Here is a 114,017-nt window from a genome sequence, read left to right on the forward strand (position 1 = left end):
GCGCCGGTATCGACATCGACCGAGAAGGTCGAAACCGGCTCGTTGGCGACGACCTTGACCGGCGAAACCTCCTTGCCGTCATACTGGTCGCGATCGGGATAGGTCGGCACGAACACTGGCGGGAAATAGCGATAGGCGTTGTCGGCGCGAGCCGTTGCAGGATCTGTCGGAACCGCCGCCTCCGCTGTGGCCATCGTCATGGGAGCGGCCGATTGGGCCGAGGGCTGGCGGATACGCTGGCCCGTAACGACCACTGCCTGAGTACCGGCGAGCCCGACCGCTGGTGACGGCGGTGGCGGTGGAGGAGGTGCAGCCTCATCATAGGCACCCGCCTTCGCCCCGGTGGCAACAATGTCTTCGCTCTGATTGGATGCACAGCCGGCGATCAGCGCGGCAAGTGCACAAGCGGTGGCGAGCTTGGCAATTCGCATGGCAGTCCTCCCCGATATGTCGGTGTTACATAGTTACATATCGGGGCGGTGAACGCCGACTGAACGCTGTGTGCCGATATCGGAAAAGTCAGACTTCGGCGGATTCGCCCTTGTCGATATTGCGGCGAAACAGCACCCGGTCCTCTGGCCCGAAGCCGCGGGTCCAGATGACCCAGCCATAGACCGCGAGGATCGCCGGGACGCCGAATCCCAGCTCGGCCCATTCGGGTAGCTTGGTGACGAGGAAACCGACCACGACGGCCGGGGCGACCGCATAGACCAGCGCCCAGCGGAAACTGTTTACGGCATGGCCGAGGATGCGCGAAAGCAGCAGCGCCTTGACCAGGCTGGCTGTACCCAAAGCTAGCGCCAGCGCGATCGCCGCGGCGGCGGCCTTGTATGGTTCGCCATATCCGCCGGCAATCATTGCCTTGATCAGCACGACGGTCAGTATGCCCTGCAGCGCGATTGTCCCGATCGAGATCCATAGGTTCCGCACTCGCGCGACATAGATCAGCACGGCTTCCGAAACGACAGCGGTCGCCGCCACAACTTCGGCCACCAACAGAAAGGCCAGCGCCCCGGTCCCGCCCACAAACTCGGGTCCAACGAGGCCCATCACGCCTTCTCCCGGCAGACCGAGAGCGAGCGCGATGCCGGCCTGCATGGCGATGATCCAGAAACCCACCTGTGATACTTGCTTCGCGATAACCTCGTAGTTCTTCGTCTTGAGATTCTTGGTGATGACCGGCCCGAGGATCGGCTCGAAGCTGGTCTTCAGCTTCTGCGGCAGGCTCGCGACCTGCTGCGCGATATAATAGACGCCGACGGCGGTCGGTGCGGCAAACAGGCCGAGGATGAAGATATCCAGCCGACGCGTGCCCCATTCGATCGCATCGGCGGTCGCAAGCGGCAGTGCCCGAGCGGTCATCCGTGCCATTTCGCCCGGGTGCGGGAGCCATTCGCGTGGTGGGCCGTAGCTGCGGAAGAACGACCACAGTCCGGTGGCGAGGCCGGCATAGATCGACGCGAGGTACGATAGCGAAAGCCCCGATTCCATTGTCGCGGGGAACAGCCAGAAGACACCGGCCATGATTGAAATCGTCCACGGCTCGACCACTGCGCGGGCACGCACGGTGGTGGCGATATCGTACTTGTATGCTTGCGCGGCGAGCACGATTTCGGTCAGCGCATAGCCGGGGATGGCGATGACGATCAGCCGGTCGAGCTCGGTAAACTGGCCGCTTGGAAAGAGCGGCGCGGGTACCAGCCACAGCACTGCCGCGGCGGCACCGGCGAATATCAGGGCCAGCAGCATGCCGTCATAGACGAGGTTGGCGGGATGCTTGTCTTCGCCTTCGGCCAGGCGCTGGGCAAGACCGCGCTTCTCCCCCAAGGCGCATACCAGCGCGACCAGTTCCACCACAACCAGGGCCGACGCGAAGCGCCCCAGCGCTTCAGGTCCATAGAGCCGACCGGCGATAAACAGGAAGGGCAAGCGCGCGAGAAGGCGCAGCAGGAAGCCGACGAAATTCTGTCGCCCGCCCTTGGCCAGGGCGGTGAGGTCTTCGTCGGATTGAGTGGAGTTCATCCCGCGCTTTCCTGTTCGGCGCGCAGTGGCCTGGCGAGCAGCGAGGAGACGACATTGCGCGGGTCGCCACCCGCGATCAGGTCGTTGACCGCACCGACGATCGGCATAGCGACGGCGTGGCGCGCGGCGAGTTCGACCAGCACGGGGGCGGTATGCGCGCCCTCGGCAACGGTGTGCCGGTCGACCATCAGGTCTGCGGCGGACTTGCCTTCGCCCAATGCCTTGCCGAGCGAGAAATTGCGGCTCGACGTCGAAGAACAGGTCAGCACGAGATCGCCAAGCCCGCACAGGCCGGCCAGCGTTTCCGCCTTGGCGCCCAGCGCTTCGCCGAAGCGCAGCATTTCGGCATAGCCACGTGCGATCAGGGCTGCACGGGCGTTCTGGCCGAGGCCGAGCCCGTCGACTACCCCGCAAGCGATGGCGAGCACATTCTTGACCGCCCCGCCGATTTCGGCACCGGTCACATCGTCGGAATAATAGGGCCGGAAGGCCGGACGCGCGATCACCGGCTTGAGCCGCTCCCACTGGGCCTCGCCACCGCCGCAGGCCAGTGTGACCGCAGTGGGCAGGCCAACGGCGACCTCATGCGCGAAGGTCGGGCCGGACAGGACCGCAATGGCGCTGCCCGGTGCGGCAGCGCTGGCGACCTCGTTCATCACCCGTCCGCTGCCGGCCTCGATGCCCTTGGAGCACAACACCAGGTCACGTGGATGCGTAGGCATGGCGCCAAGCACGCTGCCCATATGCTGCGCGGGGGTGACCACCAGCAGCACATCGAGCGCTGCCACTTCCGCGAGGTCCCCAGTGGCGCGGATCGTGGGTGCAAGACTTGCTGAGGGCAGGAACAGGCTGTTGATGTGGCTCGTGTTTATCTCGTCGACCAGCTCGGTTTCGCGAGCCCAGATCAACACCTCGCGCCCGTCGCTGGCAAGCATCTGCGCGAGCGCCGTGCCCCAGGCACCGGCCCCGAGTACACCGACACGGCTCATGCCTTGACCCCTGCACCGCGTACCGGATCAGCCTCCGGATCGAGCGGCCAGCGGGGACGGGCCGAAATATCGAGCGGGTCCGATTGACCGAGACGCTCGATCCCCGCCCAGGCGATCATCGCTGCATTGTCGGTACACAGTTTCGGCGGTGGAGCGGCAAAGCGCATGCCGTGATCGGCCGCCACCTGCTCAAGCGCGGCACGGACATTGGCGTTGGCCGCTACACCCCCTGCAACGACCAGCGTATCGACGTCGTCCATCTCGGCCAGCGCAATCCGCAGGCGGTCGACCACGCAATCGATCGCCGCCTGCTGGAAGCTCGCGGCGATGTCAGCGACGGCATAGGCGCCGCTTTCGTGCGCACGGAGGACCGCGCTTTTCAGCCCGGCGAAGGAAAAGTGGGGTTCCCCGCTGCCAACCATGGGGCGCGGCAGGGGCACGGCCTTTGCGTCGCCTTCTCGTGCGGTGCGTTCTACGGCGGGGCCGCCCGGGAAACCCAGGCCCAGGATCTTGGCGGTTTTGTCGAAGGCTTCGCCCAAGGCATCGTCGATCGTGGTTGCGAGGCGCTTGTATTGCCCCACGCCATCGACACGCAGGATTTGGCAGTGTCCACCGGAGACCAGCAAGAGCGCATAGGGGAAGGCGATGCTTGAGTCCGCAAGGCGCGGGCTCAGTGCGTGACCTTCGAGATGGTTGATCGCGATCAGCGGTTTATCGCCGGCCATGGCGAGCGCCTTGGCGCTGACCAGTCCCACCATCACGCCACCGATCAAGCCTGGCCCGGCCGTCGCGGCGATCGCGTCGCAGTCCGCCAGCGTCACGCCAGCGTCATCCAGCACCCCTGCGATTATCGGGGCGAGCCGCTCGGCATGCGCGCGCGCGGCAATTTCCGGCACTACGCCGCCGTAAGGTGCGTGTTCCGCATCCTGCGAGGCGATGCGTTGCGCTACGATCCGGCGATCGGAATCGACCAGCGCAGCAGCGGTTTCGTCGCAGGAACTTTCTATGCCGAGCACGAGAGCCATCCCGCTTCCCCTTAGCGACATGCGCCGCTAGGGCAAGAAAACGCTATGCCGACCTCCCCATTGATCCGCCTCGGAACCCGTCGCTCACCCCTCGCCATGGTACAGGCGCAAGAAGCGCGTGCGCGGCTTTGCGCGGCACATGGCTGGGGCGAATCGCAGGTCGAACTGGTCCCGGTGGTGGCGAGTGGAGACAAGGTGCTCGACCGGCCATTGGCGGAAATCGGCGGCAAGGCGCTGTGGACGCGCGAACTCGACCAGTGGCTGGTCGATGGCCGGATCGACATGGCGGTGCATTCCATGAAGGATGTCGAGACGCTGCGTCCTGTGGCGATTGCGATCGGAGCGATCCTGCCGCGCGCGGACAAGGCCGACCGTCTGCTCGGCGCGGCCTCGCTCGCCGACATACCGCAAGGCGCGAAGGTGGGGACCAGCGCACCGCGCCGGGCCGCGCAATTGCTCAACCTTCGGCCCGATGTCGAAGTGGTCGGGATCCGCGGCAATGTCGCGACGCGCATGGCCAAGCTCGATGCGGGCGAGGCCGATGCGACATTCCTCGCGTCGGCGGGTCTCGATCGCTTGGGAGAGGATGCGGTGGGTGTGCGGCTCGACCCCGAGCTTTGGTTGCCCGCTCCGGCGCAGGCTGCGATCGGGATCGAATGCCGCAGCGACGATACGCGTGTGCTCGACCTGCTCGCCGCCATCGATCACGCGCCGAGCCGCGCGGAAGTAATGGCCGAACGCCGCCTGCTTGAAGGGCTCGGCGGAGGCTGCAGCAGTCCGATTGCCGCGTTGAGCGAGACTTCGGGCGGGGAGATCCATTTGCGAGCGGCGATCTTCAGCGCCGATGGCGCAGTTCGCGTGGTGGACGAGGTCCGCTTCGAAACTGGTGATGACGCGGCGCCGCTTGCGCTGGCCTCGCGCCTGCTCGCCGCCGCGCCGCCCGAAGTGCGCAAGCTGTTCGAAGGACCGGCGTGACCCCCTTGTTCCTATTCCGGCCAGAGCCCGGATGGACCGTTAGCGCGGACACTGCCAGGGCCATGGGCCTCGAAGTGCGGGGCGCGCCATTGTTCGAGATCGAGCCGGTGGAGTGGGAAACACCCGATCCGGCACTCTACGATGGCTTGCTACTGGGCAGTGCCAATGCCTTGCGCCATGGCGGCAAGGCGCTCGAGGACTACCGTAGCCTTCCCGTCCATGCCGTTGGCGATGCGACCGCTGAAGCGGCGCGGGCGGCGGGGTTCCTGATGGGCCAGGTCGGGCGCGGCGGCCTCCAGACCTTGCTAGACTCACTTGCCGGGCGCGAGCTGCACCTGCTTCGGCTTGCGGGCGAGGATCGCGTCCCGCTGGCTGTGCCGGACGGGATCCGCATCGATACTCGGGTGGTCTATCGCGCGGTTCCGCGGGCCATCGAAGAGGCGGATGCACAGGCGTTGGCGCTCGGCGGTGTGGTCGCGCTGCATTCGGGCGCGGCGGCGCGGCGCTTTGCCGAAGAGTTCGACCGGCTCGGCCTTGCGCGATCACTCGTCACCCTGGTTGTCATCGGGCCGCGCGTGGCGGAGGCGGCCGGTGAGGGCTGGCAATCCGTCCACATCGCCGACGCCCCCGGGGATAGCGAGATACTGGCCTTGGCCAAAGCTTTGTGCCAGACTCCACCAGTCGGGAAAGGTGGCGCCCACGAATGAGGTGCCTGGGTCGTAGAACGGACTTTGATGAACGAATTCGCTAGCAGCAAGCGCAAGGGGACATCGGCCAGGCCTATGCTCGTGGCGGTCCTCGGCGCATTCCTCCTGGGTGGCGCAGTGGTCGGCTATGGCGTCTATCGCCTGGCCGGGCAGCCGGCGGCCGAACCCGCGGCGGTCGAAGATCCGCAGGCAATAGCCTCCAGCGTACCAGTTGAACCCACCCCCACACCCAGTGCGACCGCGAGCCAGGCGGCACAGCAGGCGGTTGCGCGGGTCGAAGAACAGCAGGGCGGGCTCGACCAGCGGCTCGCGGCAGCGGAGCAGCGCCTGGCGCGGCTCGACCTGCAGGCGCAGGCCGCGGCGGGCAATGCCGCGCGGGCAGAAGGCTTGCTGATCGCCTTCGCAACGCGGCGGGCGCTGGAAAAGGGCGCAGAACTCGGCTTCCTGGCTGACCAGCTGCGATTACGCTTCGGCGACGCCATGCCGAATGCCGTCGAAACGCTGATCAGGGCCAGTCGCAACCCGATAACGCTCGACCAGCTGATCGCGCGGCTTGAGGGACTTTCCCCGCGGCTCGCGGAATCGACCAGTGAAAGCGGCTTCGCCCGCTTCCGCGAGGAACTGTCGCAGCTCTTCGTGATCCGCAGCGAAAGCGCCCCGTCGCCACAGCCGCAGCGCCGGCTCGACCGTGCGCGGCTGTTCCTCGAAAGTGGTCGGACAGAAGCGGCGATCGCCGAGGTGCGCGCGCTTCCCGGTGCCACCAATGCCGCAGGCTGGATCCGCGATGCCGAACGCTACGCGGCGGTGCAAAAGGCACTCGACCGCATCGAGACCTCGGCCGTGCTCGAACCGCGCCTGCTGCGCGACGCAACAGGCAATCGGATCGAACAGCCGAGCCCCGCGGAGAAGCCGGAGGCTTAGTTAGGTGCTGATGATGTGCCCTCCGCACCTTGTCGGCGCGGTGCGTTCCTGATCCTCGCCATCACCTAGATCGTCGCGCCTCCATCGACCACGATGGTCTGACCGGTCGTCCAGCGCGCGGCCGGTGATGCGAGGTAGATCGCGGCACCCGCGATGTCCTCAGGTTCGCCGATCCGGCGCATTGCCAGCGCCTTCTCGGTTGCGGCCAGTGCTTGGGGGTTGTCCCACAGTGCCTTGGCGAAATCGGTTTTCACCAGCCCCGGCGCAATGCCGTTGACGCGGATGCCGTGTTGCCCGTTCTCGGCTGCATAGTTGCGAACCAGCTGGAAGTCGGCGGCCTTGGAGATGCAGTAGGCCCCGATAGTCGTCGAAGCGCGCAGCCCTCCGATCGAGCTGATCACCACGATCGCGCCGTCCCCCTTGGTGCGCATGTCGGGCAACGCAAGCTGGATCAGCCAGTGATTGGAGATGACGTTGTTGTCGAGGATCTTGCGAAACTGCTCGTCTGCGATTCCATCCATCGATCCGTAGTAGGGGTTGCTCGCGGCGTTGCAGACGAGGATGTCCACTGGGCCAAGCGCGGACTTGGCCTGCGCGAACAGATCTTCAAGCTGCGCCTTCTCGGAAATGCTGGCAGCGATGGCGATCGCTCGACCTGCGCCATGCTTGGCATTGATAGCGGCGGCCACCTCGTCACAGGCCTCCTGCTTGCGGCTCGAGATGACGACCCGTGCCCCCTGTGCAGCGAGCCCTTCGGCGATGGCGCGCCCGATCCCGCGGCTCGATCCTGTGATGACGGCGATTTTCCCGGTTAGGTCGAAAGTGGACATGCGATTTCTTCCTTCGCTAGCAAAACGAACAGGGCCCGGCATCTTGCGACGCCGGGCCCCATCTTATCGGTCTTTGGCGAGCCGTTAGAAAGCGGCGCGCACCGTGATACCATAGGTCCGCGGCTCTGCAAGGAAAGCAGAGTAGGTCTGCTGCGGAGCCACGAACGGCGTATTGAACGCGACCTGCGTATAGTCCTTGTTGAACAGGTTGTTCGCCCAGAACTCGAGGGCCCACTTGTCATCGGGTCCGGTCACGCCGACACGGCCGTTCACGACCACATAGCTATCCTGTTCCTTGCCATAGAGCAGGTCGGAGCCGGTGTTGTAATCCCCGGTCGAGCGCGCGTTGATGAAGAACAGGCCGGACAGACCCGAATTGCCGATCGGCGGGGTCCAGCTGAGCGAGGCCGTCGTCACGAACTCCGGTGCGTTCGACAAGTTGTCACCCGGGAGCAGGCGAAGCGCCGGATCGAGCGGGGTGCCATCGTCACGACCTACCAGGTTGTTCGCGTAGCTCGTGTTCGCATAAGTCAGGCCCATGCTCACGGTCAGATCGCGGGTAGGACGCAGCGAGGTTTCGAACTCGATACCCTTGGCCACAACGCCCGGTGCGATGTCACCAGCCGCACAATTCCCGGTGGTTGCACTGGCATCGCGGTCGGCGCCGCCAAGGTCCGTATCGCATCCGTTCACCGTCTGCACAAGGAAGACCGACCCGTTGAAGGTGTTCAGCTGGAAGTTCGAGAACTCCTGGCGGAACGCGGCGATGCTGAAGCCCCACTTGCGGCCGGCGTATTTCACGCCGAGTTCGTAGGCATCGACCGTCTCTGCATCGAACTGCAGATTCGCAGTGTCGAGATTGTTGGCGTTGAGAGCCAGCGGGTTGGCCAGTGCCGAACGGTCGAGGTTGAAGCCGCCCGCCTTGTAACCCTTCGAGTAGGAAGCATAGGTCAGCCAGTCCGGGCTGGGCTTCCAGCTCAGGATCGCAGTCCCGGTCAGTTCGTCCTCGTCCCGGCTGTCGTCAACCGAAACACCGTCGAGTTCGGCGGTCGAGTTGCCCTGGCAGGACAGCGCGATGAGGCCGCCTGCGAGGCCGGCGAGCGGGGTCGTGAGCAGCGAGCTCAGCAAAGCGCGATTCTGCGGACAGAACACGTTGTCATTGCTGAACGTCGCGTTGAAGTCCTTGGTTTCGTTGGTGTAACGAAGGCCAAGGGTCAGGTCGATCGTGTCCGTGACATGGATGATGTTGTGGGTGAAGAACGCGTAGTTCTCGCTCGTCTGGTTATAGACGTCGCCCGTGCCGCCAATGTCGCGGATCTGCGCCAGGTTGTTGATACCGGCAACGATCAAAGGTGCTGCTGCACCCAGCGGTGATGGACCGAGCGTGCCGTCGATTGCCGCAATGTTGGCACCAAAGCAGTTGGTCGCCGTCGGATCGGCGAGTGCAGGATTGATCGCCAGCGCGATACGGCAGTTGGCGAAGGTGCCATACTGCGTGCCGAACCGCAGGTTGTCGCGGGTTTGCAGCTTCTCATGCGCGTAATAGGCGCCCACGAGCCAGTCGAGCCGGTCGTCGAAAGCCGTACCGTTGAGGCGCAGTTCCTGGGTGAAGGTCTTGAATTCGCGAGCGCCGGCGTTCTCACCCGGAGCGCGGTACAGAATGTCGACCGTGGTGTAATCGGTATCCGACGCCTGGGTGTTCGAATACTCGCGATAGGCGGTGATCGAAGTCAGCGTGATATCGCCGAAACTCCAGTTGAGTTCGCCCGAGATGCCGTAGTCTTCGGTCTCACCTTGATAGCTGCGACCCGCGGTCGGATAGATATTCCGATCGAAGGTCGACTGGCTCAGTGCTCGCGGATCCTGGCCTAGTCCAAGCAGGATCGGGATGATCGGGTTGGATGTGCTGGTCAGCGGCGGACCACCGTTGGGGCGGGTGAACGAGTTCAAGCCTGGCGAAATGCTGGCACCCGGGGCAAAATCGGCCTGTACGAAGGTCGCTGCGCAGCAGGCTTCGTCCTTCTTCGAGTAATCGCCGACGAGGCGGAAACTGATGTCTTCGGTCGGCTCGAACAGCAACTGGCCGCGGACGAGGTAGCGATCGCGGTCGTTGACGTCGGTGCCGTTGGTGACATCGTTATAGAAGCCGTCGCGCTTGAAGTAGACGCCGTCGACGCGGGCAGCGATGGTGTCGTTGAGCGGCGCGTTGATCCCGCCTTCAACCTTGATGGCGTCGTAATTGCCATAGGTGAAAGCGCCATAGGCCGAGAAATTGAACTCTGGCGGCGCCGTGTAGACGCTGATCAGGCCTGCCGACGCGTTGCGGCCACCGAGGGTTCCCTGGGGGCCACGAAGGATCTCGACGCGGTCGAGCGGGCCAAGTTCGGACAGGGCATTACCCGAGCGCGAGCGATAGACGCCGTCGACGAAGACCGCGACCGAGCTTTCGAGGCCGGGGTTGTCGCCGACCGTACCGATGCCGCGAATACGGGCCGAGCCGTTGGCTTCGTTGCCGGTCGAGGAAACCAGCAGCGACGGGGCCACCTGGTTGAGGTCGCGAATGTCGGCAACGCCGGACTTCTGCAGCAATTCTCCGGAAACGGCGGACACGGCGACGGGCACGTCGGCCAAAGTTTGGTCGCGGCCTTGCGCGCGAACGATAATGACGTTGCTGGTATCGGCTTCAACTTCTGCAGCAGTATCAGCTTCATCGGCCGCATCCTGCGCCTGCGCCGCCATTGGTGCTAGCGCGAGAACCCCCGCGAGCGCGCCCAGGGCGCAATGGTGGCGTAGTCCGGAATATCGCATTTGCTTCTCCTCTCATCGGGGAGTTTTCCCCGTTATGGTTGCGTCAATGGCCGGCCTGACGGTCAAGTCAAGACAAGCCAGGTTGAACTGCCTTCAAAATCTCACGAATGTCGTACCGGCGTTTCGAAAATGTCGCACTTCGAGCAGTTTTCAGTCAAATCCGCGACCTGCTTCAGCCTTGTTGTGCAAGAAATCGCTGACCGGCAGGCCGTGCCGTTCGAGGCCTGCTACGACCTTGTCCGGCCCGACCGTGGTCGCCCAGAACATCGGTCCACCGGTGTAGAGTGGCCAGCCGTAGCCGTTGATCCATACCACATCGATGTCGCTGGCGCGCTGGGCCATGCCCTCTTCGAGGATTTTCGCGCCCTCGTTGACCATTGGATAGAGCAGGCGCTCGCGGATCTCGTCCTTGCTGATCTCGCGCTGTGCCTTGCCCTCCTTCGTGGCGAAATCGGCGATGATGGCGCGAACTTCGTCGGATGGCGTGCGATTGCGCGCCTCGTCGTAGTCGTAGAAGCCCTTGCCCGCCTTCTGGCCGAACCGGCCGACCGCGCAGAGTGCTTCGCGGATCGTGGTCACCTTTGTTGGATCGCGGTGCCAGCCGATATCGATTCCGGCGAGGTCGCCCATCTGGAAAGGGCCCATGGGGAAGCCGAATTCGAGCAGTACGTCATCGACGTCCCAGTAATTTGCGCCTTCCATGATAAGGGCATTCGCCTGTTCCTGGCGCTTCGACAGCATCCGATTGCCGATGAAGCCGGGGCATACGCCCGAGACTGCGGCGACCTTGCCGATGGTCTTCGAGAGCTTCATCACCGTGGCGAGCACGTCGTGGCGCGTTTCCTTGCCACGCACGACCTCGAGCAGCTTCATCACGTTTGCCGGTGAGAAGAAATGCATGCCGACCACATAACCGGGCCGCGCGGTTGCCGTGGCAATCTCGTCAATGTCGAGATAGCTGGTGTTCGAAGCCAGGATTGCGCCCTGCTTCACCACACTGTCGAGCTTGGCGAAGACTTGCTTCTTTACGTCCATGTTTTCGTAGACCGCCTCGATCACGAGGTCGCAATCGGCAAGGTCATCGTAACTCAGGGTAGGGGTCAGCAGGCCCATCGCCTTGTCGACCGCCTCCATCGTCATGCGGCCCCTCTTGGCGCTGTTCTCATAGTTCTTGCGCATAACGCTGGTGCCGCGATCAAGCGCGTCCTGCGCCATTTCCAGAATGGTCACCGGGATCCCGGCAGACAGGAAATTCATGGTGATGCCGCCGCCCATCGTGCCGGCGCCGATGACGCCGACCTTGCGGATCGGGATCAGCGGCGTGTCGCGCGGGATATCGTCGATCTTGTTGGCGGCGCGTTCGGCGAAGAAGTAGTGGCGCATGGCGGCACTTTGGGTGCCGGTCATGAGCTTCATGAACAGTTCGCGTTCCTTCTTCACGCCATCGGCATAGGACAGTTCGCCTGCTGCTTTTACCGCCTCGATCGCGGCATTGGGCGCGTCGAAACCGCGGATCTGCCGGGCCTGCGAGGCGCGGAAGCGGTCGAACAGGTCGGGATCGCGCACGCCGTCTTCGTTTGCCTTGCCCTCGGACGCGCGCGGGACCGGCTGGCCGATCTTCGAACGGGCGAAGGCGATGGCGTCCGCCTCCAGGCTGTCCTCGGCAACGATGGCGTCGACCAGGCCAATGGTTTCGGCCTTCTTTGCCGGAATCGGGTTGCCGCCGACAACCAGCGGCAGGGCCGCCTCGGCCCCGACGAGGCGCGGCAAGCGCTGGGTGCCCGCGGCACCGGGGATCAGCCCAAGCTTGACTTCGGGCAGGCCCAGCTTGGCGGAGGGAACCGCAATACGGTAGTGACAGGCGAGGGCGACTTCGCACCCGCCGCCGAGCGCGGTGCCATGGATCGCGGCGACGACCGGCTTGTCGCTCGCTTCCATCGCATCGAGCGTCTCAGGCAGGTTCGGGCCAACGGGCGGCTTGCCGAATTCGGTGATATCGGCTCCGGCAAAAAAGGTCTGGCCATCGCAGCGGATAACCACCGCTTCGATGCTGTCGTCCGACAGAGCCTGTTCGATCGCATCCTTGAGGCCCGCGCGCACGGCTTGCCCCAATGCGTTGACCGGCGGATTGTCGGAGATGACGACGAGGACGTTGTCATGGCGTTCGGTACGGATGGGCGAGGTCATGGCTGTCTCCTCAGGCATAGCTGTCGGTAAGGGCGGAATAGATCAGCGTCTTGAGCTGCCGCCGGATGGGATAGGTCGACGAGGGGTAAACCTGCGTCATGAAAACCATGGTGATCCGTTCGACCGGATCGACGAAGAAGGCGGTCGAGTAGGCACCGCCCCAATAGAACTCGCCCATGCTTGAGGGCATCAGCGTCTTGGCCGGATCGATCACCATCGCGAAGCCCAGCCCGAAACCGGTGCCGGCGTTGTTGGCCTCGGAGAACAGACTGCTCGACATCTCGGTTAGGTCGGCATTGTTCGGCAAGTGATTGGTGCGCATCAGCCGCAAGGTCTTGGGGCTCAGAATGCGTGCACCGTCGAGTGCGCCGCCATTGAGCAGCATGGTGGTGAAGCGATGGTAGTCGGCGATGGTACCGATCAGCCCGCCCCCGCCACTGTCAAAGGTTCCCGGCTGGGCCAGCTTGCTTGTGGCGCCGGCGCTGATCATCCTTGGTGACTGGCCAGGACGGTAGGCATAGGCGTCGACCAGGCGCTCCAGGTCGCTTTCCTTCACGCCGAAGCGAGTGTCATTCATGCCCAGCGGGGCGAAGATGTTCTTTTCGAAATATTCGCCCAGCCGCATCCCGCTGATCCGTTCGACCGCGATGCCGAGGACGTCGGTCGAAACCGAATAGTTCCAGCCCTGGCCCGGAGCGAACTCAATCGGAAGCTTGGCCAGTCGGGCGATGAACTCGTCGCTGTCGAGATGGTCGCGTGCGAAATCGAAATTGTGCTCGCGATAGACCGCATCGATATTGTTGCGGTTCTGCAGGCCATAGGTGAGGCCGGACATGTGCGTCAGCAGGTCGACGAAGCGCATGGGGTGCGCAGGCGCGCCAGGCGCAAAGGGAACTGATCCGCCGCCACCGGCATAGACTCTGAGGTTGGCGAACTCCGGGAAGACGCGTGTGACCGGCTCTTCCAGGGCAACCTTGCACTGTTCGACGAGTTGCATGAAGGCGACCGAAGTGACCGGTTTGGTCATGCTGGCGATGCGGAACAACGCATCGTCGCGCAGTTCCCGCCCATCGTCGCCCATAACGCCGAGCTTGGTGTAATAAACTGGCGCCCCGTCGCGCGCGACGACCAGCTGGGCATTCGGCAGGCGCCCGTCGTTTACATAGGTTTCAGCCAGGAATGGCGCGATTCGCGCCAGCCTGTCGGCATCGAATCCCCGTGTTGCGGCCTCGGCCAGCTCGAACATGCATCTCTCCACTTGTGCGCATACCTATGCTTCTGTTTTACCCGAATAGCGATTTCATTTGGTCTTGCCACCCTCATACCTCACCTTCGAAGGCGGCTTGCGCGATGAGGCGCGGCGAGGTTAGAGCGGTAGCACGAGAGGGAGTCGCCCAAGCAGGGTGACGGACGAGGTGACAAGAATGAATGAACTCGCACGCGCGATCGGCTTCGTGCCGCCCGCGGGATGGCCGGCCATGACCCGCGCGCAATGCTACGAGCGCCTGACCGCCCCCGGCGAACGCTTCGAAATGGAGACAGTCGACATTCGCGGAGTGCCGACTCGCGCCTGGAAAAATTCTCCCGCAAACCTGCGGGTCGTGGCCATGGCGGGGCGGGCACATGGGGACCGGCTCTTCACGATCTATGAAGACGAACGCGTCAGCTACGCGGCCTGGTTCCGCGCGGTCGCGCGGTTGGCGGCGGAGTTTCGTGCGCGCGGCGTAGCGAAGGGCGATCGAGTGGCGATTGCCATGCGCAACCTGCCCGAATGGCCCGTGGCCTTCTTCGCCGCGACTACGCTCGGGGCGATCTGCGTACCGCTCAACGCCTGGTGGACCGGGCCCGAACTGGCGTTCGGCCTCGCCGATTCGGGGACGAAGCTGCTGGTTTGCGATGCCGAACGTTGGGAGCGCATTGCGCCGCTGCGCAGTGAGTTTCCTGACCTGGCGACGGTTTTCGTCTCGCGTTCGCATGAGGCGATGGTGGATGCCGAACGTCTCGAGGACATCATCGGTGCTCCGAACGACTATGTTGCCTTGCCCGAGGCGGAGCTGCCCGAGGTCGAAATCGCCCCCGACGACGAGGTGACGATCTTCTACACCAGCGGTACCACCGGCCAGCCCAAGGGGGCGCTGGGCACCCACCGCAATTTGTGCACCAATATTCTGTCCAGCGGGTGGAGCGTGGCGGTTGCCGCACTGCGCCGGGGTGAAGAGCCGCCGGCACCGGTCCAGAAAGTTGGCCTTACGGTCATTCCTCTGTTTCACGTCACCGCATGCTCGGCCAGCATGATGGGTGCGGTCGTGGCGGGGCACACCATGGTGTTCATGCACAAATGGGATCCGGTACGGGCGTTTGAGTTGATCGAGCGCGAGAAAGTCAATCTGACGGGGGGCGTGCCGACCATAGCCTGGCAGTTGATCGAGCATCCCGATCGCGAGAAACACGATCTCTCCAGCCTCGAATCGATTTCCTATGGCGGGGCCCCTTCGGCACCCGAGCTGGTGCGCAAGATTCGCGAGGTCTTTGGCGCGCTCCCCGGCAACGGCTGGGGGATGACGGAAACCATGGCGACGGTCACGGGCAACAATTCGGAAGACTACCTTAACCGCCCCGACAGTGCCGGCCCGCCGGTAGCGGTTGCCGACCTCAAGATCATGTCAGAGGACGGCATGACCGAACTGCCCGTGGGTGAAGTGGGTGAACTGTGGGCGCGTGGGCCGATGGTGGTGAAGGGGTATTGGAACCGTCCGGAAGCGACCGCCGAAACCTTCATCGATGGCTGGGTGCGCACGGGCGACCTCGCGCGGCTCGACGAGGAGGGCTTCTGCTATATTGTCGATCGCGCCAAGGACATGATCATCCGCGGGGGCGAGAACATCTACTCATCCGAAGTGGAGAATGTGCTCTACGATCACCCGGCGGTGACCGATGCGGCGCTGATCGGCATTCCCCATCCCACACTGGGTGAGGAACCGGCCGCGGTGGTCCATCTTGCTCCCGGCACATCGGCGAGCGAGGAAGAGCTGCGCGCCTGGGTTGCCGAGCGGCTGGCGAAGTTCAAGGTGCCGGTGCGGATCGCCTTCGTCGAAGAGACGCTGCCGCGTAACGCCAATGGCAAGATCCTCAAGAAGGACCTTGGAGCCTTCTTCGCATGAACCGCCCGGTCGCGACCCGCAAATTCGGCGAGAAGCGCGAGGCGATCATCCATGCCGCCTCTGTGTTGATCAATGAATACGGCGTCCAGGCAACTACGCTGGCTGAAGTCGCCAAGGCCATCGGGCTCAACGCGACCAGCGTGACCTATTACTTCGCCCGCAAGGAGCAGCTGGTCGTCGCCGTCTACGAGGAAACGCTGTCCTCGATGGAGCAGATGGCTGCCGAAGCGCTGGCCCAGCCCGATCCGGCCTCGCGGCTTCGGCACTTCATCGCCTCCCATGTTGCAGTGCGTGCCCGCATCCGCGCAGGCGAGCATGGCTTGACCACGGCCTTGTCCGAGATTCGCACGCTGGAGCCCGAAGCGCAGGATCCGCTGATGGCGCACTACCTGCGCGTGGTGGATCTCGTCCGCCGCTTCTTTGGCGAGTGGGGCAGCAATGAGGAGCGCGCGCTATTCTCCGCCCGTGCGCATATCCTGCTCGAAGCGATAATGTGGTGGCCGGTCTGGTCGCTGCAATATTCGGCGCGCGACTTCCCGCGGATCGAGGATCGCCTGTTCGATGTCCTTGCGCACGGCATTCCTGCCGTATGTGGCACCTTCGCCCCTGCAGCGCTGGCAGGCGAGTGGCGGACGCATGTCGACGAAGAGACGGGCCAGAACGAGGCCTTCCTGCGTGCTGCGACGGTGACGATCAACCAGCGGGGTTATCGCGGGGCCTCGGTCAATCGCATTGCCGAAAGCCTCAACGTCACCAAGGGCAGTTTCTATCACCACCACGATGCCAAGGATGACCTGGTGCTGGCCTGCTTCCGCCACAGCTATGACCGCATGTCGGCGGTCCAGATGGCCGGGCTGGATCTTGCCGGCGACTATTGGTCGCGGTTGGCCAGCGTCCTCGCCGAACTCGTCGACCTGCAATTCTTCGACAGCACGCCCTTGCTGCGTACCACGGCCCTGCAGGCGCTCGATCCGGCCCACAAGATCAATGTAGTGACCCGTTCGAACCGGCTGGCCCGGCGCTTTGCCGGCATGCTGATCGACGGGATCGCCGATGGCTCGGTGCGCCCGATCGACCCGCTGGTTGCCGGGCAGGTACTGATGTCGACGGTCAACTCGGCCTATGAGGCCCGTCACTGGGCAGCTCGCTTCGGTGCGACCGATGATGCCGTCCGGACCTACCTCTCGGTACTGTCAGACGGGATGATCGCCCCGTCAGCTTGAGCTGCGCGGCTCGCGTACCTTGAACTGCATCAAGGCGAGCGAGGCGAGCAGGGCGGCGACCGATACCGCGATCAGCGGCGGATAGCCCATCGCCGCAATAGCGACGCCGGCCAGGACCGGGCCCACCGAAGACACCGCACCCTCCACCGTCGTGAGCAGGGCGAGCCGCATCGGGATATCCTCGTGTGCGCCGAACTCGAGCACCAGTGTGAGCGCTGCCATCATCCAGCCCGATGAACCGATTCCCAGCGCGACGAATGCGAGGTGCAGCAGCCACCCGTCACCGAAGACCAGCAGCGCGAGGCCAGTAAGGCTGCTGGCCAGTGAGCCGAGATAGACCAGGCGAAAACCGTAGCGGTCGCCGATCGCCCCCCAGGCGAGGTTCGACAGCGTATCGGCCGTAAGGAAAGCCAGGCTGAGCGATCCGATCAGCCGACCATCCAGGCCCAGCCTGTCGCCGACGTAGAGCGTCCAGAACGGTAGCCCGACACGCGAGATCGAGGCGAAGCCGTGGACGAACAGGAAGGCACGGAAGTCGCGGTGCTGCAGAAGCTCGCCGAATTGCTTGAGGCGCTGGCGAAGCGGCATCTCCGGGCGCAAGCTTGGCGCATCGGGTTCGGTCAGGCCCATGCGCAGCGCAACCAGCCCGATCGACGTGAGCACGAAGGCGAGCAGGAAGGTGGTGGCGTAGCCGTTGCCGAGCCATGTCTGCTCGATGAAGTAATGCCCGGCAACCCACGCCAGCCCGGCCGCGATCAATCCGCCGAGCATGTTGCGCACACCCTGCAGGCGACCGCGCCGGGCGATCGGGATGACCTTGGCCATCAGCATCTGGAATGCGACGCGTTGTGCCCCCGAAAAGAAGCCCAGCAGCAGGAATGAAAGCAGGGTGACCGCCAGCAGGGCGGACCCATCCAGCGTCCATGCAGCGACGGCGAGGATGAGGATCATGACCCGCATCATCGACCCAACCCCGATGGCATAGGGCATGATCCGCTTTCGGCTTTCGACCCGGGCACCAGACAGGATCGGCGAGACCGTGCCGCCGAGCTGGAGCAGGGCGGTGCCCAGTCCGACCGCTGCGGCACTCCCGGTTAGCAGGTAGAGGTAGGCGGGAATGATCGTCGGGGCATAGATCAGGCGAAAGCCCGTCATCCCGAACACGCCATGGATCAGGGTCGCGCGGTAGTTGCGCTTCAGGTTCGTCGCCATGAAGGCGTGGTGGCGCTCCCAGACGTCGTCTTCGGGGAGCGCCTCCATTTCCTCGCCCGAAGGGGCGAGCGGCTCGCTCAATAGCCCCCCAGGCTGGCGTAGCGGTCCTTGAGGAAGCTCGATGAACCCCAGCTCGCCTCAAGCACGCGGGCGCGCTTGAGGTAGAAGCCGACGTCATATTCGTCGGTCATGCCGATGCCGCCGTGGAGCTGGATGCCCTGGTTGCTGATCGTGTGCAGCACGCGATTGGCCTCGGCTTTGGCGATGGTCGCAGCGCGCGCCACGCCGAAACCGCTGTCGACCGCCTGCAAGCCCGCCTCGACCGCGCTGCGCATCTGCGCCAGGTCGGCGAAGAGGTCGGCCATGCGATGCTGCAGGGCCTGGAAGCTGGCGAGCACCTGGTTGAACTGGACGCGCTGCTTCAGGTACTCAAGCGTCACGTCGAATACCTGCTGCGCCATGCCGAGCATTTCCGCCGCGGTCAGTACGCGAGCCCGGTCGAGCACGTCGTCGAGCAGGCTGTCGCCGCCGCCCGCTAGCTTGTCTGCCGCGGCACCATCGAAGGTGACGTCGGCATGGCTGCGCTGGTCGGTCAGCTTGCGCGTGGTCAGCGTAACGCCGGCCCCATTCTCGACCAGGTAGAGCCCATCCTTCGCCGCGACGACGAACAGGTCGGCACCATGCGCTTCATGGACGAAGGTCTTCTTGCCGCTGATCTTGCCGCCTGAAACACTGGTCTCGATCGCTGCAGGGTCATGCGCCGCGCCCTCGTCGACCGCCAGGGTGGCGATCGCCTCGCCGCTGGCGAGCTTCGGGAGCCACCTGGCCTTCTGCTCCTCGCTGCCGCCAAGCGCGATCGCGCTGGCCGCGATGGTGGTCGCCAGAAGAGGGCTGGCGGTCAGCGTCTTGCCCAGTTCCTCGAACACGAGGCCAGCCGACATGTAACCGAAGTCCGAACCGCCATGCGCCTCGGGCACGATGATTCCGGCCCAGCCCATCTGTGCCATCGTGGCGTAGGCATCGCGGTTGAACGCTTCCGGTTCGCCGCTTGCCCGCACCTTGCGGAATTCAGTGACCGGGCTTTCATTGACCGCCCATTCACGCGCCATGTCGCGCAGCATTTCCTGTTCTTCGTTGAGAACTGCCATGTTCCTCGCCCTCTCTTACTGGTGGTCGAGCATGCCGAGCACACGCTTGGCGATGATATTGTTCTGGATTTCGGTCGAGCCGCCGTAGATCGTCGTCGCCTTGCCGAAGAGCCATCCGCGCACGGCTTCGAGTTCACCGTCGGTGAAGCCGTCGCCTTCCCAGCCGAGCCCCTGCAGGCCGCGGATCTCGATCAGCAGCTCGCTGCGCTCCTGGCTCAGCTTGGTGCCGACCTTCTTGAGCACCGAACTGATCTCCGAAACACCGCCGGTGGCCTTGCTTTCCTCCACCGCACGGCGCGCGGTCAGCAGGAAGCTGCCCCAGCGGATTTCGAAATCGGCGATCTTGTCGCGCAGCACCTTGTCGGCGAGTTCGCCATCTGCATCGGTGGCGCAGTACTTCTTGGCCATGTCGCCGAGGCTCTGGCCCATCATGCTGGCCAGGCGGCCACCGCCCGAAATGTTGGTGCGTTCATGCTGCAGCAGGCGCTTGCCGATGGTCCAGCCCTGACCTTCAACGCCCACGAGGTTCTTCTTGGGTACCTTCACATCGGTGAAGAAGGTTTCGCAGAATGGGCTGGTACCGCTGATCATCGTGATTGGGCGTACTTCCACGCCGGGCGAGGTCATGTCGATCAGCAGGAAGCTGATGCCGCGATGCTTGTCGCTCTTGTCGGTGCGGACGATGGCAAAGCACTTGTCGGCCCACTGGCCGCCGCTGGTCCAGGTCTTCTGGCCATTGACGATGTAGTGATCACCCTTGTCCTCGGCAAAGGTCTGGAGGTTCGCAAGGTCGGATCCGGCATTGGGTTCCGAATAACCCTGGCACCAGCGCACTTCGCCGCGGCAGATCGCGGGGATGTGCTCCATCTTCTGTTCTTCGCTGCCATATTCGAGCAGCGTCGGGCCGAACATCATCACGCCCATGCCGCCGATCGGGTTATAGGCGCCGGCCTTGGCGAATTCCTGGTCGACGATGCGCGCCTGTCCCTTGGTCAGGCCACCGCCGCCATATTGCTTGGGCCAGGTGGGGGTGCCCCAGCCCTTGGCGCCAACCGCTTCGCGCCAGGCCTTCATGGCCGGGGTTTCATCGGTCGGGCCGTCGACACCGGCAAGGGCATTGCCCTTGTTCTTCAGTTCGGCGGGAAAATTCTCGGCAAGGAAAGCCTGCACTTCCGCGCGGAAGGCCTCCTCGTCGGTCGGGGTATCGGCTTCGAGCTGGGTCGCCATGGCGTGTGGTCCTCTCTTCTCTGTGGCGACTCCCATACCGCAAATTTGGGAGGGACTGAAATACGCTAGGGAAGGGCGCGCTTGCGCCCGTCCTCAGTCCTCCAGTCTGGTCACTTCGGCAAGGACTCGCTCGGCCCATTCCGGGCGGCAGATCAGCAGGTCAGGCATGTAGGTGTCGGACTGGTTGTAGACCAGCGGGCTTCCGTCGACGCGGCTGGCATGAAGCCCATGGGCGATCGCCACCGCAACCGGTGCGGCGCTGTCCCATTCAAACTGCCCGCCGGTGTGGAGATAAATCTCCGCCTCGCCGCGTACCACCGCCATCGCCTTGGCCCCGGCAGAGCCCATGCCGATAAGCTCGGCTCCGATGGTTTCGGCCACGGCAACTGCTTCCTTGGCTGGGCGGGTGCGGCTGACGACCATGCGCGGCTTGGCTGCGGCCGGAGGCATGGCGGTGGGAGCATCGCTGCGCAGCACGACATCAAGGCCGGGCAGGGCAACCGCGCCTATTTCGGGTTTGCCTTCGACACATAGTGCGACATGGACCGCCCAGTCGGTTCGTTCCTCGCCATATTCGCGCGTGCCGTCGACCGGATCGACGATCCAAACGCGGCTCTTTGACAGGCGCTCTTCAGTGTCCTTGCTTTCTTCGGACAGCAGGCCGTCATCGGGTCGCTGGTGACGCAGCGCATGGACCAGGAACTGGTTGGCGGTCTGGTCGCCAGCCGTGCCCAGGCTCTTGCCTTCGAACATGCCGCTGGTGCGCACCTGGATCAGGATCTTGCCAGCTACCTCGGCGAGATGGGCGGCAAGTTCGGCATCGGTCATCGTGGAATTGTCCCTTGTGCCTCAAAAGGCTTGGGGCCCGCATGGCAGACCGAAACCGCCTTGCGAACCCCAATTTGTACGCTGCCGAAGGCTACGCAGGCTTGCGTGCAAAGATCCCGAAGCCGGCGATGATCGCATAGCAGGCGGCAGGCAATGCCAGCGCAGCTGCCAGGCCGACCTGGTCTGCCAGCGCGCCATAGATTGCCGGGATCACCGCACCGCCGGCGATGGCGACGTTGATGATGCCCGAGCCGTCTGCGGCGCGCGGTCCCAGCTTCTCACAGGCGAGCGAGAAGATCGTCGGGAACATGATCGAGTTCATCAGGCCGACCGCAAGGAGCGAATAGCCGGCGACGACCCCGGTGCTGTTCGCCGAGATGGCGATCAGCGTGATGGCTCCGGTAGCTACCGTTGCCAGCAGCAGGCCTGGGCTGACCATTCGCAGCAGGCCAGAGCCGATGAAGCGCCCTACGAGTGCACCGCCCCAATAGAGCGAGATCAGCTTGCCCGCGTCCTGCTCGGCGAGATTCAGGACTTCCGCCTGCATCAGGTAGTTGACGATGAAGCTTCCAATGGCGACTTCGGCGCCGACGTAGAGGAAGATGCAGGCAGCGCCATACCCGAACCGTGACCGCTTGAGCAGAGCGATCCCTTCCGCAAGGCTCGATTCGTCGTGCTGCTCACCCTTCAGGCGATTGCGGAAAGCCCACACGATCGCCGCGACGACTGCCAGCGCAGCTGCGAGTCCGAGATAGCCGTTGACGATGGCCTGGCTTTCGGCGGTGCGATAGGCTTGCAGTTCGGCGCCCGACAATTCGGCAGCGGTGACCGTCGCCAGGCTTCCGAGGATCAGGATCGATCCGACATAGGGGAAGATCGTCGTACCCAGTGAATTGAACGCCTGCGCGAAGGTCAGCCGACTGTGCGTCGTCTTGGCCGGGCCGAGCAGGCTGATCAGCGGGTTGGCGACGATCTGGACCAGCACTACGCCGGTAGCGAGGATGAAATAGGCAAACAGGAACACGCCGAACACGGCGGTCTGGCTGGCAGGAATGAACAGCAGGCAGCCGACCATCATGGTGAGCAGGCCGGCAACGGCGCCGCGCATATAGCCCAGCTTCTTGACCAGCCGTGCGCCGGGGATGCCGACTACCGCATAGGCGATGAAGAAGCAGAACTGCACCAGGCTGGCTTCGAAGAAGCTCAGCGTGAACAGCTCCTTCAGCTTGGGAATGATCACGTCGTTGAGCGAGGTGATGCCGCCAAAGATGAAGAACAGCGCGAAGACGAAGTAGTTGAGGCCGGGCGCGTCGATCGGCGGGCCCTCTTCCTCGATCGGATTCGGATCGGTGCTGGTCGCAACCCCAGGTGCAAGTGCCATGTTTGATATCCTCCCGTGCCCGGCCTTCAGAAGGGGCCGGTGCAATCCATCTGTGCTGCCTGCGGCACGACCTTGATCGAATCCAGTTCGAATACGAATGCGTCGCTGCTGGCGATCTCTATACCGGTGATATCGCCAGTGGCGAGGCAGGAGAGCGGAACCTCAAGTTCGCGCATGCCCTTGCCTTCGACCAGCGAGAAGGTCGACGTAAAATCCCGCGAACCCGCCGCGTTCTCACCCAGTGCCCTTAGCGTCACCGTTCCAGTCGGCCGATGCTCGACCTGGACCCGCATGCTCAGCGCGGCCGTCTCGGGGAAGGGCAATGCATCCCAGCGCAATTGCAGGGTTGCAGGGCCGCTCCACTGCAAGCGCCGCGCATCTTCTTGCGCCCCGATATCGAAAGCGGTCGACTTGAAGCCCGGACCTGCGCCGACGAGGTTCACCAGGCCCGTGTCGCCGGTGAAGGCCCAGATGCCCGATTGCAGCCCGCGGTCGTAGATGGAAAGGCCGTCCCCGCTCTTAATACCTGAGAGAGAGCATTCGGTAGCCAGCGCGGGGACGGCGGGCTTCGCGGCATAACTGCCGCCGAAGCCCAAGGGGAAAAGGTTTGGCGCGCCCGGCTCGCAGCCCGAAGGCCAGGCAAAGGACAGCGTGCCGGTGAAGTCACGCGGGGTCCTGCCGTCCTTGTCTGCGATCAGTACATCGGCAACGCCTGCGCCTTGCGAGCCGGGGAGCCATGCCGCGACGAAGGCATCGGCTACGGCCATCTCGGGACCGACGAACATCGGCCGGCCTGACAGGAACACCGCGACCACGGGGATGCCTTGCTCTTTGAGTGCGGCGATGGTTTCGATGCCCTTGCCGGTGAAATCGAGGTGCGGGCGATCGCCCTGGAACTCAGCATAGGGGGTTTCGCCGAACACCACGATGGCGACGTCGGGCTTTTCGCTGAAGCTGCCGTCGTTGGAGAGCGTAGCCTTGCCTCCGGCTTGCGACACCGCAGCGGAGATTCCGTCCCAAAGCGTTTGGCCGTTCGGGAAGTCGGCCTTGGTCACGTCGGTGCCCTGCCAGCCGATGGTCCAGCCGCCCGACTGCATCGCCATGTCGTTCGCGCCGGGGCCGGCAACGAGCACCTTGGCGCTGGGTTTGATCGGAAGCACCGATCCCTCGTTCTTGAGCAGCACGAGCGATTTGCTGACCGCCTCGCGAGCGATGGCGAGGTGGGCGGGGGATCCGATTACCGAGAAGTCGCCGCGCTTGTCCGGCTGGCCATCCATCAGGCCCAGCTTGAACTTGACACGCAGGATGCGGCGCACCGCGTCCTCGAGCCGGTCCATCGGGATTTCGCCTGCTTCCGCCCGGCGCAACAAGCTTTCGTAGAGGCCCTTCCAGCTGTCCGGGGCCATGTAGAGGTCCAGGCCAGCCAGAAGCGCAGTCGGGCAGTCGGTCGGTTCGCAACCGGGGATCTGGCCATGCGCGTTCCAGTCGCCGACAACGAGGCCTTCGAAGCCCATCCGGCCCTTGAGCGCGTCGGTCAGCAAGAACCGGTTGCCGTGATGCTTGACCCCTTGCCAGCTGGAGAAGCTGGCCATCACTGTCAGGGCACCGGCATCGATGGCGGGTGGGTAACCGGCGGCATGGATACGGACGAGCTCCTCTTCGGAGATTTTCGCGTTACCCTGGTCCTGGCCCTTGTCGGTGCCGCCGTCGGCGAGGAAGTGCTTGGCAGTTGCGGCGACCTTGTCGCGGGCTAGGATCTGGCCGGATACGAGTTCGCCCTGCAGCCCCAGCACCATTTCCTTGCTGTAGGCGGCAACGATCGACGGATCGGAGCTGTAGCCTTCATAAGCACGGCCCCAGCGCCCATCCTGCGGGACGGCCAGGGTTGGAGCGAAAGTCCATTCAATTCCAGTGCCGGCGATCTCAGCTCCGGTGACCACGCCGATGCGGTAGATGAGGTCGGCATCGTGCGTCGCGCCAAGTCCGACATTGTGGGGAAACAGGGTAGCGCCGGGAATATTGTTGTGTCCGTGGACCGCATCGACCCCGAACAGGATCGGGATGGCCACGCCATCGGCGCGTGGCTGCAGTGATACCGCGCGGAATTCGCGGATCAGCTTGTCCCACTCTTCGGCGCTCGCGCGATCATTCCCATTGGGGCCGCTGTTGCCGCCCGCCAGGATCGATCCCAGCGGGTAGGTCTTGAGATCTTCGGGCTCGATCGAGGAAATGTCGCCTTGGACCACCTGGCCGACCTTTTGGGCCAGCGTCATCTTTTCGATCAATGCGGTGATCGCGGCCTCGGTCGCGGCATCGGTGATCGCTGCGGGACTATGCGCTTCGGGCCAGAGTTCTGCGTGCGTTGTGCCCGGCGCCTCGGTTGGGGCGTCCGAAGCGCTGGCAACTGCACTTTGACCTGGTACGCAACCGGTCACCGCGAGCGCCGCGACAGAAGCCCACAACCAAACCTTCATCCCCAATTCCCTCCGGTTCTCGAGTTATGTTGAGAACGTTCACAACTCTGGTGCCATGGCTGGCGGGGGAGGTCAAGCGCCTAGATGCGTCGCATCGACAACAGGATCAGGCAGGCCGCGGCGGCCAGGGCCGCGAGGAGAAGGAAGAGGGCATCGAAGCCGAAGACCGGCACCAATGCCAGGGTGAGCCACGGCATGATCAGTGACGGCACGGTATTGGTCAGGTTGAAGAAACCCAGATCGCGTCCGCGCGTCCGCGGTCGCGGAAGTACGCGCAGGGTCTGGCTCGAATGCAAGGCGAGGAAGACACTGGTCGCAAGTCCGAACAAGATATAGCTGCCAATCGCCGTCAGCAGGGTTTGCGCCGTCGCCATTGCGAGGAGGCCCAGCGAACCCAGGCCTGCGCCGATCGTCAATGGCAGGACTGGCCGATTGTTGCGGTCCGACCAGCGCCCGGCTGCCAGGGCGAGTGGGACCGAAACGCACAGCACGATGCTGAAGACTGCGGCGGTATCGTTGTCGGTAACGTTCCTGTCGATACTGCGGAACCAGAATAGCAGGAAGGCGAACAGGGCCGCCTCGGCTACCTGGACCAGAAGCCTGGCCAACCACATCCGCGCGACCGGTGCGCGCTCCACGAGTAGCGGGTCCTGTACCGGTGGCGCCTCCTCCATTAGGCTGGGCATCGGGCGCGGATGCCCGAATATCAGGACGGGCAGGACCATCGCCGCGACGATGAGCGCGACCAGGGTCAGCCTTGCGTCGGGGCTCGCAAGCCCGGGCCAGGTTACCAGTGCGCCGGATAGCGCACCAAGTGCGGGAGCCAGCGACAGCAGGCCGCCCAACAGTCCCTTCTGTGCGTCGGGAACGACATCTCCCGCCCAGGCCGCCAACGGACCGAGCATCATGTTAAGGGCAAGCTGCCATGCGATGATCATCGGGATCAGATCGACCAGGCTGTCGACCCGTGCCATGGCGACGAGAAGGAAGCCGGATAACACCACACCGCCGAAGATCCATGGTCGCCGCAAACCCGTGCGATCGCTAAGCCAGCCGAAGCCGATGTTGGCGAAGCTGGCCGCAATGGCCCCGGCAAACGCGGTATAGGCAAGTACCGCGACGCCCGATGAGCCGGCGAAGCCGGTGACGCGTTCGGGCAACAGGACCGTGAGGAACGGCACGTAGGCGACCGCACCGCCCGCTGCGGCGAGGGCGTAGAGCCACAGGAATGAAAGCGACTGACGCTGTGCGCCCAGCCCGGCTTCAGTTGCCGTCACGTGGTCTTGCCCGGGCTGTGGAACTGCGAACGACGAGTTCGCCCAGCACGACGACAGGTTCTTCGGGCAGGCCGTCTTCGCGACTGTCGATCAACAGTTCCACGGCGCGCGCAGCCGTCGCGGCGATTGGCTGGTCGAGAGCGGTCAGCGGCGGCTGAGTGAAGCGGACCAGCGGAGTGTTGTCGAAGCTGACCACCGATAGGTCATCGGGCACGTCGAGGCCGCGCTCGCGGGCTACGGCGAGCGTAGCCAGCGCCATCTGCGCGCTGCTGGCGATAATCGCGGTGGGCGGCTGAGATTTTTCTAGCAGCGTTCTGGACGCCACCAGGCCGCTTTCGTAGCCGAAGTCGCCCCGTTCACAGAGGTCTTCGGTAGAGAGCCCGGCCTTTGCCATCGCATCCTCCCAGCCATCGATACGCCAACCGGCCAACGCGTATTCTTCCGGTCCCGCGATGAAGCCGATGCGGCTATGGCCGAGACTGACGAGATGCTCGGTCGCCAGCGCCGCGAGATGCTCGTCCCCCATGGTCATCGGCACGCCCGGACCCAGCGCCTTGGACCCGATGCGCGCGAATGGAATGTTGCGCTTGGCGAGCAAGTTGGTGATCAGCGGATTCTCGGAGTGTGGCGGAGTGAGGATAACTCCATCCGGCTGGAGGGCGGCGATGGTCGCGCTCAACTCGCGCTCGACATGGTCGCTGTGGGTGTCGACCAGTTCCACCAACATGCGATACCCGCGCTCGTCGCAGGTGAGCATGCCGCCAAGCAGCATCTGGTCGACCCAGTCGGTACCTTCGCGCGCGCGCCAGTCAGCGATGGTGCGCTCCCGATCGTTGATCGCGAGGATCATGTATGAACGCGAGCCGCTCATCCGTTGCGCGGCGATCGAAGGAACGTAACCGAGCTTGTCGATACTCGCCTGAACCCGCTCCTTCATCTCGGGCCGGACGTTGGGTTCATTGTTGATGACACGGCTGACAGTCTGCAGGGAAACCCCTGCATCGGCTGCGACGTGCTTGATCGTAACTGCTTGGCGGCGCCGAGCCATGGTCTGCCTAATCCTCCCTCGTCCGTCGCATCGTCACCGCATCGGCGCGGTTTGCACAAGCCCGTATCAAGCTGCTTCCACTTCCTTCGCACCGCAATATTGAGCAACATATTGATAATGCGCCGGCAGGGCGGCGACAGTACTTGCCACGTTGTCACGCAAGCTAGCAAGGAAGCGCGTCAACTCTTCATCGCTCATCTTGCGGGCGATCGGGTGGTGCGCCTTCGGCATGATGCCCTGGCCCATCATCACTTGCACCCAGCTATTCTCGACAAAGAGCTCTTCGTTCTTGCGGAAGACGCGGCCCGTTTCGCGGAACAGTTCAATCTTCTGTTGCAGCGTATCGGGAATCTCCATCGCCGCGCACTGCCGCCAGAATGGGCTGTCGCGTCGGTCGGTCGCCTTGTAGTGCAGTATCAGGAAGTCCCGGACCTGGACCATGTCGGTCAGTTGCTGATCGTTGAACTCGGCCACATCGCGTTCGCTCACCTCGCCGGCAGGCATCATCCGCAGCAGGCGCAAGATGGCGCGCTGGATCAGGTGGATGCTGGTCGATTCCAATGGCTCAAGGAAGCCGCCTGACAGCCCTACGGCAATACAATTGCGATGCCACTGCTTGCGCCTTGCCCCGGTGACGAAGGGAATGGCGTTGGGTTGGGTCAACGGCTCGCCCTCGATGGTCGAGAGCAGTCGGTCGAGTGCTGCGTCCTTGGAGAGATATCGGCTGCAATAGACGATGCCGTTGCCCTGGCGGTGTTGCAGCGGGATGCGCCATTGCCAGCCGGCATCATGGGCGATCGCGCGGGTATAGGGGATCGCCGGACGGACACTGGAGGTTTGTACCGCAATGGCGCTGTCGCAAGGCAGGTAGTGGCGCCAGTCGTCGTATCCCACGTGCAGCGCGCCTTCGATCAGCAGGGCCCGAAAACCTGTGCAGTCCAGGAACAGTTCGCCTTCGATCCGCTTGCCATTGTCGAGCAGAAGGGCCGCGATGTTGCCGCTCTCGCCGTCGAGCTGCACTTCGGCGATCCGCCCCTCGATGCGTGTGCAGCCTGCCTCTTCGGCCAGTCGCCGCAGGTATGCGGCATAGCGAGTGGCATCGAGTTGGTATGCATAGTTCAATAGATCGTCGGGCAGGTGCGCGAACTTGTTCGCATAGGCAGCCTGCAGCTCGATGCAGTAGTCGTCATAACTCTCACCGTGCCCGCGTTGCAGCCCCTCCATCCAGAAATGCTGGAACCCCGCAGTCCAGTGGTCGCGTCCCGTTGAGCCGAACGAATGGAAGTACTTCTCGCCGTCGACGCGCCAATTCTCGAACTCGATGCCGAGCTTGAAGGTTGCCTGCGTCTCGCGCATGAACTCGCTTTCGGGAATGCCGATGATCCGGTTGAAGTTGACCAGCGGCGGGATGGTGCTTTCACCCACCCCGACGGTCCCGATCGCATCCGATTCCACCAGCGTCAGGTCGACTGCTTCGCCCATGGTGCGCGCGATCGCGGCAGCTGCCATCCATCCGGCGGTACCACCCCCGGCGACTACGATACGCTTGCGTGGCTGGGTGCTGTTCATCGGTTGAGTGTCCTCAGCAGGAAGGCGCGGATCTGGCCTGCGGTCTCGGGTGTGAGCCGAGATAGGATGCCGCGAGCCGATTCGGGGATATGTTCGGTGACTTCGGGGCCCGCATCGAAAACATAGTGATCGAACAGGTCGCGCCAGATCGCCTTTTCCGCATCCGGCAGGTCGCGCAGCGCCAGGATCGCGTGGTTCAGCGCCTCTTGCGGATGGCCGAGGAATGCAGGCGTATCGCGCCACCAGTAATTTACGAGGATGTTGAACGGATCGAGCGCCTCGACGTGGTGCCACCACATGGAGGGGATGTAGATCGCGTCACCGGGCTCGAGCTCGGTTACCTGTGCATGATCGAGGGCTTCGGCAAAGCGCGGATACGCATCGAAATCGGGCGAGTGGAAGTCGACCATGCTGACCGTCCGCCCCGCAGGCGTGTTCTCGAGCGGGCCCAGATAGAGGTTCTTGTACTGCTCGGGCGGGAACACGGTGAAGCGCCGCCGGCCGACGGCGCAACACGCTAGATTTCGTGGAACATCGTTGTGTGCGGCCACCCGGGTAGCGTTGCCGATCCAGATTCGCTCGAGCGGCTTGCGATCAAGCACAGGAGAGAGGTTCTCGTCTGCGAGATCGTGGAAGAAGCCGCGCATGTCGACCGAGGTAAGGTAGATTGCCGGGGCGTCGGAGCGACCTTCATTGTCATCGAAGCCGCGAAAGATATCCGCCAGTTTTCCCTTTGCGGTCTGGAAGTTCATTCCGAAGTCGTTGTCGTAGAATAGGCGTCCGTCGCGACCGGGTTGGCCCAGGCTGACGGTAAAGGGCACCGGGCGCGCTCGTTCGAGCAGGTATTGGCGCGCTGCGCTTGGGGACTCCTCGCCTGCCTGCACCAATGGCCACTCGCGTACCAACCCTCGCACCACAAAGGGGCCATGAGTTTCGTCGAGCAGCGCGGATAGCGCGGCAGCATCGGCCACCTCGCGCTCTTCGATGTGCCGCATCGAAGCGAAGATCGAAGGATCGGCCTCAGCCACCGGCGATCCGAGCCTCCTTGCGTGCGATGAGTCCGGAAAACTGGGACAGCGAGGCGAGGGCCATGAAGATCGGCATCAGATGCCCTTCGCTGTGGAGGTCGCCTAGCGCATCGGCGTCGAGTGCCCGCAGCTTCTCCTCATCGATGATGTGAAAGCCGTAGAGCGTGTTTCGTGATCCGTCGCTCAGCGGTACTTCGAGAGTGAAGGGTTCGAGCAGTTCGTGGCGATCGAGCGCTGCGAAAAAGTTCGCGCTCAATTCATAGCCCTGGTGCAGGGCGCCGAGCAGTTCGGCGATCCTCTCAAGGAATGGGGTCGGCTTGCCAAATTCGTCGAACACACGCGTACCTTCGCCATTGGATGAGATGCGCGGGTGATCCAGATCGATATGGACCTGCCCTTCGCCCTCGCCGGAAGCCGGACGACCGACCAGGAAGGGCTGGATTGCCATCGACATCGGGCGATATCCGGCACCCCACTCACCGTTGGCAAGAAACAGGTTCTCACCATTCTCGAAGCCAAACAGCGCCAGTGCGGAGAACCGGTCGCTGGCCGCATCGCGCTTGAAGACAATCGGGTACTCGCTCTGCACACTGCGGAACTCGGTCGGAACGACCAGGGCTGCCATTGCCGCATCGCCAAAGGTGGCATCTGCATGCGTGTGGACGCGCAGCTCCCCGTGCTCGGCCGAGTTCAGGATCTGGTGGTTGCTCATGATTGGGCAAGCTCTCCTTGTAGCGCCGCTGGCGACGATTGGGTCATGGCATCGAAGTAGGCGCGATTGGTAGGCAGGGCGGCGGCTATGCCCCGGGCACGCTCGCGTATTTCGGCGAGCCTGGCCAGCGCTTCGGGTGTCGCCGGCGCATAGTTTGGAGATGGTATGGGGAAACCCATGCCATAAAGGACGTATTGTTGGCTGGCGGCCGAAAAGACCTCGTCCACCTGCGGGAAGTCCCAAGCCGATGGCGGTTGTTCGCGCCATAGGGCCAGCTGGCCGGTCAGGCGTTGCGGCATGCGTGCCGAATCGCGCTGGGCCAGCCAATAGGGTTCCTCGCGATGGCTGAGGGCGTAGTGCAGCTTGAGGAAGTCGACGATCCGCTCCCACCGATAGGTGAACAGCGCATTGAACCGATCGGCATGGATCGGCAGCGTTGCGAAAGAGGCCGGAAAATTCTCCGCAAGTGCGCGCAATGATAGCTCGATCATGACGATGGCGGAGGCCTCAAGCGGTTCTATGAACCCCGCCGACTGGCCCACGGCGAGGCAGTTGCCCTGCCAGAAGCGCTCGCGATAGCCGGTCGGGAAGCTGAGCTTGCGCGGGGCGAGCGAGGCGGGGTTCGATCCCGGCACCTTGTCCGCTACATATTGCCGCAGGATGCGTTCGGCGCCGTCATCGTCGAGAAAACGAGAAGCATAGACGCAGCCAATGCCGCGTCTCGTTGGCAGCGCAATATCCCACAGCCAGCCAGCCTCGTGAGCCGTGCCGATCGTTTGCGAGGAGATAGGGCTGCCCGGCTCTACCGGAACCTGGACAGCCAGGGCGCGGTCATTCGGAGAGACGTCAGAGCGATCGACCCAGCCACTGCCGCAGTGATCCTGGATCAGGATCGCGCGCGACCCGCTGCAATCAAGGAAGAAGTCGCCTTCGATCATGCCGCGCTCGGCCAATTCAATTGACTCAATCCGCTGAGGGGTTCCGCGGACCGAGACGACCCGGTCGCTCAAATGGGTGACGCCTAGTCGGTTGGTGGCATGGCAGCGCAGCAATACTGCGAACTTGCCCGCATCGAGGTGGTATCCGTAGTTCACCGCACCGGCGAAGTCGGGCATGGCGCGCTGTCGGGGCGCGAGGCCGTGTGCACAGGCGACCGCCTGCGGTGTCATCGCACTGGCGAAATCGAGCTCGGGCGCCGCTTCCTCCCAAGCGTTAAGCAGTTGCCCCATGTTGCCCGGCGGCGGTGGCGTGAAGGGATGGAGGTAGCTGTCTCCAGCTTCGCCGGTGGTCCAGCCGTCGAAGCGCGAACCCTGTTTGAAAGATGCGTCGCATTCGCGCAGGAACTCGTCCTCCGCAATCCCGATGGAGCGAAGCGTTTCGCGCAGCGTCGGCCAGCTACCTTCACCGACACCGATTGTTGGAATATCGGGTGCTTCGACCAGCGTCACCGTCAGCTCGGGCCGCCGCGCCGCGAGGACGCAGGCCGCCAGCCAACCGGCGGTTCCGCCGCCGACGATCACCAGTCTTTCGATCCGCTCGCTCATCGTCTGTTACCATAGCCCGGTCTTTGCCGGGTCCGAAAGAGAAGAGCCGCACTGCGCGTGCAGTGCGGCTCTCTCGTTCAACCGAAGGGAGGCACCGGGCCGTCCCAACCGGTTACCAGGTGAAGCGCACCCCAGCAGCATAGCGGGCGTAGCCCGGTGCCGCGAAGTAGATCGCCTGATCGTTGCGGCGGGTACCCGTGCGGTCTTCGTTGAAGATGTTGATGCCTTCGACGAAAACGGTGAGCCCGTCCTTGAACTCGTAGCTCGCGCTGGCGTCTACCTGACCATAGGATTCGATGTAGTAGGGATCCTGATCGTAGCCGGCGAGGAACTTGTCGCGCCAGTTGTAGGCGACACGGGCCTGGAAGCCGTTCTTGTCATAGAAGGCCACTGCGTTGGCACTGTCGCTCGCCCCAGGCACGGCAAACTGGGTCACTGTCCACGGCAGGGTGTTGTCGAACGAGGTGTCGCTGTTGATCACCGTGTAGTTCAGGATCACGCCGAAGCCGGTATCCCAGAAGTTGTGCTGGAGAGCGAACTCCCAACCCCACAGGCTTGCACTTTGGTCGCTGTTGAACGGCTGGCTGAAGGTGAAGACGACATCCGGATCGCCCGTGCGACCGATAACACCGCCATTCGAGCCGACATTGGGGTCATAGTCGGCCGGGCGATTGACCCTGACCCAATCCACGATCTGATCGAAGGTGGCGTTGGCACCAAGAGCCGCACGTGCAGCTTGCGCCGCCGCACCCTGTGACGGATCGGGAAGATCAAACAGCGGGGTCTGCGTGGTACCGCCGCCGATGAAGTTCTTCACGTCCTTGTGGAAGAAGCCGACCGACACGTAGCTGGCATTGTCGTAATACCACTCTGCCGAGAGATCGATGTTCTTCGACTTGTAGGGTAGTAGGTCCGGATTGCCCGCACTTGCCTGGCTACCGCCAGCTCCAACGCGCAGTGGCGTGGCAAGAGTAATACCGCCCTGCAGATTGTTATAGGTCGGACGCGTGATGGTGTGGCTGTAGGATGCACGCAGCACCACATCATCGAACGGTTCAAGGCTGAAATCGATCGCCGGCAGCCAGTTGTCGTACTTGCCCGACAGGGTCGAAGTACCGCCCGGGGTGCTGATCAAGCTGATTTCGTTCTGAGCCGCCCAGACGGTGCCGGTTGGCGTCGGCGTGAGCGCCGAAGAGTCGACCGTCGTTTCTTCGTAACGCAGGCCCAATCGCAGGCTGCCCTCTGCGTCGCCAAGTGTGAACTTGTGGAACGACTGGATGTAGGGAGCGATCGTCTCTTCGCGAATGCTGCGATCCGTGTCGAACGGTGCAAGACAGGTATCGCCCGGTGCGCGATCACAGATACCCAATTGGCTGTCGAGCAGCTGAATCAGGCGACCTGTATCGATCTGGAAGTAGGTCGGGATGATGGACGGATCGTTGCCGCCACCGAGGCCCGAAATGTCGCCCGGGAGGTCGCGCGGATTGAACAGATCGTCCGGGGTGTCGGCTGCGCTCAGCGTGCCGCCCCAGGTGTCGTTCTGGATCACGCCAAAGGCGCTGCGAACCTTGTTCTCGACATAGGTGACGCCGAAATCGAGGCTTTCGATGAAAGATGCATCGAAATCGTAGCTGCCGCGGAAGCTTACTTCGTTGATCTCATCGCGGAAATAGGCGTTGCGGAAGGCATTGCCCGCAGGGCGGATGTTCGATGCGGCGATTTCGCTACCCGGATACAGGTCGACCGAGATTACCGGAAGAGGGCTGGTGTAATCGACGCCTTGCGAGCGAACACCATAGATGGCCGTGCCCACTGCGATACCGCTGCCATAGGGCGAGGTCGGCTTGGATTCGGCGGTCGAATGGTGTCCGTCGAGCTCGAGCTTGAGGCCGCCCAGACCTTCCCAGGTAATGTTGCCACCGATCGAGTGGTTGATGCTGCGGTTGGAGCCCACTGCGCCGGTTATCGCAAGATCTTTGCCTTCGGCGGCGGTGAAGTTCTCCGAGTAGAAGTTGGCGCCAGCTGCGGGGCCGTCGGTCCAGCTGCTCGATGTATCATTGTGGTTGAACCACACACCGATGCTGTCTTGGCGGCTGTTGAAGGTGTTCTGCGAGAAAATGTAGTCGGCTCGCAGCTTGAGAGTATCGGTCGGTGCGAATTCGAGCACCGCCTGAGCGTTAAAGCGCTTGCGCCGGAAATTATAGAAATCGTAGGCCGCGCTCTGCGGGACCTGGTAGACGTCAGTCGGCCCCGGGCGGTTCTCGATATTGGCGAAGCGCGGGTCACCCTGCTGCGCAAGCGTGCCCCAGTTGTTTTCCGCGCCAGCGTAGCCCGGGCGCCAGTTGCCGGTGACGAACTGTGCCTGGCTGCCTTTGCGATCCTGATAGGAGCCGGCGAGGAGAATTCCGATCCGGTCGTCGGCAAAGGTCTGGCTGACGATGCCCGAGATTTCGGGTGTAACGTCGGTGCCCTCGAAACGCGACGTGTCATAGACACCCTTCACCCCGATGCTGCCCTGAAAGCCAGGACGATCGAGCGGGCGAGGGGTCTTGATGTTGATGACCGAGCCGATACCGCCGGTCGGCAGCGAAGCGCGGCCCGACTTGTAGACTTCGACGCCAGCGACGCCCTCCGAGGCTAGGTTGGCAAAATCGAAGCTACGTGACGATGGAGCGGAGAAGCCGTCGCCCAGTGTCGACGTCGGCATCTGGCGCCCGTTGACTACGACGAGGTTAAAGTCCGGGCCGAAGCCGCGTACGGTAACGGTCGAGCCTTCACCGCTGGAGCGGTCGATCGACACGCCGGTAATGCGCTGGAGCGATTCGGCGAGGTTGGTGTCGGGGAACTTGCCGATATCTTCGGCCGAGATGGCATCGACCACGCCGACCGCATCGCGCTTGATGTTCATCGCATCCTGCAGCGATGCGCGGATGCCCGAAACGACGATTACGTTCTCTTCGGGGCTTTCGTCTGCCGTGTCCTGAGCCATGGCTGGTGCAGCTGCTGCACCAAGTGCAACCACGGATGCCGTCGCCATGAAGTTCACGAACGAGGGCTTGCGCTTCCAGGTCATTACCGATTCTCCTCCCAAAACCATGCATTTGAGTTGCATGGACGTCTGAATGTGAACGTTCACCTATTTGAGAACGTTCACTTCGTCAACGCGGGCAAGCCATCTTTGATCACAAAATTGCATTCGTGTGGCAAAAGTGTTGCATTTCTTGCGCGGGTGCGAGGGCACCTGCGCTTTCCCCTCGGACCACAACCGGCCCCGCTAGGCAAGTGCGCAGAACTGTCAGGCGATGCCTCCCGAAGCGCTAGACTCACGGCCTTTGCGCCGATACCGGTCTCAAAAAGCAACTTGGGAGAGAGATCGTCATGAAGACCCGCATCACCGAAATGTTCGGCATCGAGCACCCGATCATCCAGGGTGGCATGCATTATGTCGGCTTTGCGGAGATGGCTTCGGCGGTATCCAATGCGGGCGGGCTTGGCATAATCACGGCGCTGACTCTCGGCACACCGGAAAAGCTCGCGAACGAAATTGCCCGCTGCAAGGACATGACCGACAAGCCTTTCGGCGTGAACTTGACCTTCCTGCCAACGGTGAATGCGCCCGACTATCCAGGGCTCGTCCGCGTTATCATAGAGGGTGGGGTCAAGGTGGTCGAGACTGCCGGCAACAACCCGGTGCAAGTCCTGCCGTTTTTCAAGGATGCGGGGGTCAAGGTGATCCACAAGTGCACCAGCGTGCGCCACAGCCTCAAGGCCCAGGCGATCGGCTGCGACGCCGTAAGCGTCGACGGCTTCGAATGCGGAGGCCATCCGGGTGAGGATGACGTCCCCAACATGATCCTGCTGCCACGCGCAGCCGACGAGTTGGAAATCCCCTTCGTCGCCAGTGGTGGCCAGGCCGATGCGCGCAGCCTCGTGGCCAGCCTCGCCATGGGTGCTGACGGTATCAACATGGGCACGCGCTTCATTGCGACCCAGGAAGCCCCGGTGCACGAAAACGTGAAGCGCGCGATCGTGGCTGCGAGCGAGCTCGACACCCGCCTTGTCATGCGCCCGCTGCGCAACACCGAGCGCGTCATGACCAATGACGCAGTGGAGCGTCTGCTCGAGAAAGAGCGCAAGCTCGGCCCCAACCTCAAGTTCGAGGACATCATCGATGAAGTAGCGGGCGTCTATCCGCGCATCATGACGCAGGGCGACATGGACGCCGGCGCCTGGTCCTGCGGCATGGTTGCCGGCCTGATTAACGACATCCCGACCTGCAAGGAACTTATCGATCGGATCATGAGCGAAGCGGACCAGATCATCCGCGGTCGGCTCGCCGGTTTCGTCAACGCCTGAGGACTGACACCACCATGCTCGATACCAGCCAGCGCTTTGCCTATAACGAAGACCACGAGGCCTTCCGCGACACCGTCCGCAAGGTCTTCGCCGAACACATGACCCCCTATCTCGACCAGCACGAGGCGGACGGCATCGTCCCCCGCTCGGCCTGGAAGGCGCTAGGTGAGGCGGGCATGCTGTGTCCGACCGTCAAAGAAGAGAACGGCGGCCTAGGCCTCGACTTCGGCTTCAATTGCGTGCTGTGCGAAGAACTGTCCTACCTCGGCAGCTCGGCCGGCTTCACGCTGCAGAACGACATTACCGCCAATTACATCGAACGCCTCGGCACTGACGAGCAGCGCGCGAAGTACCTCCCGGGCATGGTTTCGGGCGATGTGATCTCGGCCATCGCCATGACCGAGCCGGGCGCGGGTAGCGACCTCCAGGGTATCCGCACCACCGCGGTGAAGGATGGCAACCACCTCGTGGTGAATGGATCCAAGACTTACATCACCAACGGCCAGAACGCCGATGTGATCATCGTCGTCGCGAAGACCGACCCGACGCAGGGGGCCAAGGGCACCACGCTGGTGCTGGTGGACGCCGACACCCCGGGCTTCGAGCGCGGGCGCAACCTCGACAAGATCGGCCAGCATTCGGCAGATACGTCAGAGCTGTTCTTCAACGACTGCCGCGTGCCGATGACCAATATCCTTGGCGGCGAAGGTCGTGGCTTTATCCACTTGATGGAGGAACTGCCGCAGGAACGCCTGGGGATCGCCGTGGGCGCACAGGCCGCGGCGCAACGCGCCTTCGACGAGGCGGTCAAGTTCACCAAGGACCGCAAGGCCTTCGGCAAGACGGTGTTCGAATTCCAGAACACCAAGTTCGTCCTTGCTGACCTCAAGGCCAAGATCCAGGTAGGCTGGGCACATCTCGACTGGGCGATCAGCAAGCACCTGCGCGGCGAGCTCACCACCGACGAGGCGAGCGCGGCCAAGCTGTGGCACACCGACCTGCAATGGGAAGCCTGCGACAAGGCGCTGCAACTGCATGGTGGTGCGGGTTACATGAACGAATATGCGATCGCTCGTCTGTGGCGCGACGCGCGCGTGACCCGGATCTTCGGCGGTACCAACGAGATCATGAAGGAAGTGATCAGCCGTTCGATCTGAGAAGGAGTTCCGCATGGCAGATCCGCTCGATTTCACCGGGAAGACCGTGCTCGTGGTCGGCGGGACGAGCGGCATCGGCAACGGGATTGCGCACGGGTTCCGCGAGCACGGGGCGACAGTACATGTCACCGGAACCCGCGGTTGTGCCGATGACTACAGTGCAGACGAAGGCAGCGATCTCGTCGACCTCGTCTTCCATCGCGTAGACGTTTCGCAGCCCGGCGGGTTCGAAGCGCTCGAACTGCCCGACCGGCTCGATGTCGTGGTGCTTTGTCAGGGCACCGTTCGCTATCGCCGCGAAGAGTTCGAGCGAGCGGGTTGGGACACGGTGATGGAGGTCAACCTCAATTCGCTGATGGATTGCGCGCGCGCCGTGCGGCGCAAGCTGGCCGAGCGCGGCGGATCGCTGATCATCGTCAGTTCGGTGGGGGCCTATCACGCGATGATCGGCAATCCGGCCTATGCGGCGAGCAAGGCAGGTGCAGTGAGCCTGGTCGGATCACTGGCGCAGGCCTGGGCGGGCGAGGGCATTCGCGTCAACGGGATTGCGCCAGGCCTCGTGCCAACCAAGCTGACGAGGGTGACCACAGAGAACGAACAGCGTGCCGCAGGCGCCATCGCGCGCATCCCGGCAGGGCGAATGGGTACGCCTGCAGACATGGCCGGGGCGGCACTGTTCCTCGCCTCGCCACTAGCCGATTATGTCGTTGGCCAGACCATCCGGGTGGATGGCGGCATGACGCTATCCTGAGGGAAGAATACCATGGACTATGTCAATCTCGGCCGATCGGGCCTCAAGGTCTCGCGCCTGTGCCTCGGCTGCATGAGCTACGGCGATACCACGCGCGGTTGGCATGGCGACTGGGTTCTGGGTGAGGATGACAGCCGCCCCTTCATCCGCGAGGCGCTCGAATCGGGGATCAACTTCTTCGACACGGCCAACATGTATTCGCAAGGCAGTTCGGAGGAAGTCATCGGACGGCTGCTGCCCGAATTCGCCAAGCGCGACGAGATCGTTGTCGCGACCAAGGTCTATTTCCCCTGGCGTCAGGCGCCCAACACCGGTGGCCTGTCGCGCAAGAGCCTGATGCAGGCGATCGATGCCAGCCTCACCCGCCTCAACATGAACTACGTCGATCTCTACCAGATCCATCGGTGGGACGATGAGACGCCGATCGAGGAAACGATGGAGGCGCTGCACGACATCGTGAAAGCGGGCAAGGCGCGCTACATCGGCGCGTCCTCGATGTGGGCATGGCAATTTGCCAAGGCACAGGAAGTGGCACGGACGAACGGCTGGACGCGCTTCATCTCGATGCAGAACCACGTCAACCTGCTCTATCGCGAAGAAGAGCGCGAAATGCTGCCGCTTTGCGCCGATCAGGGGGTCGGCGTCATTCCGTGGAGCCCGCTGGCGCGCGGAAGGCTCGCGCGCGGCTGGGATGAGACCACTGTCCGCAGCGAGACCGACGGGATCGCCAAGCTGCTGTACCGCCAGCAGGAAGAGGCGGACCGCGCGATTGTCGATGCAGTAGGGGCCATTGCCACGGAACGCGGCGTGTCGCGCGCGACCGTTGGGCTCGCCTGGCATTTCGCCAAGGGCATCACCGCGCCCATCATCGGTGCGACCAAGCCCGGCCACATCGCTGCCGCAGTCGCGGCCATGGATCTGGCACTCACCGATAGCGAAGTCGCGCGGCTTGAGGAGCCTTATGTCCCCAAGAGTCCTGCCGGTATTGCCACGCCGTTGCAGCGCAACTGGACGCTAAGCGTGCCCGCGAGCTGACAAAAGCGCGCTTTCCGCGCGAAGTGTTACAATCTGCCGATTTAGGTCACAAACGAGTCACATCGCTGCGCCATCGCTCGCTCATCTGGGTGGGACGAACGACGCGTGCAGGCTATCAATATTTTCCTGACCGACCGGCTGGGCGAAGAGATTTCCGACTTCGTGCATGGCGACATGCGCTATGCCTTCGGGCGCCTCTACCCCGAGGGCCCCCGGCGCCTGGTGGAAGGGCCGGTCTGTGCCTTCGTCGATTGGGTGATGGAGGACCTGTCCGGCCTGGAGATGTGCCGCCGCCTGCGCGCCGATACGCGAACCGCCGATGCGCATATCACTATCGTGCTTGAAGAAGACGATCCCGACGACAAGCGCCGTGCGCTGCGTGCCGGCGCCGATGACTACATGGTCGGACCGATCGATCGCACGGCGGTGCTCGACCGGGTGATGGCGCTCCAGGCAGGCGGCGGCCACGCGCGGGTGACCGAACAGTTGCAGGTCGGCCAGTTGCTGATCGATGCCGCCGCGCTGCAGGCCCGCTGGGCGGGCGAGCCGCTGACGCTGCGGCCCAATGAATTCCGCTTGCTGCGTTTCTTCGCACAGAACCCCGACCGCGTGCTGACCCGAGCCGAATTGATCGAGGCGCTGGGCAAGCAGGAACCACCGATCGACGAACGCACCGTGGACGTGTGGATCGGCCGGTTGCGCCGCGCACTCCGCGCCAAGGGCGCCGGCGACCGCGTACGCACGGTGCGGTCGCTGGGGTACGCCTACGATTCACATTAGGCGGCGGGTGCTCTTATTAGCCTCTTGAGAGTTTGTCGTTCCTCGGAGCTTGGTCCTGGATTGCAGGCTTCGCCAGAGCGCCGGCTTCTAGCTCTTTATGAGTTTGGTAACCTACCTTGAATCAATCTCTTATGGGTTGATTGTGCGAGTATCATCTGGGTGATTCATGTAACATTCTCTGATTCCGGCGCCGGGTCGCTGAAGTGGGCGCTTCGAAATCTAGGAAAGCCCCGGATCGTCGAACCTTATATTGGTGAACTTGACTGGGGTCCGATTTCGCCGACGGATTTCTCATGTCGGCAAGCGTGGAAGAGCTCGCATCTACCTTTTGACGACCTCAAGGGTTGGGATTGGATCGAAGATGCAGCCACAGGCTTCCAGCGCAGGCTTGATGTCAGTGATGAGCACCTGGTCTGGGTTGTTCCTCATAACGCCGAGGAATTGTGCGGACTGCACTGGTACCTTGATCGCTTTGGCGGTGAGCGGGCCACGTTTGTATTGGTCGACAGTTTCCCGGACGCGCGGGGAGAGCCACCCCCGAAAGGCATCGGCGAACTGGGGCCCGAGCGCATGATGTACCTGGTTGAAAATGCCGAGCGCGAAACGTGGGATGAAGGCCGCTTTCCTCGGCAGCGTTGGCGGAAACTCTGCGAAGACTCTACCAACCTTCGCATTGTCAAAAACGGCGTGGCTACGAGTGTCGCGGAAGACTATTTCGATCAGACCATTCTTGGTCGATGCCAGGACGCTTGGCGCTCGATCAATGACGCTATTGTCGAGGTATTTGAGGAGCTGCGGGGAGAGCAGCACTCAGTCGGGATGTACCTTGTAATGTGGCGCCTGCGCGAACTGGCCCTGTCGGGAAAGATCGTGACGAGCCGGGAGGTCAGGATAGAGCTCAATCACGATTTCAACGATCCAATCATGCTCAGACTAGCTTGATGTGGTTTCCAATGGTGTCCGGCTGTCGCCCTCTATCAGGTTCCAATGCTTGCTGGGGCGGCATTTTTAGCTGGCGATTTACCGGTCGGACTCCAGTCCTTGGGAGGGCCATCGGCCACCCTTGAGTTAGTTTCGTGTGGCGTTCCGACCGGTCAGGACCGTAGGGTTGGTCCTGAAGTACTCGTCGATACTGTCGAACAGCATGCGCACATAGGGGCGTCGCAAGGCGGCCCTTCGACCGAGGAGGTAGATGGCAACATCGAACTCCGGCGGAGGCGGCAGGCACTCGACCAGGGATGGGTCGGTACGGCCGATCGTCACCGGTAGCGCGGCCAGCGCATTGCCTGAGATGATTGCCGATCGCAGCGCATTGTAATTGCTGCAGCGGACTGAACCCTTGCCCTCTTGGGCCAGCTTGGCGAGGTTCTCATACACCGGCAGCTGCGCGAGAGGGCGCTCGGGGATCCCAATCCTGTGCCGGGCGACGTCGTCCCATGTCCTGGGACGATCCTGCATGTCCATGTCAGCCGGGGCATAGACGGAAAAGGAGCAGTCGGGCAGGCGACGGCATACGACGGCATCGTGGTCGGACGTGGCACGGCCTCGGATGGCGATGTCTGCCTCACCCCTGGCCAAGTCGAAGACCCGGTCGCTGGCCAGCAGCTCGACTTGCACATTCGGCCAGATCTTTCGGTATTCCTTGAGGATCGGAACGAGCAGCAGTTCATAGTGATCCAGCAGCGTTAGGCGGATCAGTTGGCTCGTTTCCCCGCGTAATGACGCTGCTTCGGTTTCGAACTCGCAAGCCGCCGTTTCAAGACTTTCCGCATAGGGGGCGAGCGCCAGGGCCGCTTCGGTCGGGCGAAGGCCCTGCACGGTTCGATCGAACAGGGTCAGCCCGATCGCCGCCTCGAGCGCCGCGACTTTTCGCACCACTGTTGGCTGGCTGCATCCGAGGAATTCGGCGGCACGACCGGTCGTCCCAGTCCGCAAGACTGCGAGAAGAACCGCTACGTCATCCCAACTCAGCCTCATGCTCCGAGCTATGCAATTCTGAATAGCTGGATGCAAGCAATTCGGTGTTTGGGAAGGCACCCTCCGCCTATTGGACCGCGCCTAGATCTCCCCGATACTCCGAAGGATGCAAAGACGTGAGAATGAAACTGGCTGTGTGCCTCCTGCTTGGCTCTGCGATCATCGGCCCAGCACTGCAGGCCGGCCCGATCGAAAATACCGAACCCACTCTCGAAGAAGTTCGCGCGCTTACAAATCGCTTCCAGGACGTCAACGTCGCCCTGGCCGAGGGCTATGTTCGCGACCCTTCCAACATGTGTGACACGGCCGAGATGATGGGGCGCCCGGCCGAATATGGCGCCATGGGCATCCATTTTTTCAGGCCAGACCTGCTAGGTCTCATCGAAGGCAATGATCGCGTCGCGGGTACGGGAACACACACCGATTTTCGTGAACCGAGCATACTGATCTACGAACCTCAGGCTGATGGCACGCTCGAATTGGTCGCCGTCGAGAACCTGGTGTTCGATGCCGCGTGGGAAGCTGCGGGCAAGGGGCCATTCCCGACCTTCGCCGGCCAACCCTATAACGCCATGCGCGATGACCCCGCGACGAGCCTGGACGAGGCTCACGCCTTTGCGCCCCATCATGATCTTCACGTCTGGCTTTACCGTGCAAATCCGCGCGGGATCTTTGCCCAGTTCAACCCTGTCGTGAGCTGCGCTGCTCACGCATCTGGCATGGCAGAGGGGGAAGACCCGCGCGTGGGCCATGCCGCTCATCCCGGGCACCACTGACATCCAGCAACCACGCCGAGAGAGACACCATGACCTCGATGCCTTATCCGCAGAAGAGCCGCGAATTCTTCAATCATCACATGGATTCCACGGTCTGGAACCGGTTTCGATTCCGACCCGACGATGTGATCATCAGCACTTACGCCAAGTCGGGAACGACTTGGACCCAGCAGATCGTCGGCCAGCTGCTGTTTGCCGGTGACCCGGAGGTCCGTGTTTCCGAAATCTCGCCATGGCTAGATCTGCGGGTGCCCAGCGAAGAAGAGAAGTTCGCCATGCTCGAGGAACAGGTCCACCGCCGCTTCATCAAGACCCATCTGCCATTGGACGCCTTCGTCTTCCGGCCGGAGATCAAGCATATCTACATTGGCCGCGATGGTCGGGACGTCGCCTGGAGCATGCACAATCATGCCAACAACTTCCGACCCGAGGTCTACGCTCTGCTCAACGAAACTCCCGGATTGGTCGGACCGCCGCTTGCCCGGCCCGAACGGGATGAACTCGCCTTCTTTCGCCGCTGGCTCGAAGAGGATGGTCATCCGTTCTGGTCGTTCTGGGAGAATGTGCGCACCTGGTGGACGGTGCGTGAGCTTCCCAATGTCCTGATGCTGCACTTTTCCGAGATGAGGCGAGACCTGCCCGGTACGGTGAGGCGCATCGCGGAATTCCTGGACGTCGAACTCGATGATGACCTCCTGGCGCGTGCCGCTGAGCATTCGAGCTTCGACTGGATGAAGCGCAACGCGGATAAATGCGCGCCGCTTGGCGGTTCGATCTTCGAAGGCGGCGGCGAGACGTTCATCAACCGTGGCAGCAACGGCCGCTGGCAGCAGGTGCTCACGGCGGAGGACGTGGCGGCATACGAAGAACGCGCGCTCGCCGAGTTGGGCAAAGATTGCGCCCGATGGCTTACGGATGGCGGGTTCATTGGAGCGGCGAGGCAACTGGCTGCCTGATATCTTGCGAACCATTCGCCAGGGGCGTCAAGGAAGCGCTGCTGACCACGCGTTCTTCACCGTGCGCTTGGGACGTGAGTTGAGTCCGGAGATAGGTCATCAAATGACAAGCTGTTGACGAAAAAGGATTTCAAGAGAAGGAGTCGCCAGCCCACATTCTCCGAGACAGCCCAATATGTCGCACTTTCTGCTTAAGCTTGCCCCGAGGCCCAAGGACCAAACTGAACGGCGGAAGATAGGCGCCGCGCTCGTCAATATGGCCCGACATGATGGATCATTCCGAGTTTCGACCGACCGCGCGACTGGCGAAATGGTCATCTGGGGCACGAGCGAATACCAACTCCATGAGTTCATCACTCGCTTGAAACAGGAGTCAGGCGCGGACTTCGATGTGGACGGACTTGAGATCGCCTACCGGGAAACCTTCATCAAGAAAGTGAACGTGGACTATGCCCACGATGCCCGGTCGGACGGGTCTCGTCAGTTTGGCCGCATCAAGATAGCGGTCAGTCGGGGCATGCGTGGTGGGGGTATCAACTTCATCGATGAAACCGATGAAAGTGTCATTCCGCGTCGCTTCATAGCTGCGATAGAGAAGGGCGTGCGCGAACAGGCAGAGTGCGGATATCTGGTAGGCTATCCGATCCGCGACTTCGATGTTCGGTTGAAAGGAGGCGCATTCGACGAAGAGGACTCGAGTGCGGCCTCTTTTGAAATGGCGGGGCGCGGTGCCTTGCGCGAAGCAGCGCGAAAGGCTGGCGTCAAGCTGCTCGAACCAATCATGGACCTGCAAGTCGTAACCCCCGAAGACTGTCTGGAGGGTGTCGTTGCTGACCTTATCGACCGTCGTGGCCGAATCCTGGCCACCGAAGGCCATGGCAGCACCCGCGCGGTCCAGGCGCGCGTGCCACTTGCGCGGTTGTCCGGCTACAGCAATGATTTGCGAGCGCGTACCCAAGACCAAGCGCAATACACGATGCGGTACAGCCATTATGACGATGCGCCACTCGGCTGGATCGCTCCTGACGAACCTTCTCCTATCGCGAATGCACTGAGAGCGTGAAACCAAGAACTTGGCGCGTCAGGCCGAATGTTGAAGCCCCGATCCTGCCCTCATGATCATTGGGCCGACCCAATGCAAGAAGGGCCGCCCTTGCGGACGGCCCTTCCCGGAAGAAGCTGGTTGGCAACTTAGAATTCGGCTGACAGCCCGATGCTGAAGCTAGTGCCGACATCGTAGCTGTTGATCTCGATGCGGTTGGTGCCGTTGTTCTGATATTCCTCGTAGTCGCGGCCCGTGAGGTTCCGCGCTTCGAGCTTCAGTTCCATCTCGGCCCCGGCCAGGGTGAAGCCCTGGCGCACCACGAAGTCGAGCCGCAGCCCCGGGTTCTCGACGATATCGGGCAGGGTACCCGTGCCGCGACTGGTCACCCGTTCGCTGGCATAGGTCAGCAGCAGGGTTGCCTGGCTCACCTTGTCGAGATCCTCGATGCCCAGCTGCAGGTTGACGAGATGGTCCGACTGGCCGGTCAGTGGTACACCGTCGCGGAAGAAGTTGGTCGCGGGCTGGGGGACCGATGGGAACACTTGCGTCGTATCGCTGTCCGAAACCTTCAGTTCCGATTTGGTGTAGGTGTAGTTCGCGATGGCGACGAAGCGCTTGCTCTCGAACCAGCCGCCGAGTTCGTAGAGGTCCTTGTTCCACTGGAACTCGAATTCGGCGCCGTAAAGCTCAGCGGACGGCGCGTTGGCAAAACCGCTGACCTGGTCGTTGTCCGAGAAGCTCGAGAAGACCTCGATCGGGCGCTCGATGTCCTTGTAGAAACCGGCAACGCTCGCGCGGCTGCCCGAGCCCCAGTAATACTCGGCTCGCGCTTCATAGTTGGTCAGCTTGCTGTCGACCAATTGCGGGTTGCCGTTGAACCGGCGGTTGCTTTCGGGATCGTAATAGGTCTGGAACACCAGCTCGCGGAACTGCGGGCGGGCAATCGTCTTCGAGGCGTTGAGCCGCAGCTGCAGGCTGTCGCTCGCTTCCCAGGTCAGCGTGGCCGCGGGCAGGAAGTAGTCGTTTGTGAGCAGCGACCCGGTGGTCGATCCATTGGGCTGTCCGTCGAGGCCCAGCGGGATAACCTCTTGCGTGGCGTCCTCATACCGAACGCCAAGGTCGAGCGAGATCGTGTCCACCGGCTTGACGCGGGCCTGGACATAGCCGGCCTTGATTTCGAGCCCGGCGTCGAAGGCCGGGTCCGACCCTGTCGTATCGAAGATCGTGTAACCGAAGGGGCCAAGGCCTGCAGCCTGCTGTGCCGCCGGATCGAACCCGAACTTGATCAGCGATGGCTGGAGCAGGAGGTCGGGGCGGAAGGCACCAAAGACATCCGGATAATCGCCGGTCGCGCGGATATCGAGTTCGCGGCGCGAGGAGAAGCGGCTGGTGTCGGTATAGGCACCGCCGACCGTCACTCCAAGCCAATCGGCTAGCTGGTAGCTGACATCGAGACCGCCATAGTACAGGTCTTCGGTCAGGTCGGAGAAAGCGACGATCACGCCACCACGCTGCGGATTGAGCGTGTTGAGGAAGATATCGCCGAACGGGTCGTTGGCATTGTTCGAGCGGGTGTAGCGGAAGGTCCATTCATACGGAGCCTCACGCTGCGTCTGGGCATAGCCAGCCCGTACATCGACCGACAGGTCGTTGAACCGCAACTCGCCGGTGAACTGGGTATCGAACAGCTGGCGTTCGTACCAGGCGGTATCCTGGGTCAGATCGGTGTCGCCATTCTGGAAGTCCTCGCTTTGCCGCAAGGCGCCGCGCTTGAGCGTATCGCGAATGAACAGGTTCGTCAGGCGGAAGCGATGTTCGCCGACCTCGAGGCCGAGGCCCAGCATCGCGTTCACCAATATCCGGTTGTCGGTCGAAAACTCGCGCCCGTCGGTATCGAGGTCGAGATCGTCGTTCACCGCGGTCTGCTTGGTGATGTAGCGGTTGCGCCACTTGTTGCTCAGCGATGCAGTGGCGATGATGCCCAGCTGGCCGTCGCCGAACACGTCAAAGGCGGTGCCGGCAGTGATTCCGGCAGAGAAATTGACCGGCAGGTGGTCGGTCTTCTGCAGCACCACCAGGTTGGGGTCGGCGATGTTCAGCAGGATCGCTTGCTGGTCGACCGCCGGATCTTCGATCGGCAGGCCGCTGGCGAAATACTGCTGCAGCGCGGGGGTCAGGTCGCGACGGCCGCTGTCGAAGCCGAACCAGTCGTAGCTGGACCCGTAATAGGTATAGCCGTCGCCGCCGGTCGTTTCGGTATCGCCGCTCAGGCTGCCGCTGATTTTCACAAAGCTTTCGGTCGGGATGGCGCGGGTGGTGAGGTTGATCACACCGCCGCCGAATTCACCCGGGAAATTGGCCGAATAGGTTTTCTGCACCAGGCTGGATGCCACGATGCTGGTCGGGAAAATGTCCAGCGGCACAACACGGCTTAGCGGTTCGGGCGAGGGCAGCGGCAGGCCGTTGAGCAATGCGAGCGAATAGCGATCGCCAAGGCCGCGCACATAGACCAGGCCATTGCCGACGGTCGACAGGCCGGTGACGCGGTTGAGCGCGCCGGCAATGTCGCCTTCGCCGGTGCGGGCGATACTGGCTGCGTCGAGTACCGAGACGACCTGCGTCGAAGCGCGCGTCACGTCCTGGCGACGACGCCCGGTAACCACGATCGAACCGCCGGGGATCGAGACCTCCGGCTGTTCGAACTCCTGGTCTTCCTGCGCGTCATCGATGACATCGACAGGGGCGTCCTGCAGGTCCTCGACCGTCTGGTCGTCCGCGGTGGGTGCGCTAGCCTGAGCAAAGGCAATGCTCGGCATGTTGAGCGCGGTGGAGAGCAGGAGCAGCGCAGTCAGCTGCTTGCCGGTCGACATGGTATAAGACCCCCTCATTGTCAGGCCTGGAAATTCTGCATGGGCCACTGGCCCCAATTGGGAACGGGACTGCGGGGGGACGCGGCGTGCGCGCCCCCCCCGCAGCCAAGTGCCGGATCAGCTGTAGACCGGCAGGGAAGTGCAGTCGGACACCGCCGCGTCGAAGGTCACGGTCGGCGAATTGCAGGTCCAGCCGTTCACCCAGGTCCGGTTCGCGGCGTAGACTGCGCCGATTTCTCCCGGCAGGACGAAGAAGGCGTCAAACGCGGTGGGGTCGAAGACCGTCACGCCGCCTTCGTTGGAGCCATTGAGGAAATCCATCGTCAGCGTGTTGGTGAAGCCGGCGTTGTTGTTGGTGCCTGCTTCGTAGCGGGCCTGGATGGCCGCTGCCGTCACGCCGCCCGAGCTATCGCGGAAGTCGGTCGCGCAATCGAGCACGAAGGAGTTGAACGCCACCGGGCCAGCTTCGTCGAGGCCGGCATCAACCGCGCGACCCAGCGTGTCGGTGCCATCGACGCGGAGGCACGGGGTGCCGCCGGTGCGGTCGACAAGCACGGAGTTTACGATGGTGTAGTCGGCCTTGCCGCGGATGCGGATCGCCTGGTCGCCCACGCCGCTGTTGGCGATGAAGGTGGCGTTCGAGATCCGCGTGTTCTGGCGCGGCGTGTTCTCTTCATTGGTATTGCTTGAGTCGGCTTCGATGATGGTGTCGCCGGTGTTCGGGCGCTGCACGACCAGGACGAACTGCATGTTTGTCTTCACGCCGGTGTCGGTGTCGAGTCCGTCGTCCTCTGCGCCGACCACGATGAGATTGCTGACGTCGAACTGGCCGCCGAAGAATTCGACGCCGTCATCCGAGCTGTTGTAGCTCATGATGTGGTGGAGTGTCGTACCCGAGCCGACCCCGCCGGTGGTCAGCGACTGCAGTTCGTTGTCGCCCGAAAGGACGAAACCCGAATAGCGGATCTGGACATAGCTCATGCTGCCCGAGTTGTCGTTCACGGTCGCGCCGCCGAACAGGGCAGGCTGGGCCGCGCCTTCGACCTGTCGTTCGCAGGCAGTGGTACCCGGCGTTGCGCCCGGGGCGATACAGTCGGTGACTGGGGCACGGCCCGAAAGGACGACGCCGCCCCACTGGCCCGATGAGTTCGAGGTGTTGAGGCCCTGCACGTTGTCACGACTGGTGAAGATGATCGGGCGATCGGCTGTGCCATTCGCCTGGATGGTGTTGCCACGATTGACGTTGAGGAAGCTCGAGCCCGAAGCGTAGAGAATGACGCCCGGCTCGATCGTCAGTTCGACGTCGGTGTCGGCTGCCGTGGCGGTCGGACCGCCATCGGTGCCCACGTCGACGCGGCCGTTGATGCGATAGAGCAGGCCCTTGATGTAAGGCAGGGTCGAACTGGCGACGAAGCGCGCGGGCAGGGTGCAGACACGGTATTCGCCGGTGGGGCCCGAGATCGTTCCGCTGTCGGTGAGGCCTACCGGATCGCTGATCGTCGGGCAGCCCGCAGCAGGGGTCACCAGGCTCGACGTCGGAGTTGGTGTTGGGGTCGGTGTCGGGGTCGAAGTGGCGGGCGGGTTGATGACAATGTTGCCGCCGGTGCCGGGCGAGACGATTTCGTCGGCTCCGCAGCTGGCAAGAGCCAGCGCGCTACAGCCGAGGACGAGCGAACGATGTAGATTGGTCACGGGTAACGGTCCCCTCAAAAACCAGATGAACTGAAAAGCGCGAATTCGGTGATCGCGACTCGCCAGCTAGGGGTCGTTCGTGACAGTTTGTGTCGGTTCGTGACCGTTATGTTGCAGTTTCAACAGAAAGATCCGGGAATTCCGGATCGGGCTGAAATTGCAGTTTTATGACAATGTTTCAGTTTTGTTGCAGTCGAACCCGTGGCGCAGCACAAAGGGTGCGTAGCGAAAACACGGGGAGACATGTCATGGCTCTTGGAATCACCCTGGCGCTGGCTTTCATGGCGCAGGCACCGGTGCAGGAAGTCGCAGTGGTTGAGACGACTGCTGATGTCGGGCTGGACGAACTGATGGCTGGGCGCGATCGCGCGGCGCTCGAGACGATCGAGAATTGCGACGAGTTGGCGGCAGCCGATCCGGCACGCCTGATCAACCGCGGCATCGCGCTCGCGAGGCTGGGTCGTTACGACGAAGCGCGCGCGGATTTTGAAGCTGCTGCATCTGCACGTGAAACTGTCGATCTTGAGACTGCGGCCGGTGACTGGGTCGATTCTCGGCGCCTTGCGCGCCGCGCACTCGCCATGCTCGACAAAGGCGAGTTTGCGCGTTATTATGCCCTGTCTTTGCGATAAACCGAGTTAATCGCATACCGCAGAAGCGGTCTTCATGGCCCGCGTTCCACCAGGAACGCGGGCCTTTTTCTTGAAGTAAGCTGTGTCCCAACTTCGACATCCGCGGATATTCAGCTTTCTGTCACTCGCTTGTCATGTAGTATGGCCATCGGAGCCGGACGGAGGGTGCAATGATTCTCGCACGCTTGGCGTTCGCCCTGGGATTGTCCGGTGCAGCGCTGACTGCCTTCCCGGTGAGGGCGGATGTCATGGAGATCGACGCGGACGGAGCGCGCTGGGTGGCCGGCGGAAGCTCCGCGACGGCGGCTGCCACGATGACCGATGAGCAGCTGGCGGCCCTAGCCGAAGTCCCCGCCGACATCTTCGTTCCCGATATTGCCGTTGCCGATCCCCAGATGCAGGCCGGTCAGGTGCCGGTCGCCTATCAGGCGAAGGTGGCCGAGCTGGCGGCGCGGTTCGACCTCAGCCCGACGCTGATCGAGGCGCTGGTCTGGCAGGAAAGCCGCTGGCGAGCCTCGGCCATTTCACCCGTGGGCGCGCGCGGTCTGGCGCAGCTGATGCCGGGTACGGCGCGTGAGCTGGGGGTTAATCCCGACGATCCCTTTGCCAACCTCGAAGGCGGTGCGCGCTACCTGCGCGAACAGCTCGATCGGTTCGATGGGGATCTCGAACGGGCGCTGGCTGCCTATAATGCCGGTCCAGGTCGGGTCTTGCAGGCGGGCGGTATCCCGCGCATTCGCGAAACGCAGTATTATGTGGCGGCGATCATGGGCCGCCTGTCCGATCACTCACGGGAGTAAACTCACTTGAAGCGTATTGTCTCGATCCCGGCCGCACTGGCCCTGCTTGCAACCCCCAGCGCCGCCTTTGCGCAGGTCGCCGATCCGGCCGGATCGGGCCCGATTGTCGCCGCACTCGGCTGGCTACAGGGCACGCTTCTGGGCAACGTCGCCACCGCAGTGGCGGTGATGGCAGTTGCTGCGGTCGGCTTCATGATGCTGACCGGGCGCCTCAACTGGCGCTTTGGTGCGACCGTCATCATCGGTGTGTTCATCCTGTTTGGATCGGCATCGATCGTTGCCGGCATCCAGGGCGCGGCGGCAGGTTGACCGTGACTGCACTGATCCGCCATCCCGTCCACCGTGCGCTGACCCGCCCGCAGATGTTCGCGGGGGTGACGTACAACTACTTCATCATCAATGGGATGGTGACCACCGAGATATTCCTGATCACCGGCAGTTGGCTCGCCTTGCTGGCGGCCGGCGTCATGCACGGCATCGGCTATTTCGCCTGCCTGCGCGAACCGCGCATTTTCGACCTGTGGATCACCAAGGTCTCGAAGTGCCCGCGGGTCAAGAACTACAAGCGCTGGGGGTGCAACAGCTATGCAGCCTGAGCGGGAAGGGGCCCAGTAATGTCGAAGTGGATCGGTGCGGCTGCCTGGAGCGCGAAGGAAGCGCGCGCTGGCGATCGCCTGCCCTATGCCCGGCTGGTCGACGAGAACACGCTACTGTTGCGCGACGGCTCGGTGATGACCGCCATCCAAGTCCCGGGCCTGCTGTTCGAGACCGAGGATAGTGAAGCGCTCAACGCCCACGCCGCGACGCGCGAAGTGGTGCTGCGCTCAACGCTCGATGCGCGCTTCGTGCTTTATCATCACGTTATCCGTCGTCGGGTTTCGGTCGAGCTCGAATCCACATTCCCCGATGCGATCAGCCGCCATATCGATGCGCGCTGGCGCGAACGGCTGGGTTCGGGCCAGTTGTTCGTCAACGACCAGTTCATCACGCTGATCCGCCGCCCCGCGCGCGGCAAGGCGGGCCTGGTCGAGCGCCTGAGCAAGGGCTGGAAGCGCAAGGGCCGGGTCGAAGTCGAAGCCGATCCCAAGGATCTGCGCAGCCTCAAGGCTGCCGCGACCGGCTTGATCGCGGCACTGCAGCCCTACGGTGCGGCGCTGCTCGGCGATTATGTCGGGCCGCAGGGTAACACCAATTCGGAAGTGCTCGAGCTGCTCTCGGCGCTCTACAATGGCGAAATGCGCCCGGTTCGCAGGCCGTCTGACGAAACCGACATCGGTCACATGCTGCCCTATCGCAGGGTGAGCTTCGGGCTCGACGCGATCGAGCTGCGCGGATCGGGTTCGCCCGATTTTGCCGCGGTCCTGGGCCTCAAGGACTACCCCGAGGCCACCAGTCCGGGCCTGCTTGATGGGCTGCTGCGCCTGCCTTTCGAAATGGTGGTCAGCGAGAGCTACGCACCGACCGAGCGCCAGACGGCGCGTGAACGCATGGACCTGGCGATCCGCCGCCTCAAGAGCGCCGACGAGGAAGCCGCCGCCGAACGCGCCGACATGCTGGCCGCGCGCGACGCACTCGGCAATGGCGCGGTGGGTTTCGGCGATCACCACCTGACCGTGATGGTGAAGGAACGCGATCTCAGCCGACTCGACGACGCCATGGCTGCATGCGCAGCCGCGCTGGCCGATACCGGCGCGATCGCTGTACGCGAGGATACCAATCTCGAGCCGGCATTCTGGGGCCAGTTCCCGGGCAATGAAGGTTACCTAGTCCGCCGCGCGCTGATCTCAAGTGCCAACATGGCGAGCTTCGGAAGCCTGCATGGCTTCGCGCTAGGCCAGGCGCAGGGCAACCATTGGGGCGAGGCAGTGACCCTGCTGGAAACCACCAGCGCGACCCCGTTTTTCTTCAACTTCCACCATGGCGACCTTGGCAATTTCTCGGTCATCGGGCCCTCGGGCTCGGGCAAGACGGTGGTGATGAATTTCCTTGCCGCGCAGGCACAGAAATTCGGCCCCCGGACCATATTGTTCGACAAGGATCGTGGTGCGGAGCTGTTCGTACGCGGCATTGGCGGGCGCTATGACGCGATCCGCGCTGGCGAGCCGACGGGCTTCAATCCTCTCGCCATGCCCGATACGCCGGGCAATCGTGCGTTCCTGCGCGATTGGCTGGGCGTACTGCTCAAGGCCGAAGGGCCGGAGGAAGAGGCGACCATCGCCGGAGCGGTCGATGCCGCATATGCCAACGATCCTTCCTTGCGGCGCCTGCGCAATTTCCGCGAACTGCTTTCGGGCAGTCGACGTCCGCAGGCGGGCGACCTGGCCGACCGCCTGGGGGCGTGGATCGGGGAGGGTGAACACGCCTGGTTGTTCGATAATGGCGAGGACTGCCTCGACCTGAGCGCCCGCGTGCTCGGCTTCGATATGACCGCGCTGCTCGAAAACCCTCGCCTGCGCACGCCGACCATGATGTACCTGTTCCATCGGATCGACGAGCGTCTCGATGGCAAGCCGACGATGATCCTCATCGACGAGGGCTGGAAGGCGCTCGACGATGTGGTCTTCGCGGCCCGCATCCGCGATTGGCTCAAGACCCTGCGCAAGCGCAATGCCTTGGTGGGATTTGCGACCCAATCGGCGCGTGACGCGCTGGAAAGCCGCATCTCGACCGCGCTGGTCGAACAGACCGCGACAATGATCTTCATGCCCAACAGCCGCGCGCGGCCCGAGGATTATTGCGATGGCTTTGGCCTGACCGAACATGAGCTGGCACTGATCCGCTCGCTCCCGGCACACAGCCGCTGCTTCCTTGTGCGCCAGCCCGATGCCAGCGTGGTGGTGCGGCTCGACCTGTCGGGTGCGCCGGAGGTCCTGACGCTGCTATCGGGCCGAGAAAGCACCGTGCGTCGGCTGGACCTGCTGCGCGAAGCGTTGGGCGATGCGCCGGCCGACTGGTTCCCCGCGCTTACCGGCAGCAAGTGGCCGGGTGGCGCCAATGATACGGAGGAGGCCGGAACGATTCCGCTCGGCCTGGCTGCCGAGTGAGCAGCGTCAACTGCCAGCGGGCGGCAGAGCAGGTCGGCAACGGCGTGGCGGCGGCGCTTAAGGGCGTCGATTGCATCGCTGGCGAGGCATCGGCCGCAGCCTTCGGTCGGCTGTTCGCGTCAGGCGGTGTATTGGGTCCGGTGCTTACGATCCTGCTGACGATCTATATCGCGCTGTTCGGCTTCGCGCTGCTTACCGGGCGCACCAATGTAAACGTGCGCGCACTGGTGCCGCGCATGGCGACGCTGGGAATCGTACTGACCTTTGCGACCAGTTGGATCGCCTACCAAAGCTTCGTCTGGAACCTGGCCGTCGGCACGCCCGATTACCTGGCCAGTATCCTCACCGGCACGCGCGGCAGCGCGACGGATGTATTCGCGCAGAAGATCGATGTCGTCTTCATCGCGATCCAGGAAGCGAGTGGCGGCAACGAGGATTTCTCGGCCTTTTCGCCCGAAGGGATGATGTGGCTCGGGGCCATGCTGTTCATGCTTGGCACCGTGGGCCTGCTGGTCACGACCAAGATCGCCATGGGCGTACTCATCGCGCTGGGCCCGATCTTCGTGGTGATGGCCCTGTTCAACGGGACCCGCGGCTTGTTTGCCGGTTGGGTCAAGGGCGTGACCATGTGCGCGCTGGCGCCCTTGTTCGCGGTCCTTGGCGGGAGCGTGATGCTCGAACTGGCGGTCCCGATCCTGGGGGCGCTCACCGCGACGCCAGGGCAGGTCAATCCGCAAGCCGGCATGGCGTTCTTCATGGTCGGTGCCGTGCATGTTGCGCTGATGATCTTGGTACTCAAGGTAGCCGGGGCGATGGTTGCCGGCTGGACCGTATTCGGCCTTACTTCCTCGAGTGAAGACCGAGCATCGCCATCGGTCCCTGCAGCGCAGGCCGCTGCGCCGTCCGCGGCCCTGGCGCAAGCGCAGGCGGCGAACCAGGTCAGTGCACAGACCCGGCGGGTCGACCTTGCGGCAGTGCCTATCGCCGCAGCCGCCAACGACGCTGGTGGCGGCGCGACCAGCCGTACGACCAAGGTATTCGCGACCGCTTCGAGTTCCGGCCAGGTTGGACCGCTAGCTTCAGGCCCGGCACGGGCGCTCGGGATCGGCTCTCGCTTCAAGTCGGCCCCGCCCAAGGCCCTCGACCGTTCGATGGAGAAACACTGATGAAACGCGCGCTCTATCCCGCGCTCCTGCTGGCCGCGCTTGGTACCCCGGTGCTTGCCGCCAGCGATCCGCGCCTCGTCGAGGTGATGTACGACGAGATGAAGGTCGTGCGCATTGAAGGCAAGGTGACGGTGCAGGCTTCGATCGTCTTCGGTGAAGACGAAGTGATCGAGAACGTCGCGATCGGCGATTCCGCGGCCTGGCAGGTGACGCCCAACAAGCGGGCCAATATCCTCTTCGTGAAGCCGCTCGACGCGCGCGCTTCAACCAATCTGACGGTGATCACGAGCAAGAGGACCTATCTGTTCGATCTTGTCGCCAGCCCCACCGCCAAGCCGCTTTACGTGTTACGCTTCGACTATCCGCCCGAACCCGAGGCCGAACAAGTTCCGCAACTGGCGGAAGGGCCCAACGCGGTCGAGAAGCAAGCGGCCAGCGATCCCTATGCCGTGGTCGACCCGACCGACCTCAACTTCGCCTGGACCGGTTCCGGCGATCCCGAACTTCTGCCGACCAACGCCTTTGACGATGGCACCGCGACTTTCCTGACCTGGCCGGAAGGCAGGGATGTGCCTGCGATCCTGATCACCAATTCTGAAGGTGTCGAGGGTCCGGTCAATTTCACTGTCCGCGGCAGCACCATCGTGGTCGATGGCGTGCCGGGATCCATCGTGCTGCGGTCAGGCAAGGAAAGTGCCAGGCTGGTCAACAGCGGTCCGGAGCGGGCCGCCAATCCAGATTCAGCGAGCGGGGGAACCGCGCTTGCCTCGAGAGGAGGGAACTGATGCGTCTCGCCATGCGCCTGCCCGAAAAGAAGCCGGGCAATGATACAATCGCAAACGACATCGATCCGCGCGATGAGGCCGATGCCGAGATCATCGACCTGGCCCAGCGCAATGCGTTCCCGACAGTGGGGCGTCAGGGCGGTGCTTCCGATGCGCTCGGCCTCATGGCCGGGATCGCAATCGTCGCGGGTCTCGGCGCAGTGACCCTATGGGGTATGAATTCTGCTCGCGTGGCGCCGCCTGAAGGCATCGGCGGCAAGCAATCCCAATCTGAAGCCATGCCTTCGGTCTCGCCACAGGCGGTCACACAGGTTGCGCAGCCGCCGCAGGCGGTGCCGCAGGTGCGGAGCGATCCCGCGCCGCAACCGGTCTATGCCGCAGCACCGCAGGCCGTTGCTTCGGTGAACCCCTATGCCAATCCCACCGTCGTGTTCGATGCAGGTGCCGCGCCGGGCAGCATAGCCCTGGCCGTGCCGGGCGACGCGCCAAGCGCCAGTGCGGCGACTGGCAACTCTGCCAGCGATTTCGCCAGCCGCATCGGCGGTGTTGGTGGAGCTCCGGCTCAGGCCAGGGCTATGGTCAATCCCTCGACCACGGTCACGCAGGGTACGCTGATCCCGGCAGTGCTTGAGACTGCGATCGACACCAATGTCCCTGGCTATGTCCGTGCCGTCGTCAGCCAGGACGTGCGGAGCTTCGACGGGACCAAGGTCTTGGTCCCGCGTTCGAGCAGGCTGATCGGCCAGTACCAATCGGGCCTGCAGAACGGGCAGAAGCGCGCCTATGTCATCTGGACCCGGTTGATCCGGCCAGATGGTGCATCGGTGAACCTCGCGTCGCCGGCGATCGGCTTCGATGGGACCACCGGCCTGGCTGGCAAGGTATCGGGTGCCGGTTTCTTCAACCGCTTCGGTTCGGCGCTGCTGCTGTCAGTCGTCGGCGGGGCAGGCTCTGTTGCGACTGGCGGTGTTGCCGGGGTTCTGCTCGGTGGAGCGAGCCAGTCGGCCGCCAGCACCGCTGCGCAACAGGATGGGCAGCGTGGCCCCGTGGTACGGGTGCGGCAGGGCGAACCGATCCGCATCTTCACTGCGCGTGACCTCGACTTCTCGTCGGTAAACTGAGGTAGGCCAAACTCGTGACCGCCGAGATCCACCCCTTCCTGCCAGACGATCATCCGGAGGAGGACGCCCCGACGGTCGACCTGCAGGGTGAGCGTAGCGTTTACCTCGACGCTTACCTTGCGCCGTTCAAGGAATGGCTCGAGCGCGACACGGTGACAGAAATCCTCGTCAATCGTCCGGGCGAAGTGTGGATCGAGGATGCGGCCCATCCCGGCATGCAGAAGGTCATTCGTCCGGAGATCGACGATCGCCTGGTCCAGCGGCTGGCAGAACAGGTTGCTCGGGTCAGCCATCAGGGGATCAACCGCGAACACCCGTTGCTGGGCGCGACCTTGCCCGATGGTGCGCGCGTGCAGTTCTGCGGACCGCCCGCGGCGCGCAAGCACTGGGCAATGGCGATCCGCCGCCATCGTCGGCTCGACCTTCCGCTCGACGCTTATGACACCGGCCCGCTCTCGGCGCGGCAGCAGGGGGTGATGCCTGATCCCAATGCGGCCCCGGTTGCCTTCCTGCGCGAAGCCATCCGCCAGCGCCGCACAATTCTGGTTTCCGGCGGTACCAGCACCGGCAAGACGACGTTCCTCAACGCCATGCTGGGCGAGATCCCGCGCCATGAGCGCGTGGTGCTGGTCGAGGATACACCCGAGCTCAAACTGCCTGGCGAGAACGGCGTCGGTCTGGTGGCGGTGAAAGGCGAGCTGGGCGAGGCGAAGGTTACCTCCAACGAACTGCTTCAGGCGGCGCTCCGCCTGCGACCCGATCGTATTGTCCTCGGCGAACTGCGGGGTGCGGAAAGCGTCAGCTTCCTTCGTGCGATCAACACCGGGCATCCGGGGAGTTTTTCGACGATCCATGCCAACAGCTTGCGCGGCTCACTTGAGCAGTTGGCGCTGATGGTCATGCAGACCGGAATCGGGCTGACCCGGTCGGATACCATTGCCTATGCTGCGAGCGTGATTGACGTGATCGTACAATTGGGACGCGACAGCACGGGCAAAAGGGGCATCGTCGAGATCGCCGAAAGCCATTCGTTGGCCTGACGCGTTTCAGCTCCACAATGGAGGTTGCCGTAGCGTCAACCGAACACTGCTGTGCGGCGTTTAGATAACACTTGGAAAAAACCGGGCTTAATCTGCGCAATAATCCTGCGCAATCGCTTGCGTGCATACGAATGTGTGATAGCTTCCCGATCCTAGGCCGCAAAGACGGCCAATGGAGAGGAGAGGGTTTATGAGGGTGAGGTATACCCTGCTCGCGGGTATCTGCGCGGGCGCAATTGCAGTTCCATCATATGCGCAGGACGCAGGCGATGACGAGCCGACGGTCCGGCAGAATGTCATTATTGTTACCGCGCAGCGTCAAAACCAGAGCCTGCAAGAGGTGCCGATCGCGGTCAGCGCCTTCGATGCCGAAGCGCTCGAAGCACAGCAGATCGAGAACACCAGCGACCTTCAGCTAACCCTACCGAACGTCTCATTCACCAAGTCGAACTTTACCGGTTCTTCCTTTACCATTCGCGGTATCGGCGACCTGTGCGTCGGCACCTCGTGTGACTCTGCGACCGGCATCCACACCAACGGTTCGCCGTTGTTCGGAACTCGCTTGTTCGAAACCGAATTTTTCGACCTCGAACGGATCGAGGTTCTGCGCGGCCCGCAGGGCACGCTGTTCGGCCGCAACGCGACGTCGGGTGTCGTCAACCTCGTCACGCACAAGCCTGAGCTGGGCATTTTCGGCGCCTCTGCAGAGGCCGAGTACGGCAACTTCAACAGCATCAAGGCCAAGGGGATGATCAACATCCCCCTCGGTGATTCCGTGGCCTTCCGCGCTGCTGGTTTCTACCTGAACCGCGATGGCTACACGACCAACACCTTCGACGGCAACGATCTCGACGATCGCGATATGTATGCGGTCCGTGGCTCGCTGCGGTTCGAGCCGGGTCCGGACACCACCATCGATCTCATGGCCTATTATTTCCGTGAGAACGACAAGCGCCTGCGTATCCAGAAGCAGCAGTGCCAACGTGACCCAACGGGCGTGCTCGGTTGTCTCAACAACCGCCGCGATTTCGACAATACCAACGCCAATTCGACCTTTACCGGCACACTGGGTTCGGTTGAGTTCCTGTCGATCGCGCTGGGCAATCCCGCGCTGGGTGCGGCCCTCGGCCTCAACAGCATCTACGGCCCGGACATCTATTTCAATTATGACGAGCCTGACGATGTCCGCACCGTCGGCACCTCGTTCACCCCGGACTATTTCGCCGACGAACTGCAGTTTCAGGCGCACATCGATCACAACTTCGGTCCGATCAAGATGTCGCTCAGCGGCACCTATCAGGAAACCTCGGTCGACTCGCGCCAGGACTACAACCTTGGCATCCCCGGGCGGAACTTTGCGCAATTCCAGACGGCATTGAACTCGCTGGCGTTCTTCGCCGCGAATGGGTTGCCTACTGGCGTTGCCAACCCGCCGTTCGTTCCGGGCTCGGCGGCTTACTTTGCACCAATCGCAGCTGCGTTGATCCCCAATGGTCCGGACGGCCAGCTGTGCACTTCGGATACGCGCCTCGACAATCGCGGCGTCTATGAAGGCTTCGGCATCTGTTCCGACCTGCCCGGTGCATTCGACCGTTCGCGGTCGAACGGCAAGTCGTGGTCGACTGAAGCCATCTTCAGCAGCGACTTCGATGGCCCGTTCAACTTCCTGGTTGGCGGCATTTATGCCGAAGCGAAGGCCTATGACACTGATTACTACGTCAATGCCTTTGCGATCGACTACATCACTGGTGTCCTGGGTACCTTGACCGCCTTCGGGGCGGGCGCACCGCCATCCTATCTTGCGACGTCGTTCTACCGGAACAACACGCAGGACTTCAAGCTGAAGAGCTATGGCATCTTCGGGGAAGTCTATTTCGACATCTCCGATACGGTCAAACTCACCGGTGGCCTCCGCTACAACAACGACAAGAAGCGGCTGTCAGCGCGCACGACCTTGGCGAACTTCCTCAATCCCTTCAGCAACGATGGGGATCCCTTCGACTCGCCCTTCGTCGGTAGCTTCGACGCCGATCCCGGCACACCAGGCAACCAGCTGTTGCAGGTTCGCCAGGTCGGGTTCGACGAGATTACCGGACGTGCCGTGCTCGACTGGCAGATTGGACCGGAGAACCTGATCTACGCGTCATACTCGCGTGGCTACAAGTCAGGTGGTATCAACCCGCCGCTGTCTCCGGTGTTCTCGGTTTCGGAAAGCTTCGGGCCGGAATCGCTCGATGCCTTCGAAATCGGTACGAAGAACACCTTCCTCAACGGTGCGTTGCAGCTGAATCTAACCGGGTTCTACTACAACTACTCGAGCCTTCAGCTGAGCCGCATCATCGCGCGTACCTCGGTCAACGACACGATCGATGCCAAGATTTGGGGCGTCGAACTCGAGACGATCATCCGTCCTTCGGATAATTGGTTGATCAATGCGAACTTCAGCTACCTCAACGCGGAAGTTAAGGGCGATCAGTTCTTCTCGAACCCGCGCGATCCGGGTGGTGGTGACCCAGATGCCGTAATCATCAAGGACATCACCAACGGCGCACTCTGTGCGGTCACTGGCCCTGCTCCTGGCGCGGCAGCTGCGTTTGTCGGTGGGGTCAATGCCTCGCTTGGCCTTCAGGCCCCGGGGCCGTTCCCAGCCGATGGTGGAATTGCTTCACTTGGCGCATTCAGCATCTGTAGTGCACTCGATGCCAATGCTCCGGCTGGCTTCGCCGTCCTTAGCCCGGGCGTTGAAGTCAACCTGAAGGGCAATAAATTGCCGCAGGCTCCCGAGATGAAGGCCTCGTTCGGTACCCAGTATACTGCCGAGTTCTCGAACGGGATGACCTTGGTTCCGCGTTTCGACGTGGCCTTTACGGGCGAGCAGTATGGCAATGTGTTCAATGGCCGGGTCAATCGGATCAAGCCCTTCGTCCAGGCGAATGCGCAGATCCAGTTGAACGGTCCCGATGATCGCTGGTTCATCCGCGGCTTCGTGCAGAACATTTTCGACAGCAACTCGGTGACCGGTCTCTACGTCACTGACGCGTCTTCGGGCCTGTTCTCGAACATCTTCACCCTCGACCCGCGCCGCTACGGCATCGCGGTGGGTGCGAAGTTCTGAGACACGACACCTGACAACGGGGGAGGAGGGGCGACCGCCAGGTCGCCCCTTTTTCTTTTGGAGTCAGCGATCCGTTGAGGCGAATGGAGAAAAGTCGGTATCGGTATCGAATACCTCGACCCCTTCTGCCCGTTTGAGCCCACCCACCACTAGATAGGTAACCGGGGTCAGTAGCGCCTCCCACGCGGTCTTGATTACCCATTGCGACAAGACCACCTGCCACAGCTGCTCGATCGGCCAGCCTGCAAGGCCATAGAAGGCGAGTGGATAGAAAATCAGGCTGTCGAGCCCTTGGCCGACCACGGTTGACCCGATCGTTCGCATCCACAGGTGCCGACCCTGAGACCAGACCTTCATCTTGGCGAGCACGAAGCTGTTGGCAAACTCGCCAACCCAGAAGGCCGTCATTGACGCCAGCACGATCCGCCAGCTGTTACCAAATACGAACTCGTAGGCCTCCTGCCCCGGCCAGCCCGCTGCAGGCGGCAGGCTGACGACGACCCAGGCCATGAAAGCCATGAAGGCGAGCGCCGCGAAGCCGGCCCAGATCACGCGCCGCGCGCGGGCATAGCCATAGACCTCGGTCAGCACATCGCCGATGATGTAGCTTACAGGGAAGAACAATACCCCGGCACCGAATGACCATTCGCCGATCCCAGGCAGCGTGACATAGCTGGGCTTAGATGCCCCTATCAGGTTCGACAGCAACAGGATCGTGACGAACGCTGCCATCACGAGATCGTAGTAACGGAAGCGAGGCGAATCCGGTGCTGACCGGGGCGGAGTGCTGTTTTCCATGGCTTAGTGAGTTAGTGCCGATTGGCGCTGCGCGAAAGCGGCGTTATGGCGTCCTCAGCGCGCGCCCGTAGTTCAACTGGATAGAGCACGAGCCTTCTAAGCTTGGAGTTGCAGGTTCGAGTCCTGCCGGGCGCGCCATCTTTCGTTCCGGTAGTGGGCGGGCGACGTAGCTCCCTAGCCTCGCGCTACGGTATCCAGCGGTTCACCGGTGACTGGGTAGCCAAAGTCCTCGCCGATATGCAGCCAGCTCTTGCCGTCCATCTCGCCGATGAAGGGCGTGATCGTCCGTACCGGGATCGCTTCCGCCTGCGCCTTGGCCTCGGCGAAGCTATTGAACTGCGCCAGACGCTCGAGATTGCGGCGCGTCGGGAAGATGACCTTGATCTCGCCCCGCTCTGCGGCGTCCAACGCGCCTTTAGCCGTGGTCCAGAAAAGATGCGTATTTTCTGACAGGTCGGCCTGAATCTCCACGGCGCCCGTGCCGAGATCCGCAAGATAAAAGCGTGTGTCATAGACGCGCGGGATCCGCTCGTTCTTGGGGAACCAGCGGGCAAACGGAGTTAGCTGGGCGAGGTCCAGTTCCCACCCGAAATGATCGAGCACCGGCGCCAGTTGGCCGGTCTGCTGGAGGAAATCGCGCGCGGCGCGAGCCTTATCCGCATCGACTGCACCCTTGATCCCGATTGCAAGACCAGTCTCTTCCAGGGTTTCGCGCACAACGGCGACCTGGTGCGCCGCCTCTTCGGGTTCGAGATGGCCGCCGATCATCGCACCAAGCTCGAAGTCGGCTGGATCGACCCGGCCACCGGGAAACACTGCCATGCCCCCTGCAAACACCATCTCGCGTGAGCGGATGGTCATCAGGATCTCGGGCGGGCCGCCGTCTCCCCCGTTTCGGAAGATGACCACGGTGGCTGCAGGAATGCCTTCAGAAGCGGCCTTGGACGTATCACTCATGAAATCGGTTGTGGCCTGCAACGGGTTGCTTGCCAAGGGGGGATACACCTTGAACTGTCGGTAGAACTTACAAGGTGAACGGTGGCGAAGTTTCGATTAACCATCGTAACGGCGAGAGTTACTGGAGTTCGTGAGTTTGGCACGTCGTCTGCATAGAGTATTCTGTCCCAATTCAGTCTTCTGCGGGGCGCGCTGATCCCTGGTTCTCCGGCAGCGCCCCGAAAAACAAAAGGCCCGCCTGGATATCCACCAGGCGGGCCTTTCCCGTTCTTGGTCCTACCCGGGCCTTGCCGGTGCAGGTGATTTGTGGGTTCGCTTAGCTGTCGGCCTTCGCAACCTGCTTCTCGGAGAGCATCTGCTGAAGTTCGCCTGCCTCGAACATCTCCATCATGATGTCGCTGCCGCCAACGAACTCACCCTTCACATAGAGCTGGGGTATGGTCGGCCAGTCGGAATAGCCCTTGATCCCCTGGCGGATGTCCATGTCCTGCAACACGTCGACACCTTCATATGCGACGCCGCAATGGTCGAGGATTGCGACCGCTCGGCTGGAAAATCCGCATTGCGGGAAAAGCGGGGTGCCTTTCATGAAAAGCACCACATCATTGTTGCCGACGATGTTGGAAATACGTTCGTTGATATCGGACATGGTCCGTCCTTCGTCTGGGAATTGCCTTGCTGCGATTCAGGTGGGGGCTTGGGTGGTGAGTTGCAAGGCATGCAGTTCACCGCCCATACGACCGCCGAGCGCCTCATAGACCAATTTGTGCTGCTGTACCCGGCTCAACCCTGCGAACTGCGGGGCGGTGACTTTCGCCGCCCAGTGGTCGTTGTCGCCGGCAAGGTCGCGCATCTCGACAGTCGCGCCTGGCAAAGCGGTCTCGATCATCGAAACGATATCTTCGGCCGCCATCGGCATCGGGTCAGCCCTGGCTCATGAACTGGCGACGGGCCTCGACGGCGCATTCGTCGAGCTTGGTGCGGATGTCGGACTCGCTGACATCGCAACCGGCAGCAGTCAGGTCACCCAGCAGTTTGCGGATCACGTCTTCGTCGCCCGCTTCCTCGAAATCGGCCTGCACTACGGCTTTCTTGTAGGCGTCGGTCTCTTCCTCGGTCAGCTTCATCAGGCCTGCGGCCCATTCACCTACCAGCCGATTGCGCCGCGCCGCGATCTTGAAGGCGTTTTCTTCGTCGAAGGCGAACTTCGCTTCTTCGCCGCGCTCGCGATCATTGAAATTGGTCATGATGCTTCCCTTGAAATGGGTGTCAGGCGGGCAGCGAGTTCACTCATTCCGCCCGGAACGAATCGTGGCATGCTTTGCACGCCCCCTTGGTGCTTTCAAGGGCCTGGGTAAAGGCCGCCCGGTCATCTGCGGCAGCGGCGGCACCGAGTGTGTCCACCGCGGATTTGAACTCCGCGGCGCGCGCTTCGAAGCTTTCCTTGTCCGACCACACTTCTGGAAGGGCGCGCGTGCCGGCGACGGTGGCGGTTTCTGCACCGTAAAGGGAGGGCAGGGCCTGTGCGAAGCGTTGCAAGCCTCCAATGGCGAATCCGGTCCGCTTGAGCAGGGCGGTCTCGTCTTCCGCCCCACGACCAACTGCGGCGAGAGTGGAAACCATCATCCGCATACCTGCCTGGCGCAATGCCACCAGGTCTGTGGCGTCGGGACGCTCTGCCGAATTTGTCGGATCCGCGGAATTGCCTGCCGTAACGCCGGAAGTCGCGAGGAATGCGGCGCTCGCCGCGAACAATGCCAACCTAGACATTCATCGTCACCACCAGCTTGCCGATCGCGCCCCTATTTTCGAGCTTGGTGATCGCTTCGTGCGCCCGCTCGATCGGATAGGTTTCGCTGACCAGCGGGTCGATCTTGCCGGCCTTCCACAGGTCGAACAATTCTTCGATGTTCTTGGCATTGCGCTCGGGTTCGCGGGCAGTGAAGGCGCCCCAGAAGACTCCGCGAATGTCGCAGCTTTTCAGTAGGGTCAGGTTGAGCGGCATCTTGGCGATTCCGGCTGGGAAGCCGATCACCAGGAAACGACCTTCCCAGGCGATGGCGCGCAGGGCGGGTTCCGAATAGTCGCCGCCGACAATATCGTAGACGATGTCCGCCCCGTTGGGGCCGACGGCCGCCTTGAACGCGTTGGCCAGGTCCCTGGAGGTGTCCTTGTCGAACGGTGCACGGGGATAGATCACAACCTCGTCGGCACCGTGACGCCTGGCGACTTCACCCTTCTCTTCGGTAGAGACCGCGGCGACCACGCGGCAGCCGTAGGCTTTGGCAAGTTCGACCGCCGAAAGGCCGACGCCGCCCGCTGCACCCAGTACCAGGACGGTTTCGCCCGGTTTGATGTCGCCCCGATCCTTCAGCCCGTGAATGGTCGTGCCATAGGTCATCAGTAGCGCGCTGGCCTTCACCAGATCGATCCCGTCGGGTACCTTGAACAGCCGGCCTGCCGCAACCGCGACCTTCTCCTGCAGTCCGCCATTGCCGACGCCGCACATGACCTTGTCGCCAACCTGCCAGCCGGTGACGCCTTCGCCCAGTGCCTCGATCGTGCCGGAGATCTCTCCGCCCGGCGCGAAAGGACGCGGCGGCTTGAACTGGTACATGTCGCGGATGATCAGCGTGTCGGGGAAGTTGATCGCGCAGGCCGCAACCTTGACCAGTACCTCACCTGCGCCGGGGGTGGGTTCGGCGATGTCTTCGACGACCAGGGTTTCGGGGCCGCCTACCTCCTTCGAAAGGACTGCCTTCACGCTGCTTCTCTCCTCGGATTGTTGAGCCAGGGCAAGGCGCCCTCGCGCATGGTTTCGTGCTGCCCGATCACATCCTCGCTGGCGAGGGTCAGGCCGATTTCGTCGAGACCGTTCGTCAGGCAATGTTTCCGGAACGGGTCGATCTCGAATGCGAAGCGGTCCTGGAACGGCGTGGTGACAACCTGGTTCTCAAGATCAATGGTCACCGGATCGGTACGTGCGACTTCGAGTAGTCGGTCGACCTGTTCCTGCGGCAAGACCACGGTCAGGATGCCGTTCTTGAAGGCGTTGCCGGAAAAGATGTCGGAAAAGCTTGGCGCGATCACGGCCATGATGCCGAGATCAAGCAGCGCCCAGGCGGCATGCTCGCGGCTCGATCCGCAGCCGAAGTTGTCGCCCGCGATAAGGACCGGCGCGCCGGTAAATTCGGGATCGTCAATGATGTTGCCGGGATCAGCCCGTAGGCTTTCGAACGCACCTTTGCCCAGCCCGTCGCGGCTGATGGTCTTGAGCCAGTGCGCGGGAATGATCACGTCGGTATCGACGTTCTTGAGGCCCAGCGGAATTGCACGGCCACTGACAGTGGAAACAGGCTTCATTACTTGGCGGACTCCGGGAATTCGGGCAGGCGGATCAAGTGGCGCGGATCGTGCTGGATCACGATTGTCGCGTCGAGGTTGTCCGCCATCTGGTTGAATCGTTCGAACGAAGCGAGCGTGTCGGCCCGGTCGGTGTTGAACTGCGGCACGCCCCGGTTCTCGATCTGCTCTTCGAAGTGGTAGAGATCGCCGGTCAACATGATCGTGCCCGATCTGGGAAGTCGAACGACCAGCGAATGGTGCCCGGGCGTGTGGCCGGGCGTGTTGATCATGGTCACCGACCCATCGCCGAACACGTCTAGATCGCCGGCTATGCGATTGACCTTGCCGGTTGCGCCTGCGGCGAACCACGGGCCGAACTGGGCGCGCGTTTCATCCATCTTTCCCGAGACGATCGCCTCGGCATCGCCGCGACCGATCAGGAGTTCCGCCGCCGGGAAGTCCCGGGTCTGACCGATGTGGTCGTCATGGTAATGGCTGACGGCGACGTAGGTGATGTCCGAAGGTTTCAGGCCGATCCGCTCGAGCTGTTCCGGAATGGTCTCCGCAAGGCTGACGGTGAATACCCATTGCGTGTTGCTGTTGCCCTTGAGTGCAGCCGGAAAGCCGGTGTCCCACAACAGGTATTTCGCGCCGTCGCGGATGACATAGCAGCTGTCGGTCAGCGTCCGCTTCTCGCCATCATAGAGGTGTGTGTCGGAAAAAGGTCCAGCATCGCTCAGTTCGATCGTGCCGCAGTCGAGCCGCCACATCTCGATATCGGGAGCGTCCTGTGCTGCCGCAGGCGCCGTCACGGACAACAGCGCGGCCGTGATCAAGCTTTGTATCTTGGTCATACCTCTCTCCCCACGAGTTCGACCTAATCGGTTTCGGGCTTCTCTCCCGAAGGAACGGGGCCCGATTGCGCGGCCTGCTTCTTTTCCTTGCGCTTGCTCGCGTAGAGCAGAGCGGCAGCGATGGCGGCCGAACCGATTGCGCCAGCGATGGCGGCCTTTCCCTTGATGTTCTTCGTCATCACTCTTCAATGGTTAGGCATCGACGGCTTGGCAAGGGGTGAGCTTGCGGACATCGGCCAGACGACCGGTCACCGCGGCGGCGGCGGCCATGGCGGGGCTGACCAGGTGTGTCCGGGCGCCGGGCCCTTGGCGTCCCACGAAATTGCGGTTGCTGGTCGAAGCGCAGCGCTCGCCAGCCGGAATCTTGTCGGGGTTCATCGCCAGGCAGGCCGAGCATCCGGGCTCACGCCATTCGAAGCCTGCATCGGTGAAGATTCGGTCGAGACCCTCGGCTTCGGCCTGCCGCTTAACCAACCCCGAGCCGGGAACTGCGATGGCCCACCTGACATTGGGAGCCTTGGTCCGACCCTTGAGCACTTCGGCGGCAGCGCGCAGATCCTCGATCCGGCTATTGGTGCATGAGCCGATGAAGACGTTTTCTATGGCGATCTCTTCGATCCGCTGACCTGGTTCGAGGCCCATGTAATCGAGGCTCTTGCGCGCGGCGGCCTGCTTGGAGGGATCGGCAAAGCTCTCGGGAGCCGGGACCACACCGCCAACTGGTACGACATCTTCAGGGCTTGTGCCCCAGCTGACGGTTGGTTCGATTGCGGTCGCATCGATGACGATCGACTTGTCAAACACCGCACCGTCATCAGTCTGGAGGGTCTTCCACCAGGCGAGTGCCCGATTCCATTCCTCACCCTTGGGTGCGTAGGGGCGTCCTTCCAGATAGTCGAAAACCGTCTGGTCGGGCGCAATCAGGCCCGCGCGCGCACCGCCTTCGATGCTCATGTTGCACACGGTCAGGCGGCCCTCGACGCTCATCTGCTCGAACACCTCGCCGCGATATTCGATGACGTGGCCTGTTCCTCCAGCGGTGCCGATCACGCCGATGATGTGGAGGATGAGGTCCTTGGGTGTCACGCCTGGACCGAGAGTGCCCTCGACGCGGATTTCCATGCTTTTCGATTGGCGCAGCAGCAACGTCTGCGTGGCTAGGACGTGTTCGACTTCGCTGGTGCCGATGCCGAATGCCAGTGCGCCGATCCCGCCATGGGCGGCGGTGTGGCTGTCGCCACAGACGATCGTCGCGCCGGGGAGCGAGAAGCCCTGTTCCGGGCCGACGACATGGACGATCCCTTGTTCTGGCGCGGCTGCATCTATGTAATCGATGCCGAAGGCAGGGGCGTTGGTTTCGAGCGCGGCGAGCTGTGCGGCGCTTTCCGGATCGGCAATGGGCAGTCGGCGACCGGCCGCATCCACGCGTGGTGTGGTCGGCAGGTTGTGGTCGGGCACCGCCAAGGTAAGGTCCGGGCGGCGAACCTTGCGTCCGGTCAATCGCAGCGCCTCGAATGCCTGCGGGCTGGTCACCTCATGGACGAGGTGTCGGTCAATATAGAGTATACATGTGCCGTCATCGCGGCGATCGACGACATGCGCGTCCCAGATCTTTTCATAGAGAGTGCGCGGTTTGCTGGCCATGGCGCAGGGTGTGCGGCAGGAATGTCATGGGCGCAAAAAGGCAAAACCAGAGTCTTCCAAACTTAACCTTTCTCTGCTCTATTGACAATCATGTCAGCAAAGCCCTTCGCCTTTCCGATCAAGGTCGTCCCGGACGATATCGATTTCATGGGGCACGTGAACAATGCCCGCTACCTTAACTGGGTGCAGGATACCGTGCTGGCTCACTGGCAAAAACTGGCCCCGGCAGAAGAAGTGGCGAGCAAGGCGTGGGTCGCGCTCAAGCATGAGATCACTTACCGCCGACCTGCGTTCCTCAATGACGAGGTGATCGCGGAAACAGTGCTGGAAAAGATCGCCGGAGCACGCAGTTTCTACAACACCGTGATCCGTCGCGGCGAAGAAGTGTTGGCCGAAGTGAAGAGCATGTGGTGCTGCATCGATGCAGAGAGCCAGCGCCCCGCCCGGATCAGTCGCGACGTCGCGGAACGCTGCTTCGGCATGCCGCACCGGCAGGAACGCTACACCGGCGAATAACGCCAATGGCTTTGCCTGCCGCGTCGGCAGGCTTATATCATGTCTCTGATGACAGTCTTCGTGCCCGTGCTGATCGTGCTTGCAACCTTCGTTGCGATGGAATGGGTCGCGTGGAGTTCGCACAAATACATCATGCACGGTTTCGGTTGGGGCTGGCACCGCGACCATCACGAACCGCATGACAAGACCTTCGAAAAGAACGACCTCTACGCAGTGGTTGGCGCGGCGATGAGCATCTCCATGTTCATGCTCGGCAGCGATTTGGTGCTGGGTGATGCAGCCTGGTGGCCTGCCACTTTCATCGGCATTGGGATACTGCTCTACGGCATCGTCTATACGCTGGTGCACGATGGACTTGTCCATCAGCGCTATTTTCGATGGGTGCCCAAGAGAGGCTACGCCAAACGGCTGGTGCAAGCGCACAAGCTCCACCATGCAACCATCGGCAAGGAGGGCGGAGTCAGCTTCGGCTTCGTCTTTGCCCGTGATCCGGCGAAGCTCAGGGCTGAGCTGAAGGCCCAGCGCGAGGCCGGAATCGCAGTCGTTAGGGATAGTGTAGGCGCCTGATCACTCGTTGCGCGTGGCGATCCAGCTGCCGCAGATTACCAGGATGGCAATGGATACCCAGACCCAGGGGTGACCTAGCGTATACCAGGTGACGATCGCACCGGTCGACATGGCACCGATTGCCATGGTCTTTGCCCGGCGATTGATCGCGCGACGTTCGCGCCAGTCTTGCAGTTGTGGACCCCAGGTCGGGTGATCGAGGATCCGCTGTTCCCAGTCTGGATTGCTGCGAGCGAAGAAGAACACCGCCAGCAGCAGGAAGGGGACCGTCGGCATGATCGGCAGGAACGCTCCGATCGCGCCAAGGCCGACGCTTATCAGGCCCAATACCGAATAGAGTGGGCGCTTCATTTCAACCCGCGGCAATCCGCGCGGCGTGTTCCTTCACCAGTGCGATCATGTTGGGGACGCCCTGGGTCCGGTTGCTCGACAACTGGTTTTTCAGATCGAAAGGTTCGAGGGCGTGGGTCACGTCCATTGTCGCGACTTCGCTGGCCGGGCGGTCCTGTACGGCTGCGATCACCAGCGCCACAATTCCCTTGGTAATCGCAGCATTGCTGTCGGCGAGGAAATGGAGCGCACCAGCATCCCCCGTTGGATAGACCCACACGGCTGCAGAACAGCCACGCACCAGCGTAGCGTCGGTCTTGAGTGCGTCGGGCATGGGTTCAAGTTCACGGCCGAGCTCGATCAACAGGCGATAGCGTTCGTCGCCTTCAAGGAATTCATACTCGTCGGCAATGTCATTGAGGCTGCGCATGGGCGCGCGCTCTAGCGGGGTGTGCGCCGCAGGTAAATCGCGCTCGTGTCAGCCTGTCAGGCCGCCGGGGCGAGTGAACGCGTAATAGATGACGTAGAACCAGCCGAAGAAGCCTTGAACGATGGCCCAGAAGATGGACTGGTGCAGGCTCCAGCTGATCGCCACGGCTATCGCGCTACCTAGCCCGATGCCTGCTCGTGCGGCATCGGTCCGCGCCGCGCTCACAGGTCGACCCCGCTGGCGATGGCTTCGAGCTTGCGAATGCGCTCCTTGAGGTCGGCGATCTCGATCCGCGCGGCACCGAAAGGTGAGCCCTCTTCGCGTGGCGTATTTTCGCGCTGCAGTTCGCTTCGCTTGAGCTCGAGCCACTCGCGCCAGCCGCGCAGCATCGCGCCGGCTACGACTATGAGGCCGAGCAATGATGCGGCAGCTATGATGATGGTCGGTTCGAACATTTCCCTCATGTCCTCCTTGAACCCGGCGGTTTCAGTCGGCCTGCCTGTCGCGCAGGGCCTCGATCTCAGCCGAAATGCGTTGTGTTTCACGGGTATCGAGCGTGTTGCCTTCGGTTGCGATACGTTCGAGCACCTTGATGCGTTCGCGCAGGTCTTCGATCTCGCGCTGCGCTTCACGGCCATACTCACTGTCGGTTACCTCGGGAGCGTCCCCTTTGCGTGAGCGATGGCGTGCCTTCACCATTTCGGTGAAGGCGATGATCGCCACGATCAGGACAATGGCGGACCAGAAGCTCACTGGGTCTTCTCCTGTGTCAGCGGCCGGTTCTCGATCGCGTCGAGCGAACGCAGCTCCTCGATCTGCGCTGCCAGCGCGTGATTGCCGTCAGTGGCGATCCTTTCGAGCACGCGCAGGCGATCTTCGAACTTGCGGAAATCGGCGTCGCCTTTGAGCGCCTGCTGAGCTTTTGCCTGTTCGATCTGTGCTTCGAGCTCGAGCTTTCGCTCTTCATGACGCACGGTGCGCCGGTGCATGCTGTGGGCCATGACGAAAACGGTAAGGACCAGCGTCAGGACAAAGGCGAAGATCAGCGGGAGTTCGGGGTCCATCAGTTGGCCTCCCCGCGTTCGCGCAGGCTTTCGATCTCGTGCGTCAGGCGATAGCCGCTGTCGGTCACGATCCGCTCCACGTTGCCGAGACGATCCTTCATCGATCCGATCTCGGCGCGTAACTGCGCATTTTCTTGCGTGAGCAGCTTGACCCGTTCCTCGGCCTCGGTGCTCTTCGGGTAGACCGCTTTGCCCCAGCTGTTCTCCAGCGGGTAGCCGTGGCGCACACGGATCCAGGTGTTCACCACCCAGGCGACCGATATGCTTGCGACACCGACACCGATCACCGGCGCCATGACGCTGAGCGCTGCGACATCCATTACACGTTCTCCTTGCGCCCGAGCCCCAGCGGAACTCCGGCATCGTCTTCATCGACCCGGCGCTGGTCGCGCAAAGCCTCGATCTGGGTTGCGATGTCATAACCGCGGTCGGTGACGATGCGCTCGAGTACACGGACGCGATCCTCGAGGTCGGCAACGCGGCTTGAATACTGCGCCGCCTTCTCCGCAGTCGCCTCGGCCGTGCTCTTGACGTTCATCTCGGCGATCTTCTGCTGGTGCTTGGCCCAGATTGCCACGATTGGGATCATCAGCGCGACGATCGGTATCAGTTCACCCATGATGTGTTCCTCCCCCGATGCCGATTAGCGCAGGCGTTCGATCTCTGCGGTGAGCCGCGGGTTGCTGCTGACGTAGAAGGTTTCCACGTCGGCAAGGCGACGATCGATGTCCCGCATCCGGGCGCGGATTTCGCGTGCGGTGCGCTTGGGATTCTGACGAACGCCCTGCCAATAGCGCTGCTCGTCGTGATCGACATAGAGGTGCGGGGGCTTCTTGCTTAGCAGCAGGCCGGCGACGAAGTAGGCAGGCAGTGCGAAGCCGGTCGTGAAGATCAGGATGATCAGCGCAAGGCGAACCCACAGGACATCGATGCCGGTGTAATCGGCGATGCCCGAGCAAACGCCCATGAGCTTGGCATTCTGCTTGTCGCGGTAAAGCGTGGTGCGTGGGCTGTTCACTTCATGGCTCCCTTCTTTTCGGCAATTAGCTCTTCAAGCTCGCGCAGCTGTTGGTTGTCCTTCTCGCTGTCGTGCATAATGCGGGCGGGGCGGAATTCCGGGTTGTCGCTGGCTACCAGGCGTTCGACGGTGTCCATCCGGTCGTCGAGCCGCTTGGCGAGGTTGTAGAGTTCCTCGAGCAGCACTTCGTCGTCGGTTGTGATCGATGCGTTGGTCTTCCACTTGGTAACGTAGTGGAGGATGACCCACGGCAAGCCGATAAAGATCGCAATGATGGCGATTACTGGTTCGAATTCCACGGGTCAGTCCTCCTTGCCGGCGCTGCCCATCCCGAGCGCCTTCTTCATCTGTTCAAGCTCGTCGTCGATCGCATCCTGGCCTTCCAGCGCGGCGATTTCGTCGGCGAGGCTCGGCTGGCCGCTGCTGTCGGCGATCTGCAGTGCATCGGCGCGGCCTTCGGCGTAGTCGACGCGGCGCTCGAGCTGGTCGAAGCGGCTCAGCGCTTCGTCCACGCGCTCATTGGTCATCAGGCTGCGCAACTTGACGCGATTCTCCGCGCTCTCCAACCGGGCGGCGATGGCGGTCTGGCGACTGCGCGCTTCGCGCAGGCGGTTCTGCAGCTTCTGGATGTCTTGCTCATAGGCGCGCAGCGCGTCGTCGAGCACCGCGATTTCCTGCTTGAGCTGTTCGGACATGTCCACAGCCTTCTTCTTCTCGACCAGCGCGGCACGGGCGAGATCTTCACGATCCTTCGACAGTGCCAGCTGAGCCTTCTCGCCCCAGTCAGCCTGGAGCTTGTCGAGCTTGACCGTGTGGCGATGCATTTCCTTCTGATCCGCGATCGTCCGGGCCGCGCTCGCGCGGACCTCGACCAGCGTTTCCTCCATTTCGAGGATGATCATGCGGATCATCTTCTGTGGGTCGTCCGCTTTGTCGAGCATGTCGTTGAAGTTGGCGGCGATGATGTCGCGGGTGCGGCTAAAAATGCCCATGAAAGAAGCTCCACTGGAGAAAAAGTCGGATCCGAAACCCGAGCCCTGGGCCCGGCCGCCGTCGCGGGTCGGGGTGGGCGAGCGGCGCAGCCGTTCTACCTCTGCCTCGATCCGTGACAAGCGGGGGCGGGCCGAAGCGCCATCGGCATTGCTGCCGGCGGGACTGTCGGGGGAGAGGCGCTCCGGCCCAAGGGGGTCGTGGTTCGGCGGCAAGGTCATGCGATTTCGACCTGGTCGTAATAGGCGATCGAAGGCGCGGGCGCGCTCATCGCCAGGTTCGAACTGAACACCGCGAAGATGGTCATTGCCAGAAAGCTCGCCAGCGAAGCTTGGCCGAGCTGGGTACGGAAGAAGTTGCGGTCGTACATTTTAGGATTTCCTCCCAAGAAGCTGTTGTCCCCTGTTTAGCAAAGCCTGTGCCAAACTTGGAAAAGCGCAGAAATCTGAGGCTTGCCGACAAATCGACGAACGGCATGTTGGTTTCTATTGCCAACCCTTGGGGAAATTTCCTATCTCTTGGGCATGGATCGGGACAGCCAGTTCATAGGCCAGTCGGGGGCCTTCCTTGATGCGGTCGAACGCGCCAGTCGGGCCGCGCCCATGCGGCGCCCGGTGCTCGTCATCGGCGAGCGCGGCACGGGCAAGGAATTGATCGCTGAACGCCTGCATCGCCTGTCCACTCGTTGGGACGAACCGCTCGTCACAATGAACTGCGCCGCGCTGCCTGAAACGCTGATCGAAGCCGAACTGTTCGGACACGAGGCCGGGGCCTTCACCGGTGCTACCAAGACACGGGCCGGACGGTTCGAGGAAGCCGACAAGGGAACGCTATTCCTCGACGAACTGGGTACTCTTTCTATGGGCGCGCAGGAACGCCTGCTGCGTGCCGTTGAGTATGGTGAGGTTACCCGCATCGGCTCGAGCCGCCCGATGCGGGTCGATGTGCGTATCGTTGCGGCGACAAACGAGGACCTGCCGGCCAAGGCCGCGCGTGGAGAGTTTCGCGCCGACCTGCTCGACCGGCTCAGCTTCGAGGTCATTACCTTGCCGCCGCTGCGCGTGCGCGAAGGCGATATCGGGGTCCTGTCCGAATATTTCGGGCGACGCATGGCGGCCGAGTTGGGTTGGGAGGGCTGGCCGGGATTCGCGCAGCATGTTGCCGAGCAGCTCGAGAAGCACGACTGGCCCGGCAATGTGCGTGAGTTGCGCAATGTCATCGAACGCGCCGTCTATCGCTGGGACAACTGGGATGAGCCAATTGGCCACGTGCAGTTCGACCCGTTCGACAGCCCGTGGAAACCGGTTTCGCAGATTACGCGTTCACCGCAGCCGGTCGTGGGCGCGGCCAGTGTGGTACCGCCGCCGACACATGACCTCGACAGCGTCGAAGACCTGCGCCAGGCGGTCGACGAGCATGAACGCAAGATCGTCGAGCATGCATTGGGCAAGCATCGCTGGAACCAGCGCCAGACGGCCAAGGCGCTGGGCCTCAGCTACGACCAGCTGCGCCACTGCATCAAGAAGCACGGGCTGATGCAGGAAGGCGACTGACGGCGAGAGTCCACTTGCTTTTCGCGGGACTCGCGCCTAATTGGCCACCCATCCCGACATTGTCGCGACACTGGAGGGCTGGCGCCGCAAGGGGCCGGCACCAAACGCCATTGCCGCATCGGGACCGTTTTGGAGATCGAATGGCCGATATCGCGCGTCTTACCGAAGTGATCGAGCCCGAGGCGAAGGCTCTCGGCTTCGACCTCGTGCGCGTGGCCATGATCCCGTCAGAAGCTGGTGATGGCGGCATGGCGCTGCAGGTCATGGCGGAAGATCCCGCCACCGGCCAGTTGGTCATCGATCAGTGCGCCGCGCTTTCGCGTCGCGTTTCCGACGCGATTGACGCGCTGGAAGAGAGCGGCGAGGTGCTCGTCGAGGGCGCATATCACCTCGAAGTGAGTTCACCCGGCATCGATCGCCCACTGACCCGCACCAAGGACTTCGCCAATTGGGCCGGGCACGAAGCAAAGATCAGCATGGACAGGGCCTGGGACGGCCAGCGCACCCTGCGCGGCAATTTGGTCGGGATCGAGGGTGATATGGTCACCATCGAGGACCGCAAGGCGGGGACGGTTTCGTTGCCCCGCAACATGATTCATTCGGCGAAGCTCGTCTTGACCGACGCGCTCATTGCCGCCACCCAGCCGCTCGACACGAGCGGTGCCGACGAACTCGTCGAAACTGAAGAGAAGGCAGACGACTGATGGCCAGTGCCATTTCCGCCAATAAGGCCGAACTCCTCGCGATCGCCAATTCGGTCGCCAGCGAGAAGATGATCGACAAGTCCATCGTCATCGAGGCGATGGAAGAGGCGATCCAGAAGGCTGCTCGCGCGCGCTACGGTGCCGAGAATGACATTCGTGCCAAGCTCGATCCGCTGACCGGCGACCTGCGCCTGTGGCGCGTCGTCGAAGTGGTTGAGGAAGTCGACGACTACTTCAAGCAGGTGGATCTCAAGCAGGCCGCCAAGCTGGAAAAGGATGCCAAGGTCGGTGACTTCATAGTCGACCCGTTGCCGCCGGTTGATCTCGGCCGCATCGACGCGCAGTCGGCCAAGCAGGTGATCTTCCAGAAGGTCCGCGATGCCGAGCGTGAGCGTCAGTTCGAAGAGTTCAAGGACCGCGCGGGCGAGATCATCACCGGCGTGATCAAGTCGGTCGAGTTCGGCCACGTGATCGTCAACCTCGGCCGTGCAGAAGGCGTTATCCGCCGCGACCAGCAGATCCCGCGCGAAGCGGCTCGTGTCGGCGAGCGTGTCCGTGCGCTGATCACCAAGGTCGAACGCAACAACCGCGGCCCGCAGATCTTCCTCAGCCGCGCACACCCCGAGTTCATGAAGAAGCTGTTCGCGCAGGAAGTGCCGGAAATCTACGATGGCATCATCGAGATCAAGGCCGCTGCCCGCGACCCGGGCAGCCGCGCCAAGATCGGCGTGATCAGCCGCGACAGCTCGATCGATCCGGTCGGCGCCTGCGTCGGCATGAAGGGCAGCCGCGTGCAGGCTGTCGTGCAGGAACTGCAGGGCGAAAAGATCGACATCATCCCGTGGAGCGAGGACCAAGCGACTTTCATCGTCAATGCGCTCCAGCCGGCCACCGTCAGCCGCGTGGTCCTCGACGAAGACGACGGCCGCATCGAAGTGGTGGTGCCCGACGATCAGCTGTCGCTAGCCATTGGCCGTCGCGGCCAGAACGTGCGCCTCGCCAGCCAGCTTACTGGCCAGCAGATCGATATCATGACCGAGGAAGAAGCCTCGGAGAAGCGCCAGAAGGAATTCGCCGAGCGTTCGAAGATGTTCGAGGAAGAACTCGACGTCGACGAAACGCTGTCGCAGTTGCTGGTTGCGGAAGGCTTCGCCGAGCTCGAGGAGGTCGCCTATGTCGAGCTCGAGGAGCTCGCCGGGATCGAAGGCTTCGATGAAGAACTCGCCGAGGAACTCCAGAACCGTGCGCGTGAAGCGATTGAACGCCAGGAAGCCGCGCATCGCGAGGCGCGTCGCGAACTGGGCGTCGAGGATGCGCTGGCCGACATTCCGCACTTGACCGAAGCAATGCTGGTCACGCTGGGCAAGGCGGGCATCAAAACGCTCGATGATCTGGCCGATCTCGCGACCGACGAACTGATCGCCAAGAAGCGTGAGGCTCCGCGTCGCCGCAATGCCGCCGACGGACCGCCGATGCGGCGTCCTTCGGTGCGCGAACAGGACAAGGGCGGCGTGCTCGGTGAGTACGGCCTGTCCGAAGAGCAGGGCAACGAGATCATCATGGCTGCCCGTGCACACTGGTTCGACGACGAACCCGACACTCAGGAGGCCGCCGATGCGGACTCCACCCAATGAGCGCCTGACGCCGGACATCGCTGACACGCCCCGGGCCCGGACCGCTTCCGAGCCCGAGCGGCGCTGCGTCATCTCGGGAGAGACAGCTCCGCGCGATTTGCTCGTGCGGTTGGCGGTCTCTCCCGAGGGTCTCGTGCTGCCCGATGCGCAGGAGAAGGCCCCGGGGAGGGGCGCCTGGATCGGAACCGACAAGGCCGGGCTCGCAGCTGCCATCGCTTCGGGCAAGCTCAAGGCAGGTCTTTCACGGGCCTTCAAGACTGGGGCGCTGGAAATTCCCGTAGCCTTGCCGCAGATGGTCGAAGACGCCCTGACCCGCGTCGCACTCGATCGGCTGGGGCTCGAAATGCGCGTCGGGAAGCTTATCTTGGGGACACAGCGCATAGCCGAAACTGCGCGGGCCGGTGGCGTGGCGCTGCTGTGTCATGCCTCTGATGCAAGCGAGGACGGGCGCAAGAAGCTTGACCAGGCTTGGCGCGTCGGACGCGAGGCCGAAGGATCGGGCGAACGCGGGGTGACACTGCCTCTGGACCGCGACGCGCTGTCTGTGGCATTGGGCCGCGACAATGTCGTCCATCTGGCGCTTGCCGATGATGCTGCGGCGGCGCGGGTGCTCAAGCCCCTGACGCGCCTTATGCACTTCCTCGGGCACACTGTGCCCACCGCGGATGGGTGCGCAATCCCGTAGCTGGGGTAGGCGCGCCGACTGACGATTTGAACGATACGAAGATAGAGAAACGAGCAATAATGAGCGACGACGAAACCAAACCTGCCCGCAAGCCCCTCGGCCTCAAGAGGTCGGTGGATGCCGGCGAGGTCAAGCAGACCTTCAGCCACGGCCGCACCAATAAGGTGGTGGTCGAGGTGAAGCAGCGTCGTCGCCTGGTCGGCAAGCCGGGCGAGGCTGCTCCGCCGCCACCCCCGCCGCCTCCGCCCCCACCCCCGCCGCCTGCGGTCGCCAAGCCCGCGCCCAAGAAGGCGGCGCCGTCGGGTGAAACGCCGCAGGAACGCGTCGCACGGCTCCAGCGCGAAGCTGAGGAGGCACGCCTGCGTGTCGCCGAAGAAGCGCGCAAGCGCGAGGAAGAGGAAGCACGCCGGGCTGCCGAAGACGAGAAGAAGCGCGCCGAAGATAACCGCAAGGCTGAAGAAGAAGCCGCCAAGCGTGCGGCTGAAGAGGCCAAGCGCGCGGCAGAGGCGCCGGCCCCCGAGGTGGAGGAAGCCGTCACGGACGATGGCACGCCAACTCCTGCACCGCGCCGCTTTACCCCGGTTGCACGGCCCGAGGCCAAGAAGCCCGAGGTGAAGAAGAAGAAGGAAGACAAGCGGGCCGAACGTGCGACGCCCGAGCATGTCGACAAGCGTCGTTCAGGCAAGCTCACCGTCAATCGCGCGCTGAACGATGACGAAGGCCGTCGCGCACGCAGCCTCGCTGCGCTCAAGCGGGCGCGTGAAAAGGAACGCCGTCTCCATGGTGGGCCGACCAAGCCGCGCGAGAAGCAGGTGCGCGACGTGGTGGTTCCCGAAGCGATTACGGTGCAGGAACTCGCCAACCGCATGGCCGAAAAGGGGGCGGACCTGGTCAAGGAACTGTTCAATCTCGGCATGATGGTCACCGTCAACCAGACGATCGACCAGGACACGGCCGAGTTGTTGGTTGAACAGTTCGGACACAACATCACCCGCGTTTCCGAAAGCGATGTCGACATCGATTCGACCGTGGACCAGGATCCGGAGGACACGCTGAAGCCGCGTCCGGCAGTGGTCACCATCATGGGCCACGTCGACCACGGCAAGACCAGCCTGCTCGACGCACTGCGGGGCACCAATGTCGTGAAGGGCGAAGCCGGCGGCATCACCCAGCACATCGGTTCCTATCAGGTGAAGACCAAGGGTGGCGACCTCGTCACCTTCCTCGACACGCCGGGCCACGCGGCCTTTACCGAAATGCGCGCACGTGGTGCCAATATCACCGACATCGTGGTGCTGGTGGTTGCGGCGGATGACGGGATCATGCCGCAGACGATCGAGGCCATCAATCACACCAAGGCCGCGGGCGTCCCGATGATCGTCGCGATCAACAAGTGCGACAAGCCCGAAGCCAACCCGCAACGGATCCGTGAACGCCTGCTCGAGCACGAGGTAATGGTCGAAGGCATGGGCGGTGAAACGCAGGATGTCGAAATCTCCGCCAAGACCGGCGCAGGACTTGACGAATTGCTCGAAAAGATCGCGCTGCAAGCCGAACTGATGGAGCTCAAGGCGCGCCCCGACCGCGATGCCGAAGCGACCGTGATCGAAGCCCAGCTCGACAAGGGTCGCGGCCCGGTTGCCACGGTGCTGGTGACCCGCGGCACGCTCAAGCGTGGCGACACCTTTGTCGTCGGGACCGAAAGTGGTCGTGTGCGCGCGCTGGTCAATGATCAGGGCAAGCAGATCAAGGAAGCTGGTCCTTCGATGCCGGTCGAGGTCCTCGGCCTCGGCGGCGTGCCGGGCGCAGGCGACCTCCTGACCGTGGTCGAGAACGAGCAGCGGGCCCGTGAGGTCGCCCAGTATCGCCAGGAGAAGGCGACCGAGAAGCGCACCGCGCTCGCCCCGACCAACTTCGACACCATGTTCGCCGGTCTCCAGTCGAACGTGATCGAATTCCCAGTGTTGGTGAAGGCCGACGTGCAGGGTTCGGTGGAAGCGATCGTGACCGCTTTGCACAACCTGTCGAACGACGACATCAAGGTGCGCGTGCTGCACGCAGGCGTTGGCGCCATTACCGAGAGCGACGTTACGCTGGCTGCGGCCAGCAAGGCGCCGATCCTTGGCTTCAACGTCCGCCCCAACGCCAAGGCGCGTGACCTGGTCAAGCGCGAGAACGTGCGACTGATGTACTACGATGTCATCTATCACCTGACCGAGGAAATCGCGAAGGAAATGGCGGGCGAGCTGGGTCCCGAGCGGATCGAGCACGTCGTCGGCCGTGCCGCGGTCAAGGAAGTGTTCCGCTCTGGCAAGAAGGACAAGGCCGCTGGCCTGCTGGTCGAGGAAGGCGTCATCCGCAAGGGACTGCACGCCCGCCTTACCCGCGACGATGTCATCGTCTCGGCGACCACCATCTCGTCGCTGCGACGCTTCAAGGACGACGTGGACGAAGTCCGCGCGGGTCTCGAATGCGGCGTGGTGTTGGCCGACACGAACGACATCAAGCCGGGCGACCAGCTTGAAGTGTTCGAGGTCGAGGAGCGTGAACGCACGCTGTGAGCGCGAAAGAGCACGTCCTGGGTCACGCTCATGCCGAACTGATGGGTGTGAAGTTCGAACACTTCGACAGGGAGCGCGAGGAGATTACCTTGCGCTTCCACGCCCCCGATTGCTTCATCACCCCGCGCGGCAGCGTGCAGGGTGGCCTGGTCGCGGGGTTCCTCGACGAGGTGATGGGCTGGGCGCATGTCTGGGCAACCGAGCAGGTCGAAGCACCGCTCAACCTCGAAATATCGATGAGCTTGCTCAAGCCGGTGCTTGCCGGGCCGATAGTCGGCAAGGGGCGGGTCGTGCGGCGTGGACGCAAGGTGATTTTCCTCGAGGGCGAACTGTTCGACGAGGCGGGCAATCTGCTCGCACGGTCGACCAGTACCGCCATCCCGACGCCGCGGCCGGTGAAGGAGTAGCGTCATGGCCCGCAACCAGTCGTCTCCCGAGCAACAATCGGTCCGCGTCCTCAAGGTTGGCGAACGTGTCCGGCATATCCTGTCCGAGCTGCTCGCGCGGGGCGAGGCGCATGACGATGTTCTGCGCGCGCATCACATCTCGGTGACCGAAGTGCGGATGACGCCCGACCTGCGCAACGCCAAAGCCTATGTGAAGCCACTGCTTGGCAAGGACGAGGCGGAGGTGCTCAAGGCATTGCGGACCAATACCGCCTTCTTCCAGAAGGAAGTGGCACAGCGGCTTGGCCTCAAGTTCGCTCCCAAGCTCAGTTTCCAGCCGGACGAAAGCTTCGACGAGGCCGACCGGATCGAGCGCCTGCTGTCCGATCCCAAGGTCACGCGCGACCTCGACGAAGAGGAATGATCTGCTAGCCTCATCCTCGTGAGGAGGGGCCAGATGGACTATACCAGGATCGCCTGCGACCAGCCGGCAGATGGGGTCGCGCGGATAACGCTGACCCGTGCCGACAAGGCCAATGCGCAGGACAAGGCGATGCTATACCAGCTTGACCATGCGCTTGCCGCGGCGGCGCGCGACGATGATGTCCGGTGTATCGTGCTGGCGGCCGAAGGCGAACATTTCTCTTCCGGGCATGACCTGCGCGATGGCAGTTCGCTTGCCGATTTCGATCCAGTTACGCTTTGGGCAGGCTTCGAAGAGCCCGGGCAGGCCGGTCAGCTGGCGTCCGAGCATGAAATGTACCTCGGCTTGTGCCGGCGCTGGCGCGACCTGCCCAAACCGGTCGTGGTTCAGGTGCAGGGAAAATGCATGGCGGGCGGGCTCATGCTGGTCTGGCCCTTCGATATCGTCATCGCCAGCGAAGACGCGCGCTTCTCCGACCCTACCGTCGCCTTTGGGGTGAACGGGGTCGAGTATTTTGCGCATGTCTGGGAGCTGGGTCACCGCAAGGCCCGCGAATTGCTGTTCACCGGCGGTGAATTCACTGCCGAGGACTGCCGCGCAATCGGCATGGTCAATCACGTGGTTCCGCGTGGCGAGTTGGAGGCGTTCACCCTGAACATGGCGGCCCGCATCGCGCGTCGTCCGTTGATCGGGCTTCGTCTCGCCAAGCTGGCCTGCAACCAGAGCCTCGACGTGCAGGGCTACTCGACCGCGTTGCAGACGGCGATGGGTTGGCAGCACGTCGGCCATGCCAATGCGCGCCTGGTGCATGGGATGCCAGTGGACCCGGCCGGGGCCGATACGATCCGCCGCGAAGCCAAGGAGGGGACGCGCGAATAGCTGATCGAACTGCCCTACCGATCCAATAGTTGACTTTGGCAAGTAATATGCCATTTGTGACGTCATGGAAAACGCCATCGCCGCTGCCGTCCCCGTCGTGCGGGCTTTCAATCGGGACTTTTCACGCCTCATGGGCCTGCTTGAGCCGCGCTATATGGGCAGCGAGCTTTCGCTGGTCGAAGCGCGGGTGCTCTACGAAATTCGGACGCGTGGGCCGGTGCTCGCACGAGACATTGCCGACGATTTGCGGCTCGATCCCGGCTACCTCAGCCGGATTGTTGCACGTCTCTCGAAGGCGGGGATGGTCCGCCGCGACCGCGGCAAGGACGCACGCGAGCGTCCTCTTTCCCTGACGGAACAAGGCGAACGCAGCTTCCGGGCACTCGACCTGGAGACCGCAAGCAAGACCGAAGCCATGCTTGCGGAGCTCAAGCCGGATGGCGCCGCCCACCTCGTTACATTGCTCGAAGGGGCCAGCGCGCTGCTGTTCGACAAGGGCGAGGTACCGTGGTCCATACGGAACCATCGCGTCGGCGACATGGGCATTATCGCGGCGCGCCAGTCGATCCTCTATGACGATGGGTACGGCTGGGGCAGCAAGCTCGAAGCGATCATCCTCGACATAACCGCGCGTTTCCTGCGCGAGTTCAAGGATGGGCGCGAGCAATGCTGGGTGGCGGAGCGGGACGGTCGCATCCTCGGCTCGGTGTTCCTTGTCGAGGAACCGGGCGAACCGGATACCGCCCGCCTGCGTCTTCTCTATGTCGAGCCCGAAGCGCGCGGCTTGGGGATCGGCCAGGCTCTCGTTCGTGAGTGCACCCGCTTTGCGCGCAAGGCCGGCTATGCGCGGATCCTGCTGTGGACTCATGCTGTGCTCGATAGCGCGCGGCGCATCTACGCGGCCGAAGGCTATCGAATCATTGCCAGCGAGGTTCAGGAGGAATTCGGCAGGCCTGAAGTCAGCGAGACCTGGCTGCTCGACCTCGCTGCTGTCAGCCCGGCACCATCCGTGCCTTGATCGTGATATCGACCTTTCGCCCGACGATCAGCGAATAGGCGGTCATTCCGAACTGCCGGCGGTCGATACGCGTCGATCCGGTCAAGGTTACTGGCTCGCCTGGTGCAAGCGTGGCCGGCGGCCGGTCGAATGTGACCTCGAGTGTTACCGGTTTGGTGACGCCGCGGGCGGTCAGCATCCCCTCAATGGTGCCGCTGGTCGGCGAGGTGAAACGCATCCCATCGCCGATGAAGTGGACGGTCGGGTATTTCTCCACCCAGAAGAACTTCTCGCCCTTCAATCGCTTGAGTGTGACGGAATCCGGGGCCGTCAGCGCCCGCGCGTCCAGCGTCACGTCGAGGTGCAATGCGTCGGGTTGCTGGGGTACCACCACAGCCGATCCCGATACTTTGGGAAACTGGGCGGTCTTGCTGGCGATCCCGAGGAAGGCGACCTTGGCCGACACCGCGCTTTGCGGTCCATCGACGGTGAAACGTAGCGTGTCGAAAGCGCCCGTCGTAAGCAGGAAAATCAGCGGAAGGATGAATAGTCGCAGGGGCATGCCGGACCTCGCTGGTCGAGTCGCACCGAGACTCTTGTGGACCGCTGTGTGTGACGCTGGCCTTAACCGCGCAAGTTTGCATAGAGAAGCGATGGCCAAGCTCTATTTCTACTATGCCAGCATGAATGCCGGCAAATCGACCATGCTGTTGCAGGCAGACTTCAATTATCGCGAACGCGGGATGGCGACCATGTTGTGGACCGCAGCGCTCGATGATCGTTCGAGGGGCAAGCCGATCGCCAGTCGTATCGGGCTGGACGCGGGCGCTCACCTGTTCGAGCCGGATACGGACATTTGGGCCAGTGTCGCTGCCGCGCATCGAATTGCGCCAATCAGCTGCGTTCTGATCGACGAGGCGCAGTTCCTTTCGAAGGAACAGGTTTGGCAATGCGCGCGGCTGGCAGACGAAACCAATATTCCCGTGCTCTGCTATGGTTTGCGGACCGACTTCCGGGGCGAACTTTTTCCTGGTTCGGCAGCATTGCTGGGAATTGCGGACTCGCTGGTTGAGTTGAAGGCGATTTGTCACTGTGGGCGCAAATCGACGATGACAGTGCGTGTCGACGCCAATGGTGTTGCAGTAAAGGATGGGGCGCAAATAGAGATCGGCGGGAACGATCGCTTTGTTGCCCTGTGTCGCAGGCATTTCGTCGAGGCGCTTCAGCGATGATAGATGATGAGCTCCATGTCCGATTGGAAGACGCAAATCTCAAGCTTGTGCCGTTGGGTGAGGACCATCGTGAGGGGCTGAGGGTGGCCTGCGCGCTGGATCCCGACATATGGGAGTTGTATCCCTTTTCCTACTTGGACGAGGCTTTTGACAGCCAGTTCGACCTAATGCTTTCCAGTGGCCGCTCGCGTCGTTGCTATGCGATCCTGCTCGATGATCGCGTGGTCGGGATGACCGCTTGGATCGAGCATGGAATGCCGGGTTGGTCAGTAGAGATCGGCAACAGCTACATTACGCCCAATGCTCGGGGCACCGGGATCAATCGGCGATTCAAGAAGCTGATGTTGGACCACGCCTTCGCCTGCGGTTTCCAAAGGGTGGCCTTCAAGGTGGACGCGATCAATCTACGTAGCCGCGCGGCGGTCTTAAAGCTTGGCTGTACGCAGGAAGGTATAATGCGGCACGAACGGCGCACTTGGACGGGGCGGCTGCGCGACATCGTTCTGTTCAGTATCCTGCGTGATGAATGGGCTGGCTGATACGTCGGGACATCCCTATCTAGCCCGACATGACAGAAACCCTCCTCTACGCGGCCATTCTCGTGCCGTGCCTCATCGTTGCCATCGTCTTCCATGAGGTTGCACACGGCCTTGCCGCGCTGGCGCTGGGCGATCCGACCGCGCGTGAGCAGCGCCGGTTGAGCTTTAACCCTTTGCGCCATGTCGACCCGGTCGGCACCCTGCTCGTGCCGGGAGCGCTGGCGCTGGTCGGTGGACCGATCTTCGGTTGGGCCAAGCCTGTGCCGGTCAACGCAAGGCGGCTCGACAATCCGCGCTATGGTATGATGGCAGTGGCCGCAGCCGGACCCGGGATGAACCTGTTACTGGCGCTGGTCGGCGCGGTCCTGTTGGGCACAGTTGCGGGCATAGGCTTCGAGCCGGGTAGCGTGTTCGGCAGCTTGGCCTTCACCATGCTGTCGACTTTTGTCCTCATCAACATTTTCCTCGCGCTGTTCAATCTACTGCCGATTCCGCCTTTCGATGGATCGCATATTGTCGGCGGTCTTCTGCCGCGCAGCATGGCGGGGCAGTGGCAGAAGCTTCAGCAGATGGGGATGCTGCTGCTGATCCTGCTGATTGCCGCGACATGGGCCTTTCCCAATGCCGGGGTGGTCGAGCACACGGTGCTGCCCCCGGTGCTGTGGCTGCAGGAACGCTATATCGATCTCGCGCAGTGGATCGCGAACGGGATCGCGGGGTGACCCACCCCAAGCCTGCACCACATGGCTGGCTGATCCTCGACAAGCCGCGCGGCCTGGGTTCGACCCAGGCGGTGTCGGCTGTCAAACGCGTGTTGAGGCAGGGGGGCTATGCCAAGGCCAAGGTAGGCCACGGCGGCACGCTTGACCCGCTGGCCGAAGGCGTGCTGCCGATCGCACTGGGGGAAGCTACCAAGCTTGCCGGACGCATGCTCGACGCGAGCAAGATCTATGAATTCACGATCCAGTTCGGTGAGGAGACCGACACCTTGGACAGCGAGGGCGAGGTTGTTGCGCACAGTGATCATCGACCTCCGATGGCCGCCATTGCGGCGGTCCTTGAGCACTTCGTCGGACCGATCGAGCAGGTTCCACCCGCCTTTTCGGCGATCAAGGTTGACGGCAAGCGGGCCTATGATCGTGCCCGCGCTGGAGAAGAGGTGGAGATGGCTATGCGGGCGGTGACGATCCACTCGCTGTCCTTGGCGGGGGAACGCGAAGACGAGGTCCTCCGGTCCGCCTTCGCCACTACCGCTGGCCGTCCCGATCCGTTCGATCCGCAAGCACCCCTCGAGCTGGCCGACAGCATCACCCTTGTCGCGCATGTATCGAAGGGCACCTATATCCGCTCCCTTGCACGCGACATCGCGCATGCACTCGGGACGGTCGGCCACGTCACCTATCTGCGCCGCATCAAGGCGGGGCCGTTCCTCGAACAGCAGGCGATTTCGCTGGACAAGCTGGAGGAAATCGCTAAGGGCGCGCCCATCGAAAACCTCCTTCTGCCGCTCGAGGCGGGGCTGGACGACATCCCGGCCTTGCAACTCGATCCCGACAGCGCGCAGGCGGTCCGCCAGGGCCGGGTATTGTCGGGGCTGCCCCAAACCGACGGGCTCTATCTCGCGAGGCTGGACCAGAATCCGGTGGCGCTGGTGGAACTCAGTGGGGGAACGGCAAAGGTCGTTCGGGGCTTCAATATTCCAGATGTCGCGGAGTAAAATGCATGTCGGTTACCGCCGAGAAGAAAGCTGAAATCATCAAGGACAACGCCCAGGCCAAGGGCGACACCGGTTCGCCGGAAGTCCAGGTTGCCATCCTGACGGAGCGCATCCGCAACCTGACGGGTCACTTCAAGGAAAACCACAAGGACAACCACTCGCGCCGTGGCCTGCTGATGATGGTCAACAAGCGCCGTAACCTGCTCGCCTATCTGAAGAAGAAGGATGTAGAGCGGTACAACGCGCTGATCGCGAAGCTGGGCCTTCGCAAGTAAGAGTTTCTCGAAGGGGCGGCTCAGGTCGCCCCTTCGCTTATCTGGGAGGATCGCCGGAAAAGTGGAATCCGGTTTTCCGGTTCGCGATCCGACCCATCAAGACGGCCCTCGCGCAATTCGGCGCTGGAGCCAATTCAGGGGCATAGTGACCCCGCACCGGACCGGGACGGCTTACCCGGAACTGTAGGCCCCGCACCGCAATATGGCGCTGCGGGTTCATGAAGGAAAATCCATGTTCGACACGAAAACCGTATCGCTGGAGTGGGGCGGAAAAACCCTCACTCTGGAAACCGGCCGCATTGCCCGTCAGGCTGACGGCGCGGTCCTCGCCACCTATGGCGAAACCGTCGTTCTGTGCGCGGTGACCGCCGCCAAGAGCGTCAAGGAAGGTCAGGACTTCTTCCCGCTGACCGTCCACTACCAGGAAAAATTCTCCTCGGCTGGCCGTATCCCGGGCGGCTTCTTCAAGCGTGAGCGCGGCGCGACCGAAAAGGAAACGCTGACCAGCCGCCTGATCGACCGTCCGGTCCGTCCGCTGTTCCCCGAAGGCTTCTATAACGAAATCAACGTTATCGCGCAGGTCTTCAGCTATGATGGGGAGTGCGAACCCGACGTACTGGCGATGATCGCCGCGTCTGCAGCCCTGACCATTTCGGGCGTGCCCTTCATGGGCCCGATCGGCGCATGCCGCGTCGGCTTCAAGGATGGCGAGTACATCCTCAACCCGAAGCAGGCGACCGCTCTTGCCGACGATGGCCGTCTGGACCTCGTCGTTGCCGCCACGCACGACGCCGTGATGATGGTGGAATCGGAAGCCAAGGAACTGACTGAAGCCGAAATGCTCGGCGCCGTCGCTTTCGCCCACGACAGCATTCGCCCGGTCGTCAAGGCGATCATCGACCTCGCCGAACAGGCTGCCAAGGATCCTTGGGACGTCGCCTCGCAGGACGGCAACGAAGACATGAAGTCAGCGATCAAGGCGATGATCGGCGATGACATCGCTGCCGCCTACAAGCTGACCGACAAGTCGGCCCGCTCGGAAGCGCTCAACGCCGCCCGTGACAAGGTCAAGGCGCACTATGCTTCGGACGAGTTCGACGGCCAGCAGCGCATGACCGCGATCAAGCTGACCAAGAAGATCGAGGCCGACATCGTGCGCGGCGCGATCCTCAAGGACGGTACCCGCATCGACGGCCGCAAGCTCGATCAGGTTCGCCCGATCGAAGCAATTGTCGGTGTTTTGCCGCGCGCGCACGGTTCTTCGCTGTTCACTCGCGGTGAAACGCAGGCGCTGTGCTCGACCACGCTCGGCACCAAGGATGCCGAGCAGATGATCGACGGTCTCGAAGGGCTGAGCTACGAACGCTTCATGCTGCACTACAACTTCCCGCCCTATTCGGTCGGTGAAGTGGGCCGCTTCGGCGCTCCGTCGCGTCGCGACACCGGTCACGGCAAGCTCGCCTGGCGCGCGCTGCACAATGTGCTGCCGAGCCACGAGGACTTCCCCTATACGATCCGCGTTCTGTCCGACATCACCGAGTCCAACGGCTCGAGCTCGATGGCGACCGTCTGCGGCGGCTGTCTGTCGATGATGGATGCCGGCGTTCCGATCGAACGCCCGGTATCGGGCATTGCGATGGGCCTGATCCTCGAAGGCAAGGACTTTGCGGTCCTGTCGGACATCCTGGGCGATGAAGACCACCTCGGCGACATGGACTTCAAGGTCGCGGGTACCGAGGCCGGTATCACCACCATGCAGATGGACATCAAGGTCGCCGGCATTACGCAGGAGATTATGGGCAAGGCGCTCGAGCAGGCGAAGGCCGGCCGTACGCACATCCTTGGCGAGATGCAGAAGGCCCTGGGTTCGGCACGTACCGAAGTCAGCAAGCACGCTCCGCGCATCGAGACGATCCAGATCGACAAGTCGAAGATCCGCGACGTCATCGGCACGGGTGGCAAGGTGATCCGCGAGATCGTCGCGGAAACCGGCGCCAAGGTCGACATCGACGACGAAGGCGTGATCAAGATTTCGTCGAGCGACCTCGACCAGATCGAAGCCGCCAAGAAGTGGATCCTCGGCATTGTCGAGGAACCCGAGGTCGGCAAGGTCTACAACGGCAAGGTCGTCAACATCGTCGATTTCGGTGCCTTCGTGAACTTCATGGGCGGCAAGGACGGTCTCGTCCACGTCAGCGAAATGAAGAACGAGCGCGTCGAGAAGCCGACTGATGTCGTGTCGGAAGGCATGGAGGTGAAGGTCAAGGTCCTCGAGATCGACAACCGCGGCAAGGTTCGCCTGTCGATGCGTGTGGTCGACCAGGAAACCGGTGAAGAGCTGGAGGACACCCGTCCTCCGCGCGAACCGCGTGAACCGCGCGGCGACCGTGGTGGTGATCGTCGTGGCCCGCGTGGCGATCGCGGTGGCCGTGGTGGCGACCGGGGTGGTCGTGGTGACCGTGGACCGCGTCGGGACCGCGACGGCGGTGGCGACAACCACGTACCGGACTTCCTGAAGGACTGATCCTGCCTTAGGGTTTAGGGAAGGGGCCGCGGGTTCGCCTGCGGCCCCTTTGCTTTTGGAGAGCTGAAATGCTGCCGCGTGAGACCGTTGCCACCGCCCAGATCCCCGATGGGGAGACGCTTACGCTCGTCAGCCACGGGCGTGACTTCATCATCATGCTGGGGCGCGATGAGCTGATGGGCACGCGCATGCAGTTCTCCGAGGAACAGCTGGCCGTTCTGACTCTGGCCGAGCTCGAGGCAAAGCGGCCGCGCGTGCTGATCGGCGGTTACGGCATGGGTTTCACCTACCGTGCCGCCTTGGCCCATCTGCCTGAAGGCGGCAGCGTCACCGTGGCGGAGATCGTTCCGGAAATCCTCGATTGGGCGCGCGGCCCGCTTGCGGAGCTTACGGGAGAAAGCCTTGCCGACCCACGGGGTGAGATCGTGCTCTGCGATGTCGCTGCGCTGATCGACGACGCCAATGACGGCACCACCGACAAGTATGATGCGATCCTGCTCGATGTCGATAACGGCCCTGACGGGATCGTGCGGGATGCCAATTATCGCATCTACAGCAAGACCGGCCTGGGCAAGGCGCGCGATGCGCTAAGGCCCGGTGGCATCCTGTCCGTCTGGTCGGCGGCGCCGGATCACAAGTTCACCGTCCGCCTCAAGGAATGCGGCTTCGAGGTCGAGGTGCGTGAAGTGCGGGCGCGGCCCAACAACAAGGGACCGCGCCACACCATCTGGTTCGCCCGCAAGCGTTAGGCGGTCTTGATCCGCGGCATGCCCATGAAGTCGCGCTTGCCGATCTCGAGGCCCTTCATCCGCAGGATGTCGTAGAAGGTCGTCGCGTGGAAATAGAAGTTGGGCTGGCTGAAGCTGAGCAGGAAGTTCTGCCCGGTGAACTCCATCAGTCGCTTGCCGCCAAGCACGAAGCCGATCGTGTTGTCGGCGATCGCCTCGAGTTCGTCCACGGTCACCGCCGCCAGCGAATCCTGCGCTGCCTTCAACTGCGCGCGCATCGCATCCCAGCTCTGCGGCAGTTCGGTGAAGTCAGGCGAGAATTCGCCGGTCGGTAGCTGCGAGATCACATAGGCCGAATGCACCCACACGCTGCGTACGTGCTGGGGTAGCGGCCACATGGTGTCGCACAGCTGGGCTTCGATCAGGTCGGCGTCGGTCAGGCCGTGCTCCTGCACAAACGCCTCGGCCTTGTTGACCAGTGCTTGCATGCCGCCAAGCACTTGCTGGCAGCTGGGGACGAAGGCTTCGTGAAGGGTAAGCGCCATGTTTCTCTCTCCTGTAGTCGCAATAAAAGGGCCCGGCAGTCCTGCGACTACCGGGCCTTTGGGGGGATTTCGTCAGCGAACCCGCGGGCCGCCGAATGGCAGCGGCGGAGGGGGACGTCGGGCACCGCGCGGCAGCTGCGCCTGGTAGGCCCGGCCGCAGTGTTCGACGCAATAAGGGAAACCGGGGTTCACCTGTTCGCCGCAGAAGTGGAAGTCAGGCTCGCCCGGGTGGCCCATCGGCCAGCGGCAAACCTTGTCGTTGAGGTCGAGCAGGCTGGTCTTGTCGGCAATCGAGGGGTCGGGCTTCGCCGGCACAAGGCGGCGCGGCGGAGCGGGCGGGATCGGGGCCTGCTGGTCACCGGGGCCCTGGCGCAGGAAGCCGCCCGGACCGACCGAGACGATCTTGGGCAGATCCGACGAGCGATTGGGCAAGGGCTGCGACGGGATCGCGGAGTCGGCCTTCGGTGCGGGTGCATCGGCAGGTTTCGCCGGGGCGCTCGCTATAGGCTTTGCAGCCGGCTTGGCCGCGACCGGCTTGGCGATCGGCTTTGCCGCCACCGGCTTGGGCTTGGCCGGCTTCTTGTCATTTGCCTTCACCGGCGATGGGCGTGACTTCAGGCCGAGGCGGTGCGCCTTGCCGATCACCGCATTGCGGCTGACCCCACCGAGTTCATCGGCGATCTGGCTGGCGGTAGAGCCGCTCTCCCACATCTTCTTGAGTGTTGCGATCCGTTCGTCGGTCCAGCTCATTCGCGAATCCTGTATCCTTCTGCCCGCCCGGCGCTTGCCAAGATGGGGTGCTTGGCCCTAGGCGCGCAGCCATGGCCGATCAAGTCCAACCCATGCCTTCCGCGTCAGGGCAGCCCGATGCCCCGCTAGTCGAGGGAGATGCCGGAAGTAAGGGTCGTTTTCCCGAACGCGGCAAGCCGGTAATCACCGGGATCAACCGCGTGGGATTATGGAGCCTCTATATTAAGGAGGTCCGGCGGTTTCTCAAGGTCCAGACGCAGACAATATGGGCCCCGGCGGTCACCACGCTGCTCTTTCTGGTGATCTTCTCGGTCGCATTGGGTCGCGGCGGGCGCGAAGTCCTTGGCGTGAACTTCCCGACCTTTGTCGCACCGGGCCTGATCGCGATGGCGATGATGCAGAATTCCTTCGCGAACTCGTCGTTCTCGCTGCTCTCGGGCAAGATCCAGGGCACGATTATCGACCTGCTCATGCCGCCGCTGTCCGAAGGCGAGCTGATGACCGGCATTGTCGCCGCAGCGGTGACGCGCGCGGTAGCCGTCGGATGCACGGTCGCCCTGGCGATGTTGCTCTATCCCGGCGTAAACCTGGCGATGGCGCATGCCTGGGCGGTGATATGGTTCGGCCTGATGGGAGCCGCCATGCTGGCGCTGCTGGGCCTCATGGCCTCGATCTGGGCGGAGAAATTCGACCACAATGCCGCCGTGACCAACTTCGTGGTTGCCCCACTGTCGATGCTTTCGGGCACATTTTACGTGATCGAGAACTTGCATGGCGTGTTCCAGGCGATCAGCCGCGCCAACCCGTTCTTCTATGTCATCTCGGGTTTTCGCTATGGCTTCCTCGGCCAGAGCGACATCGGCGATGCCGCGCATGTGGCAGCTGCGGCGCTGGGCCTGCTGGCGTTCAACGGCCTCCTGGCGCTGATCGCCTACCGGCTGCTGAAATCGGGCTGGAAGATCAAGAACTGACACGCGCCGCTGGCGGCGCGTCGTTTCAATGCGTCAGGCTGCGGCGCATGCGGTAGCGCCCATTCTCGAACTGCTGGAAATAGACGTGCACGTCAGGGTGCTCGACCGGTCCGCCGCGTGAATCGTTGATCAGGTTCTGCTGGCTGACATAGGCGACGTAGCTGCTGTCGTCGCTCTCGGCGAGCAGGTGATAGAACGGCTGGTCGCGGTCCGGCCGGATATCCTCCGGGATCGCCGCGTACCATTCTTCGGAATTGGCGAAGACCGGGTCGATATCGAAGATCACGCCGCGGAAGTCAAAAACCCGGTGCCTGACCACGTCACCTATTGCGAAGCGGGTTTGCAGGCGACGGGGGGCATCTATCGTGCGACCCGCCTGGGCGGAGAAAAACTGAGCGCGTTCCATCTTTCACGACAATATGGTGCGCTGCGGCAAGGAAACAAGCTGCACGGTAGGGCCATCCCCCGATTTCGCATGCAAAGGGGCTTGGCAAGGGAAGGGGGCTCGGCTAATCGGCGCGCCTCGCTTCGACCTGGGCCACGCGCCCGCAAGCGCACCCGAAATGCGGAGAGGTGGCAGAGTGGTCGAATGCGCCGCACTCGAAATGCGGTATACGGGCAACCGTATCGAGGGTTCGAATCCCTCCCTCTCCGCCACGCACCCGGTATTATGGCGCAATTGCACCAACATCGATCCGGCTCGAAACTCACCTACTACAAGCGGTTCGAAAACAGCCCTTTGCTTCAAATGCAACAGCGTTTTGTGGATGGCGTAAGATGGGTTAGATGTCCGCCATGACGAAGCCTGAAACATTCAGAATCAGTTCTCACCTCAAAGACATAATTGGCCGCGATCTGGTCACTAACGAGTTCGTTGCAATCTTTGAGCTTGTCAAAAATTCCATTGATGCTGGGGCAACGACGGTCGATATCGAATTTGACCCGGATGAGGACTCAATTGCCCTAATCGACAATGGGCGTGGGATGTCGGCGGATGACATCCGCGATAAATGGCTTTTTGTAGCCTATTCTGAGAAGGCGCTCGCATCGCCCGACAACTACCGCGACAAGATCAAGCCTGCCGGACAGTTTGCTGGAAGCAAGGGGATCGGTCGTTTTGCGTGCGACACACTTGGAGAGAAGCTTGAGCTGTATAGTCGAGCTACAAAGAGTGGCGACATATCAAAGCTCGATGTGGACTGGACCAAATTCGAGAAGGATAGCACTGACGAGTTTCAGCGAATACGTGTTTCTCTAGGGGTGGTAGACGAGTTCCCTGAGACTTTCGTTGATGATCCGATAACCGGACGCGGAACAATGCTGGTCATAAAAAAGACCCGGCAGACATGGGATCAGGACGCGATTGTTCGTCTAAGGCGTGATCTTGCGAAGCTCATCGACCCATTTGGCACAAGCAAAGATGTCACGGTTTCAACCTGGCTGTTGGATGGCTCCAATGATCTTATTGATGGGGTTGATGGACCGGTTGGGAATGAAATTGCGGACTTGCTCCGTGATAAGACCAGTCGAGTTGAAGTGGCGATTGCAAATGAAGTGATACACACAACCCTGTTCGACCGAGGCCGGAAAATCTATGAGATTCAGGAGCCTTCGAGTTACCCTGAACTCGCTGATTGCGAAGTAACCGGGCAGATATTTTTCCTGAACCGCTCCGCGAAACACACTTTCACCTCTCGGATGGGTGTACGACCGGTCGAGTTCGGCAGTGTGTTTCTGTTTTTGAACGGCTTTCGGATTTCACCTATTGGAGATGAAACCGACGACACATTGGGTCTAAGCCGCCGAAAGCAACAGGGCCAATCTCGGTATTTAGGCACCCGCGACGTAATTGGCCGCGTAGACGTGGCGGCTGCGCCAAAAATGTTCCGTGAGGTCTCAAGCCGAGACGCTGGGCTTGTCGAGGATGCGCGTAGTCGGGCGTTGTTCGAGGCAATCCGTAAGCACATGATATTCCGTCTGGAACGCTACGTGGTTGGCGTGAATTGGCAGGATAAGCCGGATCAAGATCGGGATACACCGGAAGGATTGGAAACTGACCGGGCACGTGAACGTGTGCTCGGGATCGTTGGCGCCTTAGCAAAGTCAAAAAAGATCGACATACTATATTATGATCAGGAGCTGGTTCGCGTTTCTGACGATCCCGACCAAATCACAGACAACGCTCTACAGGCGATGTCTGCTGTTGCGGAAAGTCGGGGCGACAATTCTTTGCTGGGTCAAATTGAGGATGCTCGCAAACGCATTGAAGAGTTAAAGGCGGCACGCGATGAAGCGCGCGAAACCGCACGGCATGAAATTGAAAAGCGTGCTCAATCAGACGCGCGTATTGCAGCACTTGAAAAGCAGGCCGCATTCCTCGGTAGCAGCAAAGACGTGGACGTTGAACGTGTTCAGCTCCTTATGCATCAGGCAGCAATTCATTTGGGGCACATTCGATCTGCAATTGCGAACGCAGCGCACGAGGCTCGCGGTGTAATTTCTTCTGCGACTTTGCCCGAAGGCATCGATGAATTGGACGATGTCGAGGATTTGCTGGCGACTATACGCCAATCCGCTCGCCGGATTTCTGCATCGATCGCAGGAGCAAGCCTTTCCGGAGATCGATTGAGAACAGTCCTATCGTTTGCGCCAAACATTCGCGTGGACTTGGAGACAGATAAGGTCACCGGAGATTTGGTTCGTTTCCTCACCGAGTATTTCGATGTTCGCTTGGATGGCATACCAGATATGCCAATCGCCACATTTGAGGCATCTGACGCAGAGTTGGAGCGAGAGTTTTCTCCTGTCGATATGGCTGTTTTGATTGACAATTTGCTGGACAATGCCCGTAAAGCCAAAGCGTCGAAGATCGATTTCTCCGCTTCGATGAAAGGCAAAAATTCACTCGGCATCAAAGTCACTGACGACGGCCTTGGCATTAATGGACGGAAAGTTGATCCTTCGATGTTGTTTGAGCGCGGGTATAGCGGGTCTCCGAACGGAACTGGGCTGGGCCTCTATAGTGTGCGACAGATTCTTGAGGGCATGGGTGGCTCAATAGAAATGATCGGTGATGGCTCTCGTGCTGATTTTGAGATTGTGATTCCCGGAGGGCAATAGATGAATTTGGATATCGGCATCCTCTGGATCGAGGATTCCTTCAGTGCGGATGAAGAGGCCTCTCTCAGGCGTAGAGTAGAAGAGGCCGGTTTTATCGCACGTATCGACACCATGCCCAATGGCGAGGGAATTGAAGAGCGGGCTCGAAAGCATCAGCTCTACCATGTCTACGACATCATCCTTCTCGACTACCGATTGCAGAATGAGAATGGCGACGACCTTGCTCCAAAAGTCCGCCAGCTATTCCCTGCGACGTCAATACTATTCTATTCGGGAAGCGAGGACGAATCGACGCTTCGCCAGCTTATCGCTGCCAATGCAGTTGAGGGGGTCTTTTGCAGCGCGAGACAGGGGGGGCGATTCATTGAGCGCGCTGGTTCCCTGATCGATCAAACCGCCCGCTCACTTGATCGGTTGTCGGGAATGCGTGGACTTGCGATGAAAGTAGTCGCCGAATGCGATGATCACATGAAGCGTGCGGTCCTGTCCATGACCGCGCGAGACGAAAAATGCGCAGCGAAAATGGCCGACTTAGACAACGACGTCAGTAAGGATCTGGACGGAGTCAAGGACGCCTATCAAGCCGCCAGTGATCTGGATGAGCGCATGAAGACACGCGCAGTAGACAGCATGAAGTTGTTCAAACATTTCCGCCGACTCACTCAGGTAGTCGCGGGGAGCCCGCAGAGCTTTGGTTTGGATTTAGAAGCGGTAGATGAGCTTCGCGAATTGCGAACTGCGACAAAAGACTACGGCACGCACGTGCTCGGCAAGCGCAATGTCCTCGGTCACGTAGTCGAGGTGGAGGGAGATGCTGGATGGGAATTAAGCGGGAGTGATACGATCGCCATTGGCGACTTCCCTGAAATCCGTCAGGCGTTTGCTTCGCACATTAAGGCTGTCCGCCGGATGACCGAACTCGTCACGTTGCTGGATACTCAGTAGGCCCATTAGAGTTTCGCCAAGGGCCTCTGCCAAAAGTGGCGGCACGGCGTTCCCCACTTGCGTGTATTTTGGGCAAGCATCGCGACGGCGACTCCCGCCAGTCGTGTATGGTCCTTTGAATGAAAACCAGTCGGGAAATGACTGCAATCTCGCGTGTTCCCGCACCGTCATGGCGCGCGGCTGCGCATAATGAATGAAGTCATCTGGCAGGGTGCTAATTGTGGGAGCAGGTCCGAGCGGGTCCAGCGGCGTGGTTGAGCGCTTTCTGATGCCGAGGCGCGCCCTGTCATCGGGACGCAAACAAACGCCTCGTTCACAGCTCTTGAGTATCTGTCGCATACGGTCGGTTGTTGTCGCCGAATGTCGGGGTAGCCGCATATCAGTCGGCCGGTTTGAGCTACCTGCTCGCATAAGCAACTGGAAGGGCGATTTCGGCTTTGTTGCTCGTTGCAGAGCCTTGAAGCCCAGGTGTCCCCAATCACTATCGAGACTAGGTGTGTAACCAGTTTCATCTAGGTCAGAAAGTGCATCTTGCGTGGTGGTGCCGTCCGACGAAAGTCCGCGTTCACGCAGAAACGCTTTGCGGGCAACTCGCAGTCTTTGAAGTGGATCAACTCCCGGTATTGATCTCTTAAGAGCGGCAATGAGCACGAAGCGCGGCCTGCGTTGAGGGACACCCCAATCTGCAGCCCGAATAATTTCACTCCATGTATCGTAGCCAAGAGCTTCAAGCTCGCTTTCGACATATTCGGAATATGTGGCGCCAGTGCGATGCTTCATTGAGCGGAAGCCGACCACGTTCTCAAGCAGGACAAGGCGCGGGCGAATTGTCTTCACATAGTCGAGATAGACTTCGACCATTCGACTGCGGGGATCGTCAGGCCGACGCAGGCCATTCATGCTGAATCCTTGGCACGGTGGTCCTCCGGCGATTAGGTCAATCTTGCCCCTGAGATCCGCCAACTGGTCAGGATGTTGGTCGAGAAGCTTTTCCGCATGCCATGCGCGCTTTTCGAGCCAGCTTGGCCAAACTTCATCGAGTTCGGTGCCTTCAATAAGGTTGGAGCTGTATGTTTGAAAGGCGTCGTCATGGGCCTCGACCGCGAACTGAGGCGAAAAACCGGCGTTGCTTAGGCCAAGGGAAAGTCCCCCACATCCTGCAAACAAGTCAATTAGTGTCGCCGCCATAGCAATCCCATTCCATGCGGATAGTGCAATGTCCAGGGAAATGGGTTTGTCAAGCAACGGGTTCAGGACCACGCATCGAAAATGACTGACTCCCCGAGCCGGCAAATCGACCGAAAGGAGTGAACCTCTCACTCTTGAGGCTAACCTCACATCGCTCCGATCCCCCCGAACTCTGGTTCTTCAAACGTTCGAAAGGGGCTGCGCGGACTGGAGCGATTTCGTATGAGACGGGCCTACGGCACCTCTAAGGCACACGAAACTCGTGAGGCTGCTATCATCACCTTCGGCTGACAACCGCATTCATCAGCATCCACTACATGCCCGACGACAAAACGAGATCGGCTAGCAAGATCGGCAAGTTCGTCGATACTTGAGCAGTCAAGCTCCACCGTGAGTGGTTCACGATTGCCTTGAGCATGCAGTTGAAAAAGCTTCATCAGGCCGCATCCTTCCTGCGTTGCCAGTAACCCTTCCAAAGTCGAGATACAGGATACCTGCCTGCCAACGTCAGGACTTGCGCATACTTTTCGCCGTTGGAATTGCGACGGTGGTCCTCTCTCCAGCAGGCATCATTTGCGTAGTAGAGTGTATAAGGACCAGCGATCTTGTGATGAGTGCCAAGTTCGAAGCGCCTTAAACGTGAAAAGAACGACTCAGCGTGGTTGGTACTGATCCAACCATCGGCATACTGCTTCGAATGGTTGACCCTGAAGGCTTGATAGCGAGCCGCAATTTTCGCCGAACCGGAAAAACTATCTGAGATGACCATCGCATCCTCTTCAAGGATGTCAGGGAGCATGTCTGGCATTCTGCTCTCGTGGTTCACGAGCACGCAACGCGAGCGGCCATGCCTCTCCCGCAGAACCATAACGACCCTTTGCTTCTCCTTATTTCGATTAAGTCTCCGCCGATTTCGCTTCGAAGGGTTATCTTTTCCCGGCTTGACGTATCCACCGCAGTGGAGAGCGTCGATCTCAACCTCTCCCCCCAAGCGAAAGCTCGATTGATAGGCCGTGAGCACCTCGCGAAGCTTGTGAGCGATGACGAACGCAGTTTTGTACGAGACTTCGATCAGATGACTGATGCGGATCGCGCTAATTCCCTTGGGCTCGTTTACGAAATGCGCGATTACGAGGAGGATGTCTCGATATGGAAGTTTCCGGTCCTGAAATATCGTGCCTGAAGTGGCTGAGAATGTGTTGGCGCAAGCCGTGTCGGCACACTTCCAACGACGACGAGTGCTAATCTTGTAAAGGTGGGTGCCTCCGCAATTGGGGCAAAACGGCTCGCCGCTGTTCTCCGCAAAGCGCAGCGCGACGAATTCGGCGTAGGCCTCTTCGTCTGAAAGGCAATGAATGCGCTTAAAACTAAGCGTTCTTGCCTTTGGCGAGAGTAAAAAATGCTGCGAAATTTCCTCCTTTGCGAAATCGCAGCGGAAGAAGAGTGCAGATTTTCATCGTGGATCAACACGAATCTTTTTTCTCAGATCACTCTTAGGTAATCTGGCAAAACTTTCTTTTTTTCTCAGATCATTTTCAACACAAAATATCGCTTATGAGCCAATCACTCGCCACTCTTTCGCAAAGTCACCCCGCGATTCGACCAAGTCGCCTTCGTATTTTTTGAAGTAGGTGCCGATTGAATTTGTGACCTTTTCGAGAGTCACTTGATCGTCGGGGTCATGATCAATGTGTTCCAGCATGAGCTTGGCGACTTCACGTGGGCGCAACCAGTCACCCGCTTCGCGCAGCTTTGTTAATGCCAACTGGCCCTGTTCCCCCGAGCGAAACGGGCTTGACCATGCTCCTGCGCGCATTGGCTTAATGTGGTCACCCGACCACCCGGGGTGATCAAATCGCAAGATTGTTTCGGCAGCTTTGATAATGGCCGAGTGGTTCCGCAAACTCTCGCGGAGCGGGATAAGGCGACGCAAGCCTTCTCGTATCTCGGAAATTTCTTTCTCGGCGGCTTTGACTTCGCCCTTGGCAAAAGCGATCTTCCTCTCAAGGCCATGCTTCAGATTAGACTTTCCCATGGCGAGAAATTTACTGCGAACAGACGCTTAAGTCTTGGTGCAATTGCGCCATAATACCGCACGCACCCCCAGTACTTGTCTCTGCTTGCAGAGACCCTTCGCGGGTCATTGATGTCCGATGCTTTGGGAGTTCAGACGCTTACATCGGCCATAAAAGCGGCTTGACCTTGTCACTGTGTCAGGTCGGATAGGCTTGAATCACTCGGTTGGGAACACCCCTCGAGGATGCTGCGGTGCGTCCGCAGCATGGCAACACCTTGGAGTGATTCATGAACAAGCATTCTCTGGTCGGCGCTGCTGCGCTGGCGATTTTTTTGGACCGGTTCGGCGCATGCCGAGGACTTCACCGGCCCCCGCATAGAGGCACGCGCCGGATGGGACCGTGCAAGCCCGGGCGACAAGCAGTCATCGGTCGACGGCATTTCTTACGGTATTGCAGCGGGTTACGACATCGCTTTGACCGACAGCCTGATTGCAGGCTTGGAAGCCGGGGTCGACCTGTTCAACAATGACACGAGCTGGGTGTCGGGAACGACAGCCTTCGAGTCATCCGCAAAACGCGACATCGAGTTTGCAGGGCGCATCGGCACCGGGCTGGGCGAGAACTTCCTCGTTTACGCCAAGGCTGGCTATTCCAATGCCCGCTTTGAAGAAACGATGACGGTTGGCGGTACGACCGGCAATAGCCGAACCGAGCTCTCCACGAACCTCGATGGTATCCGGGTCGGTGCCGGCCTGGAGACGAAGCTCGACGACGGCATCTATGCGAAGACAGAGTATCGTTACACCAACTATGAGCAGGGCGTTTCCCGTCACCAGGTGGTGGCGGCTATCGGCTTGCGCTTCTGAGATCGAGCAATCCCCAAAATAGGGCGCGAGCGGCGGGCTGCCGCTCGCGTTCCTTTATTTGGATCAGGTGCGACGTGCTTGGTTGCCGGGTGTGGGGTTGGCATGGCAGCACCACTTGCGGCTCGAACGATTGAATCGCGAGTTGGCTAGAACGCCAGCCCCTGCCCAGAGGTTGGCGGAGAGTCCGCATTGCCGCCTAATCCGCTCACCATTCACGAATGTCAGAAATTTCGGGCGGCTTCGTCGACAGTCTTTTGAGCTGCCTTTCGTGCAATAGCCCGCAATGGCCACGCCTCGTAGTGTCGCAGGGACCGGCGCAATGCCTGCTCCAGCTCGGCGCGCGTATAGAGCTTGCCTCTGACGACTACCGCCTCGAGGCTGTCCAGCGCGTCGAGCGACTTTGTCGGATCCTGCGCGAAGATCAACAGATCGGCCTGTGAGCCCTGCGCAATACGGCCCGCCTCGTTGCCAAGCGACGCGCCGGCAACATTCGTGGCGTAGGCCAGCACTTGCTCTGGCGTGATACCAGCCTGTTCGAACAGGCGCATCTCGCGCCAGAACGACCAGCCCGGGGCGGTAAAGGGCTGGCCTGCATCGGTTCCGATGTGGAGGGTTGCCCCTTTGTCCGACAGGCGCTTTACCAAGCGCTGCTTGAGCACAAGCGCATTGGCGGCCTGGGCGAAACGCCCTGCTTCAAGGCCACGATAGACCGGCAAGCCCGTTTGCGAGTTCCAGACCACATCGGCAAAGAAGGATGGCAGCAGCGCCTTCGACGCCTTTGAAGCGACAGCGGGATTGGCAATGCCCTGGAAGCCTTCGAGCGTTGCGATAGTTGGAGTATTGCGTATTTGCTTGGCGAGGATGTGAGCTTCGACCGCCGCCAACCTAGATGCGTCCACCTTAGCCCAATCACCGTTGCGATAGGTTACCTCGTGGCCACCGAGCGTGGATGGGTCGGGGACGCCGAAAAAATGCTGGACGTCAGGGATGCCTGCCTTCTCCAGCGTCATCTCCACCGGAACATGACCGATCACATGCATGTCTCGGGCGTCGGCAGCAGCGATGAGCGCGCGGATCAATGATGGGGTCAGTCCCTCATACGCCTTGACGCATGAGTTGCCCCCTTCGGCGATTGCGGCGACCGCCCGTTCTGCATCGGCCGCCGTTTCGACCAGCAACGTATTTGGCCAGACCTTCTTGCCCTTCGACACGAAGGGACCGCAGGAGACCATATTCGGAAACGGGCTGCCTTCGCTGATCAGTTGCCTTGCCGCAGGATCCGCGGTGCCGTCGATATCGCCCGCGCTGCGAATGGTGGTCACCCCATGCGACAAGTGCAAAAGCCCATAGTGCTGGGTCAGCTTGAGCAGGTTGTCGCCCGGCAGGTGGGTATGCATGTCGACAAAGCCGGGGAGGACAAATTTGCCCCGGTATTCGGCCAGGACGGGCATGTTCGCCGTGCTGGTGCCCAGTCCGAGCCGCCCGGCCGCAACCTCGATCCTGGCCTGTGGGGTTCGATCCAGCATCGGATTGATGATGGTCACTTCGTCGAGTGCGAAGGCCTCATGAGAGGGGGCCGGGGCCGTGGGTATTCGGAAGACAAAGAGCCATAGGCCCACGAGCAGAAGCGCCAGGACGCCCAGCCCGATGAGCGAGCGCCGGTAGAGAACTCTCATTTCTTGTCGTCCTTCAATGCGCGAAGTTCCGCCTGGTCCAGCGGGACTGCCTGTCCATTGTCGTCGACGAGCCCAATTCTCAGTCGCTCGCCAGTCTGCCTGTTCACCAGCCTGGTAAACGGCTCGTCGTCACGCAGGACGTTGTCCCCCCACTCCTTCATCGCGAGGACGACGGGCAACAAGGCGCGGCCGGCTTCGGTCAGTTGGTAGGCTTCGCGTGTGCGCTCGGTTTCCACCTTATAGGGAACGCGCTCGAGAATGCCGCTTTCGACCAGCATTGCGAGGCGCTTCTGCAGGGTCGCCGGGGGGACACCGAGATCCGCCCGGATATCGCCAAAGCAGGAGACGCCATAGAAGACCTCACGCAGGACCAGCAGCGTCCATTTGTCTCCTAACAGCTTCGCTGAAATTGCCATGCCGCAGTCCGACGTAGCAATGGGGGCACGCTGGCGCGGTGGCGGGTTCGAATCAAACTTCATTTTTTGAATTTAGCTTTCGCCCCGGCTGACGTCAATTAATGAAGTCAGCGGGGTACAAGCCTAACCTACGGGCGGCGTCGTTCGCCTGCGTCCAGGCCCCTAGCCACGCCAAAGCGCGGCAGGTTCCGCGCGCCCTTCGAGCCAATGACTCCCTCGCCCTCGGCAAGCCCTTCGATGATTGGGCAGTCCGGCCGGTCGTCGCCGTGGCAATCGCGGGCAAGCGTTTCCAACGTGTCGATCATCTGACTCAGCTCGACCTGTTTCGCCTTCAGGCGCTCGACGTGACCCAATGCCAGCGACTTCACATCGGCGCTCGATCGCTCTCGATCCGACCAAAGCGCGAGGAGGTCCCCGATCTGTTCGACCGTGAAGCCCAGGTCCCTCGCGCGGCGAATGAAATGCAGCCGATAGACATCGCTCTGGTCGTAGTCGCGATAGCCGCTGTCCCGCCGCGCAGCCTTGGGAATCAAGCCGGTCTGCTCATAATAACGGATCATCTTCGCGCTCACTCCCGAAGCGCGCGACGCTTGCCCAATGTTCATTGCGGTTCTCCCGTCTTCATCGCTTATCCGATCAAACCGCCTGTGGCCTCAAGCCGGAATCAAGCGAACTATGTCCTTCCACCTGACCGCCCGGTCGTTGCCGGGTACTTTCGATCCCAATCACGCTCTTGAAACGCTTGAGCCGCAGAGCGTTGGAGAGGACGAACACGCTCGAGAGAGCCATGGCGCCTGCGGCGAAAACCGGTGTGAGCAGAATGCCTCCGGCCGGATAGAGTACGCCTGCTGCCACAGGGACCAGCGCGGCATTGTAAGCGAAGGCCCAGAACAGGTTCTCCTTGATGTTGCGGATCGTCGCTTGCGACAGCGCGATTGCGTTCACCACGCCGCGCAGGTCCCCAGACATGAGGACGACATCCGCAGTTTCGATCGCCACGTCCGTACCGGTGCCGATCGCCAGCCCCACATCGGCTTCTGCAAGCGCGGGGGCATCGTTGATGCCGTCACCGACAAAGGCAGCCATGCGGCCTCCTTCGCGCAGACGCTTCAGGGCATCGACCTTTCCTTCCGGCAGCACTTCCGCGATGACTTCGTCGATACCCAGTTGACGGGCCACGGCCTCGGCGGTTGCGCGGTTGTCGCCGGTGATCATCGCGACCATTAGGCCTAGTTCATGCAATGCTTCTATGGCTGCAGGAGAGGTTTCCCGGATCGGGTCGGCCACCGCAATGATCGCTGCAAGTTGCCCATCGATAGCGGCGTAGAGCGGCGATTTTCCTTCGGCTCCCAGCCGTTGGGCCTCGGCACCGAAGACTGCCAGGTCGATTCCCAGCCTTTCCATGTATCGATCCGCACCAACCATCACGGACCTTTGATCAATCTTGGCCGAGACGCCGTAGCCTGGTGTCGCTTGGAATTCGCGGATCGTGTGGCTGGCCAGTTCGCGCTCCCGCGCGGCTGCCACGATGGCTTCCGCTATCGGATGCTCCGATTGTGTCTCGACCGCAGCGACGAGGGCCAGGGTTTCGTCGGAATCGAAGCCGGGCGCGGTGCGGAAGTCGGTCAGATGGGGGCGACCCATCGTCAGGGTTCCCGTCTTGTCGAGCGCGACGACTTCAACCGAACGAAGCGACTGCAGTGCTTCACCCTTGCGGAAAAGGATGCCCAGCTCTGCCGCGCGCCCTGTCCCAACCATGATCGATGTCGGAGTGGCCAGCCCCATCGCACAGGGGCAAGCGATGATCAGCACCGCAACTGCGTTGACCAGCGCAAAAGTGAGCGCAGGCTCTGGGCCGAAGATGAGCCACACGAGAAAGGTGAGCGAGGCTGCTGCCATGACCGCCGGGACGAACCAGGAAGTAACCTTGTCGACCATCGCCTGGATTGGGAGCTTTGCGCCTTGCGCTTGCTCAACCATGCGGATGATTTGTGCGAGCATGGTTTCCGCACCGACTTTGGTGACGCGAAAGGAAAAGGCACCCGACGTGTTGATGGTACCACCGACGACAGTCGAACCCACCACTTTCGCTACCGGCAGGGGTTCGCCCGTGATCATACTCTCGTCGACATATGACTGCCCTTCGACCACTTTGCCGTCGACCGGGATTTTCTCACCGGGCCGCACCAGGATCTTGTCGCCGGGAAGCACCTCGGAGATCGGCAATTCGACGGCTTCGCCATTGCGCGATACGCGCGCGGTCCTTGCCTGCAGCCCGACGAGGCGCTTGATTGCCTCGGAGGTCCGACCCTTGGCTTTCGCCTCTAGATAGCGGCCGAGCAGGATGAGCGCCACGATGACTGCGGCCGCCTCGAAGTAGACGTTGACGGTTCCTGCCGGGAGAACCGAGGGCAGGAATGTGGCAACGACGGAATATGACCAGGCCGCGCCCGTACCGACAGTGACGAGCGAGTTCATGTCAGGCGTTCCGCGCAGGATTGCAGGGATGCCCTTGCGGAAGAACCGCATGCCGGGGCCGAACAGAACCGCCGTGGTCAGCACGAATTGGAAGACCCAACTCGTCTGCTGTCCGATCGTCGTCATCACCAGGTGGTGGACTGACGGCACGAGATGCGACCCCATCTCGAGAACGAAGACCGGGAATGCCAGCAATCCGGCTGTAGCCAGGGCCAGGCGCAGATCGCTCATCTCCTTCTCGCGGGCGGCACGTTCGCGATCTTCGCCCGCCTGCTCGCGCTCTGTCCGCTTGGGCTGATAACCAGCCTTACGAATGGCGCGTTCGATGTCCTCCAACGACGCTAACCCTTCATGATAGGTGATGCTGGCTCTCTCGGTCGCCAGATTCACACTGGCCGCGGTCACGCCTGGAACGGTCCGTATGGCCCTTTCGACATGGCTGACACAGGACGCGCAGGTCATCCCCTCGACGATGAGTTCCGCATTGATCTCGGGTACCGAGTATCCGGCGCCGTGAACCGCATTGACGATTGGCGCGGGATCGAGCGGTCCGGCCAGGGCGATATCCGCCCGTCCGGTAGCGAGGTTTACGGTCACTCCAAGGACATCAGGGACCTGCGCGATCGCCTTCTCGACATGCACTACACAAGAGGCACAGGTCATGCCTTCTACGGGAACGCTGAGCTTGCTCGACTGTGGGTTGATACCCTCGGGCAGTCGAATCGCTGTTCCATCGCTTCGCATTGAGAACACTCCAAAATATCACATCTTGGAGTGGTTTCTGCGGCTTCCAACGATTGTAAGGTCAAACGAAATCTGCAGCCTTTGCATGGTTTCGGCTCGCTATCGTTTATTTGCCTACCCGCCTAAGTGGCGGTCGAGATTCCGGACGCGCAATCCTCCAAACTAGTTTAAATTACTGATAATTAGTAGGTATTCGGAGTGAGAACCTCCCGTGGAATTCCGCTTGACCTTGCCACGGTGGCAAGCCGGACAAGCCCAGCTCCACTACGGAAAGGTAACTCCAAATGACTACTTTCACTGTGAACGGGATGAACTGCGCTTCCTGTGTACATCGAGTAACCAGTGCGGTGCAGGAGCTCGATCCTGAAGCGATGGTCGCCGTCGATCTTGCCGGCAAGACCGTCCAGACAGATGCCTCGGCCAGTCTCGAAGCGATCAAATCGGCTATCGAGAATGCCGGATATGAAGCCGTTCCGGCCTGACGACGGGCCGGGAAGGTGGCGTCCCAGGCCAACCGCAGTTCCAGGGTCAATCTGTCGAGCGACCCAGAATCGACGGCTTGGTCTTCCGGCGCAAATCCCGGGGGCAGCTCCATGAAACGAAGGTACTGGAGCTGCCCTCAAAACCATAGGATATGGCTCTGGCTTGCCCCTGCGTGCGAGGGCGGAGTGGGACGAGGACTATGATTGAGACTGAAAGACTCTTGCTGCGGCGGTGGAAGGACAGCGACCTCGCTCCATTCAGCGAAATGGGGCAGGACCCTGAAGTGATGCGGCATTTTCCCAAGCTTCTCTCCCGCGAGGAATGCGAGGTGATGATCAGGGACAGGTTTGAGGCGCATTTCGATCGACACGGTTTTGGCCTGTGGGCGGTCGAACGAACCGACGACCATTCGTTCATCGGCTTTGTGGGTCTGGGGCACGTCGCGTTCGCCTGCCCGATCGAAGGCCAGGTCGAGATTGGCTGGCGGCTTGCGAGGAGCGCATGGGGCCACGGTTTCGCGTATGAGGCCGCATCAGCAGCGATGAAGTTCGGCTTTGGGGTGCTGGAACTCGGGAGTATCGTCGCGATGACCGTGACAGGAAACGAGCGCTCGCAACACCTCATGGGCAAGCTCGGCATGACAAGGGCGCCGGAGCTCGACTTCGACCATCCCTGGATCGAGGAAGGGCATTTGGTGCGCCCACAGATCGTCTATCGCAAGGAGGCTCCGGCCCGATAGGAGGGAGCGTGTCAGCGGTCCGACATCGGGCCCAGTTCGGCCAGGTGCAGGCTGGAAAGCACGGCGTCTTCTGTACTTTCCAGGAAGCCAACTGCCAGGATCGAATTGACCGTCGCGAGATAGGATTCCGACTGATCCAACCGCCGGATCGCCTCTTCGTCGCGCCAGAAGGTCAGAACCGTGCATTCATTCCCGTTGCGCATCATCGCCACGCCTTCGAAGCCGTCCTGCTGGCGGAACATCGGCAACGAGATGTCGCGTGCGAATGTCTCGTACTCGGGGGCTCGTCCCTCGATCACCGTGGCCTTCCAGATTCGAGCAATGGTCATTCGTGAACTTCCCGCCTGAACCATAGCGATCAATACGACCCCGTCATAGCAGATGCACCCGCTGACAAGGAGTAAGCGGGCAGCGTGGCTGGGTGCCAAGGGCGCGCAAGCCGAAGAGCCCGTTCAAGCACCTTGTCTAGTCGCCCGAGCTGTTCGTCTGGTGGTGATGATCTGCGTGCGCTTCCCGCTGACTTATGGAACTTGGAAGACCTTCTGGCCGAGCTTTGGATGGATATCTGTCACAAAGCCGTGCGTCACTGGTGGAATCCGTGCGGCCCACTGTTCGCCGGTGACAACAGGCGACAGCGGATTGGCCGAGATCGGGTTGTTTGCGGAATGACCGGTTCTTGAGGTCTTGGGCTGAAAGCAGCTGGTCCGCCTTCGGCCCATATCGGTCGCTCAAGTTCGCTTACAAGCCTCGCATATCCTTGGGAACGCACCACCTCTCGAAACACTAACTGCCAGCCAACCCGTTTGCCTTGATCAGCACCGCAACCCCTCTTGTTCGCGAGCGTAAAAGTGACCCAACCGTGCCATCGAGGTATCGCGCGAACATTGGGTGCCCCTCGTCTCTTGGGGCGCGTAGGCCCCTGCCGCGATTAGCGAAACAATTGACATTCAGCGTCACCAATGAAAGCCCTTGTTTCGAGGGGGGCTTCATGAAAATTGATTGTCGCATGCCCAAGCTCGGCATTTGAGCAAGGACGTCCGTCCGATCAAGGTCGCCATCATCGGCGGCGGATGCGCTTCGATGACGACGGCGTGGGAACTTTCTCGACCGGACCATGGGGGCAAGTACGAAGTAACAGTCTACCAGGAAGGCTGGCGGCTGGGAGGCAAGGGCGCGTCTGGCCGTGGTGCCAGCGGGCGGATTGAAGAACACGGCCTGCACATCTGGCTCGGCTTTTACGACAACAGCTTTCGCATGATGCGCCAATGCCATGCCGAACTGGCGGCCAGGGGCATGGGTGACATCTACGGCGACTGGCGCGATGCGTGGACGCCGAAAAACGATATCGCGTTGTGTTCACAATCCCCCGAGGGCGGCTTCACCCATTGGCGTGCACACCTTCCTCCTCGCCCCGGCCTGCCCGGAGATCCCCTGCCGCGGGACGCCGGGTTTTCGCTGACTCACTACCTGGCAAGCGCGTTCGACCTGTTCCGCGCGCTATTGCTGGATACGAGCGTGAACGGGCACGGCGTTGCCACCGCCAGCGAATCAACTGGCGATCCGGACCAGTTGGCACGCAGACTCGCCTCGATGGTCAAATTCGGCTCATTTGCTACTACGGCGGGACTTGCCCAGATGCTGGGATTGCTCGCTTCGCTAAGCCGTTCGGCCACGCCCGACAATGCAGAGGCCATGCTGGGCGGGGTGGAGAAGGTTTGCAGTTCACTGAGGCAATGGCTCGAGGACAGGTGGCTGGCCGACAGTGAGAATCGTTATCTTTGGGAGATCGCGGACCTTACCCTGGCAACCATCGTAGGCATGACGCGTCACAGGGTCTGGTTCGATCCGCGCGGACTCGATGCGATCGAGGACTACGAGTGCAGAGAGTTCCTGCACATGCACGGTGCCTCGTTGCGCTCGTTACAATCGCCCTTCATCCGCGGCCTCTACGATCTCTCGATGGGCTATGAGAATGGTGACATGACCCGGCCCTCGCTGTCGGCGGGTCAGGGGCTGCGCGGCACCATGCGGACGTTCTTCAGTTATCGCGGTGCTTTCATGTGGAAGATGCGCGCCGGGATGGGCGATGTCGTCTTCGCGCCTCTCTACACCGCCATGAAGGAACGTGGCGTCAGGTTCGAGTTCTTCCACCGGCTGACCAACATGGGCATGGCGAGCGATGGCGACCACGTCGACAGCCTGACTTTCGACATTCAGGCGAAGACGAAGCGGGGACGCGAGTACCGTCCGCTAGTGCCCGTCGCGGGTAAACCCTGCTGGCCGTCAGCGCCGGACTTCGGCCAGCTCGCGGGTGGCGCGACGATGGCGAGTGAAGGCTGGAATTTCGAATCGCACTGGGATCGACGCCGGGTCGGCACCAGGACCCTCGCACTGGGGCAGGATTTCGATCTGGTCGTGTTGGGAGTGGGCATCGGTGCCGTGCCCTACGTGGCAAGCGATTTCGTGGAACGCGACCCACGCTGGAAGGCGATGTGCGACAATGTGAAGACCGTCGCGTCGCAGGCGTTCCAGGTGTGGATGGACGAAGATCTTGGTGAACTCGGCTGGCCGGGACCAGCCTATATCACCGGCGCGTTCGCCAAACCCTTCGATACCTGGTGCGACATGGCCCATGTGGTGCCGGAGGAGGGCTGGAAGCAGTTGCCGAAGACTTCGGTCTATTTCTGCGCTGTACTGCCCGACCCGGCTGATCCGCCGGACGAGAACGATCGCGGCTATCCTGCAAGGCGCGCCGCCGAAGTTCGCGCCAATGCGGAAGAGTTCCTGCAAGGACCCGTACGCGAGGTCTGGCCACGGGCCTACGACGCCAAGGGCGATTTCCGATGGGAGATTCTGAAGACGGAAACTGAAGGCCAGACGACGCTCAAGGGCAAGGCGCGGTTCGAGAGCCAGTATTGGCGCGCCAACGTCAACCCTTCGGACCGGTACGTCATCCACACGCCGGGCAGCCACCGGTATCGGATTTCGCCGCTCGACATGACTTACGACAATTTGACAATCTGCGGAGACTGGACCGATAGTGGGTTCAGCTCGGGTTGCGTCGAAGGGGCCGTTATGTCCGGCCTGCTTGCCGCGCATGCACTTTGTGGTTCACCAAAGCTCGAGGATATCACGGCCTATGACCACCCCTGAGAAGTCCCGTTCCAACGGCAAGACGACCAAGGGTACCAAGCGTGTAAAGCGCAAGGCTCCGGCTCGCTCCGGCCCCATCCGTACCAGCGTCGACCTGCCGCAGGATCATCACGACTATCATGCGCAGGCTCACCACCAAGGCCATCCGGTCGGCATGTCGCCGCAGACCGAGGCGAACGTCCAACTCGACGAAGGACTGATCAACAAGGCCGTGGCCGATGCGGTGCGCAGTGCCAACAAGGTGCTGAACGACACCGTCGCTCAGGGGCGCATCGCGGCCGAACATTTCCGTCATGGCGACTACAACATGCGCGATGTGCCGGTCGATGTGCAGATCCTTGGCCAGCGCATGATCAAGCTGGCGCGTGAACTGAGCGAGACCACGCTGAGCATCTGCGAACAATTGCTGCGCCAGCTGACCCAGATCCCCACGCCGCCAAGGCCGGGGGTGCCGGGCAAGGTGCCACCATTCCCGACTGGCACGGGTAGCACCGCCGCGCCGCCGTCTTCGCATGCCTCGCCATCGGCCGATCCGGCTCGCGACGACAGAGTCCTGCCCCTGGCCGTTGTGTTTACGGGCAACCAGGCGGCCAAGGCGTTGCCTTCGCCGCTGTGGAAGCCGCAAAAGCCGACCTCCCCACAGCAACTCCATATCACCCCACTCCAGCCCCTGGGAGGCAAGGGCAAGCAAATTGAGGGCGTGAGCTTCAGCGTCGACATTGGCGGTGCGCTTACTGCGACGGTACCGGTCCCGGCCGGGCAAGCGCCCGGCGTCTATGCCGGGATGGTGACGACGGACAGCCAGGGCGCACCGCTGGGCGTGTTGACCATCGAGGTCGTCGGATAGGTATGGAGGTCAGCCCGCAACCCGTTTTCGCGCCAGCGGAACCGCCGGAGGGCAGCCTTGTCGCACGCTATGCCAGATCGACCCGCAATGTGCTGGATCGCTACCTTGCTCTGGAGGACAAGGCGCCGTTCCTTGGCGAATTGATGGCGGACTATCCGGGGCGCGGGGGAAAGATGATGCGGCCGGCGATCTGCATCGCCAACGCCCGCATCTTCGGAGAGAACCTGGGTGAGGATTACGCCCCGGCCATTCGTTGTGCTGCCGCGATCGAAATGCTGCACAATGCGCTGCTGATCCATGACGACGTACAGGACGGTAGCGAAGAACGACGTGGTCGCCCCACGCTTCACGCACTCCACGGTGTGCCGCTGGCGATAAACGCCGGCGATGCGCTGATGTTCAGTGCTTTCCACCCCTTGCTGGATGCTGTGCGCCCGCTCGGGAGCGATGTGAGTAGGCAAGTTCTGGAGGTCACCATGACCATGGCCCGCCAAACGGCTGAGGGTCAGGCGCTCGAACTGGGTTGGCGAGACCGAAATATCACCGGGCTTACCGAGGCCGACTATCTGCAGATGGCGTTGAAGAAAACCGCGTGGATGGGAATGATCTGGCCTGCACAGTTGGGCGTGATCGTGGGGTCGGGCGGCTACGTCGATCCCGATCGCGTGCTGCGTTTCGGTTATTTTCTCGGCCTCGCCTTTCAGATCGAGGACGATCTGCGCAATCTCTCGTTCGATCCGGGCTATGGCAAGGAACGCAACGGAGACCTGCTTGAGGGCAAGCGCACGCTGATGCTGATCCACGTCCGCGATGCATGCTCGGCAAACGAGCGGAAGCGGCTCGACGCCTTCCTTGCAAAGCCCCGGTCGGAACGCGATGAAGCCGAAGTCTTGTGGCTGGCCCAGCTGATGGAACAGCACGAATCGATCGAATATGCACGCCAGATCGCGCACGCCATGGGCGGTGCGGCGATGCACGAGTTTTCGGTCGCTTATGCGGGAAAGCCGCAGTCGGAAGACCTCGAATATCTGGCCGGCCTCGCCAGTTGGGTTTTCGAGCGGCCATGAACGGTCGTGTCCTCCTCTATGGAGCCACGGGCTTCACCGGAGCAGAGGTCGCGCGGACACTGGCAGGAACGGTCGACCTGGTCATAGCCGGTCGCAACGAGGCCAAGGTACATCAATTCGCGCAGGCGCTCGACGTGCCTTGGCGCTCGTTCGAATTGAGCGACGCGGGCGCGATCGACATCGCGCTGGAAGATATCGACCTGGTGCTGCATGCCGCCGGTCCGTTCGGCACGACGGCGCGGCCGATGGTTGAAGCCTGCCTGCGCCAGCGGGTCGACTATATCGATCTGGGTGGCGAATGGCCGGTGTTCATCGACCTGATGAGTCTGGATGCACCAGCGCGTGATGCGGGGATCATGATCCTCCCGGGGATCGGGCTGACGGTCGCTGCTTCGGATTGCCTATTGGCCAAGGCCATGCAGCGTTGGCCCGAAAGCACCCGACTGTGCCTCGGTATTTCGCGAGCTCAGATCATTTCACGGGGCAGCGTCGAGAGCGCATCGGAGATGATGAGCTCGCATGTGATCGTCCGCCGCCAAGGCGAACTTGTCGCGATTCCTGCGGGTAGCCTCGCGCGAGCATTCGACTTCGGAGAAGGCTTGAGCGAGGCTACCGCGATGAGCTGGGCCGACGTCGTGACCGGCGCACTGACCACCGGGGTGGACAACCTTGAGGTCTATTCGGAAATGCGCTGGGTCGAGCGGGCCAGCTATCGTTTGTCAGGCATGACAATGGATGTGTTCGGCAATGGACCGGCCAAGGCAATCGGCAAGGCGCTCTCGCGGGTGTGGCCGGAAGGACCGAACATGGAAGCTCGCGGAGAGGCAAGCTTCACCATGGTGGTCCACGCGCTCGATCCCTGGCGACGCGAGAGAACGCTCTCGATGCGCACCCGCGACGGATATAGCTTCAGTGTCCTGACCGCGGCCGACGCCGTCCGGCGCGTGCTTGGCGGCCAGCGACTGGACGGGTTCCAGACTCCCGCGCTCGCCTTTGGTCCGGATTTCATCTTCGAAGCAGATGCTGCGCGGATGGAAGAACCTGATCGTTCTGAGGGGAGTGTCGCCGCATGAGGAATTCCGCATGATCCGTGGTCCGCAGAATATCCCCTTCGCCCAGTCTTCGACCAGCGAACAGGTTCCGCCGCCCTATCACTTCCCCGGCGTGACGGTGAATGCGTTCGTCTGGCCCGTCGATATCGCGCGGGTGCAAGCTTATTGCGATCAGACCTTTAATCTCGGCACGGAAGAAGAACGCGGATTCACC

112 protein-coding genes and 2 tRNA genes (2 of these 114 cut by a window edge) are annotated in these 114,017 nt (G+C 62.1%); 55 read left to right on the forward strand and 59 right to left on the reverse strand.

The window, feature by feature from the left end; all coding sequences use genetic code 11:
- From HQR01_RS14400 to tsaD, 4 genes are all read right to left on the reverse strand, one after another.
- A protein-coding gene (locus HQR01_RS14400; RefSeq protein WP_173215752.1) for a vWA domain-containing protein crosses the window boundary here: on the reverse strand, positions 1-431 show its beginning. The gene continues 1,297 nt to the left of window position 1, outside the view; only the first 431 of its 1,728 coding nucleotides appear in the window; its start codon is at positions 429-431; its stop codon lies beyond the left edge, outside the window.
- A gap of 88 nt (positions 432-519) precedes the next feature.
- A complete protein-coding gene (locus HQR01_RS14405) occupies positions 520-2,022 on the reverse strand; it encodes a lipopolysaccharide biosynthesis protein (RefSeq protein WP_173215753.1) in 1,503 nt (500 codons plus the stop codon).
- The gene (locus HQR01_RS14410; RefSeq protein WP_173215755.1) at positions 2,019-3,011 is read right to left on the reverse strand and encodes an NAD(P)H-dependent glycerol-3-phosphate dehydrogenase; all 993 of its coding nucleotides are present in this window, start codon (positions 3,009-3,011) and stop codon (positions 2,019-2,021) included. Before HQR01_RS14410 ends, HQR01_RS14405 begins: the two co-directional genes overlap by 4 nt.
- Complete coding sequence (tsaD, locus tag HQR01_RS14415; protein WP_173215757.1) at positions 3,008-4,036, reverse strand: tRNA (adenosine(37)-N6)-threonylcarbamoyltransferase complex transferase subunit TsaD; 1,029 nt, start codon at positions 4,034-4,036, stop codon at positions 3,008-3,010. Before tsaD ends, HQR01_RS14410 begins: the two co-directional genes overlap by 4 nt.
- A gap of 45 nt (positions 4,037-4,081) precedes the next feature.
- Between tsaD and hemC the strand changes: the two genes are divergently transcribed.
- From hemC to HQR01_RS14430, 3 genes are read left to right on the forward strand one after another with little or no spacing between them, the layout of a single operon-like run.
- Positions 4,082-5,011: a hydroxymethylbilane synthase gene (gene hemC / locus HQR01_RS14420; RefSeq protein WP_173215759.1), complete on the forward strand. Its 930-nt coding sequence runs from the start codon at positions 4,082-4,084 to the stop codon at positions 5,009-5,011.
- Complete coding sequence (locus HQR01_RS14425; RefSeq protein ID WP_173215761.1) at positions 5,008-5,718, forward strand: uroporphyrinogen-III synthase; 711 nt, start codon at positions 5,008-5,010, stop codon at positions 5,716-5,718. Before hemC ends, HQR01_RS14425 begins: the two co-directional genes overlap by 4 nt.
- 27 nt (positions 5,719-5,745) lie before the next feature.
- Entirely contained in the window at positions 5,746-6,639 is an 894-nt protein-coding gene (locus HQR01_RS14430; protein WP_173215763.1) for an MICOS complex subunit MIC60, read from the forward strand.
- 65 nt (positions 6,640-6,704) lie between these two features.
- On the opposite strand, the gene HQR01_RS14435 is transcribed toward HQR01_RS14430, so the two are convergent.
- The 4 genes from HQR01_RS14435 to HQR01_RS14450 form a co-directional block, all read right to left on the reverse strand.
- Positions 6,705-7,469: an SDR family NAD(P)-dependent oxidoreductase gene (locus tag HQR01_RS14435; RefSeq protein ID WP_173215764.1), complete on the reverse strand. Its 765-nt coding sequence runs from the start codon at positions 7,467-7,469 to the stop codon at positions 6,705-6,707.
- Between the two features lie 84 nt (positions 7,470-7,553).
- Positions 7,554-10,277, reverse strand: a complete 2,724-nt coding sequence (locus tag HQR01_RS14440) for a TonB-dependent receptor (RefSeq protein ID WP_173215765.1) — start codon at positions 10,275-10,277, stop codon at positions 7,554-7,556.
- A gap of 150 nt (positions 10,278-10,427) precedes the next feature.
- Entirely contained in the window at positions 10,428-12,464 is a 2,037-nt protein-coding gene (locus HQR01_RS14445; protein WP_173215766.1) for a 3-hydroxyacyl-CoA dehydrogenase NAD-binding domain-containing protein, read from the reverse strand.
- 10 nt (positions 12,465-12,474) lie between these two features.
- Positions 12,475-13,710: a serine hydrolase domain-containing protein gene (locus HQR01_RS14450; RefSeq protein WP_173215767.1), complete on the reverse strand. Its 1,236-nt coding sequence runs from the start codon at positions 13,708-13,710 to the stop codon at positions 12,475-12,477.
- Positions 13,711-13,888: 178 nt separating this feature from the next.
- Between HQR01_RS14450 and HQR01_RS14455 the strand changes: the two genes are divergently transcribed.
- Both HQR01_RS14455 and HQR01_RS14460 read left to right on the forward strand, forming a co-directional pair.
- Positions 13,889-15,625: a class I adenylate-forming enzyme family protein gene (locus HQR01_RS14455; protein WP_173215768.1), complete on the forward strand. Its 1,737-nt coding sequence runs from the start codon at positions 13,889-13,891 to the stop codon at positions 15,623-15,625.
- Positions 15,622-16,848: a TetR/AcrR family transcriptional regulator gene (locus HQR01_RS14460; RefSeq protein ID WP_173215769.1), complete on the forward strand. Its 1,227-nt coding sequence runs from the start codon at positions 15,622-15,624 to the stop codon at positions 16,846-16,848. Before HQR01_RS14455 ends, HQR01_RS14460 begins: the two co-directional genes overlap by 4 nt.
- Here the strand turns inward: HQR01_RS14460 and HQR01_RS14465 are convergent.
- The 13 genes from HQR01_RS14465 to HQR01_RS14525 form a co-directional block, all read right to left on the reverse strand.
- Positions 16,840-18,141, reverse strand: coding sequence for an MFS transporter (locus HQR01_RS14465; RefSeq protein WP_234030187.1), 1,302 nt, complete (start codon positions 18,139-18,141; stop codon positions 16,840-16,842). The genes HQR01_RS14460 and HQR01_RS14465 overlap by 9 nt on opposite strands.
- Positions 18,138-19,208, reverse strand: a complete 1,071-nt coding sequence (locus tag HQR01_RS14470; protein ID WP_173215770.1) for an acyl-CoA dehydrogenase family protein — start codon at positions 19,206-19,208, stop codon at positions 18,138-18,140. The genes HQR01_RS14465 and HQR01_RS14470 overlap by 4 nt, the downstream gene beginning before the upstream one ends.
- A gap of 15 nt (positions 19,209-19,223) precedes the next feature.
- On the reverse strand, positions 19,224-20,435 hold the full coding sequence (locus HQR01_RS14475) for an acyl-CoA dehydrogenase family protein (RefSeq protein ID WP_173215772.1): 1,212 nt from the start codon (positions 20,433-20,435) through the stop codon (positions 19,224-19,226).
- A gap of 93 nt (positions 20,436-20,528) precedes the next feature.
- A complete protein-coding gene (locus HQR01_RS14480) occupies positions 20,529-21,263 on the reverse strand; it encodes a 3'(2'),5'-bisphosphate nucleotidase CysQ (protein WP_173215774.1) in 735 nt (244 codons plus the stop codon).
- Positions 21,264-21,354: 91 nt separating this feature from the next.
- On the reverse strand, positions 21,355-22,644 hold the full coding sequence (locus HQR01_RS14485; RefSeq protein WP_173215776.1) for a sugar MFS transporter: 1,290 nt from the start codon (positions 22,642-22,644) through the stop codon (positions 21,355-21,357).
- A gap of 26 nt (positions 22,645-22,670) precedes the next feature.
- The gene (locus HQR01_RS14490) at positions 22,671-25,118 is read right to left on the reverse strand and encodes a glycoside hydrolase family 3 protein (RefSeq protein WP_173215778.1); all 2,448 of its coding nucleotides are present in this window, start codon (positions 25,116-25,118) and stop codon (positions 22,671-22,673) included.
- An 80-nt stretch (positions 25,119-25,198) separates the two neighbouring features.
- Positions 25,199-26,395 (reverse strand): MFS transporter, encoded by a 1,197-nt coding sequence (locus HQR01_RS14495; protein ID WP_173215780.1) that lies wholly within the window; start codon positions 26,393-26,395, stop codon positions 25,199-25,201.
- Positions 26,382-27,443: a LacI family DNA-binding transcriptional regulator gene (locus HQR01_RS14500; RefSeq protein WP_173215782.1), complete on the reverse strand. Its 1,062-nt coding sequence runs from the start codon at positions 27,441-27,443 to the stop codon at positions 26,382-26,384. Before HQR01_RS14500 ends, HQR01_RS14495 begins: the two co-directional genes overlap by 14 nt.
- A gap of 66 nt (positions 27,444-27,509) precedes the next feature.
- The gene (locus tag HQR01_RS14505) at positions 27,510-29,012 is read right to left on the reverse strand and encodes a tryptophan halogenase family protein (RefSeq protein ID WP_173215784.1); all 1,503 of its coding nucleotides are present in this window, start codon (positions 29,010-29,012) and stop codon (positions 27,510-27,512) included.
- On the reverse strand, positions 29,009-30,040 hold the full coding sequence (locus HQR01_RS14510) for a cupin-like domain-containing protein (protein ID WP_173215786.1): 1,032 nt from the start codon (positions 30,038-30,040) through the stop codon (positions 29,009-29,011). Before HQR01_RS14510 ends, HQR01_RS14505 begins: the two co-directional genes overlap by 4 nt.
- Positions 30,033-30,752 (reverse strand): SapC family protein, encoded by a 720-nt coding sequence (locus HQR01_RS14515; protein ID WP_173215788.1) that lies wholly within the window; start codon positions 30,750-30,752, stop codon positions 30,033-30,035. Before HQR01_RS14515 ends, HQR01_RS14510 begins: the two co-directional genes overlap by 8 nt.
- Complete coding sequence (locus HQR01_RS14520; RefSeq protein ID WP_173215790.1) at positions 30,749-32,296, reverse strand: tryptophan halogenase family protein; 1,548 nt, start codon at positions 32,294-32,296, stop codon at positions 30,749-30,751. Before HQR01_RS14520 ends, HQR01_RS14515 begins: the two co-directional genes overlap by 4 nt.
- 112 nt (positions 32,297-32,408) lie before the next feature.
- A complete protein-coding gene (locus HQR01_RS14525) occupies positions 32,409-35,369 on the reverse strand; it encodes a TonB-dependent receptor (RefSeq protein WP_173215792.1) in 2,961 nt (986 codons plus the stop codon).
- A gap of 305 nt (positions 35,370-35,674) precedes the next feature.
- Between HQR01_RS14525 and HQR01_RS14530 the strand changes: the two genes are divergently transcribed.
- The 6 genes from HQR01_RS14530 (at position 35,675) to HQR01_RS14555 (ending at position 41,317) form a co-directional block, all read left to right on the forward strand.
- Complete coding sequence (locus tag HQR01_RS14530) at positions 35,675-36,652, forward strand: NAD(P)H-dependent flavin oxidoreductase (RefSeq protein WP_173215794.1); 978 nt, start codon at positions 35,675-35,677, stop codon at positions 36,650-36,652.
- A 14-nt stretch (positions 36,653-36,666) separates the two neighbouring features.
- On the forward strand, positions 36,667-37,809 hold the full coding sequence (locus HQR01_RS14535; protein ID WP_173215796.1) for an acyl-CoA dehydrogenase family protein: 1,143 nt from the start codon (positions 36,667-36,669) through the stop codon (positions 37,807-37,809).
- Between the two features lie 13 nt (positions 37,810-37,822).
- The gene (locus tag HQR01_RS14540) at positions 37,823-38,560 is read left to right on the forward strand and encodes an SDR family NAD(P)-dependent oxidoreductase (RefSeq protein ID WP_173215798.1); all 738 of its coding nucleotides are present in this window, start codon (positions 37,823-37,825) and stop codon (positions 38,558-38,560) included.
- Between the two features lie 12 nt (positions 38,561-38,572).
- The gene (locus HQR01_RS14545) at positions 38,573-39,595 is read left to right on the forward strand and encodes an aldo/keto reductase (RefSeq protein ID WP_173215800.1); all 1,023 of its coding nucleotides are present in this window, start codon (positions 38,573-38,575) and stop codon (positions 39,593-39,595) included.
- A gap of 105 nt (positions 39,596-39,700) precedes the next feature.
- Positions 39,701-40,375 (forward strand): response regulator transcription factor, encoded by a 675-nt coding sequence (locus HQR01_RS14550; RefSeq protein WP_234030188.1) that lies wholly within the window; start codon positions 39,701-39,703, stop codon positions 40,373-40,375.
- A 159-nt stretch (positions 40,376-40,534) separates the two neighbouring features.
- The gene (locus HQR01_RS14555; protein WP_173215802.1) at positions 40,535-41,317 is read left to right on the forward strand and encodes a DUF3658 domain-containing protein; all 783 of its coding nucleotides are present in this window, start codon (positions 40,535-40,537) and stop codon (positions 41,315-41,317) included.
- A 126-nt stretch (positions 41,318-41,443) separates the two neighbouring features.
- On the opposite strand, the gene HQR01_RS14560 is transcribed toward HQR01_RS14555, so the two are convergent.
- Positions 41,444-42,352 (reverse strand): LysR family transcriptional regulator, encoded by a 909-nt coding sequence (locus HQR01_RS14560; RefSeq protein ID WP_173215804.1) that lies wholly within the window; start codon positions 42,350-42,352, stop codon positions 41,444-41,446.
- A 116-nt stretch (positions 42,353-42,468) separates the two neighbouring features.
- On the opposite strand from HQR01_RS14560, the gene HQR01_RS14565 reads away from it, so the two are divergent.
- The 3 genes from HQR01_RS14565 (at position 42,469) to HQR01_RS14575 (ending at position 45,147) form a co-directional block, all read left to right on the forward strand.
- Positions 42,469-43,128, forward strand: a complete 660-nt coding sequence (locus HQR01_RS14565; protein WP_188115104.1) for a hypothetical protein — start codon at positions 42,469-42,471, stop codon at positions 43,126-43,128.
- 29 nt (positions 43,129-43,157) lie between these two features.
- Positions 43,158-44,084 (forward strand): sulfotransferase domain-containing protein, encoded by a 927-nt coding sequence (locus HQR01_RS14570; protein ID WP_173215806.1) that lies wholly within the window; start codon positions 43,158-43,160, stop codon positions 44,082-44,084.
- A 175-nt stretch (positions 44,085-44,259) separates the two neighbouring features.
- A complete protein-coding gene (locus HQR01_RS14575) occupies positions 44,260-45,147 on the forward strand; it encodes a translation factor GTPase family protein (protein ID WP_173215808.1) in 888 nt (295 codons plus the stop codon).
- 128 nt (positions 45,148-45,275) lie between these two features.
- Here HQR01_RS14575 and HQR01_RS14580 read toward each other — a convergent pair whose 3' ends face one another.
- Complete coding sequence (locus HQR01_RS14580) at positions 45,276-47,999, reverse strand: TonB-dependent receptor domain-containing protein (protein ID WP_173216451.1); 2,724 nt, start codon at positions 47,997-47,999, stop codon at positions 45,276-45,278.
- A gap of 117 nt (positions 48,000-48,116) precedes the next feature.
- Positions 48,117-49,691: a hypothetical protein gene (locus HQR01_RS14585; RefSeq protein ID WP_173215810.1), complete on the reverse strand. Its 1,575-nt coding sequence runs from the start codon at positions 49,689-49,691 to the stop codon at positions 48,117-48,119.
- A 248-nt stretch (positions 49,692-49,939) separates the two neighbouring features.
- On the opposite strand from HQR01_RS14585, the gene HQR01_RS14590 reads away from it, so the two are divergent.
- The 10 genes from HQR01_RS14590 to HQR01_RS14635 all read left to right on the forward strand — a co-directional run bounded on the left by HQR01_RS14590 (position 49,940) and on the right by HQR01_RS14635 (position 61,394).
- A complete protein-coding gene (locus HQR01_RS14590; RefSeq protein WP_173215812.1) occupies positions 49,940-50,323 on the forward strand; it encodes a tetratricopeptide repeat protein in 384 nt (127 codons plus the stop codon).
- Positions 50,324-50,493: 170 nt separating this feature from the next.
- The gene (locus HQR01_RS15375) at positions 50,494-51,123 is read left to right on the forward strand and encodes a lytic transglycosylase domain-containing protein (protein ID WP_234030189.1); all 630 of its coding nucleotides are present in this window, start codon (positions 50,494-50,496) and stop codon (positions 51,121-51,123) included.
- A 6-nt stretch (positions 51,124-51,129) separates the two neighbouring features.
- Positions 51,130-51,432, forward strand: a complete 303-nt coding sequence (locus HQR01_RS14600) for a TrbC/VirB2 family protein (RefSeq protein WP_173215814.1) — start codon at positions 51,130-51,132, stop codon at positions 51,430-51,432.
- Positions 51,433-51,434: 2 nt separating this feature from the next.
- Positions 51,435-51,719, forward strand: a complete 285-nt coding sequence (locus HQR01_RS14605) for a type IV secretion system protein VirB3 (RefSeq protein WP_173215816.1) — start codon at positions 51,435-51,437, stop codon at positions 51,717-51,719.
- 18 nt (positions 51,720-51,737) lie between these two features.
- The gene (locus tag HQR01_RS14610) at positions 51,738-54,167 is read left to right on the forward strand and encodes a VirB4 family type IV secretion/conjugal transfer ATPase (protein WP_173215818.1); all 2,430 of its coding nucleotides are present in this window, start codon (positions 51,738-51,740) and stop codon (positions 54,165-54,167) included.
- Positions 54,164-55,333, forward strand: a complete 1,170-nt coding sequence (locus tag HQR01_RS14615) for a type IV secretion system protein (protein ID WP_173215820.1) — start codon at positions 54,164-54,166, stop codon at positions 55,331-55,333. Before HQR01_RS14610 ends, HQR01_RS14615 begins: the two co-directional genes overlap by 4 nt.
- On the forward strand, positions 55,333-56,118 hold the full coding sequence (locus HQR01_RS14620) for a TrbG/VirB9 family P-type conjugative transfer protein (protein ID WP_173215821.1): 786 nt from the start codon (positions 55,333-55,335) through the stop codon (positions 56,116-56,118). Before HQR01_RS14615 ends, HQR01_RS14620 begins: the two co-directional genes overlap by 1 nt.
- Positions 56,118-57,239, forward strand: a complete 1,122-nt coding sequence (locus HQR01_RS14625) for a TrbI/VirB10 family protein (protein WP_234030190.1) — start codon at positions 56,118-56,120, stop codon at positions 57,237-57,239. The genes HQR01_RS14620 and HQR01_RS14625 overlap by 1 nt, the downstream gene beginning before the upstream one ends.
- 14 nt (positions 57,240-57,253) lie before the next feature.
- Positions 57,254-58,279 (forward strand): P-type DNA transfer ATPase VirB11, encoded by a 1,026-nt coding sequence (virB11, locus tag HQR01_RS14630; protein WP_173215823.1) that lies wholly within the window; start codon positions 57,254-57,256, stop codon positions 58,277-58,279.
- Positions 58,280-58,469: 190 nt separating this feature from the next.
- Entirely contained in the window at positions 58,470-61,394 is a 2,925-nt protein-coding gene (locus tag HQR01_RS14635; RefSeq protein ID WP_173215825.1) for a TonB-dependent receptor, read from the forward strand.
- 63 nt (positions 61,395-61,457) lie between these two features.
- On the opposite strand, the gene HQR01_RS14640 is transcribed toward HQR01_RS14635, so the two are convergent.
- On the reverse strand, positions 61,458-62,192 hold the full coding sequence (locus tag HQR01_RS14640) for a queuosine precursor transporter (RefSeq protein ID WP_173215827.1): 735 nt from the start codon (positions 62,190-62,192) through the stop codon (positions 61,458-61,460).
- A 61-nt stretch (positions 62,193-62,253) separates the two neighbouring features.
- Here HQR01_RS14640 and HQR01_RS14645 point away from each other — a divergent pair.
- Positions 62,254-62,330: transfer RNA gene (locus tag HQR01_RS14645), tRNA-Arg, on the forward strand.
- 36 nt (positions 62,331-62,366) lie between these two features.
- Here HQR01_RS14645 and HQR01_RS14650 read toward each other — a convergent pair.
- The 10 genes from HQR01_RS14650 to leuC form a co-directional block, all read right to left on the reverse strand.
- Entirely contained in the window at positions 62,367-63,149 is a 783-nt protein-coding gene (locus tag HQR01_RS14650) for an NUDIX hydrolase (protein ID WP_173215829.1), read from the reverse strand.
- Positions 63,150-63,465: 316 nt separating this feature from the next.
- Positions 63,466-63,798 (reverse strand): Grx4 family monothiol glutaredoxin, encoded by a 333-nt coding sequence (gene grxD, locus HQR01_RS14655; protein WP_173215831.1) that lies wholly within the window; start codon positions 63,796-63,798, stop codon positions 63,466-63,468.
- A 36-nt stretch (positions 63,799-63,834) separates the two neighbouring features.
- Positions 63,835-64,068: a BolA/IbaG family iron-sulfur metabolism protein gene (locus tag HQR01_RS14660; protein ID WP_173215833.1), complete on the reverse strand. Its 234-nt coding sequence runs from the start codon at positions 64,066-64,068 to the stop codon at positions 63,835-63,837.
- A 4-nt stretch (positions 64,069-64,072) separates the two neighbouring features.
- On the reverse strand, positions 64,073-64,396 hold the full coding sequence (locus tag HQR01_RS14665; protein WP_173215835.1) for a DUF1476 domain-containing protein: 324 nt from the start codon (positions 64,394-64,396) through the stop codon (positions 64,073-64,075).
- A gap of 43 nt (positions 64,397-64,439) precedes the next feature.
- Positions 64,440-64,919: a cytochrome c gene (locus HQR01_RS14670; protein ID WP_267905495.1), complete on the reverse strand. Its 480-nt coding sequence runs from the start codon at positions 64,917-64,919 to the stop codon at positions 64,440-64,442.
- Positions 64,912-65,913 carry an NADPH:quinone oxidoreductase family protein gene (locus tag HQR01_RS14675; RefSeq protein WP_173215839.1) on the reverse strand — a complete coding sequence of 334 codons (1,002 nt, stop codon included), beginning with the start codon at positions 65,911-65,913 and terminating at the stop codon, positions 64,912-64,914. The genes HQR01_RS14670 and HQR01_RS14675 overlap by 8 nt, the downstream gene beginning before the upstream one ends.
- On the reverse strand, positions 65,910-66,512 hold the full coding sequence (gene leuD, locus HQR01_RS14680; protein WP_173215841.1) for a 3-isopropylmalate dehydratase small subunit: 603 nt from the start codon (positions 66,510-66,512) through the stop codon (positions 65,910-65,912). Before leuD ends, HQR01_RS14675 begins: the two co-directional genes overlap by 4 nt.
- Positions 66,512-67,348, reverse strand: a complete 837-nt coding sequence (locus tag HQR01_RS14685) for an N-acyl homoserine lactonase family protein (protein WP_173215843.1) — start codon at positions 67,346-67,348, stop codon at positions 66,512-66,514. Before HQR01_RS14685 ends, leuD begins: the two co-directional genes overlap by 1 nt.
- Positions 67,349-67,371: 23 nt before the next feature.
- Complete coding sequence (locus HQR01_RS14690; RefSeq protein WP_173215845.1) at positions 67,372-67,527, reverse strand: isopropylmalate isomerase; 156 nt, start codon at positions 67,525-67,527, stop codon at positions 67,372-67,374.
- A gap of 13 nt (positions 67,528-67,540) precedes the next feature.
- Entirely contained in the window at positions 67,541-68,992 is a 1,452-nt protein-coding gene (leuC, locus tag HQR01_RS14695; protein ID WP_173215847.1) for a 3-isopropylmalate dehydratase large subunit, read from the reverse strand.
- A 90-nt stretch (positions 68,993-69,082) separates the two neighbouring features.
- Between leuC and HQR01_RS14700 the strand changes: the two genes are divergently transcribed.
- Together HQR01_RS14700 and HQR01_RS14705 are read left to right on the forward strand one after the other, a co-directional pair.
- Positions 69,083-69,508: an acyl-CoA thioesterase gene (locus HQR01_RS14700; protein WP_173215849.1), complete on the forward strand. Its 426-nt coding sequence runs from the start codon at positions 69,083-69,085 to the stop codon at positions 69,506-69,508.
- 48 nt (positions 69,509-69,556) lie between these two features.
- Positions 69,557-70,075, forward strand: a complete 519-nt coding sequence (locus HQR01_RS14705) for a sterol desaturase family protein (protein WP_173216457.1) — start codon at positions 69,557-69,559, stop codon at positions 70,073-70,075.
- Here the strand turns inward: HQR01_RS14705 and HQR01_RS14710 are convergent, their stop codons facing one another.
- From HQR01_RS14710 to HQR01_RS14765, 12 genes are read right to left on the reverse strand one after another with little or no spacing between them, the layout of a single operon-like run.
- Entirely contained in the window at positions 70,076-70,426 is a 351-nt protein-coding gene (locus HQR01_RS14710; RefSeq protein ID WP_173215851.1) for a YbaN family protein, read from the reverse strand.
- Between the two features lies 1 nt (position 70,427).
- Positions 70,428-70,835 carry a SufE family protein gene (locus tag HQR01_RS14715; RefSeq protein WP_173215853.1) on the reverse strand — a complete coding sequence of 136 codons (408 nt, stop codon included), beginning with the start codon at positions 70,833-70,835 and terminating at the stop codon, positions 70,428-70,430.
- A gap of 48 nt (positions 70,836-70,883) precedes the next feature.
- On the reverse strand, positions 70,884-71,060 hold the full coding sequence (locus HQR01_RS14720; RefSeq protein ID WP_173215855.1) for a hypothetical protein: 177 nt from the start codon (positions 71,058-71,060) through the stop codon (positions 70,884-70,886).
- Positions 71,057-71,290, reverse strand: a complete 234-nt coding sequence (locus tag HQR01_RS14725) for a hypothetical protein (protein ID WP_173215857.1) — start codon at positions 71,288-71,290, stop codon at positions 71,057-71,059. The genes HQR01_RS14720 and HQR01_RS14725 overlap by 4 nt, the downstream gene beginning before the upstream one ends.
- Positions 71,291-71,321: 31 nt before the next feature.
- Positions 71,322-71,588 (reverse strand): hypothetical protein, encoded by a 267-nt coding sequence (locus HQR01_RS14730; protein WP_173215859.1) that lies wholly within the window; start codon positions 71,586-71,588, stop codon positions 71,322-71,324.
- Complete coding sequence (locus HQR01_RS14735) at positions 71,585-71,899, reverse strand: hypothetical protein (protein ID WP_173215861.1); 315 nt, start codon at positions 71,897-71,899, stop codon at positions 71,585-71,587. Before HQR01_RS14735 ends, HQR01_RS14730 begins: the two co-directional genes overlap by 4 nt.
- A complete protein-coding gene (locus HQR01_RS14740; RefSeq protein ID WP_173215863.1) occupies positions 71,899-72,219 on the reverse strand; it encodes a hypothetical protein in 321 nt (106 codons plus the stop codon). Before HQR01_RS14740 ends, HQR01_RS14735 begins: the two co-directional genes overlap by 1 nt.
- On the reverse strand, positions 72,219-72,518 hold the full coding sequence (locus tag HQR01_RS14745; protein ID WP_173215865.1) for a hypothetical protein: 300 nt from the start codon (positions 72,516-72,518) through the stop codon (positions 72,219-72,221). Before HQR01_RS14745 ends, HQR01_RS14740 begins: the two co-directional genes overlap by 1 nt.
- Before the next feature lie 24 nt (positions 72,519-72,542).
- A complete protein-coding gene (pspC, locus tag HQR01_RS14750) occupies positions 72,543-72,917 on the reverse strand; it encodes an envelope stress response membrane protein PspC (protein ID WP_173215867.1) in 375 nt (124 codons plus the stop codon).
- On the reverse strand, positions 72,914-73,216 hold the full coding sequence (gene pspB, locus HQR01_RS14755; protein ID WP_173215869.1) for an envelope stress response membrane protein PspB: 303 nt from the start codon (positions 73,214-73,216) through the stop codon (positions 72,914-72,916). The genes pspC and pspB overlap by 4 nt, the downstream gene beginning before the upstream one ends.
- Positions 73,217-73,219: 3 nt before the next feature.
- A complete protein-coding gene (pspA, locus tag HQR01_RS14760; RefSeq protein ID WP_407644595.1) occupies positions 73,220-74,128 on the reverse strand; it encodes a phage shock protein PspA in 909 nt (302 codons plus the stop codon).
- The gene (locus HQR01_RS14765; protein ID WP_173215871.1) at positions 74,125-74,277 is read right to left on the reverse strand and encodes a hypothetical protein; all 153 of its coding nucleotides are present in this window, start codon (positions 74,275-74,277) and stop codon (positions 74,125-74,127) included. Before HQR01_RS14765 ends, pspA begins: the two co-directional genes overlap by 4 nt.
- Before the next feature lie 154 nt (positions 74,278-74,431).
- Between HQR01_RS14765 and pspF the strand changes: the two genes are divergently transcribed.
- The 9 genes from pspF (at position 74,432) to HQR01_RS14810 (ending at position 83,751) form a co-directional block, all read left to right on the forward strand.
- A complete protein-coding gene (pspF, locus tag HQR01_RS14770; protein ID WP_173215873.1) occupies positions 74,432-75,460 on the forward strand; it encodes a phage shock protein operon transcriptional activator in 1,029 nt (342 codons plus the stop codon).
- Between the two features lie 140 nt (positions 75,461-75,600).
- A complete protein-coding gene (rimP, locus tag HQR01_RS14775) occupies positions 75,601-76,164 on the forward strand; it encodes a ribosome maturation protein RimP (protein ID WP_173215875.1) in 564 nt (187 codons plus the stop codon).
- Positions 76,164-77,798, forward strand: coding sequence for a transcription termination factor NusA (nusA, locus tag HQR01_RS14780; RefSeq protein ID WP_173215877.1), 1,635 nt, complete (start codon positions 76,164-76,166; stop codon positions 77,796-77,798). The genes rimP and nusA overlap by 1 nt, the downstream gene beginning before the upstream one ends.
- Positions 77,779-78,483 carry a DUF448 domain-containing protein gene (locus HQR01_RS14785; RefSeq protein WP_173215879.1) on the forward strand — a complete coding sequence of 235 codons (705 nt, stop codon included), beginning with the start codon at positions 77,779-77,781 and terminating at the stop codon, positions 78,481-78,483. Before nusA ends, HQR01_RS14785 begins: the two co-directional genes overlap by 20 nt.
- Positions 78,484-78,542: 59 nt before the next feature.
- Positions 78,543-81,044 carry a translation initiation factor IF-2 gene (gene infB / locus HQR01_RS14790; RefSeq protein ID WP_173215881.1) on the forward strand — a complete coding sequence of 834 codons (2,502 nt, stop codon included), beginning with the start codon at positions 78,543-78,545 and terminating at the stop codon, positions 81,042-81,044.
- Positions 81,041-81,451 carry a PaaI family thioesterase gene (locus tag HQR01_RS14795; protein WP_325064522.1) on the forward strand — a complete coding sequence of 137 codons (411 nt, stop codon included), beginning with the start codon at positions 81,041-81,043 and terminating at the stop codon, positions 81,449-81,451. The genes infB and HQR01_RS14795 overlap by 4 nt, the downstream gene beginning before the upstream one ends.
- A 4-nt stretch (positions 81,452-81,455) precedes the next feature.
- Positions 81,456-81,854, forward strand: a complete 399-nt coding sequence (gene rbfA / locus HQR01_RS14800) for a 30S ribosome-binding factor RbfA (protein WP_173215883.1) — start codon at positions 81,456-81,458, stop codon at positions 81,852-81,854.
- Between the two features lie 33 nt (positions 81,855-81,887).
- Positions 81,888-82,733 carry an enoyl-CoA hydratase gene (locus HQR01_RS14805; protein ID WP_173215885.1) on the forward strand — a complete coding sequence of 282 codons (846 nt, stop codon included), beginning with the start codon at positions 81,888-81,890 and terminating at the stop codon, positions 82,731-82,733.
- A gap of 64 nt (positions 82,734-82,797) precedes the next feature.
- The gene (locus HQR01_RS14810; RefSeq protein ID WP_234030191.1) at positions 82,798-83,751 is read left to right on the forward strand and encodes a bifunctional helix-turn-helix transcriptional regulator/GNAT family N-acetyltransferase; all 954 of its coding nucleotides are present in this window, start codon (positions 82,798-82,800) and stop codon (positions 83,749-83,751) included.
- On the opposite strand, the gene HQR01_RS14815 is transcribed toward HQR01_RS14810, so the two are convergent.
- A complete protein-coding gene (locus tag HQR01_RS14815; protein ID WP_173215887.1) occupies positions 83,726-84,292 on the reverse strand; it encodes a YceI family protein in 567 nt (188 codons plus the stop codon). The genes HQR01_RS14810 and HQR01_RS14815 overlap by 26 nt on opposite strands.
- Positions 84,293-84,383: 91 nt before the next feature.
- On the opposite strand from HQR01_RS14815, the gene HQR01_RS14820 reads away from it, so the two are divergent.
- From HQR01_RS14820 to HQR01_RS14850, 7 genes are all read left to right on the forward strand, one after another.
- Positions 84,384-84,962 carry a thymidine kinase gene (locus HQR01_RS14820; protein WP_173215889.1) on the forward strand — a complete coding sequence of 193 codons (579 nt, stop codon included), beginning with the start codon at positions 84,384-84,386 and terminating at the stop codon, positions 84,960-84,962.
- Complete coding sequence (locus tag HQR01_RS14825) at positions 84,959-85,501, forward strand: GNAT family N-acetyltransferase (protein ID WP_173215891.1); 543 nt, start codon at positions 84,959-84,961, stop codon at positions 85,499-85,501. The genes HQR01_RS14820 and HQR01_RS14825 overlap by 4 nt, the downstream gene beginning before the upstream one ends.
- A gap of 29 nt (positions 85,502-85,530) precedes the next feature.
- Positions 85,531-86,223: a site-2 protease family protein gene (locus HQR01_RS14830; RefSeq protein WP_173215893.1), complete on the forward strand. Its 693-nt coding sequence runs from the start codon at positions 85,531-85,533 to the stop codon at positions 86,221-86,223.
- Positions 86,220-87,218 (forward strand): tRNA pseudouridine(55) synthase TruB, encoded by a 999-nt coding sequence (truB, locus tag HQR01_RS14835; protein WP_234030192.1) that lies wholly within the window; start codon positions 86,220-86,222, stop codon positions 87,216-87,218. Before HQR01_RS14830 ends, truB begins: the two co-directional genes overlap by 4 nt.
- Positions 87,219-87,223: 5 nt before the next feature.
- Positions 87,224-87,493 (forward strand): 30S ribosomal protein S15, encoded by a 270-nt coding sequence (gene rpsO, locus HQR01_RS14840; RefSeq protein ID WP_173215897.1) that lies wholly within the window; start codon positions 87,224-87,226, stop codon positions 87,491-87,493.
- A 232-nt stretch (positions 87,494-87,725) separates the two neighbouring features.
- Complete coding sequence (pnp, locus tag HQR01_RS14845; RefSeq protein WP_173215899.1) at positions 87,726-90,017, forward strand: polyribonucleotide nucleotidyltransferase; 2,292 nt, start codon at positions 87,726-87,728, stop codon at positions 90,015-90,017.
- 68 nt (positions 90,018-90,085) lie between these two features.
- Entirely contained in the window at positions 90,086-90,766 is a 681-nt protein-coding gene (locus tag HQR01_RS14850) for a spermidine synthase family protein (protein WP_173215901.1), read from the forward strand.
- Here the strand turns inward: HQR01_RS14850 and HQR01_RS14855 are convergent.
- The gene (locus HQR01_RS14855; protein ID WP_173215903.1) at positions 90,763-91,290 is read right to left on the reverse strand and encodes a DUF1993 domain-containing protein; all 528 of its coding nucleotides are present in this window, start codon (positions 91,288-91,290) and stop codon (positions 90,763-90,765) included. The genes HQR01_RS14850 and HQR01_RS14855 overlap by 4 nt on opposite strands.
- A 72-nt stretch (positions 91,291-91,362) precedes the next feature.
- Positions 91,363-92,040 (reverse strand): GcrA family cell cycle regulator, encoded by a 678-nt coding sequence (locus HQR01_RS14860; protein WP_173215905.1) that lies wholly within the window; start codon positions 92,038-92,040, stop codon positions 91,363-91,365.
- A 71-nt stretch (positions 92,041-92,111) separates the two neighbouring features.
- On the opposite strand from HQR01_RS14860, the gene HQR01_RS14865 reads away from it, so the two are divergent.
- The gene (locus HQR01_RS14865) at positions 92,112-93,011 is read left to right on the forward strand and encodes an ABC transporter permease (protein WP_173215907.1); all 900 of its coding nucleotides are present in this window, start codon (positions 92,112-92,114) and stop codon (positions 93,009-93,011) included.
- 25 nt (positions 93,012-93,036) lie between these two features.
- On the opposite strand, the gene hspQ is transcribed toward HQR01_RS14865, so the two are convergent.
- Positions 93,037-93,417 (reverse strand): heat shock protein HspQ, encoded by a 381-nt coding sequence (hspQ, locus tag HQR01_RS14870; RefSeq protein ID WP_173215908.1) that lies wholly within the window; start codon positions 93,415-93,417, stop codon positions 93,037-93,039.
- Between the two features lie 161 nt (positions 93,418-93,578).
- Between hspQ and HQR01_RS14875 the strand changes: the two genes are divergently transcribed.
- The 3 genes from HQR01_RS14875 (at position 93,579) to HQR01_RS14885 (ending at position 97,076) form a co-directional block, all read left to right on the forward strand.
- Positions 93,579-93,668, forward strand: a tRNA-Ser gene (locus HQR01_RS14875).
- A gap of 138 nt (positions 93,669-93,806) precedes the next feature.
- Positions 93,807-96,131, forward strand: a complete 2,325-nt coding sequence (locus HQR01_RS14880; protein ID WP_173215910.1) for a sensor histidine kinase — start codon at positions 93,807-93,809, stop codon at positions 96,129-96,131.
- Positions 96,132-97,076 carry a response regulator gene (locus HQR01_RS14885; protein ID WP_173215912.1) on the forward strand — a complete coding sequence of 315 codons (945 nt, stop codon included), beginning with the start codon at positions 96,132-96,134 and terminating at the stop codon, positions 97,074-97,076. It abuts the gene before it with no gap.
- Here HQR01_RS14885 and HQR01_RS14890 read toward each other — a convergent pair.
- From HQR01_RS14890 to HQR01_RS14905, 3 genes are all read right to left on the reverse strand, one after another.
- Positions 96,957-98,321, reverse strand: a complete 1,365-nt coding sequence (locus HQR01_RS14890; RefSeq protein WP_199800340.1) for a DNA cytosine methyltransferase — start codon at positions 98,319-98,321, stop codon at positions 96,957-96,959. The genes HQR01_RS14885 and HQR01_RS14890 overlap by 120 nt on opposite strands.
- Before the next feature lie 379 nt (positions 98,322-98,700).
- The gene (locus tag HQR01_RS15295) at positions 98,701-99,675 is read right to left on the reverse strand and encodes an IS1595 family transposase (protein ID WP_325064551.1); all 975 of its coding nucleotides are present in this window, start codon (positions 99,673-99,675) and stop codon (positions 98,701-98,703) included.
- Between the two features lie 141 nt (positions 99,676-99,816).
- Complete coding sequence (locus HQR01_RS14905) at positions 99,817-100,299, reverse strand: hypothetical protein (RefSeq protein ID WP_173215916.1); 483 nt, start codon at positions 100,297-100,299, stop codon at positions 99,817-99,819.
- A 297-nt stretch (positions 100,300-100,596) separates the two neighbouring features.
- Between HQR01_RS14905 and HQR01_RS14910 the strand changes: the two genes are divergently transcribed.
- Positions 100,597-101,148 carry an outer membrane protein gene (locus tag HQR01_RS14910; protein ID WP_267905508.1) on the forward strand — a complete coding sequence of 184 codons (552 nt, stop codon included), beginning with the start codon at positions 100,597-100,599 and terminating at the stop codon, positions 101,146-101,148.
- 221 nt (positions 101,149-101,369) lie between these two features.
- On the opposite strand, the gene HQR01_RS14915 is transcribed toward HQR01_RS14910, so the two are convergent.
- The 4 genes from HQR01_RS14915 to HQR01_RS14930 form a co-directional block, all read right to left on the reverse strand.
- Positions 101,370-102,824, reverse strand: coding sequence for an amidohydrolase family protein (locus HQR01_RS14915; RefSeq protein ID WP_173215918.1), 1,455 nt, complete (start codon positions 102,822-102,824; stop codon positions 101,370-101,372).
- Positions 102,821-103,303, reverse strand: a complete 483-nt coding sequence (locus HQR01_RS14920; protein ID WP_199800341.1) for a winged helix-turn-helix transcriptional regulator — start codon at positions 103,301-103,303, stop codon at positions 102,821-102,823. The genes HQR01_RS14915 and HQR01_RS14920 overlap by 4 nt, the downstream gene beginning before the upstream one ends.
- A gap of 65 nt (positions 103,304-103,368) precedes the next feature.
- Complete coding sequence (gene cueR / locus HQR01_RS14925) at positions 103,369-103,845, reverse strand: Cu(I)-responsive transcriptional regulator (RefSeq protein ID WP_173215920.1); 477 nt, start codon at positions 103,843-103,845, stop codon at positions 103,369-103,371.
- 31 nt (positions 103,846-103,876) lie between these two features.
- Positions 103,877-106,462 carry a heavy metal translocating P-type ATPase gene (locus tag HQR01_RS14930; protein ID WP_234030193.1) on the reverse strand — a complete coding sequence of 862 codons (2,586 nt, stop codon included), beginning with the start codon at positions 106,460-106,462 and terminating at the stop codon, positions 103,877-103,879.
- Positions 106,463-106,746: 284 nt separating this feature from the next.
- On the opposite strand from HQR01_RS14930, the gene HQR01_RS14935 reads away from it, so the two are divergent.
- Positions 106,747-106,944 (forward strand): heavy-metal-associated domain-containing protein, encoded by a 198-nt coding sequence (locus HQR01_RS14935; RefSeq protein WP_173215922.1) that lies wholly within the window; start codon positions 106,747-106,749, stop codon positions 106,942-106,944.
- 200 nt (positions 106,945-107,144) lie between these two features.
- Positions 107,145-107,684 carry a GNAT family N-acetyltransferase gene (locus HQR01_RS14940; protein ID WP_173215924.1) on the forward strand — a complete coding sequence of 180 codons (540 nt, stop codon included), beginning with the start codon at positions 107,145-107,147 and terminating at the stop codon, positions 107,682-107,684.
- Positions 107,685-107,695: 11 nt separating this feature from the next.
- On the opposite strand, the gene HQR01_RS14945 is transcribed toward HQR01_RS14940, so the two are convergent.
- Complete coding sequence (locus HQR01_RS14945) at positions 107,696-108,013, reverse strand: antibiotic biosynthesis monooxygenase family protein (RefSeq protein ID WP_173215926.1); 318 nt, start codon at positions 108,011-108,013, stop codon at positions 107,696-107,698.
- A 694-nt stretch (positions 108,014-108,707) separates the two neighbouring features.
- Here HQR01_RS14945 and HQR01_RS14950 point away from each other — a divergent pair.
- The 5 genes in view from HQR01_RS14950 to HQR01_RS14970 are tightly spaced (at most 10 nt apart) and all read left to right on the forward strand, a layout consistent with a single transcriptional unit that may run on beyond the window.
- Positions 108,708-110,837 carry an FAD-dependent oxidoreductase gene (locus HQR01_RS14950; RefSeq protein ID WP_234030194.1) on the forward strand — a complete coding sequence of 710 codons (2,130 nt, stop codon included), beginning with the start codon at positions 108,708-108,710 and terminating at the stop codon, positions 110,835-110,837.
- The gene (locus tag HQR01_RS14955; RefSeq protein WP_173215928.1) at positions 110,824-111,684 is read left to right on the forward strand and encodes a hypothetical protein; all 861 of its coding nucleotides are present in this window, start codon (positions 110,824-110,826) and stop codon (positions 111,682-111,684) included. Before HQR01_RS14950 ends, HQR01_RS14955 begins: the two co-directional genes overlap by 14 nt.
- A 2-nt stretch (positions 111,685-111,686) precedes the next feature.
- A complete protein-coding gene (locus HQR01_RS14960) occupies positions 111,687-112,751 on the forward strand; it encodes a polyprenyl synthetase family protein (protein WP_173215930.1) in 1,065 nt (354 codons plus the stop codon).
- The gene (locus HQR01_RS14965) at positions 112,748-113,824 is read left to right on the forward strand and encodes a saccharopine dehydrogenase family protein (RefSeq protein WP_173215932.1); all 1,077 of its coding nucleotides are present in this window, start codon (positions 112,748-112,750) and stop codon (positions 113,822-113,824) included. Before HQR01_RS14960 ends, HQR01_RS14965 begins: the two co-directional genes overlap by 4 nt.
- Before the next feature lie 10 nt (positions 113,825-113,834).
- Positions 113,835-114,017, forward strand: partial view of an acetoacetate decarboxylase family protein gene (locus HQR01_RS14970; protein ID WP_173215934.1) — the start only. 996 nt of this gene lie beyond the right edge of the window; only the first 183 of its 1,179 coding nucleotides appear in the window; its start codon is at positions 113,835-113,837; the stop codon falls past the right edge of the window.

The organism is Erythrobacter mangrovi (assembly GCF_013260645.1).
Taxonomy (GTDB): Bacteria; Pseudomonadota; Alphaproteobacteria; order Sphingomonadales; family Sphingomonadaceae; genus Qipengyuania; species Qipengyuania mangrovi.

Coding starts and splice junctions, on each gene's coding strand:
- HQR01_RS14405 (WP_173215753.1), bottom strand. CDS start 2,022: ATGAACTCCACTCAATCCGACGAAGACCTCACCGCCCTGGCCAAGGGC.
- HQR01_RS14410 (WP_173215755.1), bottom strand. CDS start 3,011: ATGAGCCGTGTCGGTGTACTCGGGGCCGGTGCCTGGGGCACGGCGCTC.
- tsaD (WP_173215757.1), bottom strand. CDS start 4,036: ATGGCTCTCGTGCTCGGCATAGAAAGTTCCTGCGACGAAACCGCTGCT.
- hemC (WP_173215759.1), top strand. CDS start 4,082: ATGCCGACCTCCCCATTGATCCGCCTCGGAACCCGTCGCTCACCCCTC.
- HQR01_RS14430 (WP_173215763.1), top strand. CDS start 5,746: ATGAACGAATTCGCTAGCAGCAAGCGCAAGGGGACATCGGCCAGGCCT.
- HQR01_RS14435 (WP_173215764.1), bottom strand. CDS start 7,469: ATGTCCACTTTCGACCTAACCGGGAAAATCGCCGTCATCACAGGATCG.
- HQR01_RS14440 (WP_173215765.1), bottom strand. CDS start 10,277: ATGCGATATTCCGGACTACGCCACCATTGCGCCCTGGGCGCGCTCGCG.
- HQR01_RS14445 (WP_173215766.1), bottom strand. CDS start 12,464: ATGACCTCGCCCATCCGTACCGAACGCCATGACAACGTCCTCGTCGTC.
- HQR01_RS14450 (WP_173215767.1), bottom strand. CDS start 13,710: ATGTTCGAGCTGGCCGAGGCCGCAACACGGGGATTCGATGCCGACAGG.
- HQR01_RS14455 (WP_173215768.1), top strand. CDS start 13,889: ATGAATGAACTCGCACGCGCGATCGGCTTCGTGCCGCCCGCGGGATGG.
- HQR01_RS14460 (WP_173215769.1), top strand. CDS start 15,622: ATGAACCGCCCGGTCGCGACCCGCAAATTCGGCGAGAAGCGCGAGGCG.
- HQR01_RS14470 (WP_173215770.1), bottom strand. CDS start 19,208: ATGGCAGTTCTCAACGAAGAACAGGAAATGCTGCGCGACATGGCGCGT.
- HQR01_RS14475 (WP_173215772.1), bottom strand. CDS start 20,435: ATGGCGACCCAGCTCGAAGCCGATACCCCGACCGACGAGGAGGCCTTC.
- HQR01_RS14480 (WP_173215774.1), bottom strand. CDS start 21,263: ATGACCGATGCCGAACTTGCCGCCCATCTCGCCGAGGTAGCTGGCAAG.
- HQR01_RS14485 (WP_173215776.1), bottom strand. CDS start 22,644: ATGGCACTTGCACCTGGGGTTGCGACCAGCACCGATCCGAATCCGATC.
- HQR01_RS14490 (WP_173215778.1), bottom strand. CDS start 25,118: ATGAAGGTTTGGTTGTGGGCTTCTGTCGCGGCGCTCGCGGTGACCGGT.
- HQR01_RS14500 (WP_173215782.1), bottom strand. CDS start 27,443: ATGGCTCGGCGCCGCCAAGCAGTTACGATCAAGCACGTCGCAGCCGAT.
- HQR01_RS14505 (WP_173215784.1), bottom strand. CDS start 29,012: ATGAACAGCACCCAGCCACGCAAGCGTATCGTAGTCGCCGGGGGTGGT.
- HQR01_RS14515 (WP_173215788.1), bottom strand. CDS start 30,752: ATGAGCAACCACCAGATCCTGAACTCGGCCGAGCACGGGGAGCTGCGC.
- HQR01_RS14520 (WP_173215790.1), bottom strand. CDS start 32,296: ATGAGCGAGCGGATCGAAAGACTGGTGATCGTCGGCGGCGGAACCGCC.
- HQR01_RS14525 (WP_173215792.1), bottom strand. CDS start 35,369: ATGACCTGGAAGCGCAAGCCCTCGTTCGTGAACTTCATGGCGACGGCA.
- HQR01_RS14530 (WP_173215794.1), top strand. CDS start 35,675: ATGAAGACCCGCATCACCGAAATGTTCGGCATCGAGCACCCGATCATC.
- HQR01_RS14535 (WP_173215796.1), top strand. CDS start 36,667: ATGCTCGATACCAGCCAGCGCTTTGCCTATAACGAAGACCACGAGGCC.
- HQR01_RS14540 (WP_173215798.1), top strand. CDS start 37,823: ATGGCAGATCCGCTCGATTTCACCGGGAAGACCGTGCTCGTGGTCGGC.
- HQR01_RS14545 (WP_173215800.1), top strand. CDS start 38,573: ATGGACTATGTCAATCTCGGCCGATCGGGCCTCAAGGTCTCGCGCCTG.
- HQR01_RS14560 (WP_173215804.1), bottom strand. CDS start 42,352: ATGAGGCTGAGTTGGGATGACGTAGCGGTTCTTCTCGCAGTCTTGCGG.
- HQR01_RS14570 (WP_173215806.1), top strand. CDS start 43,158: ATGACCTCGATGCCTTATCCGCAGAAGAGCCGCGAATTCTTCAATCAT.
- HQR01_RS14575 (WP_173215808.1), top strand. CDS start 44,260: ATGTCGCACTTTCTGCTTAAGCTTGCCCCGAGGCCCAAGGACCAAACT.
- HQR01_RS14580 (WP_173216451.1), bottom strand. CDS start 47,999: ATGTCGACCGGCAAGCAGCTGACTGCGCTGCTCCTGCTCTCCACCGCG.
- HQR01_RS14590 (WP_173215812.1), top strand. CDS start 49,940: ATGGCTCTTGGAATCACCCTGGCGCTGGCTTTCATGGCGCAGGCACCG.
- HQR01_RS15375 (WP_234030189.1), top strand. CDS start 50,494: ATGATTCTCGCACGCTTGGCGTTCGCCCTGGGATTGTCCGGTGCAGCG.
- HQR01_RS14610 (WP_173215818.1), top strand. CDS start 51,738: ATGTCGAAGTGGATCGGTGCGGCTGCCTGGAGCGCGAAGGAAGCGCGC.
- HQR01_RS14620 (WP_173215821.1), top strand. CDS start 55,333: ATGAAACGCGCGCTCTATCCCGCGCTCCTGCTGGCCGCGCTTGGTACC.
- HQR01_RS14625 (WP_234030190.1), top strand. CDS start 56,118: ATGCGTCTCGCCATGCGCCTGCCCGAAAAGAAGCCGGGCAATGATACA.
- HQR01_RS14635 (WP_173215825.1), top strand. CDS start 58,470: ATGAGGGTGAGGTATACCCTGCTCGCGGGTATCTGCGCGGGCGCAATT.
- HQR01_RS14640 (WP_173215827.1), bottom strand. CDS start 62,192: ATGGAAAACAGCACTCCGCCCCGGTCAGCACCGGATTCGCCTCGCTTC.
- HQR01_RS14650 (WP_173215829.1), bottom strand. CDS start 63,149: ATGAGTGATACGTCCAAGGCCGCTTCTGAAGGCATTCCTGCAGCCACC.
- grxD (WP_173215831.1), bottom strand. CDS start 63,798: ATGTCCGATATCAACGAACGTATTTCCAACATCGTCGGCAACAATGAT.
- HQR01_RS14660 (WP_173215833.1), bottom strand. CDS start 64,068: ATGCCGATGGCGGCCGAAGATATCGTTTCGATGATCGAGACCGCTTTG.
- HQR01_RS14665 (WP_173215835.1), bottom strand. CDS start 64,396: ATGACCAATTTCAATGATCGCGAGCGCGGCGAAGAAGCGAAGTTCGCC.
- HQR01_RS14670 (WP_267905495.1), bottom strand. CDS start 64,919: ATGTCTAGGTTGGCATTGTTCGCGGCGAGCGCCGCATTCCTCGCGACT.
- leuD (WP_173215841.1), bottom strand. CDS start 66,512: ATGAAGCCTGTTTCCACTGTCAGTGGCCGTGCAATTCCGCTGGGCCTC.
- HQR01_RS14685 (WP_173215843.1), bottom strand. CDS start 67,348: ATGACCAAGATACAAAGCTTGATCACGGCCGCGCTGTTGTCCGTGACG.
- HQR01_RS14690 (WP_173215845.1), bottom strand. CDS start 67,527: ATGACGAAGAACATCAAGGGAAAGGCCGCCATCGCTGGCGCAATCGGT.
- leuC (WP_173215847.1), bottom strand. CDS start 68,992: ATGGCCAGCAAACCGCGCACTCTCTATGAAAAGATCTGGGACGCGCAT.
- HQR01_RS14700 (WP_173215849.1), top strand. CDS start 69,083: ATGTCAGCAAAGCCCTTCGCCTTTCCGATCAAGGTCGTCCCGGACGAT.
- HQR01_RS14705 (WP_173216457.1), top strand. CDS start 69,557: ATGACAGTCTTCGTGCCCGTGCTGATCGTGCTTGCAACCTTCGTTGCG.
- HQR01_RS14710 (WP_173215851.1), bottom strand. CDS start 70,426: ATGAAGCGCCCACTCTATTCGGTATTGGGCCTGATAAGCGTCGGCCTT.
- HQR01_RS14715 (WP_173215853.1), bottom strand. CDS start 70,835: ATGCGCAGCCTCAATGACATTGCCGACGAGTATGAATTCCTTGAAGGC.
- HQR01_RS14725 (WP_173215857.1), bottom strand. CDS start 71,290: ATGTTCGAACCGACCATCATCATAGCTGCCGCATCATTGCTCGGCCTC.
- HQR01_RS14735 (WP_173215861.1), bottom strand. CDS start 71,899: ATGGACCCCGAACTCCCGCTGATCTTCGCCTTTGTCCTGACGCTGGTC.
- HQR01_RS14740 (WP_173215863.1), bottom strand. CDS start 72,219: ATGGATGTCGCAGCGCTCAGCGTCATGGCGCCGGTGATCGGTGTCGGT.
- HQR01_RS14745 (WP_173215865.1), bottom strand. CDS start 72,518: ATGGGTGAACTGATACCGATCGTCGCGCTGATGATCCCAATCGTGGCA.
- pspA (WP_407644595.1), bottom strand. CDS start 74,128: ATGACCTTGCCGCCGAACCACGACCCCCTTGGGCCGGAGCGCCTCTCC.
- HQR01_RS14765 (WP_173215871.1), bottom strand. CDS start 74,277: ATGTACGACCGCAACTTCTTCCGTACCCAGCTCGGCCAAGCTTCGCTG.
- pspF (WP_173215873.1), top strand. CDS start 74,432: ATGGATCGGGACAGCCAGTTCATAGGCCAGTCGGGGGCCTTCCTTGAT.
- rimP (WP_173215875.1), top strand. CDS start 75,601: ATGGCCGATATCGCGCGTCTTACCGAAGTGATCGAGCCCGAGGCGAAG.
- nusA (WP_173215877.1), top strand. CDS start 76,164: ATGGCCAGTGCCATTTCCGCCAATAAGGCCGAACTCCTCGCGATCGCC.
- HQR01_RS14785 (WP_173215879.1), top strand. CDS start 77,779: ATGCGGACTCCACCCAATGAGCGCCTGACGCCGGACATCGCTGACACG.
- infB (WP_173215881.1), top strand. CDS start 78,543: ATGAGCGACGACGAAACCAAACCTGCCCGCAAGCCCCTCGGCCTCAAG.
- rbfA (WP_173215883.1), top strand. CDS start 81,456: ATGGCCCGCAACCAGTCGTCTCCCGAGCAACAATCGGTCCGCGTCCTC.
- HQR01_RS14805 (WP_173215885.1), top strand. CDS start 81,888: ATGGACTATACCAGGATCGCCTGCGACCAGCCGGCAGATGGGGTCGCG.
- HQR01_RS14810 (WP_234030191.1), top strand. CDS start 82,798: ATGGAAAACGCCATCGCCGCTGCCGTCCCCGTCGTGCGGGCTTTCAAT.
- HQR01_RS14815 (WP_173215887.1), bottom strand. CDS start 84,292: ATGCCCCTGCGACTATTCATCCTTCCGCTGATTTTCCTGCTTACGACG.
- HQR01_RS14820 (WP_173215889.1), top strand. CDS start 84,384: ATGGCCAAGCTCTATTTCTACTATGCCAGCATGAATGCCGGCAAATCG.
- HQR01_RS14825 (WP_173215891.1), top strand. CDS start 84,959: ATGATAGATGATGAGCTCCATGTCCGATTGGAAGACGCAAATCTCAAG.
- HQR01_RS14830 (WP_173215893.1), top strand. CDS start 85,531: ATGACAGAAACCCTCCTCTACGCGGCCATTCTCGTGCCGTGCCTCATC.
- rpsO (WP_173215897.1), top strand. CDS start 87,224: ATGTCGGTTACCGCCGAGAAGAAAGCTGAAATCATCAAGGACAACGCC.
- pnp (WP_173215899.1), top strand. CDS start 87,726: ATGTTCGACACGAAAACCGTATCGCTGGAGTGGGGCGGAAAAACCCTC.
- HQR01_RS14850 (WP_173215901.1), top strand. CDS start 90,086: ATGCTGCCGCGTGAGACCGTTGCCACCGCCCAGATCCCCGATGGGGAG.
- HQR01_RS14855 (WP_173215903.1), bottom strand. CDS start 91,290: ATGGCGCTTACCCTTCACGAAGCCTTCGTCCCCAGCTGCCAGCAAGTG.
- HQR01_RS14860 (WP_173215905.1), bottom strand. CDS start 92,040: ATGAGCTGGACCGACGAACGGATCGCAACACTCAAGAAGATGTGGGAG.
- HQR01_RS14865 (WP_173215907.1), top strand. CDS start 92,112: ATGGCCGATCAAGTCCAACCCATGCCTTCCGCGTCAGGGCAGCCCGAT.
- hspQ (WP_173215908.1), bottom strand. CDS start 93,417: ATGGAACGCGCTCAGTTTTTCTCCGCCCAGGCGGGTCGCACGATAGAT.
- HQR01_RS14880 (WP_173215910.1), top strand. CDS start 93,807: ATGACGAAGCCTGAAACATTCAGAATCAGTTCTCACCTCAAAGACATA.
- HQR01_RS14885 (WP_173215912.1), top strand. CDS start 96,132: ATGAATTTGGATATCGGCATCCTCTGGATCGAGGATTCCTTCAGTGCG.
- HQR01_RS14905 (WP_173215916.1), bottom strand. CDS start 100,299: ATGGGAAAGTCTAATCTGAAGCATGGCCTTGAGAGGAAGATCGCTTTT.
- HQR01_RS14915 (WP_173215918.1), bottom strand. CDS start 102,824: ATGAGAGTTCTCTACCGGCGCTCGCTCATCGGGCTGGGCGTCCTGGCG.
- HQR01_RS14920 (WP_199800341.1), bottom strand. CDS start 103,303: ATGAAGTTTGATTCGAACCCGCCACCGCGCCAGCGTGCCCCCATTGCT.
- cueR (WP_173215920.1), bottom strand. CDS start 103,845: ATGAACATTGGGCAAGCGTCGCGCGCTTCGGGAGTGAGCGCGAAGATG.
- HQR01_RS14930 (WP_234030193.1), bottom strand. CDS start 106,462: ATGCGAAGCGATGGAACAGCGATTCGACTGCCCGAGGGTATCAACCCA.
- HQR01_RS14935 (WP_173215922.1), top strand. CDS start 106,747: ATGACTACTTTCACTGTGAACGGGATGAACTGCGCTTCCTGTGTACAT.
- HQR01_RS14940 (WP_173215924.1), top strand. CDS start 107,145: ATGATTGAGACTGAAAGACTCTTGCTGCGGCGGTGGAAGGACAGCGAC.
- HQR01_RS14945 (WP_173215926.1), bottom strand. CDS start 108,013: ATGACCATTGCTCGAATCTGGAAGGCCACGGTGATCGAGGGACGAGCC.
- HQR01_RS14955 (WP_173215928.1), top strand. CDS start 110,824: ATGACCACCCCTGAGAAGTCCCGTTCCAACGGCAAGACGACCAAGGGT.
- HQR01_RS14960 (WP_173215930.1), top strand. CDS start 111,687: ATGGAGGTCAGCCCGCAACCCGTTTTCGCGCCAGCGGAACCGCCGGAG.
- HQR01_RS14965 (WP_173215932.1), top strand. CDS start 112,748: ATGAACGGTCGTGTCCTCCTCTATGGAGCCACGGGCTTCACCGGAGCA.